We start from the raw sequence: 110651 nt of genomic DNA on the forward strand, positions 1-110651 counted from the left end.
CGGGGCGATGTCTGGATATCGTCAGAAGAAAATTCGCTATTTTGAGTTGTTTTGAGGAAACCAGCACCTCGGCTAATTTCCGACACTTTTGGGCTGAAATCTGCGCTCACCAAGAACGCTGGAGCCCAAAATGTCAGGCATTCTTATCGCTACTCTATTGGCGACTATTGCTGCGAAGGTACCTGCAGGGTTTTCCACCGGCGAGCTGCTTCTTGCCGATTGTCATGGCTCGCGGCAATTTGTCCGGGGCTATGTTGCCGGCTGGTTGGATAAATGGAACAGGGACGAATACCTTGCCCGACGCAATATTGTCGATAACGCTCCGAATACAAAGGCAATGGTGAATGCCGCGTACTTGGGCGAATCCGTCGGGATAAACTTGTGTGTGCCGGTCGGGACAAAGGCGGAGGTGTTGGGCGATGTGCTCTGCACATTCCTCGAACAAAATCCGGGCGTACGCGACGCGACGGGTGATGACCTCATGACGGAGGTTGTTCAAGCGAATTATAGTTGCCCCGCACAATAAGCGCTGACGTCGCCTATCGCGGGAAATTTGCCGCAAAAGGCTTGGAATAGTCAGGATATTTGGGCTTGCTGCCGGCGGGCGCGCTCAAAGGTGAGAAGGGCCACGACGTGACCGAGAAGCGCGAAGTTGTAGCCCGCAATTGCAAGCACCAGCGAGAGGAAGGACACCGGTCCTGAGGAAACGAAAAGGGCCGCGAGGAACGCCAGGCCCATGAGCGCGGCGACGATCGCCACGCTTGCGGCTGAGCGCATCATCCCAACGATGATCCCGATTGTCATGGCGGTCGCGAAGATCACGGCCATCTCCCGTTCGTGCAAAATTTCGTTGTCCTGATATTGCACGATCCCTGCTAAAGAAGCCTTGAGGAGAAGGGTGAATCCTTCTGCAACTTATTCGCTCAAATGCGACCGAATAAGTTGGCCAATTCTCGCTAGACCAGCGCGACGATATCGGCGGCAGTGGTCCCCGTCTGCAGGACACGCGTCACTCTGAGCGGCAGCACGATGCCCTGGGGAACCTGCTTCAGCAGCAGCGAGTCCCCTGCCAGCATGAACACGGCAAGATCGCCGCCCGTGCCGATGTAAAGGCCGCGCGTCGTCTCCTGCAGGTCGGAGGCATCGTTCGGAGCGACGGGGAAACCGGAAATCGCCGGTCCGGAAATCGAGGGGCTGAGGGATTCGAAGCGATCGGTCATAATATTGGTCCTCTTCAACAAAGTGATGAGAACGATTGTGCCGACATCGGGACGAGCGAGGATGGAAAGGATTGCAGGCTGCGAGGATGAATTCGGAAACACCGTTGAAAAGGTTAGGGTTATTTCCGAAGAAATTCTTATTCCCAACGATTACCGTCGAGATATCGTCCCCACATCGCTCGGGAAAATGCGTCTCCCTTGCTGATCTTGCCGGTAGCTTGCGCTAGAAAGGCTTCATGAGCAGCTTCTTCGAGAATGATTCGCCGTCGAACCTTGCCGAATATTCGGTGTCGGAGCTTTCCGGCTCGATCAAGCGCACGGTCGAGAATGCGTTCGACCAGGTTCGCGTGCGCGGAGAGATATCGGGCTATCGTGGGCCACATTCCTCCGGTCATGCTTACTTTTCCCTTAAGGACGACCGCGCCCGCATCGATGCCGTCATCTGGAAGGGCTCGTTCTCGCGTTTGAAGTTCCGTCCCGAGGAAGGAATGGAGGTGATCGCTACCGGCAAGGTGACGACCTTCCCCGGCTCCTCGAAATACCAGATCGTCATCGAAACGCTGGAGCCGGCCGGCGCTGGCGCGCTGATGGCGCTGATCGAGGAGCGCAAGCGCAAGCTCGGTGCCGAAGGCCTGTTCGATCCCGAGCGCAAGCGGCGCTTGCCCTATATGCCTGATGTCATCGGCGTCGTGACCTCACCGACCGGCGCCGTTATCCGTGATATCCTGCACCGCATCTCCGATCGCTTTCCCGTTCATGTTCTTGTCTGGCCGGTCAAGGTTCAGGGCGAGGGGTCGGGCGAGGAGGTGGCGAACGCCATCCGCGGCTTCAACGCATTCGAGCGCGGCGGCGCCCTCCCGCGCCCCGATGTGCTGATCGTCGCTCGTGGCGGCGGCAGCCTGGAGGATCTCTGGAGTTTTAATGACGAGATCGTGGTGCGGGCGGCTGCGGCAAGCGAGATCCCTCTGATATCGGCGGTCGGCCACGAGACCGACTGGACGCTGATCGACTATGCGGCAGACGTCCGCGCGCCGACGCCGACGGGTGCCGCCGAAATGGCCGTGCCCGTCAAGGCCGAGCTGGAGGCCCAGATCTCAGGTCTTGCAGCACGGTTGCAGACGAGCATGAGCCGCCACATGGAGCAGCGCCGTCAGGCGGTGAGGTCACTGTTGCGGGCGCTGCCCTCGCTCGACCAACTCCTTGCCCTGCCGCGCCGCCGTTTCGACGAGGCAGCTAGCGGTCTCGGTCGCGGATTGGAACTCAACACGCTGAACAAGCGCCGCGCATTCGAGCGCTCTGCCGCCCATCTGCGCCCCGAAGTCCTTTCGAGCCGTATCGCTGAAAAGCGCCAGATGCTGAACGAGCGGATCGTCCGCGCCGAACGCAGGGTGGAGCGTCTGCTGTCGGAAAGCCGCAAACGTCTGTCGAATGCCGAGGTGTCCCTGCGCAGCATGCCGACCCGCTTGGCGACCCAGACGGCCCGCGCCCGCGATCAACTGGCAAATCTTTCCCGCCACGCCGACACCGCGATCCGCCATCAACTGGTACGCGCCCGCGGGGAGCTCGTGGCACAGGATCGCGTGCTGCAATCGCTTTCCTACAAGAACGTGTTGAAGCGAGGATATGCGGTCGTTCGAGACGAGGATGACAGGCCGGTTTCACTGGCCTCGGCCCTGTCAGCGGGTGCCGCCATCTCCATCGAATTCGCGGATGGTCGTGTGGGGGCGGTGACCGGCGAGGAGGGCACACCATCTTCCGCACCACCCTCCGCGACTGTCAAAAAACGCCCGCCAAAAGCAACCGAGCCTATCCATCCGCCAAAGCAGGGCAGCCTTTTCTGAGAGGCGGACGTCCACGATGGCCGGGGTGCCATTGCCACGAGTCTCTTCTCCCCGTCGAGAAGAAGATGCCGGCAGGCAGATGAGGGGCCTGCGCGCACCTCAACTGATAGGTCTCCAGTGCCGCACCTTCATCCGACCCTTCGGGCCCCCTTCTCACCGAGGGGAGGCCCCCTTCTCACCGAGGGGAGAAGGGGAAAGAGGCAGCCTTCTCAGGCCCATTCACCCCGACGCATGACGGGCACTTTCGAACCGTCCGGCTTGATGCCGTCGATGTCGACCTTGTCGGAGCCGATCATCCAGTCGATGTGGATCAGGCTGGAATTGCCCCCCTGCGCCTTTATCTGCTCCTGGCTGAGCTTGGCGCCGTCGATGAAGCACTTCGAATAGCACTGGCCGAGCGCGATATGGCAGGAGGCGTTTTCGTCGAAGAGCGTGTTGTAGAACAGGATACCGCTTGCCGAGATCGGCGAGGAATGCGGCACCAGCGCCACTTCGCCCAAACGACGGGCTCCCTCGTCCGTATCCAGCACCTTGTTCAGCACTTCCTCGCCGCGCGAAGCCTTTGCCTCGACAATCCGGCCGCCCTCGAAGCGCACCTGGATATTGTCGATCAGCGTGCCCTGATGTGACAGCGGCTTGGTGCTCGATACATGGCCTTCGACGCGCAGCGCATGCGGCGTGGTGAAGACTTCCTCGGTCGGGATATTGGGGTTGCAGGTCACGCCGTTCTTGGCGGTGGAGGCGCCGCCATGCCATTCATGGCCATCCGCAAGCCCGACCTTCAGGTCCGTGCCCGGTCCCTGGAAATGCAGCGTCGAAAATCGCTGTTCGTTCATCCAGGCCGAACGCTTGTGCAGATTGGCATTGTGCTCGGCCCATGCGCCGATCGGGTCGGGAACATCGACGCGCGATGCGGCAAAGATTGCCTTGGCAAGCTTGGCAACCGCGATTTCTTCCGGATCGTCCGGAAAGACGACCTTTGCCCAGGAGGGATTGGGGTAGGAGACGATGTTCCAGTTGATGTCAAAATTCGAGATCTTCTCGAGAGCCGGCTTGTAAGCCGCCGAATTGGCGCGGTTGGCCCGGGCCACCTTGCTCGGATCCTGTCCTGACAACAGCAGCGGATTGTCGCCGGCAATGGCAAGGCGCGCGGATCCGTTGGCATAGGCCTTTGCCATGCCCTCATAGAGCCAGCTGGAGGCACGATCGAAACTTTCATCCGGGGCATGCTCGTAGCGAGCGAGCGTAGCCTCCTCGTCCGCATAGAAGGTCGTCACCAGCCCGGCGCCGGCAATATAGGCATGCCGGGTAATGAGCCGCACCAGCGGCATCGCAACGACAGGCGCCGTGATGACAAGATCCTGGCCCTTTTGCAGCTGTAGCCCGACCTTTACGGCCACTTCGGCGAGCTTTTCCAGCTTGGCGGCATCGACGGAATGGGTGTTTTGCGGAACGATCGTCATGGGAAAACCTGCTTGCTGATTTCGGAAAAGAGGAACTAAGACTTAGTCCCCTTTGCGGCGAAATTGAAGGTGCTTCCGGCTTAAGCGATCAGCGGCGCAGCTTTCGCTTTCAGGACCTTCAGCGCATCCTTCGGATCGAGCCGAACCTGCAGGCCGCGCTGGCCGCCATTGATGAAGACATAGGCCTCGCTCATCGCCGCTTCCTCGATTGCGGTCGGCACCACCTTCTTCTGGCCGAAAGGGCTGATTCCACCGACGTGATAGCCCGTCAGCCGCTCGGCATCGGCAGGCTTCATCATATTGGCCGACTTGCCACCAAAGGCGCCGGCAAGCTTCTTCATGCTCACTTCGTGGTCCGAGGGGACGACGCAGCAGACGGGTTTCCCATCGACCTCAGCCATCAGCGTCTTCAGGACACGATGCGGTTCCTCGCCGAGCGCTTCCGCCGCCTGCAGGCCGACACGTTCGGCATTGGGGTCGTAGTCGTAGGCGTGAACGGTGAAGCTGACTTTGGCTTGGGTCAGAACCTGCGTCGCACGGGTGGTTTTGGACATGGCAACCCTCTATGCATTTCCAATAAGTACGCCACTGTAGATCTCCGGCTTGAACCCAACCAGGAGTTCGCCGTCCTTCTCCAACACCGGTCGCTTGATCATGGAGGGCTGGGCCAGCATCAGCGCGATCGCCTTCTCCCTGGTCAGGTCGGTGCGCTCCTCGTCTGGCAGCTTGCGAAAGGTCGTGCCGGCACGATTGAGCACTGTTTCCCATCCGGCTTCGCTGGTCCAGCGATCGAGATGCGCCCTGTCGATGCCCTCGGCCTTGTAGTCATGGAAGCGATAGTCGATGTCGTGCTCTTCAAGCCAGCTGCGTGCCTTCTTCATCGTGTCGCAGTTCTTGATGCCGTAGATCGTGACCGTCATCGTGTTCTCAATCCTCCAATGTGCCGGGTTTGCGCCCCGCAGCGCTCGGCTTGTCGCTGGCGATCTTCATAAGGTCTCCGCGCCGATGCACGAGGCGGTCCGAGATGCGGGTGACGATCAGGCCCGCCTGCGGCGCATGAATATCGATCGACCCATCGGCCATGCCGGGCCTGGTGATGATGGTCGCAAGCAGGTCGCCCGCCGCCACGCGCTCGCCGATCGTGCGATGGAACAAGACGGTGCCGGATTGCGGCGCGCGGATCATCTCGATGTTGTCGAGCGGCGTTGCCGGACCTTTGAATTCTAAGAGCTGGACGCTGTCGTCACGCACGATGCCGCGCGCGGCAAGAAAACGCCACAGGCCTTCTGCATCTGATCGCGCCATGTCCGGATACACATCGCGTTGTCCGCGCAATTCGACAGTCACGGAGAGGTTGTCGGCGAAGTGTGATTTCTTCTCCCCCGGCACCGCATATTTCCAGGCAAAGCTTACGGCCTCCTCGAAGGCCGAGCTCTCACCATCCGAAAGCAGCACGGCGTCCATGTTGAGCGCTGCGGCGAGATCCGCTGCCTCGGGCCAGAAGGCCTCGTCGATATAGGCATATTGCAGGGATTCGTCATCACAGTGCAGGTCGAGCACCAGATCGGCGCCAAGCGCCATATGGATCAGCTGGCGCTTCAGCCTCTCGGAGGCGCGATAGCGATCGAGATTTTCGACAAGGCTGTCGCGGTCGCGAATGGAAATCAGCGGAAAGTCGCGATTGAAATTCGTCCGTGTGCCGAGGTCGAACCGGCCTTCCATCTCGCCGTAGTGCCACTGCGCCGCACCGATCGGGTTGGCCTGCGGCACGACCGTTATGTCGCCGAGGATTGCGCCTTCTCCATCCGCCTTCTGCAGCTTCTGGCAAAGGAAGTGCAAAAGCGCCGTGCCGGGCAGCTCATTGGCGTGCAGGGCCGCCTGGATGTAAATCTTCGGAGCAGCGGGCTCTGATCCCTTGAAATGAAATACCGGCAGCCGCCACGAGATGCCGGGTGTATCCCCTTCGATGACGATTTCGGTGATTTCCATCGCTTGCCTCCCTGTTGGTCGCCTGCCTTTTCATCGGCTCAATAGCAAGTCCAAACACGAGGATGCAACCATCATTGGGGAGAAAGGCGTCCGATGGCTCAGAGCGTGCCGCCTTTTCGCAAGCCAAAGCTCAAGGCTAGGCTCAGAAGCACCGCCCCGATGCCGAGGAAGAAAGGGGAGGCATAGCCGAGATGGGCGGCAAAGAGACCCGCAAGAGGCCCGGTCGCACCCAGCGCCACATCGAGGAACACCGAGTAAAGGCCAAGTGCGACGCCGCGGTTTTGCGGCGGGATCTGAGCCATAGCCTCGTTGCCGAGCGCCGGAAAGACCGGCGCGAAGCCGGCGCCGGCAAGTGCTGCGCCGATAATGGCTATGATCGGATTGGGTGCGCAGGCAAGGGTGACGAGGCCGACGACCTCCAGAACGAGTGAAAGACGCGCCACCGGCAGGCCGCCATAGCGGGCAACCACGCGGGCAAGCCATATGCGGATACCCATGAAGGCGAGACCGAAGGCGCTGAGCGCAAACGGCGCCCCATCCCAGTTGCGGCTATGAAAGTACAGCGCGATGAACGTCATGATCACGCCGAAGCCGCAGGAGGCAAGGGCCATAGCCGTGCCGAACGGGGCGATCCGCGTGAAGACCTGTCCTGTCCCCATGCCCTTCTTCCTGATGCCGGGCACTGTCGGCCGCGTCCGCGCCACGAGCAGACCGGCAATCGCAAGCAGGATTGTGACTACGCCTGTGGCAACGAAACCGAACTGGCCTTCCAGCCACGCGCCAAAGGGTGCTGCCAGCGAGATGCCGCCATAGGTCGCAATGCCGTTCCAGGAAATGATGCGGACCGTGTCCTTCTGGCCGAAAAGCCCGATCGCCCAGGTGATCGCCGCGGTGCTGACCCAGCTCTCGCCGACGCCGAGCGCAAGCCGGCCGGCAAGCAGAAGGACAAGGCTCAGAGCCGGCACGGAGGTGACCAGTGCCGAAAGCAGCGTGAGGATGCCGCAGAGGATATAGGCAAAGAAGCCGAGCGTTACGGAATATTTCGGCCCGTGGCGGTCCGTAAGACGCCCGACCTGGGCGCGGCTGACGATCGTCGCCACATATTGGGTACTGATCGCGATGCCTGCCCAGACGACGCCGAAGCCGAGCCCGGTATCCACATAGGTCGGAAGTACGGCAAGGGGCAGACCGATCGCGAGGTAGCCGAAGAAGGTTAGCGCGACGATGGACAGGAGCGAAAAGGTGGATTGCATGGCTGTTTTCACAAGATCTGACCGCCGGGCATCGACAAGCGATGTCCATGCTGCTGCTTTGCCAGGGCAGATCGGTGATAGCGCTACGGGGATCAGGCGATCGGCTCAAGGCCGCTGAAAGGGGCAAGCACGGCCTCATCCGCCGGCGCGTCATGTGCCGGAATTTGCTGCCGTTCAGGATGGTGATGACACGGCGTATCCGAATGAATACGCAAAGTCACTGAAATGCCGATAACAGCCGATTGCTAAGCTCGTCAATCAAATTGCTGCTCTGCAGCAATAAATTATCGTGACAGCCGTAAACGACGTGCCGCCGTCGACAGGACGACACGTCTGGGACCTCTATCAATCCCGCGCTAAGCCGTCAGGATCACGCTCCCGGTGGTACGGCCGGCTTCGAGATCCTCGTGCGCTTTTGCAGCTTCTTCCAGCGGATATTCTGCGCCGATCGGGTTGATCAGGCCCGATTGCAGCGCTGCAAACAGGTCCTTGGCGCCCTGGCGATAAAGGTCGGGATCGTTGGCATAGGCAAGCACGCTCGGCCGGGCGAGGCCAATGACGCGGGGAGAGCTCAGCTCCTCGATGCGAACTGGCGGGATCGGGCCTGCCGGCTGGCCAAGGCTGGCAACGACGCCGAAGGGGCGCACGGTTCCGAGCGTCTTCGAAAGCATCTCTCCGCCAATGCCGTCGACGGCAAGATGCGCGCCCTTGCCATCGGCGAGACGTCGCGCCTCTTCGGCCCAATCCGATGCCGTGTGCAGCAGGACTGCTTCCGCACCCGCCTCTTTCGCAATCGCCATCTTCGCCTCGGAGCCGACCGTGCCGATCACCCGGCCACCCAGGCTTTTCGCCCATCTTGTGACGAGCTGGCCGAGACCGCCGGCTGCCGCATGGACGAGAACCCATTCGCCGGCATTCAGGCGATGAATCCTATGGAGCAGCATATGGGCGGTGAGGCCGCGCAGCATCGAACTGCCGGCGACGCGTTCGCTGACACCATCGGGCAGGCGAACCAGGCGCGCTGCAGGAAGGGTCCGCAGCTCGGCATAACCGCCCAGCGGATGGCCGGTATAGGCCACACGGTCTCCGACCTTCAGGTCGCTCACATCCGCACCGATTGCCTCGACGACACCGGCGCCCTCGAGCCCCAGCACGTTCTGGCCCGATGGCATGGGGTAGAGCCCCTTGCGGTAATAGATATCGACGAAATTGACGCCGATCGTACTCTGGCGGATCTGGACCTCACCCGGTCCCGGTGCGGGCACCGAAACATCCGCAGGCTTGAAAACATCGGGCGCGCCTGGCGCAGTGAGAATGACGGCGAGCGACATGGGCTTTCTCCTTTTTCCAGGGAAGAGAGGACCACAAAGCGGAACTGGAATAAATTCGGTATGTATTCACTTCATCTGTGCAATAATGCACCGATGATCGATTGGCAGGACCTTCTTCATTTCGTCGTACTCGCCCGCACCGGCTCCCTGTCGGCAGCGGCGCGCACCCTCGGCGTTGATCACGCAACGGTCGGTCGCCGCATCGCAGCGTTGGAGCATGCCCTGGATTTGCGCCTCGTCGATCGCTTGCCACGGAGTTCTCCCCTCACATCGGATGGCCGGGCGATTGCCGAACTCGCCATGGAAATCGAGGAGAAAGTGGAGGCGATCCGCCGCTATTCCAGAGGTGCCGCTGCCAAGCCCGCCTCGGCAATCCGGGTGAGCGCGCCTCCGTCGATTGCCGCACGCCTGGTTGCGCCCAATATTCCCGATTTTCGGCGGCGCCACCCCGATATCACCTTGACGCTGTCTGGATCGACCGAGGCCGCGGCGCTGGATCGCGGCGAAGCGGAGATCGCCGTGCGCATGACACGCCCCGAAGAGGCCGACCTCCTGGTTCGCCGCATCGGGACGATGCGCTTCGGTCTCTATGCCTTGCCGAAGGTTGCCGCTCAGCCGCCTGAAAGCTGGAGCTTCATCGGCTATGATTTGAGGCTGGATCACTTGACGCAGCAGGCATGGCTGAACAGCCTGCTTGCCGGCCGCCAAATCGTCTTTCGCGCCGGTGATGTCTTCGGCCAGCAGGAGGCGGCACGTGCGGGTCTCGGCGTCGTGGCACTTCCCGTTTTTCTGGGCGACGCAGATCCCGTCTTCGTTCGCCTGCCGACCGCCGTTCCTTCTCCCGCACGGGATCTGTGGCTTGTGACCTATCCTGATCTGAGGCGGTCGCCAGCGATCCGCAGCGTCATGGATTTCTTAAGCGAGATCGTTGGGAAGGCATGTCAGATAAGGGAGTGAAAGATTGCTTTCGCCCTCGATCTAGTGCAACGGCCAAGGGCCAAAATGGTCATGCCGCCCTTCGCCGATATGGCTCTGCACGAGGAATATTTGGCTCGCTTGGATCACGAAGGGATCAGGCAATCGTCTCTTGCCGATATCCTTCCCCCGATAGAACAAGGTCATGTGCGGCTGGCATCCACAATCGAGCGCTGCGTAAAAACCGGCGAGGCGAAGCGCCTTCACGAGCTTGATATGGAGCAGCCGAAATTGAGTTTGGCCCTTTTCGCCACAGAGCACGACATGTTTCGTCGGCGTATCGTAGGTCATCAGACAATCCAGAACCAATGTGAACGGCTCCATATGAATGTCCTTAATAGCTTCACTGATGGCGACAGCGATTTCTTCGGGTGATTCCTCGTAGCCACCTATTCCACATGTCGTCAGATGCAGGAGGCCCGCTGGGCGCGGGCCTCTATAAAAAGCATGCTCTCGATGTAAGCCATCCGCAATAAGGGTGGCTTTCTGAGCGATCTCAAAGCCAGGCAAAATGGCAATGAAGTATGCCGGTTGACCATTCCTAGGGGTGACTCGATGCCACCGCTGCATGGTTTGAAGATCAAGAGGTAGCTGTGTTGACGCAGAACCCATCGCTTTTCGAGGCTGCCTCATGCAGCCTCGCCTCCGAATGATGAAAGGATGAATAAGACTAACGTGAAAAGAGTCCTAGTTCAAGAACAAAAAGTGAACAAAATACTTGCCGATGCGTGACGAGAGGCGCAAGAATCGGGTTGAAACAGCAGCGCCAACGCACGATGTTGAAGGCAAATGAAAAAATGGAGGCCGCGTTATGGCTCACCCAACACATCACTATCATGTCTTCGCAACCGAGGGCGGTTACTGCGCGATCGCCTGGAACGATGTCGGCGTAACGCGATTTCAGCTGCCGACGAAAAGCGCTGACAGCACGGAACGCCTGATGTTGCGCCGCCTGCCGGATGCCGAACGCGGCGATCCCACCGCTGAAGTTGCCGAAGCAATAGCCGCGGTAAAGCGCTATTTCGCTGGCGAGGAAACGGATTTCTCGGCCATCACGCTCGATCTCGACGGCCAGGACGATTTCTTCAAGCAGATCTACGCTGCAGCACGCCGGATCGGGTGGGGTCATACGACCACTTACGGGGCGCTGGCGAAAGAACTCGGCGCCGGTCCTGAGGCTGCCCGCGATGTCGGCCAGGCCATGGCCAAAAATCCCGTGGCCCTGATCATTCCCTGCCACCGCGTCCTTGCAGCCGGCGGCAAGATCGGTGGCTTTTCAGCGCCCGGGGGCTCGGTCTCTAAGGCGCGAATGCTTGTACTCGAAGGCGTCCATGTGGGATCTCAGGAGCCGGTCCAGCAATCTCTCGGCTTCTAACGGCTAGCGGCGCGCGACATCACGCACCGCTCGCTTGCTCTCTGCTCCCGGCGAACTTGCCGTTTACGGAAGCCTAGGAGGCCATCACATTGCCGGCGAGTGCCTTGGCTGCTTTCGCCTGCGGACGCATCAGCAAATAGAATGCTGCGAAATGCGTGATCATCAGCAGGGGCACGTAGAGGATCGGGATTGCGTAGGTGGCGCCCAACTCCCCCGCAAGTTTGGGAAGGCCGAACTGGATGCCGTGATAATAGTCAATGATGATGTCGGCCGCGCCGACGAGATTGAAGGCGACGACGAACAGCCAGAAGAGCCGGCCCATCCTGACCGTGAAAAGCGCCAGCATGGCGAGCAGCCCGGTCGCGAAGTCGCCATAGGCGGCGAAGGCAGCAAAACCGGCAGGCAGGTTCGGGCCGACGACGCCGGGAACGATGAAGACGAGCCCGAAGAAGCGAAAGCTGTGGAGCGTCGCGATGGCGCGTTGCGCATCCACCCGGTCCATCGCCTTGAGCCGGGGCCAGACATACGTGCCGAAGCAAAGCAGCCACGGCACGTAACCCAAAACCAGATGTATCTGGAAGATGATCGCCGGGGACATGTCTCCTCCTGTCAGCTGTTGGTTGACGCGGCCTCGAACACCGCAGTCAGGATACCAAGGCGGTCTTCGAGCAGATTTCGTCCGAGGTTGAAGGAGAGCTGCGCGAAGTCGGGTCCCATCACCACGCCCAGATTTGGCGAGGGCGGCGCACCCGACGAACGCAAAGCGCTGAACCAAGCCTTTGCGGCCTCGCTGTCATCCTGAAAGGCCAACATGTGGAAACCGGCCTGTTCGATCGCTTCGCGGGTCGCGGTAGCAGTCATCAGGAAACTGATGTCAGGCGTGCGCGCCCAGGGGAGGGGATAATGCGGCTTGCCCTCTTTCGACACGACATCGAAGGTCGCGAAGCGGCCACCTGGTTTCAGCACGCGCCTGATCTCACGGTAAAGCCCCGCACGGTCGGCGATGTTCATCGCCACATGCTGCAGCAGTACGACGTCGAAACGACCGGCATCAAACGGAAGCTCAAGCGCACTCCCTGTCTCGAATGTCACTTGCCCGCTCAATCCGGTCCGCTCGGTCAGATAGCGCGCGGCGTCGACGAATGGTTTGCTGAGATCGACGCCGGTCACGCGGCAGCCATAGGTCGCAGCGAGAAAGCGCGCCGGCCCGCCGATGCCGGAACCGACATCGAGAACCGACATATCGGCGGAAATTCCCGCCAACTTGGCAAGCCCAGCGGTTGCGGCAAGACCGAGCGTGTGAAACTGATCAAGGCTCGCAAGTTGTTCAGGCGTAAGCCGCTGATCCTCCGGCCCTAGAACGCTGAGCGCCGTCTTCAGCCGCTCGGTCAGGCCGTTCGCGAGATAGTGGTCGCGGACGCCGTCTGCTATGTCGGTCATCGCAAAATTCCTTTCAGGTTTCCGGTCAGGCCATGTTTACAACTGCTTCCTGTGAGCGACTATTCGCGATAATGTCGACGAGCCATGAAGCATAACTTCACAGTCAGACAGGGCGCGCTCGATGGCGTAGAAGCGTTCCTGAGCGTTGCCGGGCACCGCAATTTTCGCAAAGCGGCCGCGGAACTCGGAGTAACGCCATCTGCCATCAGCCAGGCAGTGCGCACGCTTGAGGCGCGCGTCGGCGCAGCACTCTTCATCCGCACGACCCGCAGCGTCGGCCTGACCGAAGCCGGCGAGCGTTTCCTTTCACGCGCAAAGCCAGCCTTCGAGGAGCTTGTCGCCGCAAGCGAAGTCGCGCGTGACCTCGGACAGCGGCCAACGGGGCTGTTGCGCCTCTCCGTGCCTCCGGCCGTCGTGCCGATCCTGCTGGAGCCGCTGATCGCGTCCTTCTGCCGGCTCTATCCTGAGGTTGAGGTGGAGATTGCCGCAAAAGGGGAACTGGTCGATCTGGCCGCCGAAGGCTTTGATGCCGGCATCCGGATGGGCCAGTTTATCGCCGCCGACATGGTCGCGGTGCGGTTGACGCCGCCTTTTCCTTTAGTCGTCGTCGCGAGCCCCGATTACCTCGATCAGCGAAAGCGGCCGGAACGCATCGACGATCTGCGCGGACACGCCTGCCTGCGCATGCGCCGCTCGGATGGGTCGATCGCGCCCTGGCCTTTTGCGGATGGCAACAGGGCGGTCGAGGCAATCGTTTCCGGGCCGCTGATCGCCCACGACTACCCCGCACTCCTTGGCGCGGCGATCCGTGGTGTGGGGCTTGCGCAGGTGCCTGGCCCGCTTGCCGAAGCGCCGCTTGCTGACGGCCGGTTGCAAGCGCTGCTCGCACCCTTTGCCGTCAAAACGCCGGGAATTTTTCTCTATCATTCGGGGATACGCCAGGTCTTGCCCAAGCTGCGTGCCTTCATCGAGCACGTCAAATATAGGGGTACTTGATACGCTGCGCCCTTAGTGAGCAGCCGAATTCCGGCGACGGTAATCGCCGCGCAGAGGAATCAACGGCTCCGACGGGAAAGGTTGGAAATGGGCCTCGTTCTAAATCTCCTCGTCCAGACGATTGTCTGGTTCGGCCTCATGGGCGCGATCATTTTTGCTGCTGCGGGCACGATGGATTACGCCGGCGGCTGGCTCTATCTCGGTGGAATGATCGTCGTGTCAGTCGTTTTTGGGCTGGACATAATGCGCGTCGATCCGGGTCTGCTCAGAGAGCGCCTGAAGCCGCCTGTACAGAAGGACCAGCCACTCGCGGACAAGTTGATTATCGTCCCGCTCCTGCTCCTCATATTCGCAGGGATGGCCTTCATGGCGGCGGATGCTGCGCGCTGGCATTGGTCCATGATGCCGCCCGCCGTGCAATGGGCAGGCCGGCGTCCTCATGGCCGCACTCTTGTTCATCTATTGGACGATGCGCACAAACAGCTTCGCAGCACCCGTCGTAAAGATACAAAAAGACCGCGGGCAGGCGGTTATCACGACAGGCCCCTATGCCATCGTCCGCAATCCCATGTATTTCGGCGCACTCTTCTACGTCGCCGGTACTTCTGTTGTGCTCGGATCGTGGTGGGGGCTGGTGACGGTCCCGTTGCTGGCCATCTTGTTCGGCATCCGGATCAGCATCGAGGAACAGACACTGCGGATGGGCCTCGAAGGCTATGACGAATATGCCCGCCAGGTGCGCTGGCGCCTGGTTCCATTCATCTGGTGATACGGCCTGCCTGCTTGGGCATGGCGACGAACAGAACTCTGTGGAACCTAGCAACCTAGGGTGAGATTGTCAGTTCCGCACCCTCCATGACGTAGCGGACATATTTATAGTCGTGGATGAAGGTGATCTCTCTTCCGCGCCATTCCAGCCACATGAAATAGCTCGGCTTAGTGTCCAGGCGGCTGTCAAATACCGCGATGACCTCGCGTCCCTCCAGCCAGGCGGGCTGAAGCCATACTTCGCCGATCTTGGCGTAGATGCTGAAGAACATTCCAACATCCGCCGAGCCTGTTCGAACGGGATGCGTCGATTGATTCAATTTCACATCATCCGCCAGCATCGCGCGCAGGCCATTCCAGTCCCCCCGGTTGAACAGACCGACATAACGTTCCACCGCGGCGGAGGGCGCTTTGATTTCAGGAAACGGGGACGCTTTCTCGTTGATCTCGCGAAGACGAGCACGCCCGCGTGCAAGATGCGCCTTGACGGAGTCGACTGTGAGATCAAGGAGTGAGGCGATCTCGGCGAGCGGCTCATCCAGAACGTCTTTTAGGACAATCACGCTGCGCTGGAGAACCGGAAGCTCTGTAAAGCGCGATACCGCTGTCTTCACCGCTTCCTGACGCATCAATATCTCCACGGGATCGGGGCTTGCCTGGTCGACGACATCATGTGCTGCCTCTATCGGCTCTGCAGCTCGGATGGCTTTGCTGCGCAGCATATCCAAGGCGCGGTTATGGGCGATCCGAAAAAGCCAGGGGCGAAGTTGCGGCGTTTCCGTCAGTCCATCAAGGGCGAGGAATGCCTTGGCAAGCGTATCCTGCACGACGTCCTCGCCCTCGATGACCGAACCCACGAGACGTGAACAATAGCGGTGAAGCTCGGGCCGCAACTCTCCAGCCAGGGCGAGAAGCTCAGCCCGTCGATCGGCTTTCGAAGACTGTTCGCCGTTGGTCAAGCCGTCACCCCTCCATAACCGTCACGCCGGCGTCGCCGTTAAGGCCGAAGACGATGCCATCGGCATATTGTGGATCTTCCAGAACAGAAATCACCCGGTCGCCGAATTGTCGAGGTGGCATCGGCGCGCCAAATCGGGCGACGAATTGCTCCGGCGTAATTCCCATCGAGCCTGCATAGGCGCCGGCGGCCGCATCGCCGGTTCCGGTTCCCAAAATCATCTGCCGCGGCACGATCGCCTGAAAACGGATGCCCAGGTCCAATTCCCGCGAAACGCCATTCGCATATTTCGCCATGAACCATAGCATCTTCTTCGAGCCGCCATAGCCGCCCGACATTTGCGAACCGGTCACCGCGGCGCCACTCGAGCCGACCAGAACCCTGCTCCCAGGCTTCAGCGGAAGATTGAGAGCTGCCTGAAGCCAGAACAGGCCCGCTTTCACATCCGTCTCCCAAGCCACCGAAAAGTCTTCCCAGCTCAGTTGATCCAATCGCCCCATCCGCGGCGTCACACCGGCATTGAGCGCCAGGATATCCGGCCGGATATCGGCAAGGATGCGATTGGCGGCGGCGCGATCCGTTACGTCGGCGGAGATGGTTGCGACCCCAAGACGGGCTCTCACGGCTTCGAGTGCGTCTGCTCCCCGGGCGACCACGGTAACTTTTGCGCCTTCGGCAACAAGCGCTTCGACCAAACCCAGTCCAAGGCCGCGGCTTCCACCGGTCACAACCGCGCTTTTATCTCTAAGGCTCATCTGCTTTGCTCCAATGTTCCAATGAAGCCAAGACGATCGAAGCGCCGGAAAAGAGTCAGATCCCGGCTCTTTTGATGCCTCTTTGTTAGATCTCATCGGCACAAGCTCCGGGAATGCGGGGACGAAGCAAGCCCCGATAGTCGCAGAACCCATAACCAGATGTTTGGGCCACCCGCTGCCGCCTCGCGTCTATTCGCCGGCGCGCAAAAATCCCTGACTCTTTTTGCTCCCGTTGAACGTCTTGGAGAGAGTAATCACTGGAGCAAGACCATGACCATCAACGACAGGACTGTACCTGCAGACGACTCCAATAAGGGAAGACGTCCCAATATGCCCCCGATCGTGTCGCCGGACGAGTGGACGTCCGCGTGGGGGGAAATGCTTGTTAAGGAAAAAGTGTCGACCCGCGCTCGCGATGCGCTGGCGGCGGAACGCCGTCGTATGCCATGGATGGCAGTCGAGAAGGACTATGCATTCGAGGGACCGCAAGGCAAGGTGAGCCTCCTCGATTTGTTCGAAGGCCGTCGGCAGTTGATCGTCTACCGCGCCTTCTTCGAGCCTGGCGTTCACGGCTGGCCGGACCACGCCTGTCGCGGCTGCTCGCTCGGGGCAGATCAGGTCTCAAATCTTGCCCACCTGAACGCGAGGGATACCACCCTCGCATACGCTTCCCGCGCACCTCTGGCCGATATCGAACGTTTGAAGGCCCGGATGGGCTGGGAGATGCCCTGGTACAGCTTCGAGGGGAGCTTCGATATTGATTTCGGCGTAGACCAATGGCACGGCCACAATGTCTTCTTCCGCGATGGCAACCAGATTTTCCGCACCTATTTCACCAACAACCGCGGTGACGAAGCCTTGGGTACCACCTGGAGCTATCTCGACATCACCCCACTCGGGCGGCAGGAGGTCTGGGAGGACTCTCCGGAAGGCTATCCCCAGACACAGACATACAAGTGGTGGAATTGGAACGACAATTACGAGGCCGGCGCGGCACCCGACGCCAAGTGGGTCGAGGTGTCGGACGTTGGTGAGGCGGCGTTCCGAAATCAAAACAAAGGCTCGCACGAATGAGCGAGTCTTATATTGACCGGTCGACGGGCGCATCGAAAATACCCCATCCGTTGACATGTCGGATCGCGACGTGGCTGCCGATCGCAGCCGCGCCGACCTTTGCAGCCATGGCAATCATCACCACGTTGCCGACCGCCGGGAACATGGAGATGATGTGCGGCGCCGATCCTTCTTCGCTGGGGGGAATGGGGTCGATGTATTTGCTGATGAGCGTGTTCCATTCCGCTCCGTGGCTGAAACTGATCGGCAATCGATTGAGCCGCGAGACAGGGAGGCCGACGATATGAAAATCGGCGTTATCGGTGCAGGGGAAATGGGTGGAACCTTGGCCCGCCGTTGGCGGGAGAAGGGACACACCGTGCGAGTCGCCAACTCACGAGGCCCTTCTGCGGTTAAGCCGTTCGCGGATGCTATTGGGGCGGAAGCGACGGATATTTACGGTGCAGTGGCCAATTCGGACGTCGTCTTGCTCGCGATGGCATTCCCGGTGGCGGCTACGTTACCCGGAGATTTATTCAGCCAGGCTAGGGATGACCTCGTCATAGTTGACACGTCAAACTACTACCCCGATGTGCGTGACGCCCGTATTTCCGAGATCGATCACGGCATGCCGGAAAGCGTGTGGACTTCGCGTCAACTCGGTCGCCCCATCTTCAAAGCGTTTAACAGTATCATGTTCTATGCTCTGTCAGAGTTTGGAAAGCCGGAGGGGTCTTCCAACCGGTTGGCCATCCCTGTGGCCGGCGATAATTCTCGGGGAAAATCCGTTGTTATGGAGCTCATAAACGATATGGGATTTGATCCGGTAGACGGTGGATTATTGCAGGATTCGTGGCGGCAACAGCCTTCGACGCCGGCGTATTGTTGTGACTATGACGCAGAGACGACTCTGCGGGGGATCGCTGCTGCGGTCAAAGGTAAGGCAGAAACGATACGCGACACCCTATGGCGAGAAAAGTACGGCCAGCTATTCGCCAATAACCCAGCCTACGCCGATGTCCACGACGCCATCATCACAATGAACCGCTCGTTCAATCCTCTCTAGACCATTCCCGCTTTTCTCCGAATCGCGGAAACGCTCTATCTCTTTGATTTGACGCAATTCCGAACACAAAACCGTGTTCCACTTTTGCTGGAATTGCTTTAGTCAGCTGCTAACGTCGCCGTGTCAGGAAGCCAAAGACCGGTGACAATCGACACCTATCGATACACCTAGTGGCCAACGGTATGCTGCTCTATCCCCGCATATCGTTGGCACGCCCTATTATTCCCACTCGATCGTACCCGGCGGCTTGCTCGTCACATCGTAGACCACGCGGTTGATGCCGCGGACTTCGTTGATGATGCGGGTTGCGGCGCGGCCGAGGAATTCCATGTCGTAGTGGTAGAAGTCCGCGGTCATGCCGTCGACCGAAGTGACGGCGCGAAGGGCGCAGACGAATTCGTAGGTGCGACCGTCGCCCATGACGCCGACGGTCTGGACGGGAAGCAGCACCGCGAAAGCCTGCCAGATCGCATCGTAGAGACCAGCCTTGCGAATCTCGTCGAGATAGATCGCATCGGCTTCGCGGAGGATTTCCAGCTTTTCGCGGGTGATGCCGCCCGGGCAACGGATGGCAAGGCCGGGACCGGGGAAGGGGTGGCGGCCGATGAAGGAGTCGGGCAGGCCGAGCTCCTTGCCGAGCACGCGCACTTCGTCCTTGAAGAGTTCGCGCAGCGGCTCGACCAGCTGCATGTTCATCCGCTCGGGAAGGCCACCGACATTGTGGTGCGACTTGATGGTAACCGACGGGCCGCCGGAGAAGGAGACGCTTTCGATGACATCAGGGTAGAGCGTACCCTGGGCCAGGAATTCTGCGCCACCGAGCTTCTTTGCCTCGGCTTCGAAGACGTCGATGAATAGCCGACCGATCGTCTTGCGCTTGGTTTCCGGATCGCTCTCGCCTTCCAGCGCATTGATGAACAGGTCGGACGCATCGACATGCACCAGATGCAGATTGTAGTGTTCCTTGAACATGGCGACCACATCGGCCGCCTCGTTCTTGCGCATCAGGCCGTGGTCGACGAGGATACAGGTCAGCTGGTCGCCGACTGCCTCGTGGATCAACAGTGCCGCAACCGAGCTGTCGACGCCGCCAGAAAGGCCGCAGATGACTTTGCTGTCGCCGACCTGCTTCTTGATCGCTTCCACCGCCTTGGCGCGGTAGGCCGACATCGTCCAGTCGCCCTTCAGACCGGCGATGTTGTGAATGAAATTGCTGATCAGCTTGGCGCCGTCGGGCGTGTGCACGACTTCCGGGTGGAACTGCACGCCGTAATATTTGCGGGCCTCGTCGGCGATGAAGGCGAAGGGCGCGTTGGGAGAGGTCGCGACGATCTCGAAGCCTTCAGGCAGTGCCGTGACGCGGTCGCCGTGGCTCATCCAGACCTGATGGCGGGTGCCCGAGCACCAGAGGCCTTCGAACAGGGCGCAGTCCTTGTCGACTTCCAGGAAGGCGCGGCCGAATTCGCGGTGGTGGCCGCTCTCGACCTTGCCGCCGAGCTGCATGCACATGGTCTGCTGGCCGTAGCAGATGCCGAAAACGGGAACGCCGCTGTCGAAGATGATCTGCGGTGCCCGCGGCGAGCCCTCATCGACCGTCGAGGCCGGGCTGCCTGATAGAATCACGGCCTTCGGCTTGAGGCGGCGAAAACCTTCGTCGGCAGATTGGAAGGGAACGATCTCGCAATAGACACCCGCTTCACGCACGCGCCGTGCGATGAGCTGTGTAACCTGGCTGCCGAAATCGACGATGAGGACGGTGTCTGGATGTGCTGTCTGGGTCATGGCGAGCCTTTAAAGAAAAGCGCTTTCCCTTGCAATCCGGCAAAACGGCGGAAATCCGATTTTATTGTCCCGATTGTCCCGGCAAACGGGATGTTCGCCGGGGCAAAACAGCAGAACGACCGTTTGACTGATCAGAACCAGAATACTCCGTCTTCCAGTGCGGTGAACAGGCTGTCGATGGCATCGGAAAGCTTGCGATCGACGATATGCAGATATTCGGTCCAGCCGGAAATGTGCTGCAGTTCGACGACGCCGTCGGAAATGCCGCGCAAGCCGATCAGCGGCAGCTCCCATTGCTGGCAGGCGCGCAGGATCGCAAAGGTTTCCATGTCGACCATGTCGGCTGAAATCTTGGAATAGGCATCGAGGCCCGAGATCACGTTCCCGCCGGTGGAAAGGCTTGCTTCCGGAACGCCCGGAATGCGAAGCGGCAGATCGATGACCGCAGGAAGATCGAGGAACGGCGTCCGGCCTTTTTCAAAGCCGAGAGGGGAGGCGTCCATGTCGCGGTATGAGACCGAGCTGACCTGATAGACCTCCGTCTGCTCAAGCCGTGCAGAGCCAGCCGAGCCGAGCGAGACGACCATATCTGGCAGATCGCCATGGGCTTCGAGCTGCGTCAGCGCCCGGGTCAGCACAATCGCCGCCTCGACCGGCCCGACACCAGTCATCAGCGGGTCGATCCTGGAGCGCAGGAAGGGGCCGTATTCAGCCTCTGCCGCCATGACGAACAGGATCGATTTTCCCGCCACGGATTTTAGTTCGAATTTCATCCTGTAATTCCCTCTCTTCCCCTAATGACCATCATCGTGCCAGTCATCGAGGCGATGAGCTTTGCAGGTCCGTCGGTAATGGCATAGGCCCGGCCGTCGGCAACGATGATCGTCGTGCCGGGCTTTGTAACTTCGCCGCGAAACAGGAAACGGTCTCCGCGTCCCGGCGACATCAGATTGACTTTGAATTCGATGGTCAGGATCGATGCATCGGGATCGATCACGCTGTAGGCGGCAAAGCCGCAGGCCGAATCCAGCGCGGCGGAGATAATTCCCGCGTGCAGAATGCCATGCTGCTGCGTCAGCTTGACGTCGAACGGCATCTCGATCTCGATCATGCCGTGTTCGACGCGCGTCAGTTCCGCGCCGATGGTCGCCATCGCCGCCTGCCGCTCAAAACTCTGGCGGATCCGCTGCCGGAAATCGCCGCTCTCGTCGCCAATCATCTGCTGTCCTCTCGCGGTTGCGAAAGTGGCATGGCGGTTAATTTTCGACAAGCGCCAAGTGGTCGATTTAGTTCAGATAAACGATCGATGCATTGAGCAGTGTCGCAAAGCTAACCCAGGCGGCATAGGGAATGAAAAGCAGGGCGGCGATCCCATCGCGGCGCCAACGTTCCACGATGAAGCAGAGGATGACGACAAGCAGCGCAACGATCACGAAAAGCCCCGGCACCGTCAGCCGAAAACCGAAGAAGACGGGCGACCAAGAGAAATTCAGCAAAATCTGCAACCACCAGAGCTTCATGCCGGCAGAACCGCGATCGCCGATCCAGGCCCTCGCACCGGCAATGCCGATCAGGATGTAGAGGATCGTCCAGGCCGGGCCGAATAGCCAGTTCGGTGGAGTGAATTGCGGCTTGGCGAGCGTCTTGTACCATTCACCGGGAAGATTGATGAAGCCGATCAGCACGCCGATGCCGACGACGAAGATGATGAAAAGGAGATAAATCGCAGGCTTGTTCATGTCGGATTAGCTAGGGCCCGTCCCGAATTCCGCCAGCCTCGATCAGCTGCGCTGCCGACCGGGTTCCGCGATCCGCACGATATGCTGATCCCAGGCGACATCGCTGTGCCGCCCGAGAAAATCGCCGCGGTAAGAGGAGATGGCAAATCCGTCTTTCGCCGGCGCTATCCCCGCTGCATCCGCTATGCTTTCCACCTTGAGGAGGGTTCCGGTTCTGGCATCGAGCGTTACCGCAGCACCATTGACCGGCGAGGTCACACCGACGAGGTTTTCCGCCCGGTTGACGGCAATTGCGCCGACATAGTTGCCGAGCTTGCGCGTCGTCTCGTCGGGCAGCGACACGAAGGTCAGGTCTTCACCCCTGGAGAAATGACCGACCAGCGGTGGCAGCTCGTTGCGCGGGCCTTCGTACTGGCAGGCAAACCAGATCCGTCCCGTCGCATCGATATCCACATGCCGCGTCGACACCTGGGCATATTGCGGCGGCAGCGTATGCTTTTCGATCAGCGACCCGGTCGCCGCGTCGATCAGCGCTAGCGAGGGTTCCATATGGTCGAGATTGAGCTTGGTGCGGCCGAAATCCGGATTGGTCTCGATGCCGCCGTTGGCGACAACAAGCGACCGGCCGTCGTCGGAAACCGTCATGTCATGCGGCCCGATGCCGAAGGTCTCGTATTCGCCGATGCGGGCGAAGCGATTGCGCGCATCATAGATGCCGATCATGCCGCGATTGTTCTCGAAATCGTTCTCGCTGGCATAGAGCAGCCGACCGTCCGGCGAGAATGTGCCATGGCCGTAGAAATGCCGGCCCTCGCGCGCGGCGATGACGATTGCCTCGCTCTTCGTCCAGGGATCGAAGATCATCGCATAGGTGCCCGGCCGCCGCGCGAAGGCGACGGTGCGGCCGGTGACCGGCGAAAAGGCCATGCCATGCGCGCGCGCCGGCAAGGCAACCTGGTCGACGATCTCGCCTCGTTCGGTGACGGTCGCGACCGCGTAGGAGCCGTCAGCCGCGCGAATGCCCGACGCATAAACCGCATCGGCCCGCTCCAGCGCGAGAACGGCGCTGGGTCGCAAAGCCGCAAGGAAAGTGATCCCTGCGGCCTTCATGAACGCCCTGCGATCGATCAGCGCACTGCGCGGCATCGCTCAGTCCCCGTCGGCGAAGGAGAAGCCTGCGGAAAGGCCCATCGCGCCGCCGTAACCGTCGGAGAAATCGGTCGTCAGTTGGCGGCTCTCATTGCGCAGCACATCGATCTTGGTCCGCTCGGCATCGCTGGAAATCGCAGCCTCGATGTCAGGATTGACGGTCGGAGCGGTCGCAACAAGCGTCTTCAGCAGGCCGTCGATCTTGCCGACGACGTCGCGCTTGTCCGGTGGCAACAGATCGGCCATGCCGGCCTTCTGCCAGAGCGCCTGTAGCCCCTCAAGATTGCCGTCGATGGCAGTCCAGGTGTTTCCGGAGCGCCAGTAGATCGCCATCTTTGGCCGCGCCGCATTCACATCGCCCTTGTAGAAGCTCTCAAGCCGCTGGTCGCGAACGTTCTCGGCGCCATGCACAAGGACGCCGAGTAGGGCGGTTGCCGCTTCCTTGCCGTCCATGAAATCCTGGCTGTCCTTGCCGGGGTTCTTCCAGGATTTCTGAATGCCGTTGGGGTCTTCCCAGGCGTCCGTCAGTTCCTTCGAAACATTCTCGATATTGCCGGCAACGGCCGCGCCGTAGCGGCAGCGGAAACCGTTCTTGTCCTTCGAAAGCGTGTCGGAATCGCTGCCATGGAGTACATATTCGAGTGCCGTCAGGCTCATCAGCGCCACGCTCTTCGAGGCAACGCCCTCGACCGTCGCATCCTTTTCATCGGCCTTGGCGATCAGCGCCTGCACCTGCTTGAGGCCGATGCCCTTGCGGTCAGGGTAGAAGAGGATGTGCTCGAAGCGGTTCTTCTCGATGACGGGACCGGCCTCGACGATCTCGATCATGGACCAGTTCTTGACCGTATCGGCGAAGGCGGACTTGGCAGCCTTCAGCGTATCGTCTGAGGGCGCCGAGCAGAGCGCCTTCATCGCTGTCGTCAGCCGCGAGGCGGAGTCATGCATGTTGCGATAACCGGGACGAATGAAGTCGTCGACGGCCTTCTGCATGACGGCTGGCACCGCAGCCTCGTTCAGCGTTCCAACGGGAGCCGCCTGCTGGGCAGCTGCAGGCAATGCCGCGACGCCAAGGAGCAGGCTGGCAAACATTGTTGCGATCGGGCCGGTAAGCGGGAATTTCCAGGGACGCATCAGAGAGACTCCAGAAAGGTTATGAGGGCTTGCCTGTCATCTCCAGGCAGGGATGCGAATGCGTTGCGCGCCTTCTCAGCTTCTCCGCCATGCCAGAGGATGGCTTCGGTCAGGTTTCGCGCGCGGCCGTCGTGAAGAAAGAAGGTGTGGCCGCTCACGATCTGGGTTAGGCCTATGCCCCAGAGCGGCGGGGTTCGCCAGTCGCGGCCGGAGGCCACGCCCACCTGCTGGCCGTCGGAGAGGCCTTCACCCATGTCGTGCAGCAGGAAGTCGGAATAGGGCCAGATCAGCTGGAATTGCTGGGCCGGGTCGGCGGCTTTATCGCTGGTGACGAATTTCGGCGTGTGGCAGGCGGTGCAGCCGGCTTGATAGAAGACCTGCTTGCCGTGGAGCACATCCGGGAAGCTCGCCTTGCGGCGGGCGGGAACCGCGAGGTTCTTCGAATAGAAGGTGATGAGATCGAGGATCGTCTCTGATGCCTCGGTCGGCCCGAGACGCTTCTGGACGCCGTTGGGCATGGCAAGGCAGACGGGCTCCTTGTCCGTGCAGTCGCCCTGGGCGTTCGGCCGATCCGGATTGGAGATGCCGATATCCGTATCGAGCGCATCGGCGGCCTGGTCGCGCACGGTCGCGTTCTGCGCCTTCCAGCCGAAGCGGCCGAGCGCGAGCTTGCCGGTGCGATGGTCGCGCACGATGGCCGCTCGTCCCCTGATGCCGTCGCCATCGCGGTCATCGGGATCGGCGTGAGCGAGAATATCCGCTTCGGGGATCGCCTCGATCAGGCCGAGGCCGAGCATTGGAGGCGCGACGCGGGCAGATACGGTGGTCGCGGGATCAAGCGGGCCATAGGCGAGATCGCCGGCCGTGTAGTGGGGCCTGCGCAATGAAACAGTTTCTCCATCGGAGAGCGCCACGGTCTCTTCGGTGTAGGTGACCTGCACGTTGCCTTCGGCGGCAAGGCCGGGCACGGCCCGATCCTGAAGCTGCGCGCCATAGGTCGGGTCAGGAAAATTGATGGCGTGAAAGCTGTCGAACGCCTTCTGTTCGTCAGGCGTGGCGGCCGGCCGCGCCAGACGCAGCACCATGGAGCTGGCATTACCGTCGCTATCGGGCGGATGGCCGCGACCGTCCTTGATGTGGCAACTCTGGCAGGAGCGTGCATTGAAAAGCGGGCCAAGCCCGTCGGTGGCCTGCGTCGAGGAGGGGGAGGAGACCCAGAGCTGGCGGAAAAGCGCATTGCCGAGATGGAAATTCTCTTCGCGATCGAACCCCAGATTGGCGGACGGCTGCGAGAATGCGTTGAGAGTGACGGGCGCGATCGAGGTCGTCGCACCGCTTTCCATCGCCTCGTAGGTCTCGGCCTTGGTGAAATCGGTGGTCGGCCGCATGAGGTTCTCGACGCGCTTCAGCTGCTCAGGCGTCAGGTCCGTCCGTACCTTCGGAAAATTGATTGTATCGGCAGCGACCAGAGAAATGGTGCCCGCAAGCGCTGCGATTGCGAGCGCGGACAAAAGAACAGGGCGGGTGACGATACGCAACATCAAGGGATCAAGGGCGACGGCGGAATGCCGCCGCCCTCCTTTATCACTTCTTCATAACGGAGCTAGGATTATCTAGGCTGTCCGAACCTTCGAGCTTGATCTCGCCGAGGTCGAGCGAAGCGATCACGCGCTGGATGCTCTTCGTCTGGTCGAGCAGGCCGTCGATGACGTGCTGGACGACCGCGTTGCCTTCCGCGTTGCCTTCGCCGATCATCTGGTCGTATTTTTCGACGGTGTCGCCGCGCTTGACCATGGTCTTCGCGGCCTTGTCGGTCGCAGCGAACTTGTCCATCATTTCCTTGTCGACGGCCTTGTCCTTGGAGGCCACGAGCGCGTGCAGCGACGGACCCTTCATCTTCGTGCCGTCGATGCGGGTGTAGTTGCCCGTATAGGCCGACTCGATGCCGACGATGTCGTTGTTGTAGGTGTTGTAGGTATTGTCGGAGAAGCAATCATGCTCCTGCTCCGGATCGTGGAGCAGCAGGCCGAGCTTCATGCGTTCGCCTGCCAGTTCGCCGTAGGAGAGCGAGCCCATGCCGGTCAGGATTGCCGTGATGCCGACCTTCGGGTCGTCAAGGTCGCGCTTCGTGGCGGCGCCGTCCGGCTTCCAGTCATCGGTCATTTCCTGCAGGTCGTCGACGAGCTGCGTGGAGGCCGACTTCAGGTATTCGGCGCGGCGGTCGCAATTGCCGCCGGTGCAATTCTTCTGGTCGTAATCGGTATAGGGACGCTCGCCGGCGCCCGGTCCGGTGCCGTGCAAATCCTGGCCCCAGAGCAGGAACTCGATGGCGTGGTAGCCGGTCGCGACATTGGCATCGACCTTGTCGGCGCTGTTCAGCGACTTCAGGAAGTCGGGCGTCAGATGCGAGGCATCGACATCCTTGCCATCGATCTTGATCGTCTTGTTGGCAATGACGTTGGCGACGTAGAGCGCGTTCTCATCGCTCTCGGTGCCATAGGATTTGTCGACATAGTCGATCAGGCCTTCATCCAGCGGCCAGGAGTTCACATCGCCTTCCCAGTCGTCGACGATCGGGTTGCCGAAGCGGTAGACTTCAGACTGCGAGTAGGGAACACGGGCCCTGATCCAGGCGGTGCGGGCTGCATCCAGCGTCTTCTTGCTTGGATTGGCGATCAGGTCGTCGATTGCCTTGTCGAGCTTCTTGGCGAGGATCAGCGAGTCCTCGTATTTGGCATGGGCGACGTCTGCGTAATGCTTGACAATCGCAGCTTCGTCGACAGCAGCACGCGCCGGAAGCGCCGTTGTCAGCGCCGAGGCGGCCAGCAGCGCCAGCGTGGCGCCAAGATTAATGGTCAGTTTCATGGGGTCCCTCTCCGGTTGGCGGCAAATGCCACCCAAAAATTCGCGACCCGTGTCATGGCGGAAAAGCAAACTGGTGTCAAACACTCTAGTTTAGAATTGTTGTAAGAGAAACTCCGCTTTTCCCTTGCACGCGATGCGGGATTTGCGGGCGAACGACCGGTGGACGGGAATGCGAGGTGCCAAAGGCGGGTTTGCGAGCCGGCTACACAGAGATCCGGCTGTTCGAACGGTATTCGGACCGCCGGACTTCACCATATTGTGAAGCCGCCTAGCGACAACCATAGAGCGGAAAATCTGCTCGGGCTTACGCTTTGCGCTGCATGCGGCAGAAGAAGAAGCCGTCCGTGTCGGTCGAGGCCGGCGTGAGCGTAATCGTCTTGCCATCGGAGGAGCGCGGTTTCGGCGCGTCGTTGCCGAACAGGGCGTTCCACGAGCTCTGTGCCTCCACGATCTCGAATTCGGGATTATTGGCGGTAAAGCGGTTGACCTGAGCCTCGTTTTCCTCAGGCAGCACCGAGCAGGTGACATAGATCAGCATACCGCCGACGCGGACGAATTGTGCGGCCTGCGCCAGCGCTTCCTGCTGCTGGCCGATGCGCTCGTCGAGGTTCTTTTGCGTCAGGCGCCATTTTGTGTCGGGCCGCCGGCGCCATGTGCCAGTTCCAGTGCAGGGCGCGTCGACCAGCACCTTGTCGCAGCGGTCGCGCAGCGCAGTGAGAGCGTTCTTGTCGTCATGGACCTGGACGTTGCGGGTACCCGCCCGCTTCAGCCGCTCGATGATCGGCGCGAGCCGCTTGCGATCGGCGTCGTAAGCGTGGACCTGGCCCTTGTTCTGCATGGCGGCTGCCATGGCAAGTGTCTTGCCGCCGCCGCCGGCGCAATAGTCGAGAACCTGCTCGCCCTCCTGCGGCAGCACGAGATCGGCCACGATCTGCGAGCCCTCGTCCTGAACCTCGAACCATCCTTTCTGGAAGGAAAGCTCGGCAGTCACGTTCGGAAGCCGTGAGGGACCTTCGCCGGCGGGGATGCGCATCCCGTAGCGGGCGATCCGGGATGGCATGGCGCCGGCGCGTTCCAGTGCCTTCACCGCCTTCTCGCGGCTCGACTTGAGGATATTGGCCCGCAGGTCCAGGGTGGGACGTTCGGCGAGCGCCCTGGCTTCATCAAGCCATTCCTCACCAAAGGATTGCGCCAAGGATGGCTCGACCCATTCGGGAATGTCGCCCTGTATGTAAAGCGGCGCATCGGCGAGAGAGCGGCTGGCAAAGGCCGCCATGGCGGCCTCCCCCGGGGTCTCCGGGGCGAAGCGGTCGCCTTCCAGTTCGGCGGCAAGCATGTCAGGCGTCAGGCCCCACTGGCGAAAGAGCACGGCATGGGCAAGAGCGGCGGGGCTGTCATCGTCCATCAGCCATGCATGCGAGAGGCGCATCCTGAGGGCGTCGTAGACAATGTTGCCGATTGCCGCTCGGTCGCCCGACCCGGCAAAGCGGTGGGCCAGACCCCAGTCCTTGAGCGCGTCGGCCACCGGTCGCTTGCGAGCCTCGATATCGCCAAGTACCTCGATGGCCCCCTGCAGCCGGCCGCCCAAACGCATAAGTCTTCTCTCCTGCTTAAAGCTGGCATTTCATCAATCCGCACGAAAAAACGCACGTGGCGGCGGATTATTGAAACGTCTCGATCGGGTCGTAACCGCGATTGACGGAGAGAGCAAGCTTTGCGCTTCGGCCTGTCTGCAAATCAGCCGACGACCTGGTAGCAGACGCTGGCCGTGCCTGAAGCAACCATGCCGATGTTCTGCGCTGCGGCGCGGGAGAGATCCAGGACGCGTCCGCGGATGAAGGGGCCGCGATCGTTGACCCGGACGACCACGCTGCGGCCGTTATGACGGTTGGTGACCTTCAGCCGGGTGCCGAACGCAAGAGAGCGATGAGCTGCAGTTAACGTCGAAGAACTCATGCGCTCGCCGGAAGCAGTTCTCGAGCCCAATGAATACCACGATGCGCCCCCGCATCCCGTTGCTGCTGATGCTGCCATCGGATGGAAAGCAAAGGCAGCGGCAATAGCTGAAATTGTGAGAACTGAACGACAGATTTTCTTCAAACCGATTTTCCCTCTACATGTAGACCCATGCGCTTATTGGCGCGGGCCGTTTCAATCGGGTCAAACGTGGCGAAAAAGTGCCATCTAAAATCACGGAATGTTACAGCATGTAACATTTGTGATTTCGATTACCGTACGGTTAGGTGATTATAAATATCTAATATATGGAAAAAAGGCAATGAAATCAGTTCAAAATTGAATGATTTTTCTGCCGGCGATGTGAGGGATGGGTAGATCACAAAATTTGGAAAAATTTTTTTCCGACTTTGCCATATTCGCCGCCACATTTGTGCAAATTTAAAGGTCGTTAACCCTATTTGAGGGTAAAATTAGCTAATGCAAATGGATTAGTAGGAAATTCCTGCCCTTTGAGAATGTGAATTTCACTCGCAATCGGGCCATTCAGGCGCAGGAATCCACCCGGTTTACCCGTCGAATTTCGGCTGGCAGAAGGGCTTGCGCGCGCGTCGATTCCGCACGAAACCGATCTTGGTCGAAGGGAGAGGATCAGCCTCTCCAGCGGCCCGACGACCAGAGCTCGGAGAGCGACATGCGGTATTCAGGAAAGCGGAAGGCAAAGCCGAGCGACCGCAGTTTGGCATTTGAGACGCGCTTGTTCTCACCGTAGAAGGAGCGCGCCATCGGGGTCAATTCGGCCGTCTCGAAGGGCTGTTCCGGCGGTGGCTCGATACCCATCAGCCGCGCTGCCTCGACAATGATGTCCTGCGGTGCCCGAGGCTCGTCGTCGGTCACATTATATATGCCGCCGAGACCGCGGTCGGAAAGAAAGCGGGTGGCAGCGCCGATATCTTCGACACGGATGCGATTGAAGACCTGGTCCTTTTTGATGAGCCGCCGGGCAGTTCCCCTCTCAAGATTGCAGAACGCATTGCGTCCCGGCCCGTAAATGCCGGAGAGCCGCAGCACGGCGACAGGAATACTGTTCGCCTCACCGATGGAAAGCCAGTTCTCCTCAGCCTCGACACGCTCGACCGAACGTGCCGAAACGGGATGCACCGAGACCGTTTCGTCTACCCATGCGCCCTTGTGATCGCCATAGACGCCGATGGTCGAGAGATAGCCGATCCATTCGAGCTTCGGCATAAGCGCCCGCATATCGCTGCCGACAAGCCGGATTAGCGGATCGCTATCCTTGCCGGGTGCGATCGACTGGACGAGATGCGTCGTCTCCTTGATATCGGCGCGCAATGCGTCGCTGATCTCGGCTCCGTCGAAGACGAACGCCCTGATACCGTCCCTTTCCAGAACGGCGGCCTTGTCAGGCGAGCGGGTCGTGCCGACGATATGGTCCGCGGAATCGGCGAAAGCCTTCGCAATCGCCGTACCGGAATAGCCGCAGCCGAAAATCGTCAGATTCATTGTTTCATCCCCGCCAGGTCCCATTCCGCGCGAACATCGCTATCCGCCTCGACGGGCCTTTCTGCCGCAAACGCGCTGAATTCGCCAGCCTCCATCAGTCGCGAAAGCGCCCAGACCGCCATTCCGCGCACCACAGCCGAGCCATCGCCCGCAAGCCGCCGACAGCGGTAGATCAGGCTCCGATCGCCCGAATTTCCGGCTGCAATGAGCACATTGCGCACGAACCGGTCTCGGCCGATCCGCTTGACCGGCGAGCCGCTGAAGAAGGAGCGAAAGGTCGGATCGTCGAGATCAAGCAGAAAAGCGATCGTCGGCTCCTTCAGGTCTTCGCGCGCGACCAGCTTCATCTCGGAGGCCTGTGCCGCAAACTTGTTCCAGGGACAGGCCGCAAGGCAATCGTCGCAGCCATAAATGCGATTGCCGATCAGCGGCCGGAGCTCCGGATCGATCGGCCCCTTGTGCTCGATGGTCAGATAGGAAATGCAGCGCCGCGCATCGATCTGGTAGGGCGCCGGGAAAGCCGCTGTCGGGCAGGAGTCGAGGCAGGCGCGGCATGAGCCGCAATGATCGAACTCCGGCGCATCCTCGACTAGGTCGGCGGTCGTGAACATAGAGCCGAGGAACAGCCATGAGCCATGCGTGCGGCTGACGAGATTGGTGTGCTTTCCCTGCCAGCCGAGGCCGGCAGCCGCAGCCAGCGGCTTTTCCATGACGGGAGCGGTGTCGACGAAGACCTTCACGTCCTCCTGAGCCCGGGCGGCAAAGCGCGTGGCAATTTCCTTGAGGCGCCCCTTGATGACGTCATGATAGTCCCGATTGCGGGCATAGACGGAAATCGCCGCCCGGTCCGGCTTGGAAAGAATACCGCGCGGATCCTCGTCGGGGCCATAGTTCAGGCCGAAGACCACGATGGACCGGACGTCAGCCCAAAGGACGCGCGGATCGCCGCGGCGCTCGCGCGTTTCTGCCATCCAGTCCATGGTGCCGTGATAGCCGGCTTCAAGGAAGCTTTTCAGCCGCGCGGGCGCCTGGGGTATGGCATCGGGCCCGGTGATGCGGCAAAGGTCGAAACCCTGAGCTTGCGCCTCGGCGCGCAGAAAAGCCGTCAGCGTCTCGCGACGCTTGCGTTCCTTCTCTGTTGACCGCTCCTCGGGCATGGCTCCGTATCCATCAGAAATCCAGATCCGCGTAGTGCGAGACGGGCGTCAGGCCGCGGACGCGCTCAGCAAGCAGCGGCCGGAAGGATGGGCGCGATTTCAGCCGCTGATACCAGTCTTTCACGATCGGCGATTCCGCCCAGTCGATCTCGCCGAGATAATCGAGCACGGAAATCGAGGCTGCGGCCGCAAGGTCGGCATAGCTCAGCCGCTCGCCGGCCAGCCACTGCCGCGAGCCGGCAAGCCAGGCGAGGTACTTCATATGCTGGCGGATATTGGCGCGCGCGGTGCGCATCATCTTGGAATCAGGCGCGCCGCCGCCGTGTTCCGCGCGCATCTGCAGCTTGTAGACACGCTCGCGCGCCAAAGGCCGGGTGACGTCCTGTTCCATCTTCTGCATGAACCATTCCGTGAGCCGGCGAATTTCTGCGCGTTGGAACGGATCTTCCGCCAAGAGGCGCCGGTCGCGCTTCAGCACGCCATGCGTCTCGTCGAGATATTCGGAAATGACCGTCGCGCCGCAGAGCGCCCTCATGCTGTCGTCGACATAGACGGGCAGGGTGCCCGCTGGGTTAAGCGCAAGAAAGTCGCGCCGTTTCTCCCAGGTCTGCTCCTCTATCAGTTCTGCCTGATAGCCGTATTCGGTCAGGATCAACCTGACGAAGCGTGATGCGGAAGACATGGAATGATGGTAGAGCGTCGGCATTGATACTCGAACTTTGTGATTGTTGCTTGCATGGACGGAGCGCTTCTATTTATGCGGCCCTAGTCATGACTCATTCGTTGAAGCTATAGGAGTTTGGCCACGCTAATACAAGCGAATCGGCCCGCCTCGCCGTCTGACATAAGGACATCACATGGCTGAACAAATCATTATCACGCCGCCAATGGCCATGTTTTTACCCCGCCTCTGACCACTGAAGACGGATGCCGCCCCACTCGGCTTAAGCGTGCTTCAAGTCCGACCGAACTCAAAACCGGAGACAATGAATGGAATACATAAACTCTATAATTCTGGGCATCATAGAGGGTATCACCGAATTTCTGCCGATATCGAGCACCGGCCACCTCATCATTGCGGAGCAATGGCTCGGCGCGCGGTCTGAGCTCTTCAACATCGTTATTCAGGCAGGCGCCATCATCGCCGTCACGATCATTTACTGGCGCCGCCTGGTGGATCTGGTGCTTGGCTGGCGCGATCCCAGGAACCGCGATTACGCCGCCAAGCTGATCGTCGCATTTCTCATCACGGCAGTCCTCGGGCTTATAGTCAAGAAACTCGGCTTCGAACTGCCTGAGGATGCAACGCCGGTCGCCTGGGCGCTCATCATCGGCGGTATCTGGATGATCTTTGCTGAATGGGCAGCCGCCCGCCGGCCGCCACACACCAAGATCACCTGGCTCGTCGCCATCCTGGTCGGCATTGCCCAGATCGTTGCCGGCGTCTTCCCGGGAACATCGCGTTCCGGCGCTACGATTTTCGTCGCCATGCTGGCAGGCACCGGCAACCGCGCTGCCGCAACCGAATTCGCCTTCCTCGTCGGCATCCCGACCATGTATGCCGCAAGCGGCTACGAATTGCTGAAGGCATTCAAGGGTGGCGGAGCTGCAGGCGAAAACTGGACCTCGCTGGGCATTGCCTTCGTGGTTTCCACCGTTGTCGCCTTCATCGCCGTCAAATGGCTGCTTTCCTATATCCAGAGCAACCGTTTCACCGCATTCGCCATCTACCGCATTATTCTCGGCGTTTTGCTGCTCGGCATGGCAATGGCCGGCATGATCAACTGAGACATCGGTCTCGCACTGCATTCGCGCAATCCATGGCGCGGATGCAGTGAGGCGATATCAGTCCTCGGACATATCAATTTTCAGAGAAACTATAGAGGGATGGCGGGGCGTCTGCCGGCCTTTTTCATCAACCGGCAGGTGGATCGCACCAAAACTTGGGCGCCGCGTTTCACACGCTCAAACCGAGCTGCCTGTTGTTATGTGGAGAGAAGAGAGCCGGTGCTTGAAGCGCCGGCCTTTTCATTAATGGCCGATCGAACCCGTCGAGCAGGGATCGACACCATAAGCCGGCGAACATTCGCCCTTGACCGCTGCAATGCTGCCGGGCGCTACGAACGAACCCGCCAGGATTACCAATGCCGCACACGCAAACAGAAGCGCGATTGACTTGCCCATCGAAATGCCTTTCCGCAATAATCAGCACGCCTCAAAAACCCTTGGGACAGTCGTTGGACGCGCGGCTTGTGTTAGTCACAGGAATGGGAATTAGCAATAAATGTTCCGGTTAAATTTGACGTTAATGCCACTAATTAAACGATGCGTCTTTTAAGCAACGCTTACCTGTGCGCGATCACGAAAAAGCCGCCGTTTTGGAACGAAAAGGCCGCACGAAGGGCAAAGAAAAAGCCGCCCGGAAAGACCGCGCGGCTTTGATTCTCGGGCGCTTCGAGAATCAGGCGGCCTTGCCAGAACCCGAGAACTGTCCGTGCTGCCGATACTGCACGAGATAGGACGGCAGCACCGAGGTCAGCATGGTCGGTAGGATGCCGATACCCTTCAGCGTCAGGCCTTCGGTCTCCGCATGCTTCGACACGACATTGTCGTATTTCAACAGGCGAACCTGGTCTGGCGTGATCGGCGCCGCAATCACTGGAACGAGCGAGGCAATGCTGCCGATCAGCGATGCGACGCCGAACGGCATAGTGACCAGTGGCCGCTTGCGATCCACGACCTTGAGGACTGTCTCGAGACATTCGCGGAAGCTCAGGACTTCGGGGCCGCCGAGTTCATAGATCTTGCCGGGAAGAAGCTTGCCGTCGACCGCGCGGGCAACTGCCTCGGCGACATCCTCAACATAAACCGGCTGAAACTTCGTCTGGCCGCCGCCGATGAGGGGCAGGACAGGCGCAAGGCGCGACATTTCAGCGAACTTGTTGAAGAAGTTGTCTTCGGGACCGAAGACGATCGAGGGCCGCAGGATGACGGCTTCCGGCTTGATGGAGAGGATGGCAGCCTCGGCACGGCCCTTGGTGCGGCCATAGGAGGACGCAGAGTTTGCGTTCGCGCCGATCGCGGAAATATGCGTGAGCGTCGCTCCGACGCTACGAGCCGCCTCGGCAACCGCACGGCCGCCGAAGTCCTGCACTGCGTCGAACGTGTTGCGCCCGCTTTCGGAAAGGATGCCGACGCAGTTGACCACGTGCTGCGCGCCTTGGACGGCACGGTCGACCGAGTTGCGATAGCGAAGATTGGCCTGGACAATCGAGATCTGGCCGAGATTGCCGGCCGGAAGCAGGAAGCCGGCAAGATCAGGACGACGAACGGCAACACGGATGCGATAGCCGCGCTTGGCAAGCTGCCGCACGACGTGCCGTCCGACGAAGCCAGACCCTCCGAACACGGTCACGAGCGGTGGAAGGTCGGCAAGGGTCATGGCAGGCTCCTCGAAAGGCTTGGACAGATGCTGGATATGGTTTCGTCTTAGCCGAATCGGGGCGCAAGGTGAAGTACCATCGCGCCCGCATCTTCGGCCTCCTGCCAGATGCTCTAAACGCCTTCTACGACAACCATTTCCGCATCCGCTATTTCATGACGGATTTTCGCGGCTGCCTGGTATTCAGGTGAGTTGTAGCAGTCGACGGCGTGCTGCAGCGAGGGGAACTCGATGACGACGTTGCGGCCGCGCGCCTTGCCTTCCAGTTCGGTGAACGCACCGCCGCGCGCAAGAAAGTTCGCACCGTATCGCTCGAATGCCGGTTTGGCCGTTGCGATATAGTCCTTGTAACGTTCGAGATCGCGGACATCGACGCGCGCAATCCAATATCCCTTGGGCATGTCTTCCTCCTTTTATGATTGTCCTGATGTTAGCGGTTGGCCGGCCACAGCGCGTTCAGCATCTCGCCGAGAATTGCATTGGCCGCTTCCCGGGGATCTGGCGCTTTGACGATCGGTCGCGCGACGACGAGATGCGAGGCACCGGCCTTCAGGGCGTCGAAGGGCGTCATGACGCGCTTCTGGTCGCCATGGTCGCTGCCGGCCGGACGGATACCCGGCGTTACCAGCGCCATATCAGGGCCGATGACTTCGCGAACGGCAGCAGCTTCCTCGGCAGAGCAGACGATACCGCCCATGCCCGCCAATCGAGCCTGTTCCGCGCGGCGCAGAACCAGCGAGGCGGCATCGTCGCCATAGCCGGCATCGCGCAGATCGGCATCGTCCATGGAAGTGAGAACGGTCACGCCGAGCAGACAGAGATCCGACCCTGCAGCGGCGGAAACGGCTGCCTTCATGGCCTTGGGATAGGCATGCAGCGTCAGCATCGACATGCCCATCTTGGCGATGTTCTCGACGGCCGAGGCGACCGTATTGTCGATGTCGAGCAGCTTCATGTCGAGGAAGATCTTCTTGCCGCTCTTTGCGAGGTCGCGGGCGAATTCCAGGCCGCCTGCAAAGGCGAGCTGATAGCCGATCTTGTAAAAGACGATATCGTCGCCGAGCGTCGTCACGATCCTCTCGGCTTCGCCAAGGGTCGGGACATCCAGTCCGACGATCAAGTGGTCGCGTGCGGTCCGTGCGCTCATTGTCCGGCCTATCCCTTCCGGCTTTCGCCCTTCCAGCTTTCCATAGGCGTCCAGTGGCACGAGATGGCCCGGTTCGCAAGGTCGAAGCAGAAGAGATTGCCACCACCTGCCGGCTGGTCGCCCTGCCGCGCGATCGGCTTGCCGGCGATATGGCACTTTAACAGCGTGCCGACGCCACCATGGCCGATGAATGCGATCGGCGCTTGCGGATCATGGTCGGCAAGAATGGCCTCGACCTTCGAGACGATCCGCGCCTGCGCGTCGATCGCCCGTTCCCAGCCCTTGAAGCTCTCATGCGGATGGGCAAAGAACCAGTCGGCCGCCTTCTCGAATTCCGGCGGTGGCAGAAAGCCGGTCGCCGAACGGTCGTTCTCGTGCATGCCTTCGACGATCTCGACCGAGGCCCCACTCGCAGAAGCCAGAATATTGGCCGTCTCGATCGCCTTGACTTCGTCACTGGAAATGATCCGCCGAAGCTGGCCGGCCCAAGCGCTTTCCGCGGCAAGTCGCGCCCGCGCAGCGCCGACATCTGACAATCCCCATTTGGGCACGGCCACGTCAGGGGCGATGCGGACCTGCGGATGCGTAATATAAAGCGCAAACATGATTGATCTTAAGTGCGCCGGTAGATCCAGAGCTGGGCAGGGGGAATATTGCGGACGATGAAATCGAAATGCTGGATATGATAGCGCTCGGGCTTGGCGATGATCGGTGACATCGCGCCATAGGAAATCTGCACGACAGGCCGTCCCGCCGGCATGCGGTCCAAAAGGCTTTCCAGCAGCGCAACACGCGCCTGCATCGGGAAGTTCAGGAGCGGAATGCAGGAAATGACTGAATCGAAGGTCTGGCCGCGCAGTACGCCCAGCGTCTTGTCCAGATCGAAAGCATCGCCATTGATGAAATGGACGCCGGGATAAAGCCGCAGCAGATGCTTGTAGAAATCGGTCGAATACTCGATCGCGACCAGATTTTCAGGTTTAATGCCGCGGGCCAGGATCGCCTTGGTAACGGCGCCGGTTCCCGGACCCAGTTCCAGCACCGGCAAGCCGGACTGCGGATTGATGACACTTGCCATCTTCCGGGCGGTGATTGACGACGTCGGCACGATGGAGCCCACCGTCTTCGGCCCCTGCATCATGCCTTTGAAAAAACGGATTTCCTCGTCGAACTTCTTGCCCAACCGTTCTTTCAGGCGCAGCGCCATGCTTTCCTCCCACCAGAATCTCACCGACGCGATTTGAGGTATCGCTCGCGCGCAATCTTGCAAGGTCATGACGCAAAGACAAGATAAAACGTCGCATTCCTTACAGGTTTGCGACGCTCGTGTGACAGATCAAACACGCATCGGCATCAGAACGTAGAGGGCGTCGTCGCCCGCCGTGTCGCGAATGAGCGTCGGAGAGCCGGCATCCGCCAACAGGAAAATCGCCTCGTCGCCGGAAAGCTGGGCGGTGATATCGAGGAGATATTTGGCATTGAAGCCGATTTCCATCGCGTCAGTGTCGTAGCCGACGGCCACTTCTTCGGTGGCGCTACCCGAATCCGGATTGTTGACCGTCAGCAGCAGCTGTCCGTCGGAAAGGGCAAGCTTCACAGCGCGACCGCGCTCCGAGGAGATCGTCGACACGCGATCGACCGCCTGGGCGAAGGTCTGGCAATCGACGCGCATTTCCTTGTCGTTATTGGCCGGAATGACCCGCTGATAATCAGGGAAGGTGCCGTCGATCAGCTTCGAGGTCATGACGATCGAACCGATCGTCAGGCGAATCTTGGCATCGGACACTTCGAGCGTGACGATGACATCGGGACTGTCGACCAGCTTCTGCAACTCGCCGACCGTCTTGCGCGGAATGATGATGCCGGGCATGCCTTCCGATCCCGAGGGAGCATCGACATCGGCGCGGGCGAGGCGGTGGCCATCGGTTGCGACAGCGCGAAGCTTCAGGTCGCCGTCGGCCTCGATGGTGTGGAAGAAGATGCCGTTCAGATAATAGCGGGTCTCTTCGGTCGAGATCGCGAACTGCGTCCGGTCGATCAGCATCTTCAGATCGGATGCCTTCAGCTTGAAGGAGTGGCTGAAAGTGCCGGCGGTCAGATCGGGAAAATCGGACTCCGGCAGGCACTGCAGCGAGAATTTCGAACGGCCAGATGTGACCGTCATCGAGCCGCCATCCGGATTGGTGGCCAGGAGAACTTCGGAGCCGTCGGGAAGCTTGCGGACGATATCGTAAAGAAGATGGGCCGGAACGGTGGTGGCGCCTGCCTGCTCGACATTGGCCGGCGTCGCTTCGGTGATCTCCAGGTCGAGGTCGGTCGCCTTCATGTCGAGATTGGCGCCTTCGGCTTTCAGCAGTACGTTCGACAGGATCGGGATCGTATTGCGACGTTCCACCACGCGATGCACGTGGTTCAGCGACTTCAGGAGGTTTGACCGCTCAATAGTAATACGCATGGGATGCTACCGCTTTCGACCGTTACTGCCCGGGCGCCGGAGCGCGCGGAGGAATGCCTCTCCGGGCCTAGCCCGAAGGATTGGACAGGCAAAATGGCAGAATTCCGCATGCGAATGCAAGAGCTATGCATTGGTACGCAAGGTCATTTCGGCATTTCCTGCTGAATGCGCACAGGATTTCGTCCGGTCTTGCCGAAGGCGACTGCCTCGCCCATAAAGGCTAGACTTTAGGACAGGGTATCGACACGACATGAGCGACGAGATTTCGGGCGAGGGAGGCAGGGTTCGCGGCTTCCGGCTGCATAACACGGCAGTTCCGGCCCGCCCCCTGGAGACCGCGCTCTATCTTGTCGCGACGCCGATCGGCAATCTCGGCGATATCACGCTGAGAGCCTTGGAAACGCTGGCAGGCGCCGACGTGCTCGCCTGCGAGGACACGCGGGTCACCCGCGTCCTCCTTGACCGCTACGGCATCCAGAACCGGCCCTATGCCTATCACGAGCACAATGCCGACGAAGCCGGTCCCCGCCTGCTGCAGGCGCTGGCAGATGGCCGCTCGGTGGCGCTGGTGTCGGATGCCGGAACGCCGCTGGTCTCTGATCCCGGCTACAGGCTTGCCCTTCAGGCTATCGAGGCCGGCTATCGCGTCGTGCCCATCCCTGGCGCATCTGCCCCACTTGCCGCCCTCGTCGGCTCCGGCCTGCCGAACGATGCCTTCTTCTTTGCAGGCTTCCTGCCCGCCAAGGACAAGGGCCGTCGCGACAGGCTGAGCGAACTAGCTGAAGTTCCGGCGACGCTGATCTTCTTTGAATCGCCCCACCGCATCGCCGCCACCCTCGCCAGCGCATCGGATGTTCTGGGGGGAGATCGGCGCGCCGCAGTTTGTCGCGAACTCACCAAGACCTTCGAGGAGTTCCGCCGCGGCACGCTGTCCGAGCTGGCAGCCCATTACGAGAAGGTCGATAACGTGAAGGGCGAAATCGTCCTCGTGGTCGGGCCACCGGAGGCGAAGGAGACCCCGGAGGCCGATGTCGAGGCGATCCTTGCCGATCTTTCCCGGACATTGCCGACCGCCAAGGCCGCGACCGAAGCCGCGCGACTGACCGGCCTGCCACGCAAGGAGCTCTATCAGCGCTTGCTCGACAGGAAGAACGCTGAATGATCGAGAACGACGAACGCCGCAAGCGGCAGAAAGCCTGGCGCCGCGGCCACGTCTCGGAATATCTCGCCGCCGCCTTTCTGTTGCTGAAGGGCTACCGTATCCTGGCCATCCGGCATCGCACGAAGCTCGGCGAGATCGACATCATCGCACGCAAGGGTGATCTGGCCGTCTTCGTCGAGGTGAAGGCGCGGCGCGAAGAACAGCAGGCCGTGGACGCGGTGTCCTATGGTACACAAAGGCGAATCCGTGCTGCAAGCGACCTCTGGCTCGCCCGCCAGCGTGATTATGCGGCCCTGTCGCAGCGATACGATATAGTCGCCATTCTGCCCGGCCGCTGGCCGCGACATTTCATGGATGCTTTCTGAGCGATCTTCACGGCCCTGTCATGGAACGCGCCTATGGCCGGCTCATCTGGCATTGCTGATAAAGCAAAGCCGAAGCCCCATCAGACATAGGCAGGCATTCATCATGATCCGCAAGACCGTACCCGCATTCGACGTCCCCACTCAGGAGGCGCGCGAAGCCTTCATCACGCTGGAAAAGCGCCCCGATATCCATGATGCGACCATTGCCTCGCTCAACTGCATGAATACGGTTCGGATAGGCGGCGCTGACCTTTCAGCCCCGCTCGCCTTTCCTTTCACCGTTGCCGCCTGGAATCTCGAGCGTTGCCTCTTCCCGCTGGAAAGCGCCGAAAAGCTGCGGAAAACCGGGGCGCCGCTCGTCCTTGTCTCCGAAATGGATGAGGGCATGGCCCGCACCGGCCAGGCCGATCCCACCGCTATCGTCGCCGGCGAGCTTGGCATGAACTATGCCTATGGCGTCGAGTTCCTCGAACTGAGCCTCGGTTCCGAAATCGAACATTCCTTCTGCAAGGACGACTTCAACGAAAAGGGTTTCCACGGCAACGCGCTGATGGCATCCACCCCGTTGAAGGATCCCTTTGTTTTCCGGCTTCCGGGCGAAGGCAAGTGGTTCAAGGACAGCAACGAGCAGCCGCGCGTCGGCGAACGCTGCGCGATCGGCGCCACGGTCGAAACGGAAGCCGGTCCCTTCGTTGCCATCTCCGTCCATCTCGAAAGCGTCGCCGACGGTCCCTACCGCGAGCGGCAGATGTCCGCCTTGATGGACGCCGTCGAGGCCTATGCTCCCGGCCTGCCGATCTTGATCGGCGGTGACCTGAACACCGGCAATCACTCGGGCGGCGACTACCGGACCGACACGCTGTTTGCGATGGCTGAAGCGCGCGGCTTCGAATGCCATGGCGGCCCGCTCGACCAGACGAGCACCCGCCCGAGCCTGATTACCCGTTTTCCCGAGCGCGCCATGAAGCTCGACTGGATCGTCAGCCGCGGCCTCAAGATCAGCGAGAGCCATCTCGTTTCCTCGCTGAACGAGGAAGGAAAGCCGCTCACCGACCACGATATGATTGTTTGTACGGTTGAAAGTTTCGCCTAAAAATTGAAATCGTTAAAATGCCGGCTTTCGTTTCAATCAAGCCGTTACTCCCGTCATGCCATTCAAAGATCGACGCAAGAGGCATGACGGGGGCTTTGCTATGGCTTGGAACTTTGTGTTTGCGAGTGCTGCGGCATTTGCCGTGCGCGCTGTGCCTGAAATGATGGCGCAGCCCGCACCGAGGAACTTCGTGGCCGGTACGGCAGACGAGATGGAGATGAAGCCCTCGCCGATCGAGCCGTCCTGGATTCTCTCGGGCGCGCCGGTCGCGCGGCTGGCCGAACATTCCCGTGGGCAGGACGATGCGGCGATGACGGCAATCTGGGACTGCACGGCAGGCGAATTCCAGTGGCAGTTCGGCTGGGACGAGACCGTTATGATCATGGAAGGCGAAGTCCATGTGACCGCCGAGGACGGCACCGAGCGCCTGCTTCGCGCCGGCGACGTCGCCTATTTCGCCGGCGGTACCTCCGCGGTCTGGCGCATCGAGCGCTATGTGAAGAAGGTTGCCTTCTGCCGCAAGCCTTTCCCGAAACCGCTCACCATGGCCTACCGTCTTCGCAATCTCGTCCGCAGCGGCGGTCTTCAGGGCATAGCGGCCTGAAACAAGCTTTGCGAACTCGCCGAACAGGCGTTGCGTTTGGAGGGCGGCAGACCTAAATCTGTCCGGCATCCGAGCGAGGGACAGACATGGCAAAGATTACGAACGTCGCGGTCCAGATGGACCATGTATCAGGCATCAACATTGCAGGCGACTCGACCTTCGCCATGAGCCTGGAAGCGCAGACGCGCGGCTACAAGCTCTTTCACTACACGCCTGAGCGGCTGAGCATGCGCGACGGCAAGATTTTCGCCACCGTTGAGCCGATGGAACTGCGCGACATCAAGGGCGATCATTTTACCCTCGGCGAGCCGGAGCGCGTGGATCTTTCCACCATGGACGTCGTCCTGCTGCGCCAGGACCCGCCCTTCGACATGTCCTATATTACATCGACACATCTTCTGGAGCGCATCCATCCGAAGACGCTCGTCGTCAATGACCCGGCCTGGGTCCGCAATTCGCCGGAGAAGATCTTCGTCACCGAATTCGCTGATCTCATGCCGAAGACGCTGATCACCAAGGACCCCGCCGAGATCCGCCGCTTCCGCGACGAGATGGGCGACATCATCCTGAAGCCGCTTTATGGCAATGGCGGCGCCGGCGTCTTCCATTCCACCAAGGATGACCGCAATCTCTCGTCGCTCCTGGAAATGTTCGGCCAGTTGTTCCGCGAGCCCTTCATCGCCCAGCAATATCTGCCTGATGTCCGCAAGGGCGACAAGCGTATCATCCTCGTCGACGGTGAAGCTGTCGGCGCCATCAACCGCGTGCCGGCAGAACATGACAGCCGCTCCAACATGCATGTCGGCGGACGCGCCGAGGCGACCGAGTTGACAGCGCGGGAGCAGGAGATTTGCAAGCGCATCGGTCCGGCGCTGAGGGAGCGCGGCTTCCTCTTGGTCGGCATCGATGTCATCGGCGACTACATGACGGAAATCAACGTCACCTCGCCGACCGGCATCCGCGAGGTCAAGCGCTTCGGCGGCGCCGATATCGCCAGCCTCCTCTGGGATGCAATCGAGAGCAAGCGCGCCTGAGGGCGCGTCAGACCACCGAAGAAGTCTGCCAACGGCTCTTTCGTCATCCTCGGGCTTTACAACGAGGCCGTGGATGACGTTGAGAGCTTGCCGACAAACCTAGCTGTCAGCGCGGTTTCGCGATTCATCTGCCGTTTGTTCCGCCGCTACAACTCATTGCAACTTAAATGCAGCGGTAAGGTGCGATTGTTCTTTTATTGTTCTTGTTTTATTCTTTTTTCCATGCATGATTGCAATTCATAGCACCAGAAGATTTGTAGATCGCGGTGTAAGGGGTTGCGGCATGGGGGACAGGGCATGGTCGCGCGGGTAAGCACGGTTGCATTTCAGGGCATTGAAGGCGTTCCCGTCGAAGTTCAGGTCATGGTTGCGCCTGGAAAGGTGGGCATTCAGATCGTCGGCTTGCCTGACAAGGCGGTGGCCGAAAGCCGGGAGCGGGTTCAGGCCGCGCTCCATGCTTCGGGCCTGGCGCTGCCGCCAAAGAAGGTGACGGTCAATCTCGCCCCCGCTGATCTTCCGAAGGAAGGGTCGCATTTCGACTTGCCGATTGCCCTCGGGTTGATGGCTGCCCTCGGAGCCATTCCGGCCGATGCGCTATCCGATTTCGTCGTTCTCGGCGAACTCAATCTGGACGGCACGATCGCCCCTGTCGCAGGCGCCCTGCCGGCTGCGATGGGCGCCAACGCCATGGGTAAGGGCCTGATCTGCCCGGCGGAAAGCGGCGCGGAGGCAGCCTGGGCCGGCTCGCAAATCGACATCCTCGCCCCGCGCAGCCTGATTGCGCTCGCCAATCATTTCCGCGGCACGCAGGTGCTCTCGCGACCGGAGCCCGCCATTCGCGCCAATGCTGCCAACCTTCCCGATCTCGCCGACATCAAGGGCCAGGAAACGCCAAGCGTGCTTTGGAGGTGGCTGCGGCAGGAGGGCACAATCTCTTGATGGTCGGACCGCCGGGTTCCGGAAAATCCATGCTCGCCTCGCGGCTTCCCTCAATCCTCCCGCCGCTGTCCGCCCAGGAACTGCTGGAAGTCTCGATGATCCATTCAATCGCGGGCCAGCTGTCCGGTGGCAAGCTCTCGGACCGGCGGCCCTTCCGCACACCGCATCATTCCGCGACCATGGCGGCGCTTGTCGGCGGCGGTCTGCGCGCCCGGCCCGGCGAGGCATCGCTCGCCCATCATGGCGTCCTGTTCCTCGACGAGTTTCCCGAATTCTCGCCTCAGGCGCTGGATGCCCTGCGCCAGCCGCTGGAGACGGGTGAATGCATCATCGCCCGCGCCAATCACCGGATTTCCTATCCTGCGACCATCCAGCTCGTTGCGGCGATGAACCCCTGCCGCTGCGGCATGGCGGGCGAGCCGGGACATACCTGCGCCCGCGGTCCGCGCTGCATGACGGACTATCAGGGCCGCATTTCCGGCCCGTTGATGGATCGCATCGATATCCGCATCGACGTTCCCGCTGTCTCGGCGGCCGACCTCATCCGTCCGATGCCGGCCGAGAAGAGCGCCGATATCGCCGCACGCGTTGCGCGCGCCCGGGAGCGTCAGCGGGAACGTTTTGTCGCCGCCGGGATGCCGGGAACAGGCACCAATGCGCGCTGCTCCACGTCGATGATCGAGAAGCTGGCCGAACCCGATGCAGCCGGGCTGCAATTGCTACGTGATGCGGCGGAAAAGATGAAGTTCTCCGCCCGCGGATATCATCGCGTGCTGAAGGTCGCGCGGACGCTTGCCGACCTGGACGAGAAGTCGACCGTCGGCCGCATCCATCTCGCCGAGGCGATTTCCTATCGCATCGCCGGCGAGCGGTTGACGGCCGCGGCATAACCGCCGTTTAGACTTGTTGGGGACAGCGAAGGGCTCTCAGGTTTCGCGCGCTTCGCCGACCTCGTAGCTGCGCAGCTTCCGGTCATGGAAGCCGAGTTCCGGCCAGGCTGCCCGCCATTCAGCCAAATGCGGCGATTCGAAATGACGATCCAGCGACGGCTGGTCCCGCCACATTTCCTTCACGTGGATGAGGCCGCGGTCGAGCACATCCTCGGCATAGGAATATTCCAGGCAGCCGTCTTCCGCGCGAGTGCCCTCCACCATCCGCTTCATCACCGGCCGGGCGACATCAAGGTTCCCGGGTGGCAGGCGAATTGTTCCGACGATCAGCAGCATGGAACTCAGGGCTTTCTGGCAAGGTTGAGTGCGGGGGAAATGTGGGGCCGAACAGCATGAAGGGCGCCGTAGCGCCCTTCCGGATCTGGTCAGAATATAGCCGGCTATCAGCCGCCCAGGCCTTCGAACAGCGCAGTCGAGAGATAGCGCTCGGCAAAGGAGGGGATGATGACGACGATGTTCTTGCCGGCATTTTCCTCGCGCTGGCCGACCCTGATGGCAGCGGCCAAGGCAGCACCCGATGAGATGCCGACCGGAACGCCTTCAAGGCGAGCAACGTGGCGGGCGGTCTCGAGCGCTTCGGTGCTGTTGACCGTGATGATCTCGTCATAGATCTTGGTGTCCAGAATGGCGGGCGCAAAGCCGGCGCCGATGCCCTGGATCTTGTGCGGACCCGGCGCGCCACCGGATAGAACCGGCGATTCCGAAGGCTCGACGGCGACCACCTTGATACCGGGCTTCTTCGATTTCAGCACCTGGCCCGCGCCAGTGATCGTGCCGCCCGTGCCGATGCCGGAAACGAGGATGTCGACCGTGCCTTCGGTATCGTTCCAGATTTCCTCGGCGGTTGTCTTGCGATGAATTTCAGGGTTGGCCGGATTTTCGAACTGCTGCGGAATGATCGCGTCGCCAAGCGAGGCGGCCAGCTCTTCAGCTTTGGCAATCGCGCCCTTCATGCCCTTCGGCCCTTCGGTTAGCACGAGCTCGGCGCCAAGCAGCAAAAGCATCTTGCGGCGCTCGATCGACATGGTCTCCGGCATGGTCAGGATCAGCTTGTAGCCCTTGGCGGCGGCGGCGAAGGCGAGCGCAATGCCTGTATTGCCCGATGTCGGCTCGATCAGCGTTGTCTTGCCGGGCGTGATCTTGCCCTGGGCTTCGAGGCTTTCGATCATGGCGACGCCGATACGATCCTTGACCGATGCGATCGGGTTGAAGAACTCCAGCTTTGCCAGCAGGTTGGCCTTGACGCCGTTCTCCCTCGCCAGCTTGTCGAGGCGCACGATCGGTGTGTCGCCAATCGTTTCTGTGATCGAACCATAGATGCGGCCGCGGCCTGGCTTATGGGTTTCGGACATGGTGCTCTCCCTTCAGGTTTGGAGGGGGAGAATAGGGTCAAACATGGCAGGTGACTAGAGCGGCTTTGCGCATCCGCCGCTCGGCGCGTGAGAAAAAAGCCTTCAACCGTAATGCTTTGGGAAACGTTTTTTCAGGCCGCCCGTGTCGCGATGAATGCCGCCGTTCCGGCAAGAATGCCCGCCGCCACCCGGTTCAGCGCCTGTAGGGCTTTCGGCTTCTTCATCAAGGTGCGGGCGCGCGAGGCAAGCAGCATATAGGGAACGAGCACGACGAGCAGAACGACTGATGTCGTTCCGAGAAGCAGGCCATAATCTCTGAGGCCAATCGAGCGGATATCGATCAGTGTCGGCACCAGCGCCACGTAGAAAAGCATGGTCTTCGGGTTGCCGAGCGTCACGAGAAGACCTGATAGAAACGACATGCCGATGCTGGAGGATTTGCGCGCCGCAATCTCCTGGGGCAACAGGCCCGAGGTCCAGAGTTTCCAGGCGATATAGGCAAGATAGAGAACGCCAGCGAATTTGATGACGAGGAACACTTCCGTGAAGGTCTGCGCCACAAAGGCAAGGCCGAGGATCACGGCCGTCAGATAGGTCATGTCGCCCAGGACAAGGCCGAGCCCCATGAAAAAGTTTCGCGAAAGCCCGATCCCAGCGCCCGCGCCACGATCGCCGTAATCCCCGGTCCTGGAATGGCAGCGGCAATGAACAATGCACCGCTATAGGTCAGCAGCCCCGCCAGCGTCATGGATTTTCCTCCGGATCCCTTTCCTTCTTTTAGCTTTCCTTGCCGCTGTCTGCAATCGGCGCCCCTTGCGAGCCGGCGGCACCAGACCAGCCGGCAGCAGCCCTGCGAAGGAGAATTCTCGGCGACCATCCAAGGTTCATGCCCGCCGCAGCCAGCAGGATCACCACGGCGCCTGCTATCTGTATCGTCTGCAGCGCATGACCGAAAGCGATGCGGTCGACGACGATCGCCGCGATTGGATAGATGAAGGACAGAGCACCGGTCAGATGCGTCGGCAGCTTCTGGATTGCGCCATAGAGCAGCACATACATGATGCCGGTGTGGACAATGCCCAGCGTCGCCAGCATCGACCAGGGAGCGGCACCCTGCGGCAGGGCGGAAAAATCGGTAAAGGGCGCCAGCATCAGCATGCCCGTGACCACCTGGATAAGCGCGATCAGATGCGGCGGCGTGCCCTTCAGCCATTTCGCGGCAAGGGCCGCCAGCGCATAGAAAAAGGCGGCACCCAGCGCCAGAAGTATGCCGAGGAAATAGCTGCCGTCGCCCGCTGCCGATTTACCCATCGCGATCGCCGCCATCCCAACGAAGGCAAGCATCAGCCAGAAAAGCTTATCGAGCGTGATCCGTTCGCCTAGAAAAAGCGCACCCAGCCCCAGCAGCATGAATGGCTGGGTATTATAGACGGTCGTCGCTATGGAGATCGAAGCATGCGAATAGGATGCAAAAAGCAGCAGCCAATTGGAAACGATGGCGACACCGCCCAGTACCGCGACGAGAAGGCTGCGCCAGGTCAGAAACTTGCGCTGAAACAAGCCCAGCGCACCGCAGATGACGAGCAGGCTGAGGGCGCCAAAGGCGCAGCGCCAGAAGACCACAGCCATCACAAGCTGGCCCGACATCAGTACGAACCAGCCGATCGTCCCTGAGATCAGCATGGCCGCCGTCATTTCAACAGTTCCGCGTTTCAAATCGCTCATGACAATCACCTCTTTGCCATCCGATATTATTGTCAGATCGGCCGAATTTATATATGTTTTAGAAGGGTAATGTCGGAAAATGCCTGCTTATGGAAGGCAAGAAGATGAATTCCTATAATAATGAATTGGACCTCGATGCAGTCGACCAGAGGCTTCTGGAAGCGCTTGCGCGCAATGCGCGCATGTCGCTGAAGGAACTGGCGCAGGAGGTCGGGCTTTCCTCTCCCAGCGCCGCGGATCGATTGCGCCGACTGGAAGAGCGCGGCATCATCGGCGGGTTCACCATCGATCTCGACCTGGCTGCCATCGGCTATCCCTTGCAGGCGATTGTTCGTATCCGGCCATTGCCGGGCATGCTGCACATGGTCGAACGCCTGATCCAGGAAACCCCGCAATTCATCGAATGCGACAAGGTCACGGGCGACGATTGTTTCATCGGACGTCTGGTGGTTCGCTCGATGAGCGAACTCGATGGAATTCTGGACAGGATCGTCGAACGCGCGGAAACAAGCACGTCGATGGTCAAGTCGACACCGGTGAAGCGTCGTCTGCCGCCCCTGTCTTCGGCCGGAATGTCTTCGGTTGGAATGTCTTCGGCTAGAACTCCGCCATCGGCGAAAGCATGACCGGCTTGGTTATGTCATCTGCGGCCGCCCCGCGCATCATCAGCACGGTGTAGCCCTGATAGGGCGTGGCGGCTCCCGCCCAGTCCAGGAGGTCGGCGGGAAAACAGGTCTCGATCCGATCGGGCGCGACGCCCAGGCTTGCTATAATCGAGGCAAGCGAAGGCATGGATTTTCCGACCACGTCGAGAAGTCTGAGGCAGGATCCATCAAGCTTCCAGGCAACGATGGCATCTTCCGCCGCAAGCCGGCTGAGCCGGATATCCGGATCGAAACAGGCATTCAGCAGGAACATTTCCATCTGCTTCGTGACGGCGAAGTGTCGCGAGACCGGTGTTCGCTCGAGCAGCAGCGATTTGATCGCTTCGCCGTCGCCGGGCAGGGAGAGGGTGGCTGCAGGCGGCTGCTCCGGCAGGACGGACGGTGGTTTACCAACAAAACAATGCTGCGGTATGGTCCGAAAACCGTAGGGCTCGTAAAGCGCCGGCTTTTCTGTGAGCAGCAGTCCGAGTTCGAAACCCTGTGTGTCCGTCCACGCGAAGGCCCTGCGCATCAGGTCGCGATAGAGCCCCCGCCCGCGCCATCCCGGCCGCACGGCGCCTGACTGAAACCCGGCAGCCTTCACCGACCGCCCATTGATGACGACAGGCATGGAGAAGGCGCTGAAATTCGCCACACATACGCCCGCATCGTTGAAATAGCCGAACGGCATGCTTGTTGGATCAGGCCCGCCGAATTGATCCAGCAGGCTTACGTCGATGGAAAATATGTCTTGCAGAAGATCGACAAGCGCGGCCCGCCCCGCCGGATCGCCGAAATAGTCCTGCCGAAAACTCAGCCCGCGATCGCCAGGGTCAGCCATCACACGCCGGTCGAGCCGAAGCCGCCGACACCGCGCAGGGTCTGCGTTTGCTCGGTGATTTCAGCGACGCGCAGCTGGAGGGCGGGTGCGATCACCATCTGGGCGATCCGCATGCCACGGGTGATCTCGAACGGCTCTTCGCCGAGATTGATCAGCAGAACCTTCACTTCGCCGCGATAGTCGCTGTCGATTGTACCCGGCGTGTTGAGGCAGGTGATGCCGTGCTTGAAGGCAAGGCCGGAGCGCGGGCGGACCTGACCTTCGTAGCCGTCAGGGATTTCGAAGATGAAGCCGGTCGGCACCAGTGCGCGCCTGCCCGGCAGGATCGTCATCGCAACGCCATCCTCGACGGCGGCGCGCAGGTCCATTCCTGCCGCCCCCTTCGTTTCATAGGCGGGCAGGTCGAGGCCTTCACCGTTGGGAAGACGAACGAGATTGAGGGTCGGGCGGGTGTCTGTGTGAATGGTCATGGGGCATTAGTTTGCCCCCAAGCCTAGAAGGTCAATTGCAATGCAGCCCTTTAATCGCTAGATACGCCGCAATTCCACAGGATTCACATCATGGCCGAAAGTCTCGCCGAGGCGGTCTCCCGCCGCCGCACATTCGCTATTATTGCCCACCCGGACGCGGGTAAGACGACGCTCACCGAAAAGCTGCTGCTCTTCGGCGGCGCCATTCAGCTCGCCGGCGAAGTCAAGGCGAAGAAGGACCGCATGCAGACGCGCTCCGACTGGATGAAGATCGAGCGCGAGCGCGGCATCTCGGTCGTCACCTCGGTTATGACCTTCGAATATAACGACAATGTCTTCAACATTCTCGACACGCCCGGCCATGAAGACTTCGCCGACGACACCTATCGTACGCTGACTGCGGTCGATGCGGCCGTCATGGTCATCGATGCCGCCAAGGGTATCGAGCCGCGGACGCTGAAGCTCTTCGAAGTCTGCCGCATGCGCGACATCCCGATCATCACCTTCATCAACAAGATGGACCGCGAAAGCCGCGATCCCTTCGAGATCCTCGATGAAGTCGAGGAGAAGCTGGCGCTGGACACGGCCCCGGTCACCTGGCCGATCGGCCGCTCGAAGACTTTCTGCGGCTCCTATAATCTCGCCGGCAACACCGTGCGCGGCTCCGATACCGAAGTCGAGGGTACGCCGGTCAACGGCCCGCAGAGCGTCGCCGACCGCCTGCCGGAAAACGAGCGCCAGGCTTTCGTCGAGGAGACGGAACTCGCGATCGAGGCCTGCCGGCCCTTCGATCGTCAGGCCTTCCTCGAAGGTCACATGACGCCCGTCTTTTTCGGCTCGGCGCTGCGCAATTTCGGCGTCCGCGACCTCATCAACGCGCTCGGCGAATTCGCCCCGCCGCCGCGCGACCAGGTGGCCGACGTCAGAACCGTCCATGCAGCCGAAGACAAAATGACCGCCTTCGTCTTCAAGATCCAGGCGAACATGGACCCCAACCATCGCGACCGCATCGCCTTCGCCCGCATCTGCTCCGGCAAGCTCGAGCGCGGCATGAAGGCGCGGCTCGCCCGCACCGGCAAGCAGCTGGGTCTCACGGCACCGCAATTCTTCTTCGCCTCGCAGCGCCAGCTCGCAGACACCGCCTTCGCTGGCGACGTCGTCGGCATTCCGAACCATGGCGCGCTGCGCATCGGCGATACGCTGACCGAAGGCGAAAGCCTTGTCTTCCAGGGCGTGCCGAATTTCTCGCCGGAAATCCTGCGCCGCGTCCGCCTTGAGGACGCGATGAAGGCGAAGAAGCTTAAGGAAGCGCTGCAGCAGATGGCCGAGGAAGGCGTCGTGCAGCTGTTCTCGCCGGAAGACGGCTCGCCGGCCATCGTCGGCGTCGTCGGCGCGCTGCAGCTCGACGTGCTGAAGGAACGCCTGATGGCCGAATATGGCCTGCCGGTCTCCTTCGAAATGTCGCGCTTCTCGGTTTGCCGCTGGGTCTCCGCCGATCAGGCCGCCGACCTCGACAAGTTCATCACGGTCAAGCGCGGCGATATTGCCCGCGATCTCGATGGCGATCCTGTTTTCCTGGCGCAGGACGGTTTTTCGCTGCGCTACGAGGCCGAACGTCATCCGGCAATCAAGATGGTCGCCATCAAGGAATATCACGCCGTCAAAGCGGCGTGATATCCGGGCTCGACATATTCCATCGGCTATAACGCTATGCCATAGTACCGCCCTGATAGGTTTTCGATCAGGGCGCGATTTGCGATGCTGAAATTCATTGCGGCTGTTTCATTTGCTTTTCTTGGATTTCTGTCCGCCGCCGACGCTCGAACGATCACCGACGCCGCCGGCCGCAAGGTCGATATTCCCGACAAGATCAGCCGCGTGTTGGCCGCCGGCCCGCCGGCTTCCGTGCTCGTCTATGTGCTTGCGCCCGATAAGCTGACCGGCTGGGTGCAGGCGCCGAGCGATGCGGAAAAGCCGTTCCTGATGCCGTCAGTCCGTGATCTGCCCGCCTATGGCCGGCTGGCGGGCAAGGGCGGTACGGCGAACATGGAATCCGTCATCGCCGCCAAGCCCGATCTCATCATCGATGTCGGCACGGTCAATCCGACCTATGCCTCGCTGGCTGACAAGGTGCAGGCGCAGACCGGCATTCCCTACGTGCTGATCGACGGCAGCTTCGCAAAGAGCGCCGAGACGCTGAAACAGGCGGGCGATATCCTCGGCGTACCTGATCGCGCCAAGACGCTTGCGGACTATGCCGACGCCAAGCTGACGGATCTCAACGACAAGCTCGCGACGATTCCGTCCGACTGGCGCCCGAAGGTCTATTACGGCCGCGGCCCGACGGGTCTCGAAACCGGGCTCGCAGGCTCCATCAACCTGGAAATCCTGGAAGCGGCTGGCGCAACCAATGTCGCGGCCGCTGCGGGCAAGGGCGGGCTGACGCAAGTCTCGCTCGAGCAGATCCTCTCCTGGAACCCGGATACGATCCTCGCCGCCAGCAGCAAATTCGCGGCCTCCGTCAAGAGCGATCCGACCTGGGCGAGCATTGACGCCGTAAAGAACAGCCGAGTTTTCGTCACGCCGAGCCTGCCCTTCGGCTGGTTCGATGCGCCGCCCGGCATCAACCGCTTGATCGGCATCGCCTGGCTGGAAAAGCTGCTTTATCCGAAGGTTTTCACCTTCGACTTGTCCGGCGAAGTCAGAAATTTCTACAAGCTCTTCTATCAGGTCGATCTGACGGATGAGCAATTGGCAGGCTTGCTGAAAGGTGCCGCGACATCGCAAAACTAGCGGCAGGAGAGGCAGTGTCTGCGCGGACCTCGTCACGCAACGGCCTCCTGTGGCTCGGCGTCGCCGGCGTGCTCATCCTCGCCTGCCTTTCGATGACGGTTGGAAAATATGGTGCCGGACCGATCCAATTGCTCGATGCGGTCGGCGCGGCTTTGACGGGCCAAAAGGTCGATCCCATCCTGTCGGCCGTCCTCTGGAATGTCCGCCTGCCGCGCGTCGCTGCCGGGCTCTGCATAGGTGCTGCGCTTTCGGCGGCCGGCGCCACCTATCAGGGCCTCTTCCGCAATCCGCTGGTATCGCCGGATATCCTCGGCGTCTCGGCCGGTGCCAGCCTCGGTGCAGTGCTCGGCATATTTCTCTCGCTTCCCGTGGTGCTCATCCAGATTTCGAGTTTCCTCGGCGGATTGATTGCGGTGGCATCAGTCTATGCTGTTGGAGCGACCATGCGTGGCCGCGATCCGGCATTGACGTTGGTGCTGGCCGGCATCGCCGTGGCGGCGCTGGTGGGCGCGGGCATATCGCTGATCAAGATCCTCGCCGATCCCTATGACCAGCTGCCGGCCATCACCTATTGGCTGCTCGGCAGCCTCACCGTCATTACCCGCGGCGATATTCTCTCCATCCTCCCGGCCCTGATACTCGGTTTCGTGCCGCTGGTGCTGCTGCGCTGGCAGATGAACCTGATGGCGCTCGGCGACGAGGAGGCGCAGTCGATCGGCGTCGATACGCGCCGGATAAGGCTCACGCTGATCCTGTCCGCCACGCTGATCACAGCGGCCGCCGTCTCCATCTCAGGCATTATCGGCTGGATCGGCCTCGTCATTCCACATATTGCCCGCATGCTCGTCGGTCCCGATTTTCGCCGCTTGCTGCCAGCCTCGATGATGCTGGGCGGTGCCTATCTCCTCGTCGTCGACATGCTCGCCCGCACGATCGCAATGATCGAAGTGCCGCTCGGTATCCTGACGGCGGCCGTCGGCGCGCCGTTCTTCCTTTGGCTGCTGGCCTCAGGCAGGAGGGGCTGGCAATGAAGCTTGATCTTAGCAGGCTCTCTTTCGGCTATGGCACAGGCACGATTGGCGAGGATGTAACGTTGTCGCTGGCGGAAGGCGAGGTGTTGGCCCTGCTCGGCCCCAATGGGGCGGGAAAGACGACGCTCTTCAAGACTGTTCTCGGCCTGCTGCCGCTGAAAGCGGGCGAGATCACACTGGATGGCAAGCCGCTCTCCGGCTGGTCGCGCCGCGAGCGCGCGAAGCGTATCGCCTATGTGCCGCAGGCCCATACCGCGCTCTTCCCCTTCACCGTCTTCGATGTGGTGCTGATGGGGCGGGCAGCGCATCTGCAACCCTTCGCCATGCCCGGCGCTGCCGATCGGGCCGCCGCGGCGGAGGCTCTATCGAGTCTCGGCATGGCTCATCTCACTGAGCGTCCCTATACCGAGATCAGCGGCGGCGAGCGGCAGATAGTCCTGATCGCCCGCGCGCTGGCGCAATCGCCATCCATCCTCGTCATGGACGAGCCGACATCGAGCCTCGACTACGGCAACCAGATGCGGTTGCTTGCGCATATCCGCAGGCTGTCGCGGCGCGGCCTGTCTATCATCCTGTCGACGCACAATCCCGATCATGCCTTCCTGGTCGCGGACCGCGTCGCGTTGCTGCACGAGGCGCGGCTGATCGCGCTCGGCGCCCCCGCTGAGGTGCTGACACCTGAGACGATGAAGCGGCTTTACGGCATCGATGTCGTCATCGGCTCGGTCACCGGCAGCGACGCGCGATTATGCGCCCCGCGTCTGGACTAGCCCCGCCTCTTCACTCGCCGCGCGGATAGCGCTGGCTCTCTTCCAGGATGTTGAGGTCCATGTGGTTGCGCATGTAGCGCTCCGAGGCGCGCTGCAGCGGCTGGTGATCCCAGGGATAATAAGCGCCATTGCGCAGCGCCTCATAGACCACCCAGCGACGCGCCTGGCTCTCGCGAACGGCCGCGTCGAAGGCGCCCATGTCCCAGCGCTCCTCCCGTTGTCTGCGGAAGCTCGCGACGATGTCGGCGAAATCAGGATCGTCGGCAAGGTTTTTCAGCTCCAGCGGATCGCTGTCGAGATCGAAAAGCTGGTCCGGATCGAGCACGCAATGGATATATTTCCACTTGCCCTCGCGAATGCAGACGAGTGGCGCATAAGAGCCCTCGGCGGCATATTCCATTAAGACAGGCGCGGTGCGGCCTTCGCCCTTCATAACCGGTACGAGGCTGATGCCGTCGGTCCAGGGCTGCACGTCCTCCATGGAAATGCCGGCGAGATCGGTCATGGTCGGCGTCACATCGAGATTGGAACTCGGCTCCAGATGCAGGCCAGGCTTGATGTTGGGGCCCGCGATCATCAGCGGCACGCGGGCCGAACCCTCGAAGAAGTTCATCTTGAACCAGAGGCCGCGCTCGCCGAGCATGTCGCCGTGGTCGGAGCAGAACAGGATGTAGGTGTTGTCGAGCATCCGCGTGCGCGTCAGCGTGTCGATCAACTCGCCGACCTTCTCATCGATATAGGAGATGTTGGCGAAATAGGCGCGGCGCGAGCGCATGACGTTGTCGTCGGTCACGTCGAAATTCTGGTAGTCGCAGGAATGGATGATCCGCTTCGAATGCGAATCCTGCTCGTCGTCCGGAAGGGCGCCGATCTCGGGTAGCAGATGCTCGCAGCCCTCATAGAGATCCCAGAACTTCTTCCGTGCCACATAGGGATCGTGCGGATGGGTGAAGGAAACGGTGAGGCACCAGGGGCGGCGGCCCTGGTCGTCATTCTCGCGAGAGAGATGATAGAGCTTCTGGTTGGCGAGGAAGGCGACTTCGTCGTCATATTCCATCTGGTTGGTGATCTCGGCAACGCCGGCGCCGGTCACCGAACCGAGATTGTGATACCACCAGTCGATGCGCTCGCCGGGCTTGCGATAGTCGGGTGTCCAGCCGAAATCAGCCGGATAGATATCGGTCGTCAGCCGCTCCTCGAAGCCGTGCAGCTGGTCGGGCCCGACGAAATGCATCTTGCCCGACAGAGCCGTGTAGTAACCGGCGCGGCGCAGATGATGCGCATAGGTCGGGATCGACGAGACATATTCGGCGGCGTTGTCATAGACGCCGGTCCGGCTCGGCAGCTGTCCGGCCATGAAGGAGGCACGGGCCGGAGCGCAGAGCGGCGACGAGGTATAGTTGTTCCGGAAGCGAGCGGAACGGGCCGCCAGCGCCTTCAGATGCGGCGCGTGCAGGAAATCGGCCGGGCCATCCGGAAAGAACTTTCCGTTGAGCTGATCGACCATGATGATGAGAATGTTCGGGCGCGCCATGAAACCATATCCTGCCTGTCGAGGGATGTCGGAACGCCTAAGCGAGCCGGTTTCCCGATGCCTTATGTCTTTTTAGAGCAAGGGGTTTCGTCGCACGAAGGTGGCAGCGCTGTAAAACGGATTATTTGCGACGCCGCCAGAGCCGGTAAGGGCTCTAGTCCGAGGTCAGGTCCTTGAGGAAATCGTTGCACCAGCGCGAGACGTCGTATTCGAGCAGGTGGTTCATCATGCCCCGCCAGCGCTCGATACGCTCTTCCTGCGGCATGTTCAGCGCCCGTGCCATCGCGTTTGCGGTCGACTCGACGTCGTATGGGTTGACGAGCAACGCGCCGTAGAGTTCGCGGGCAGCGCCGGCAAAGCGGGAAAGCACCAGAACGCCGGGATTTTCGGGGTCCTGTGCGGCGATATATTCCTTGGCCACGAGATTCATGCCGTCGCGCAGTGGCGTTACGAGGCCGACCTTCGCCAGCCGGTATAGTCCGGCCAGGATATGACGGCCGACGGAGCGGTTGATGTAGCGGATCGGCACCCAGTCCACGGTGCCGCTGGCGCCGTTCACCCGACCGGCCTGCTCGGCGACCATGCGCTGCATCGCTTCGTATTCCGGCACTTCCGAGCGCGATTTCGGCGTGATCTGCAGATAGGTCACGCGCCCCTGATGCGCGGGATTGGCCTTGATGAAGCGTTCGAAGGCGTCGATCCGCTGGGTGATGCCCTTTGAATAATCGAGCCGGTCGACGCCGATGATCAGGTCGCGGCCTTCGATACTCTGGCGCGCCTTGCGCACCATGCTCTGGTGGGCGGCGCGCCTGGCGAAATCGGCAAATGCGGCGGTCTCGATGCCGATCGAGTAGAAGCCGCCCTTGAAGGTTCGGCCCTGTGCGGAATAGAGATTATCGCCCAGCGCTCCGCCCATTCCCTCACGCTTCAGGCAACCGGCGAAATTCTCGAGATCATGGTCCGTCTGGAAGCCGACGAGATCATAGTGCGAAAGCCCGCGCATGATCTCCTCATGCACCGGCATTGCAAAGAGCACATCGGCCGGCGGCCAGGGGATATGCAGGAAGAAGCCGATGCGGTTCTTCAATCCCATCTGCCGAAGTTCCGCGGCAAGCGGAATGAGATGGTAATCGTGCACCCAGATGATGTCGTCGGGCTTGATCAGCGGCGCGACGCGATGGGCAAAGAAGCGGTTGACGCGAAAATATCCCGCCATCTCCTTGCGCCCGTATTCAGCAAGATCCAGCCGGTAGTGGCAGATCGGCCAAAGAACGCGGTTGGCAAAGCCGTGATAATATTCCTCGACATCTGTGTCGGTGAGGTCGGTGAGGGCATAGGTGATTTTGCCCTGGACCTTCTGGGAGAGCGGCTCCGGCTCGCGTTCACCGCTGGATTTTCCCGACCAGCCCATCCATATGCCGCCGCGTTCTTCCAGCGCAGCGTGCAAGGCGACGGCAAGCCCGCCCGCCGGCGCAATGCCGCCTTTGTCAGGGACGGGGACACGATTGGAAATCACAACAAGACGGCTCACGGAAATATCCTTTCAGGCAAAAAACAAATGGTGCTGAAAATGCTCACGCCACGAGCCTCCCGATCATGTGGCGAAGAGCGTCAGGAGAGGGGATGGACGAACGGGCGACGGTCTGCGCATTGAGCGGACCGACACGCAGGGACTGACCGCCGATGCGGTTGACGGCATGGAACATCGCTTCGTCGGTGACGTCGTCGCCGATCGCGAGCGGACGACGTCCCTTGAAAGGCGTCTCCTCCAGAAAGGCCTCGATCGCCGCACCCTTGTCGGCGCGGGCGGGGCGAATTTCGACCACCATCTTGCCGCGCTGCAGGGTCCAGTCGGGGCCAGCCGCCCTGATATGGCGTTGCATCATCTCGTCCACGACGGCCTGATGCTCTGGAGCCTGGCGAAAATGCGCGCCGACGGCAGCACCCTTGTCCTCGATAAGAACGCCCGGCCAGGCCTTCGCCTCCCCGGCGATCGCCGCCTTCATCGCCTCGAAGGCGGGCGTGATGTGAATACGCCGGATTTGGCCCTCAGCGTCCCGTCTCTCGGCGCCGTGCAGCCCGGCGATCGGAAATTTGAAGGGCGAAAACAGGCTGTCGGCGAGCGACGCCGTCCGTCCCGTCACCAGCGCCAGAGCGCCGCCCAGTCTTTCGGACAAGGCATGGAGATTGGCCGGTAAGCTAGGAGGTACCACGACCCTATCCGGCGTTTCCGCAAGATCGATCAGCGTACCATCGATATCAAGAAAGAGAGCCCATTCTTGGGGATTGAGTGAGAGCGCGGCAAATGCCGGCTCGTCCATTGGCGCTTCTGACGTTGCGCCAGTCGCAAGCTTTTCCTGGTAAGACATAGGAACGTACCTATGTCACGATGCTCCTGCGGCAAGGCAGAATCCACTGGCAGGGGACCGATCACTCGGGTTTGATGGTGACAGTCCGTGCCCCGACATGCCCCGTGCGTCCGGCTTGCCAACCATTGATCGCCGCCGCAAGGCCGAGGAGGACGAATAGAACCGCGGTCCAGCCGAAGCCGCCCGTCCAACTGCGGATCAGCCCGACGATCAGCGGGCCGATCGAGGCCAGGAGATAGCCGACGCATTGCGCCATGCCGGACAGATGTGCCGCGACATGGGCATCGCGAGACCTGAGGACGATGACGGTGAGTGCGACGGCGATCAGCCCGCCCTGTCCGATACCCTGCAGCACGGCCCAGAGCCAGACGGTGGAGAGCGGCGCAAAAAGCAGCCCCAGCAGCGCGATAACCGCTATCGCGCAGAGCGCCACGTTGATCAGCCGCTGGTCCTTGCCGCGTACGGCGATGTGCGGGCAAACGAGGCAGGACGCCGCCTGCACCATGACCGACACCGAAACGATGGCGCCAGCCGTGACGCCGTCGACGCCGCGCTCGCGCAGGATCGGAACCAGCCAGCCGAAGACGCAATAGGCGAGCGCCGACTGGAAGCCCATGAAGAGCGTGACCTTCCAGGCCAGCCTGTCCTTCCACAATCCTTCGACGCGGAAGCCGGTTTTTCGAGCCTGCTTGCCCGCGGAAAGCGCCTGCGGCAGCCAGATCAGCATGGTGACGAAGGCCGGCAGCGCCCAGATGGCGAGCGCCATGTCGAGCGAGCCACCGAAAAATCGTTCCGCGGGCAAGGTGAGGCCGGCAGCACCGGCCGCGCTGGCGCAAAGCGCCATCGTGTAAAAGCCGGTCATAAGTGCGGCCTTGTCCGCGAAATCGCGCTTGACCAGCCCCGGCAGGAGAACGTTGCCGACTGCGATGCAGCCGCCGGCAATCGCCGTTCCGAGAAAGAGCAGAGGGACGGAATGCAGCCCGCGCATGGCCGTCCCGATTGCCAGGAGGACCAGCACGCCAAGCAATGTCCGCTCCGAGCCGATACGCTGCGCAAGCCTGGCGGCAAGCGGCGAGAAGAGGCCGAGGCAGACGACGGGAAGGGTGGTCAGCAGGCTGGCGCCGGTCGCCGATAGGCCGAGTTCCGTGCGGATCTCGGGCAGCAATGCCGAGGCGCTGGAGAAGATCGCCCGAAGATTGAAGGCAATGAGAACGAGGCTGACGCCGAGAATAATCCGGCCGGCAGCGCTCTGGAGGACTGGAGGCTGCGGCTGGGGGATGCTATCGGCTTCCGCGTCGATCAGCGGCTCTTCGGCGTCGCTGAGGATGTCTGACGTTTGCGATATGGATTGGCTCATGACAGCAGCATCCTGTCCAATGCGGCGATGACGGGCGCCATGAAACGGCGCACTGCGGCATCGGCCTGTTGCGGGTCGCCGGTTTCGATGGCGTCGACGATCTCGGCATGCGCCTGCATGTCGGGTTCGGGCACCTCGGCGGAGATGGTCGCTTCGATCGTTTCCTGGATCGAGGCGGAGAAGAATTCATAGATTTCGATCATCGCCCGGTTGCCGGAGGCGGCGATGACCGCCTTGTGAAAGGCGATGTCCCGGGCGACGAAAGCCGCGCGATCGCTATCGGTGGAATGGCCTCGGGCAGCAAGCAGCGCGCGTAATTCGGCAATGACGGCGGGTGTCTGGCGGATCGCCGCAAGCCGCGCAGCCTCGACGTCGAGCGCGCAGCGCGCCTCGAACTGGTCACGCAATCCGGCCCTGCGGGCCATGCCGAGGGTTCGCGTCGCATCGACGGTCGAGCGGACATAGGTGCCCGACCCCTGCCGCGTTTCGAGATAGCCCTGGGAGACGAGGACGCGCACGGCCTCGCGGATCGTGCCGCGACTGACGGAGAGTGTGGTCGACAGCGTGGCTTCGTTCGGCAGCTTTTCGCCGACGGCCCAACGATGCGCGAGAATATCGGCGCGAATACTGTCGGCGGCGTTTTCAGCCAGGCTGCTGCGGGAGAGAGGTTCCATCGAGATCATATTCATAAAGTCATCGGATGACTTTATGAATAATGGTAAGGAAACTGCCCGTCAAGCGGCGACCGAACAGAAAGGACCGCAACTTGCGGTCCTTCGTCCCATCCGATGTAAAAGTTATTTCGATGCGATCAGGCGCGCCCGTGGTCCGGCCAGAATAACCTGCCAGCTCCGTTGGTTCTCGAAATTCTGTCGGGCGATGAAAGTATAGCCGGTGTCTTCCCAGGGTTTGACCCGGCTGCCGAGATTGTCCAGCACATAGTCGCCGCTATCCAAACGAGCCATCAGGACGGAGTGGTTTCCGCCGTTTCGATCGAGCACGACGGTCATTGCAAGCCGGTCCGACTTGAAGCCGGCGTCGAGCAATTCCTTCTTCTTCAGGAGCGCATAGTCTTCGCAGTCGCCGCGTCCGTTAATCGGCAGCGACCAGTAATCCTGTTTGCCGGAGGTTGCAACATCCTCGGCGGGGATTACTTCCGCGTTCACCCGGCTATTGACCTGCTTCAGCAGCGACAGTGCCTCATTATCGCTCATGGCTCGTCCAGGCCGGTTGCTGCAAAGCCAGGCATAGCGGTGACAGGCCGACACGAAGGCCGGCGGCGCGCCGACGGAACGCGTGGAGGCTAGGTGAGAATTGGCGAAACTCGGTTCATTCGAACTAATCACTGAAACAAACGCAAACGCCACAAAAAGCAGGATTCTCATGAGAAAGTCTCCCGTAAAAGGCGAAAGTGCCACTTCGATACAGAATCGGAGTAATCATTTAGGCATACGCATCTTTCGGAGTGATTAAAGGAATTAGCCGCGAATGTATAACTAGAAAAATCACAGGTTAAATCTGCCTAAACCCTCTCATCATGAAGATTTATTGTAATTAACGTTCGGTTAAGTACATCCTAACGCAACGTTAAGCTCAAAGACCTTGGCAAGGGAGGGGAAGCGTAATGAAACACTATGGCATAATCATAGCAGCAAGTGCTGCATTCTTGCTTGCAACTACAAGTTTAGTTAGTGCTCAATCAGCAGCGGATTGCGCGCATGCGGCGCCCGGCTCCATAGCGGCAATACTGTGCAAGCCGACAGCAACGATAAACCCGACATCCGATCCGTCCTCCTCAGGGCAGAACAACTCGAAGGGATTCCGTACCTCCAGATCAGGTGGGACCGGCGGCAATGGCGGCTCGGGCACCAACAGCGGTACCGGTGGCGACTCTGCCGGCAACGGCACCGGTGGCAACGGTAATAATGGTTCCGGCAGCGGCGGCAATGGCAGCGGCGACAACGGCTCGGGCAATAATGGCGGCGGCAACAACGGTTCCGGCGGTAACGGCGGGGACAATGGGTCGGGCGGTAACGGCGGCGACAACGGCTCCGGCGGCGACGGTGGCAATGGCGGCGACGGTGGAAATGGAGGTGACGGCGGCAACGGTGGTGATGGCGGCAATGGCGGTGGCGGCGACCATCATCATGGTGGCCACCATCACGGCGGCCACGACCATAACGGTCACGGCGACCACAATGGCAATGGCGGTCACAACGGTAACGGCGGCCATGGCGGCCACAATGGCCATGGACACGACGGTGGTCATCACGGCCACGATGGCGACGGCGATCACAACGGTAACGGTGGGAACAACGGCAATGGCGGCCATCACGGCGGCCACGGCCATGGCGGCAAAGGTGGCGACCATGGCGGTCGCGGCGGTGAACACGGCGGACGTGGCGGTGACCATGGTGGCCGCGGTGATCACGGCGGTCGTGGTGATGATCACGGTGGACGTGGCGGCGACCATGGCGGTCGTGGTGGTGATCATGGTGGCCGTGGTGGTGATCATGGTGGCCGTGGCGACCACGGCGGCCAGGGCAACGGCGGCCAAGGCGATCACGGTGGCCGAGGTGGCGACCGTGGCGGACGCGGCGATCACGGCGGTCACGGTCAAGGTGGTAACGGTGGCGATCATGGCGGACGTGGTGGAGACCACGGTGGCCGTGGCGATCATGGCGGCCAGGGCAATGGCGGCAACAACGGCGGCCAGGGCCAAGGCGGTAACGGTGGCCGCGGTGGCGATCATGGCGGGCGTGGCGGCGACCACGGCAGCGGCGGCCAAGGCAATGGTGGCGGCAGCGGTGGCCAAGGCAACGGCGGACGCGGTGGTGACCATGGCGGACGTGGCGGAGACCACGGTGGCCAAGGCAATGGCGGCGACCACGGCAGCGGCGGCCAGGGCAATGGCGGCGGCAACGGTGGCCAGGGCAACGGTGGCGATAACGGCGGTCAGGGCAATGGTGGCGGTAACGGCGGCCAGGGCAATGGCGGCGGTAACGGCGGTCAGGGTAATGGCGGCGGTAACGGCGGTCAGGGTAATGGCGGCGGTAACGGCGGTCAGGGCAATGGCGGCGGCAACGGTGGCCAGGGCAACGGTGGCGATAACGGCGGTCAGGGCAATGGTGGCGGTAACGGCGGCCAGGGCAATGGCGGCGGAAACGGCGGCCAGGGCAATGGCGGCGGCAACGGCGGCCAGGGCAATGGTGGCGGTAACGGCGGCCAGGGCAATGGCGGCGGTGACGGTGGCCAAGGCAATGGCGGCGGCAACGGCGGCCAGGGTAATGGCGGCGGTAACGGCGGCCAGGGTAATGGCGGCGGTAACGGCAGCGATCCGCATAACGGCGGTGGTAATGGCGGCGGCAACGGTGGCCAGGGCAACGGCGGCGGTAACGGCGGCCAGGGCAATGGTGGTGGCAACGGCAACGGCGGCGGAAGTGGCCGCGGCAGCGGCGGAAATCGCTAGACGCTCGCCAAGCTATCCCAGATCAATCGACAGCCCGGTTTTACCCGGGCTGTTTTCTTTTGGGCTTCGGTCAACGAGGCCTAGTGCGGGGCCTTGATGAAGGTGCCGTTCTGAAGCTCGCGCATGGCCTGCATGATCTCTTCGCGTGAATTCATGACGATCGGTCCATGCCAGGCGACCGGCTCCTCGATCGGCTTGCCCGAGATCAGGAGGAAGCGGATGCCCTGTTCGCCAGCTTGCACGGTCACTTCGTCGCCGGTGTCGAAGACGACGAGCGTCCGGTTGCCGGACATGTCCCGAATATTGACCTCTTCCCCATTGACTTCCTTCTCGACGCGGACGCCGAAAGGCTTCGAAGCATCGCGGAAGGTGCCCGAGCCGGCGAAGATATAGGCGAATGCAGTCCGGTAGGTATCGACCGGCAGGCGCTTCTTCTTGCCCGGCGGCACCGAAACGTCGAGATAGATCGGCTCGGCGGCGATGCCGTCGACCGGACCCGCCTTGCCCCAGAAGTTGCCACAGAGGACGCGCACCGCCGTTCCGTCATCGTCGACGACAACGGGAATGTCGGCTGATTTGACATCCTGATAGCGCGGCGCCGTCATTTTCAGCGACGAGGGCAGGTTCGCCCAGAGCTGGAAGCCATGCATGCGCCCGGCGAAATCACCTTTCGGCATTTCCTGATGCATGATGCCGCTGCCGGCTGTCATCCACTGGATGTCGCCGGCGCCAAGCTGGCCCTGATTGCCGAGGCTGTCGCCATGGTCGACCGTTCCGGCCAGCACATAGGTGATCGTCTCGATGCCGCGATGCGGGTGCCAGGGAAAGCCGCGGATATATTCCGACGGATTGTCATTGCGGAAATCATCCATCATCAGGAACGGGTCGGTGAGGGACGGGTCGCCGAAACCGAAGACGCGATGCAGCTTGACGCCAGCGCCTTCCATGGTCGGTTGCGCGATGCTTTGATGTTTTACAGGGCGAAAGGACATGTCTGCCTCCTGGAGTGTCAACTTGACGGTGAATATATCGACGACACTTGTTGAGGCGAAGGGCGACAGACCGAGACGGACTGTTCACAAAAGAAAAATGTTGCGTTGCAAAAATGTGATCGGACCATGTGTCAGAAATCTGTCATTCTTGGCGTCAAGTAGCGGATCGCATTAAGACTTTGTTACCTATTCCGCTGAACAATCGTTCCTTGATTTCGCCATTCTCCCGCAGGACAGGATAGATGCGGGAATCGGAGTAAAGACAAGCATGTGTCGCTGGGCAGCCTATCGCGGAGACCCCCTCTATCTGGAGGAGCTGGTGTCGTCGCCCGCCCATTCCCTGATCGAGCAATCCCATTGCGCAACGCGCGCCAAGACGGCGACGAACGGCGACGGCTTCGGCATCGCCTGGTATGGGGACCGCTCCGAGCCGGGCCGCTATCGCGATATCCTGCCCGCCTGGTCCGACTGCAATCTGAAGAGCCTTGCCCGCCAGATCCGCTCGCCGCTTTTCCTTGCCCATGTCCGCGCCTCGACCGGCGGCGGCACGCGGCGCGATAATTGCCATCCCTTTGTCCATGGCGACTGGTCCTTCATGCACAATGGCCAGATTTCCGATTTCGACCGCCTTCGCCGCCCGATGGAGGCGATGCTGGACGACGAACTCTTTCACGCCCGATCCGGCACGACGGATTCGGAGCTGCTGTTCCTGCTCGCGCTGCAGTTTGGCCTCGCCGAGAACCCCGTCCGTGCGATCAAGGAGACGATCGGCTTCGTCGAGGGTCTCGCCGAGCATCTGACCGGCAAGGCGCTGGTGCGCTTCACGGCCGCCTTTTCTAACGGCAAGTCGCTTTATGCGATCCGTTACGCCACCGATCGAAAGGCGCCGACACTCTATGCAGCACCTCTTGGCAAGGGCAGCGGCTATTGCATCGTCTCCGAGCCGTTGAACGACGATGTCGATGCCTGGACGGAGGTTCCCGATGGCAGTGCCGTCGTCGTCCATCAGGATGGTGTCGAGGTCACTCCCTTCCTGCCGGAAGAGCGGTCGAAGGGTACCCATAAGGGCGCCATCGTCATCCCTGCCTGAAACGATCCGCGATAAGCGTCGCGAGCCGGCTGGCAACTTCGTCCTTGGAGAGGTCGGGCCATTGCTCTATGCCGTCATGGCGGATGATTTTCACGCTGTTGCGCGTGCCGCCCATGATACCGGTCGCGGGCGAAACATCATTGGCGACGATCATGTCTGCGCCCTTGCGTTCCAGCTTCGCGCGGGCATTGCTTTCGACATCCTGGGTCTCGGCGGCAAAGCCGACCACCAGCTTCGGCCGCATCGTGTGATGTCCGACGGTCCGCAAGATGTCGGGATTTTCGGTCAGCGCCAGCGTGGGAATGGACTCCCCTGGATGCTTCTTGATCTTCTGGTCGGCGGATGACGCCACCCGCCAGTCGGCGACGGCAGCCACCATGACGGCGATATCCGCCGGCAGCGCGCCGAGCACGGCGTCGCGCATCTCTTCCGCCCGCTCGACATGAATGACCGTCATGCCCGACGGATCGGGAATGTTGACCGGACCGGAGACAAGCGTCACCTCCGCGCCGAGTTTTGCGAGTGCCGCCGCGATCGCATGGCCCTGGCGGCCGGAAGAGCGGTTGGCAATGTAGCGCACGGGGTCGATCGGCTCATGCGTCGGCCCTGATGTCACGATCGCCTTCCGGCCGGAAAGCGGCCCGGGAGTGGCCGCGCCCAGCATTTCCTCGACGGCTGCAACGATTTCCAGTGGCTCGGCCATGCGGCCAACGCCAGCCTCCTTGCTTTCGGCCATCTCGCCGGCCATGGGGCCGATGAAGCGAATGCCGTCGCCTCTGAGCGTCTCGACATTCCGGCGCGTCGCGGCATGTGCCCACATTTTCGGGTTCATCGCGGGTGCTGCCAGCACTGGCCTGTCGGTCGCAAGCAGAACTGTCGAGGCCAGATCGTCGGCAAGCCCGTTCGCCATCTTCGCCATGAGATCGGCGGTCGCGGGCGCGACGAGCACGAGATCGCAGTCCCTCGCCAGCCTGATATGGCCGACATCCTGCTCATCCTGTCGCGAAAAGAGATCGGTAAAGACATGATCGGCGGCGAGTGCCCCGACGGCGAGCGGGGTGATGAACTGCTGTGCGCCCTCGGTCATAACAGGGCGCACCGAAGCGCCGCGCTCGCGCAGCCTCCGGATCAGGTCAAGGCTCTTATAGGCGGCAATGCCGCCGGATATGATGAGAAGGATGCGTTTGCCGCTGAGAGCCATGGCTTTTTCCCGTCGCCTTTTTGACCTTGATTTGAGCCTAAGCCTTTGGCCCGCAACATGCAATCAGCCGGTGATCTCGACGCAGAAGTCGATGAAGGCGCGCACCTTTGCGGGCACATGTTGGCGGGAGGGATAGAAGGCATAAAGCGGAAACAGCTCGTCCGGCCAGTCGGGGAAGAGGTCGATCAGCTGGCCGCTGTCGAGATAGTCCTTGAGCCCGATCAGAAAGACCTGCGCGATGCCGAGCCCGGCAAGACAGGTCGCAAGCGTCGTTCCGGCATCGTTGACGAGAATGCGGCTGTGCGTTTCCAGCTCGACCACCTTCTTCCCGCGCCGAAGCTCCCATTCGAAAGCCCGGCCGGTTCGCGGGTCCTGATAGAATATGCAGGTATGCCATGCCATGTCGGCAGGTGCTTTCGGCCGACCATGCCGTTCGATATAGGCCGGCGAGGCGACGGTTATCACCCGGGTCTGCATCAGCTGTCGGGCAATCAACGAGGTCTGCGGCGGCTCGCCGAAACGCACGGCCACGTCCATGCCGTCGGCGATGAGATCGCCGATCTCGTTGCGGGTGAAGATCTCGATCTGCAGCTCAGGATAGCGGTCCATGAACGTGCCGAGCCGCGGGCCGAGCACCAGCCGGGAGAAATAGGGATCGACATTGATCCGCAGCCGTCCACGCACGGACTGCATGGCGCCTGCGGCATTGGTCGCTGCCTCCTCGATGCCACCAAGCAATGGCACGACTTGGGCGTAGAAACGCGCGCCTTCGTCCGTCAGCCGCACGGACCGCGTGGTGCGTTCCAGCAGCCGGACATTGATCCGCGCTTCCAGCCGGGCAATCGCGCGGCTGACCCCTGAAGGCGACAGGCCAAGCGTCTCGGCTGCCCTGACGAAGCTGCCGCCCTCGACAACAGCCGCAAGCACGCTGACGCCGTTCAGCAATCGACCGTCGAACATTCGATCTAATCCGTGATTTCAGGTCATCAATCATGTGACAGAAGCGCACTTCAGTCAAAGGTTCTGTTGGAGGATTATGCGCACAAACAGGCCGTCGACGAGCGATGGCGGGCGATGAAGGAGCCAATCATGTTTGCAGTCACAGGAATTACAGGTCAGGTCGGCGGCGTTATCGCCTCGCGACTGCTGGAAAAGGGTCTGCCGGTTCGCGCCGTGGTCCGCAATGCGGAGAAGGGCGCTGTCTGGAAGGAGCGGGGCGCTGAGATCGCGCTTGCCGATATGGCTGATGCCGAGGCATTGACTAAGGCGTTTTCCGGCGTCGATGCCGCTTTTCTGCTGATCCCGCCGACCTTCGACCCGACACCAGGCTTTCCGGAGGTACGGTCGGTCATCACAGCGTTGAAGACCGCGCTTGTTGCGGCCAAGCCGAAGAAAGTCGTCTGCCTCTCGACGATCGGTGCCCAGGCAACGGAGTTCAATCTCCTCAATCAACTCGGCCTCGTCGAACAGGAATTGTCTGATCTCCCCATGCCGATCGCCTTCCTGCGTGCCGGCTGGTTCATGGAGAATTCCGCCTGGGATGTCGGCCCGGCAAAGGAAGCCGGCATCATTCCGAGCTTCCTTTACCCGCTCGACAAGCCGGTACCGATGGTTGCCGTCGATGATATCGGGGCGCTCGGCGCCGAGATGCTGCAGGAAGATTGGACCGGCAAGCGCGTCGTTCAGCTTGAGGGCCCGGCCCGCATCAGACCCCTGGACATCGCCGCTGCCTTCGCATCTGCCCTTGGAAAGCCGGTCAAGGCTGAAGTCGTTGCCCGCGAGACCTGGGAAGAGCTTTTCCGCTCGCAGGGCATGAAGAACCCCGAGCCGCGCATGCGAATGCTCGATGGTTTCAACGAAAGCTGGATCGAGTTCGAGGGTGGCGAGAGCGCTTCGCTGAAGGGGAAGACGACGATCGAGGCGGTTGCCCGCGAGCTCGTCAAGCGCGGCTGACACCGGCTCTCGCAGCGATGATTATACTTTGAATTCGAAAGGCCGCGGCAGGAGAGGGTGCCGCGGCCTTTCTCATGCCCCCGAGTGCTCGACTACTCAGAGGTTACTCATGCCGCCATCGATGACGAGCTCGCTGCCGACGATGTAGGCCGCCTCGTCAGAGGCGAGGAAGACGATGGTCTTGGCGACTTCAGCAGGGTCGCCGAAACGTCCAACGGGGATTTGCGACTTGATATGGTCGGTCATTGCCTTGGAGTCCGCTGCCGTAGCGCCGAGCTTGTCATAAAGCGGCGTTGCGATCGGACCGGGGCTGACGGCGTTGACGCGGATGCCACGGTCGATGAGTTCGCCGGACAACGTCTTTGCAAACGTCAGCAGCGCGCCCTTGGTCAGCGAATAGACGCTGGAATTCGGCATGCCGATATGCGCGTTGATCGAGGTGTTGAGCACGATCGAGGCCGGGTTGGAGAAGATCGGCAGCAGGGCCTGCACGAGGAAGAACGGACCTTTGACGTTGATGGCGATCGATTTGTCGAAGGCCGCCTCGCTCCATTGCTCAAGCGGACCGAATTCCGCCACGCCGGCATTGACGAAGAGGATGTCGAGATGGCCGAATGCGGTCTTCACCGCTTCGGCGACGGCTTTCTGCCCTTCGACATGTCCGGCATCGGCCTGGATGACGAGGGCCTTGTCGCCAAGCTCGGCGCGAGCCGTCTCGACACTCCTGGCGCTGCTGCCGGTGATAGCGACGCGAGCGCCCTCGGCAATAAACTGGCGGGCGGTTTCAAGCCCGATGCCACTGGTGCCGCCGGTAATCAGGGCAGTCTTGTTCTGCAGGCGTGACATGGTTGTATTCCTTGCTCTGAGCCGCCTGGCGGCCCGTTTGTTGAGAATGACAATGCTATGGATTTGCCGGCGCGATAATCCGCTGGTCCAGGAAAGGACTTTCCAGCCCAAGCGGATAATCGCGCCATATTGGCGTCAGGTCCGGGTGATCGAGGCGCCACCGTCGACCAGCGAAGCCGTGCCGGTCACGAAGCTTGAATCATCCGAGGCGAAATAGAGAACCGAGCGCGCAAGTTCCTCAGGGGCTGCAACACGCTTCAGCGCATGCAGGTTGGTGATGAAGCCCTGCTTGTCCGGCGTATCGTTCATCTCGCGATACATGTCGGTGTCAACAGCGCCCGGCAGAACCGCGTTGACGCGGACATGCTGCGGGCCGAATTCGGCAGCCAGCGCCTGGGTGAGGCCGATCAGACCCGACTTGCTGGCGGCATAGGCTGCAACGCCCGGGAAGGCGAAGCTGTAGCCGACGAAGGTCGAGGTAAAGATGACCGAGCCGCCGCCATGCTTCACCATCTCGGCGATCTGATGCTTGGCGGCGAGGAAGGACGCGGTGAGGTTGATTGTCAGCGCCTCTGCAAATCCAGCTTCCGAAACGCCGGTGCTCGGGCCAGCCTCACCAAGAATGCCGGCATTGTTGAAGGCGATGTCAAGCCTGCCGAAGCGGTCTACGGCCAGAGAAACCAGCCCTCTGTGATACTCTTCCGAGCGTACGTCGCCGGCAAGCGCTGCGGCATCGCCGCCTTCAGCCTTGATTTCGGCAACAAGGCTTTCCAGTTCTGCCTGGCGGCGTGCGCCGACGATGACCTTTGCACCTTCGGCAGCAAAGAGCTTTGCCGTTGCGCGGCCGATGCCAGAGCTTGCGCCGGTTACGATTGCGACTTTTCCATTCAAGCGATTCATTGATCCATCTCCTTTGTTGAGGGTGGCCATTTCGTTGGCCTGTCCGATGCAATGGATAATGGCGTTTTTCGATCGTTCGGATTAGTCTCCGGATAATGGAACTCGAATTCGGAATTACCGAACGATGATCAAGATCGAGGGGATCACCGCCTTTGTCGCCGTCGCCGAGGCCGGCTCGGTCAGCGAGGCCGCCCGCCGCCTGCGCCTGTCGAAATCCGTCGTCAGCGAAAGACTGGCGGAACTGGAAAAGACACTCGGCGCCAAGTTGTTGCATCGCACAACCCGTAAGTTGACACTAACGGAAGATGGCGTCGCCTTCCTGGAGCGTGCTACGCGTATCGTGCATGAGGTACAGGAGGCAGCGTCCGATATTGCTGAGCGGCGCGGGACGTTGGCCGGGCCTGTGCGTATAGCAGCCCCCGTCACTTTCGGCCGCCTGCATCTCGGCCCGGCGCTCTATGCGTTTCTCGGCGAACACCCTGATATCGAACTGATCATGGATCTCGACGACCGGCGGGTCGATGCTGCTGCCGATGGTTACGATGCGGTGATCCGGCACGGAACCATCCAGGATACGCGCCTAATCGCCTGGAAGCTCGCCCCCAGCCGCCGCCTGCTGGTGGCTTCGCCGGATTATCTGCTGCGCAACGGCAGGCCTGCTTCACTTGCCGAACTCGATAGCCATCGCGGCATCCTCTATACCAACCGGGGCAATTTCGACTGGCGTTTCGAACGGCCGGAAGGCCCTGTCATCGTCCGTGCCCGCTCTGCCCTGCGTATGAACAATGGCGACATGATCGCCGATGCCGCCATTGCCGGTCTTGGCATTGCTCTCCTGCCTGCCTTCATCGCCGGCCCGCCGGTCCAGGCAGGCAAGCTCGTCGAGATCGATGTCGGCTATCGCGCGCAGCCGGAATTCATCTACATGGCCCATTCGGAAGGACGTCACCCCTCGGTCAAGCTGAAGGCCATGGCTCAGCACCTGAAGCGCGCTTTCGGCAACCCGCCCTATTGGGATGCGGGCGCTGAGGCTGAAGTCGACGAAAGCGTCTAGTCGACCAGCCGCATCAGATTTTCCGTTACCGGCCCGCGCTGCGATTTCAGGATCGCCAGCGCCAGCCGCGCCACCAGCGGCGGCCCCTTGATCGGCCGATAGGCAACGCCGGGTAGCCTGATCTGCGCAATCGAGGCCGGAACGATGGATACGCCGAGATTGGCGGCAACCAGATTGACCACCGACGGAATCTGTGGCGCTTCCTGGGATACGACCAGTTCAAAGCCGGCGTCGCGACAGGCAGCGAAAATATCGTCGTAGAGACTGAGGCCGACAACTCGTCGGAAAAGGATGAAAGGGTCATTGGCAAGGCCGGAAAGCGGCACCTCGGCCTCTCCGGCCAGCGGGTGGCTCGCAGGCATCGCGATCAACATCGGCTCATCGGGAAGCCGCTTCAGCCGAACATCCCCGGGGTCCTCCAGACCGGGGCGGATGAAGGCAGCATCGATCTCCCCACGCATCAATCTTTCCATCAGTGCATTGGTATTCATCTCCGTCAGCGACAGGCGCACATCCGAAAAACGGCTGCGGAACTGACGGATCGTCGCGCTGACGACGGTGTTGAAGGCGGAAGAGGCGGTAAAGCCAAGCGACAGCCGGCCGATCTCGCCGCGATTGGCGCGTTGTGCGGCAAGCTTTGCCTTGTCAGCGGCATCGACGGCCGCCTTCGCCTCCGACAGGAAGGCTTCCCCGGCCGCCGTCAGTTCGGCGCCATGTGGCACGCGATGGAAAAGCTGGGCACCGACCTCATCCTCCAGATCGCGGATCTGCTGGCTGAGTGGCGGCTGGCCGATGCCGAGCTTGGCCGCCGCACGGGTAAAATTTCCGGCCTCGGCGAGAGCCAGGAAATAACGGATATGACGCAGCTCCATCGCTATCTCCAAAACCGATCAAGATCGACAGTTCCATATATTGGACAAATGATGATGCCGTGGCTAGATCTGGATGCAAGAAAGGTTGTGTCCCATGTCCCGCCCTGCAGAGCAGCAAGCCCCGACGCTTGAAACCCCATCCCGCCCCGAACTGCGCGTCATCACAAGCGAGTCGAAAGCCGAGGCCCGGCAGTTCCTGACGCGCGGCACGCCAGCCTATAAGCGCGCCAGCTTCGCGCTCTTTCTCTCCGGTTTTGCCACCTTCTCGCTGCTCTACTGCGTCCAGCCGCTGATGCCTGTTTTCTCTCAGGATTTTGGCGTCACACCGGCGGAAAGCTCGCTCTCGCTGTCGCTCTCGACGGGTTTTCTCGCCTTTGCGATTTTCTGCGCCGCCGCGGTCTCCGAAGGCATGGGCCGCAAAAGCCTGATGTTCGCCTCGCTGCTTGGCGCCGCCGTCTGTACGCTGGCCTGCTCGGTCGCGCCCAACTGGCAGGTTCTCCTGATCTTCCGGGCTCTTGAAGGCTTCCTGCTTGGCGGCGTTCCCGCCGTTGCCATGGCCTACCTTGCCGAAGAGATCGACCCGCGTGGCCTCGGCGCCTCGATGGGGCTTTACATTGCCGGCAACGCATTCGGTGGCATGGCCGGCCGGGTGGTGACGGGCACACTGGCGGAATTTTTCAGCTGGCGCCCGGCGCTGGCAGCGATCGGCCTGCTCGGATTGGCAACCGCCATCGGCTTCCTCTTCCTGCTGCCGCCGTCGCGCAATTTCCTGCCGCGCAAGGGCTTCCAAGCGAGCTTCCATGTGAAGGCATGGCTTGGCCATGTCAGAAATCCGGCGCTGCCGCTGCTCTTTGCGATCGGCTTCCTCGCCATGGGCTCCTTCGTGACGGTCTATAACTATGCCGGTTTCCGGCTGGTCGCAGCGCCTTACAATCTGAGCCAGACCGAACTCGGCCTGATCTTCACCGCCTATCTCTTCGGCATCGTCGCCTCCTGGGCGGCGGGCCGGCTGGGAGACCGCCTCGGCCATTTCGTCGTCATGCCGATCGGGGTCTTGATTGCAGCCACCGGCACGGCCATCACGCTCGCCTCTTCATTGTTCCTGATCATAACAGGCATCGTGCTTCTGACGATCGGCTTCTTCGTGACCCACTCGGTAGCAAGCGCCCTGGTTGGTCGTCTGGCGCGCGATACGAAGGGCCATGCTTCGTCGCTCTATCTGCTGGCCTATTATCTCGGCTCCAGCATTGCCGGTTCGATCGGCGGATATTTCTGGCTTGTCGACGGTTGGTCGGCCGTGGTTTCCTTCATTCTCGCCATGCTTGCCGCCTGCCTTGTAGCAGCGGTCGTTGCAGCAAGGCTTGGTGCACGCTGAAGGATTTGCCGATGATCCGCATCGACCGTCTCGATCATCTGGTGCTGACGGTTGCCAGTGTCGAAGCGACCTGCGATTTTTATGTTCGCGTGCTCGGCATGGGCGTGGAAACCTTCGGTGAGGGCCGCAAGGCGCTGACCTTTGGCAATCAGAAGATCAACCTGCATCAGGCGGGCCGGGAATTCGAGCCGAAAGCCAAACGACCGACGCCCGGTTCCGCCGACCTCTGCTTCATCACGGAAACCCCGCTTGATGCCGTCATCGCCCATCTCGGCGAAATCGGGGTGGCGATCGAAGAAGGCCCGATCGATCGGACAGGGGCCACTGGACCGATCCGCTCGGTCTATATCCGTGATCCCGATGCCAACCTGATCGAAGTCTCGAACTATCTCTAAAGCAATCCCAGCAAAAGTGCGGAGCGGTTTTGCGTCCGGGATTTCGTGAAATCAAAGAGATAGAGCGGCTTTGCGATTCGAAGAAAAGCGAACGCTCTAGGCGGCGTTCTTCAGCCTCTGCCGTGACAACGCCCGAGCAGCCCTCAACCGACCCCACATATACCAGACGACCGAAAACAGGATCAGCGCGCCGCCGATGATCGTCGGCATGCCCGGATTTTCGCCGAATGCGAGATAGACCCAGAGCGGCCCGAGAACGATATCGAGCAGCCCGATCAACCCCGCTTCCGCTGCCTGGATGTGGCGGCTGCCAGTCATGAAAAGCAGATAGGCAAGCCCCGAGGTGGTGGAGCCGAAGACGGCGAGGATCGCCAGTTCCGAAGGCGGCGGGATCTGATGCGACATCAGCGGCAGCGACAACAACAGGCAAAGCCCGGAGCCGACGGCATTCACCGGCGCGAGCTTCAGGGTCGGATGGCGTCGCGCAAAGATTAGCAGGTAAGCGAAGCTGACGGTCATCAGCAAAGCCAGCCCGTTGCCGGCGAGATCGTCGGGCCGCGCCGCAAACCCCACCACGACAAGCACGCCGATGAGAGCGATACCGCTGGCGATCAAGACGCGTCGCTCCGCCCGCTCTCGCATCCAGAGAAAGGCGATGCCGGCGCAGATGAAGGGCGTCGTTGCGTAGATCGCCAGCACATTGGCAACCGAGGTGAATTTCAGTGCGCCGATATAGCCGAACATCGACAGGCCGGCGATGAACCCGGCGAAGAGATAGAGGCCGATCGCATGCTTTTCGCCCGCGGGCGCTGGGCGTCGGTTTTGGTAAAGCGATATGACGAGAAGCGTGAGGCCGCCGAACAAGGACCGCCAGCCAAGTGTCGTCCAGGTATCAAGCCCGAGCAGCCGCACGAAAAGCCCGGCACTGCTCCACATCACGGTCGCGATGCTGACGAGAAGGATTCCGTAAGTGCGGCCGTTCATTGGTGCTCCGGGAAGGGCATGCCACGCCTTGGAAGGCGTCGGCCCATAGAGGAAGGTCAGTTCTACTGAAGATTGCTCAAGCCCGGCAGCCTGGACTGCGCCATCCGCTATCGCAATCCGACAATCACCCAGCCCATTATCGCGATGGATTGACCGCAATCCAGATGACATGCCGCGCACCGGTTTTCCCGTTGGCGCGCACATTCACCTCATCGGCCGCAAAGCCGATTTCCCTGAGGCGTCGGGTGAAGTCGCGGTCGGGATGGGCGGACCAGACTGCCAGCACGCCGCCGGGCCGTAAGGCATCGCGAGCGGCGCGCAGGCCCTTGAAGTCGTAGAGGCCGTCATTGGCTTCATGCGTTATGCCATCAGGCCCGTTGTCGACATCGAGCAGGATGGCGTCATAGATCGACTTGGAGGAGCGAATGAGAGGGCGGACATCGCCTTCGTGGAGCGCAACGCGCGGATCGTCGAGACAGCCATCAAATACCGATGCCATCGGCCCGCGAGCCCAGGATATGACGGCTGGAACGAGCTCGGCGACGGTCACCTTCGCGTCTTTGCCGAGTTCGAAAAGAGCCGCCCGCAGGGTGAACCCCATGCCGAGGCCGCCGATCAGCAGATGCGGATGCTTGCGATCGCGGATCTTCTCGCAGGACAGCGTTGCCAGCGCCCGTTCGGAGCCGCTAAGGCGGCTGTTCATCAGCTCGTTGGTGCCGAGCATGATCGAGAATTCCTGGCCGCGCTGCTTCAAGCGCAGCTCTCCGCCACCGGGAATTTTCGCCGTATCGAGCAGGGTCCAGGGGATCATTGGGTGGCACTCCGGTTGCTTAAAGACCCTCTCTGCCCTGCCGGGCATCTCCCCCACAAGGGGGGAGATGACTCGCGGCACCGCTTTGCGTCAATTAACGGCCTCAGCGGTGAGGCTAGGTTAAGCCCCACCCTTGTGGGGAGGGGTCTTTTTGGGTAGCCCAAATCGTCACCCCAACCGAATATACGGCACATCCTTCTTCGCCACCTCATCCAACGCATCTTCGTAGCCCGCATCCGCATAGCGCATGACGCCGAGCGCCGTGTCGTTGGTGAGCGCATGGTCGAGCCGCTCGTCGGCCTCCTGAGTACCGTCGGCAACCACAGTCACGCCGCAGCTCGTCATATAGCCCGCATAGCCGCCGCCGCCGGAATGGACGACGACGAGATCGGCCATGGAGGAGCACAACATCATGGCGTCGATGAGCGGCCAGTCGGCGATGGCGTCCGATCCGTCCTTCATGCGCTCCGTCATGATATTGGGATGCGCCATGGCGCCTGCGTCGAGATGGTCGCGCGAAAAGGCGATCGGCCCCTTCAGTTCGCCGCTTGCGACGAGCTCGTTGACCCGGCGGGCCAGCGCCGTGCGCTCGCCATGTCCCAGCCAGGCAATGCGCGCCGGCAGGCCCTCGAAGGGCACATGCTGGCGCGCCAGCCGCACCCAGTTGGTGATGATCTTGTTGTTTGGGAACATTTCGAGCAAGAGGTCGTCGATGCGGGCGATGTCGCTCTCCTCACCCGACAGCGCCATCCAGCGGAAGGGCCCGATAGCGCGGCAGAAGAGCGGGCGCAGATAGGCCTCGGTGAAGATCGGAATGTCGAAGGCGTTCGTGACGCCGCCTTCTTTCGCCTGTGTGCGGATCAGATTGCCGTTGTCGAAGACTTCGGAGCCTTTTTTCTGGAAGTCGAGCATGGCCGTCACATGCTGGACGATCGAGGCGCGGCTCGCCGCCATCAGCTGGCCCTGGCCGTCGTCGCGCAGTTCCTTGACCTGGGCGAGGCTCATGCCCTTCGGCACATAGCCATAGACGAGGTCATGCGCCGAGGTCTGGTCGGTGACGATGTCGGGCACGATGCCGCGCCGCGCGATCTCGGGATAGACTTCCGCCGCATTGCCGACGAGGCCGACGGAGAGCGCCCGCTTCTCCTTCACGGCGGCGTCGATCATCGCAAGCGCGGTGTCGAGATCAGGCGCGATCTCCTGCAGGTAGCCGATCTCCTTGCGCTTGGCTGCGCGCTCTGGATCGATATCGACGCAGAGGATAGCGGCGCCGGCCATGCGGCCGGCGAGCGGCTGCGAGCCACCCATGCCTCCTAGGCCTGCCGTCAGAATAAAGCGTCCAGCGAGATCGCCGCCGAAGCGCCGCTCGGCGATCCGCATGAAGATCTCATAAGTGCCCTGTATGACGCCCTGGCTGCCGATATATTGCCAGGCGCCCGCGGTCAGCCCACCCCAGCAGATCAGGCCCTTGCGCTGCAGTTCGTAGAAGACCTCGGCCTTTGCCCATTGGCCGACGATGTTGCAGTTCGCCATGATGACCAGCGGCGCCTTGGCATGGGTGCGGATCAACCCGATCGGCTTGCCGGATTGGATGAGCAGCGTCTGGTCCTCTTCCATCTCGGTCAGCGCCTTGACGATGCCCTTATGCGCCGCCCAGTTGCGCGCCGCCTTGCCTAGCGCGGCATAGACCACCAGATTGTCGGGATCCTCGCCGACGGACAGCACGTTTTCGAGAAGCCTGAGCAATGCCTCCTGCCGCCATCCCTTGGTGCGTAGCTCCGGACCGCCCGGAATGGGAAATTTCGGATGACGGGGATTGGCTTTGGGCATCGTCCTTGGTCCTCTGTCTAAGTTTTTCGGTGAGCACGGAGGCCCGCGATTTCTCCCTTCTCCCCTCGGGGAGATGGGAGCGTGCCCCAACATTCACTTCGTCGGCAGCGTATCCACATAGGCAAGCGCCGCATCCAGCAACCGACCGCGCAACGCGTCATCGCCATAGGCCTCGGCCTCGGCGCGCACCCAGCCCTGCATGTGCCGGCCGCGCGCGATCATCGGAATGATACCCGGCAGCTTCAGCGCCCAGTCGTCATTGCCCTTGCCGAGCCGCGCCAGCATGCCGTCTTCGCGGGCGGCGCAGAGCAGATTGCCGTTGAGCAGAAACCCCCAGCCGCCGAACATGGCCTTCTCGCTAAGGCCCGGCCGGTTGCCGAGCTGTTCCTTCAGCAATTCTTCCAGTCCGGCATCGCGCGCCATAGCCGCCCACCTCTCAGCCCGGCTGCCCGGCGAGTGCGTATTTGGCGATCTCGATCCCCATCGCCTTTTCGACGAAGGGATAGACCGTCGGATCGAGCACGCTGGCCGACAGCGGAATGATGTCCATCGGCACATGCAGGATGAAGACCTGCATGCCCTCGTGCAGCTGGCCGACTGAGAGCGGTTCGCCCTCCGGCGACAGCGTGGTGATGACGGATGGGAATGTCGCCAGGCGCTTACCATCGACTTCCACGGCCATGTATTCGTTCATGACGTGCATGGTGGCCGCCTTGTCGCCGCTGCCAACGACGATGGTGCCGATGTCGAAGGCCTCGTTGGTATAGACCACGCTCTTCTTCGAGATCGTGCCTTCGGCCAGAATATGCCCGCCTGTTGTCTTGCAGATCGCATCGATGACGGCGGAGCCGCCCTTCTTTTCTGCCTCGATGATCGCGTCGCCCAGCAAAAGCGCCATGGAGATGCCGCCAAGTGCCGCATGGGTGCGGACGTAGTGGGCGCGCAGCGGATTGCGGCAGCTGGCGATGAACCCGCCCGACTGGTCCGATGCGGCCCGCAGGATCGGCGAGATCTTCGCGGTTGCGCCCCTCACCACCAGTTCGATATAGCGGTTCTCGGCTCTGTTGCCGCCGACGGCCGTCTGGATCATCTGTTCCGGCGAGCCCGCCATGCCGATCGAGCCCATATCGCCGGTCGGATGCGCCCGGATATCGCCCACGGCATCCACGACCTTGGTTCCCATGATCGCCGAGGGCAGCCACGCGTTCAGCGTCGAGGAGCGGCCGTTCTGGCCGATGATGAGCCCGGACAGCTTTTCGCCGAGCTCCTTTTCGAGCATCTGGGCGGCCTTCACATAGTCGATGCCCTGCATCTCCCAGGGCGTGGTCGAGGCCGGTGCGCCGATCGCGGCTGCCGTCGCGATCCAGTCATTGTCATTGAGTTCTTCGATGGAGACGAGTTCCGGCTTGCCGACATTGACGGCGGCATATCCGAGCATCCGACCATGATCCGCCCAGCCGCCGCCGCCGGCGGCATAGACAGACCCGCCCTTGACCGCCGCCTCGACATCCTTCTCGACCAGTATGCGTCCCATCGATCTCTCCTCAAATCATTCCGGCAAGGCGCTGCCGCCTCACCGGAATTACGAAAACAATAATTAAGCCAGGGCCTTGTCCATCTCGCGCACGGCCTCGAAGAGGACGGCTGCGCCAAGCGCGATATCGTCGTTCTCCGCCCATTCGTCGGCGCAATGGCTGCGACCGTCCTTGCAGGGCACAAAAATCATCGCCGCAGGAGCGACCTTGGCCATCCAGGCCGTGTCGTGTCCGGCGCCTGACGCCATGCGGCGATGCAGGGCGCCGACCGTGTCGCAGGCGCGCTCCAGCGTTTCGATGATGCCGGGATTGCCGGGCGTCGGGAAATTGTCGGAGACGCGCTTCGGCGTTGCAATCACAACCCCATGCGTGGCGGCGATCTTGGCGACGTGCTCGTCGAGCCAGACGCAGAAGGTTTCCATGTCGGAGCGGATTTCAGCGCGTCCGTCGATCAGCATCACCACCTTCGAGGGAACCACATTGGCCGCGTTCGGCTCGATGCGGAATTCCCCGACGGTTGCCGCGAAATGGCCAGGCGTCTTGGTCAGGCCGATTGCCGCTTCCCTTATATCCAGAACGAGCTGCGACGCGGCAACAAGCGCATCGGCGCGACGGTCCATAGGCGTCGTGCCGGCATGGTCGGCCCTGCCTTCGACCGTTATCTCGACGCGGGTAATGCCGGCAATCGCGGTGACGATGCCGACATCCCTATGCTCGGCCTCGAGGATCGGTCCCTGTTCGATATGGAGTTCGAGGAAGCCCTTGAGATCGGGGCGCTTCTGCTCAAGCAAGATTGCGGGATCGCCGCCCACTTCACGTATGCCGTCGGCCAGCGTGCGGTCGCCGCTGGCGCGCGAAAGCCATGCTTCGGGCAGCTGCCCGGTCATGCCGCGGCTGCCAATACAGGAAACGCCGAAGATGCTGACTTCTTCGGCCAGCAGATCGACGATCTCCAGATCGTGGTCGAGCTCGATGCCCTTGTCCTTCAATGCGCGGGCGACTTCCAGCGCCGAGATGGTTCCGGCAATACCGTCGAAACGGCCGCCGTCGGGCACGGTGTCGGAATGCGAGCCGACCATGAGCGTGCCGAGGCCGGGCTTCTTGCCGGCGCGCCGGCCGATCAGGTTGCCGCCGGCATCGATCCGTGTTTCGAGGCCCGCAGCCTTCATGCGCGCTTCAATGTAGGCGCGGCCATCCAGGAACAGCGGCGAAAAGGCGCGCCGCGTCCAGGGATGATCGGGCTCGGTGATCTTGGCGAGCGCGTCGATATCCTCGGCAATGCGATCGGCGTTGACGGGCAGGTTGCGGTTCATGATGCGGTCTCTCCGGCAATGACCTGCCGCGGCAGAGGCCGGACGAAGGCGCCGCTGCCGGGTTCTGCCAGCACTTTGGCGCCGTCGGCGATCTTGATGCCGCGGAGATAGGTGGCCGACACCGTCCAGGGCAGACGGATGCCGTTATAGGGGCTCCAGCCGACGACGTTGTTGCCGCTGGCAGCAGCGTCATAGACTGTTTCCCGCGGTTCGAGAACCACGATATCGGCATCCTTGCCCGGTGTCAGCGCGCCTTTGACATGATCGAGACGGAAATGTTTTGCCGGGTTTTCGGCCATCAGCTTTGCCGCCCAGGTCAGCGGAATGCCGCGCTCCAGGGCGCCCTTGACGAAGAGCGGCACCATGGCTTCGAGCCCAGGCACGCCGGATGCATTGGCAAGCATATCCGGATTGGTCTTGCGGTTTTCCGACCAGCTGACATGGTCCGTCGAAACAAGCCAGACATTGCCGTCGGCGATCTTGCGCCACAGCGTTTCGACCTCGGAACGGGGGCGGATCGGCGGATTGATCTTTGCCTTGCCACCGAGCCGCTTCACGTCGTTTTCCTCGTCGAGCACGAGATAGTGGATGCAGCATTCGACCGTCGCCTCGAAACCATCGCGGCGATAGGCGCGGGCAATGTCGTAGCCGCGGCCGAGCGAGCAATGCACCACATGCGCCGGGCAGCCGGTATTGGCGCCCGTCTCGAAGATCGTGTGCATGGCAAGCAGCTCGGTGATCGGCGGGCGCGACAGGCCGTGAGCCCGATAGTCGGAAATGCCGCTTGCCTTCACCTGCTCCATGTAGGTGCGAACCGCCTCGTCGTCCTCGTTGTGGACGCCGGCGGTCAGCCCCGTCGGCGCGATCGCCGCAAAGCAGGCGTCGAGCAGGGCAGGGGGAATGCGCGGAAAGCGCTTCGGATCGGTGCCGAAGGTGGAGAACTTGAAGGCCGCGACGCCGGCATCCACCATCTCGCGGATGCGCTTCGGGCCTTCCTCGGGATCGACCGTTCCGTAGAGCGCGAAATCGACACGGGCCTGCGGGCTCGCATGGTCGATCTTCTTCTTCACCGCTTCCGCCGAGCAGACGAGATTGCCTTCGTCATAGGGCATGTCGACGATGGTGGTCACGCCGCCGGCCGCTGCCGATCGGGTCGACCAGATGAAATCCTCTTGGTCCTTCTGGCTTAGCGAATGCGTCTGCGCATCGATCGCGCCTGGCAGGATCAGAGCCTTGCCGAGCAGATGCCGCTCGCGCGCCGCCGGCGCAACGCCGATGCCGACCTCTGCGATCTTGCCCGATCGCACCGCGACATAGCCTTGCTCGACAATGCGATCAGGCAGAACCACGGTTCCCTGGAGCACGAGATCGAAATCGGCCATGTCACTGCCTTTCGCTGGTTCGAATCTGCGTGTCGCGCAACATGTCTGCCATCGCGGCGATCGGCTCCTGGCACCAGCGCTCTTCCACCCGTCGCACCGATCCCAGCGCGAAGAAGTCATCGAAGGACGCGATCGGCGTATGCTCGATCAACATGGAAATGAAATCGTCCGAGGCAAGGTCTTCCTCGATCGCCTCGACCTCCGCCGAAAGCGGCCGGTCGACAACATAGAAATCGGCATGGCGGCGCACCACCTCGTAAAGCATCTTGCCGACGCCATCCGGCTTGTCGCCGAGAATGTCTATCGCCTGGGCCGCGAGCAGCGCTTCCAAAGCGGCGAGACGCTTCAGCGCCCGCATCTGCCGTTCAAAACGCTCGATAACGAGCGGCAGGAAGGCCGCCTCGTCTTCCATGCCGGCTGCAACCACCAGCGACTGCGCCGAAACCGGATTGGTCATGGAAAGAACCCGCGAGAAGATCTCGCCGGCGAGCTTGATGATCGGGCCGAAGCCGGTCGCGATGCGGCCCTCCGGCACCAGATTGACCGGCAGCCCGCGGCGCTGCCCATTGCCGAGCAGGACGCAGCGGTTGAAGGCGTTTCGCGCCGCATGCGCCATGCAGAGCGCTGCCGATTCGAGCAGGATCGTCACATCGAGCGGCAACGATCCACCCGATGTCATCACGCGACCCTCGACGACAACAGGGTTGTCGTCGGAACGGCCTGTCGCGGCCAGGATCTTGTGGCCTGTCGAGAGCAGGTTTTCTATGACGGCGCCGAAGACCTGGGCGATCATGCGCAGGCTGAGCGGGTCCTGGACATGGGTGGCAACCGGCCACTGCCAGTCCTCGGAAGCATTACAGAGCCAGGAGCCGATCAAGGCCTCCCGCGCCGTTCCGACATGGCGCACCGAAATCCACGGATCGCGCGAGGCGCCGAGCGCACCCGATGCCATCATGCCGGTCGCAAGCAATATGCGGGTCGAGGCGGCCGCATTGCGCGTGGCTTCCGCCGCTGCCGCAAAACTGACCGCATTGACGCTGAGGGAGGCCAGGCTGTCGCGCGGCGCCATGTTGATGGGTTCGAGACCCGCTGCGGCAAAGGCTTCCGCCGCCTGCATCCGGCGGCCGCGGTAGACCGCCTCGCCGACGCCGGTCAATACGGCGCCGATCTGCCCCATCAGGCCGATATCGGCGCAGCCGATCGAGCCGGTGCGGCGCACCACGGGAATGACATCTGCGTTGAGCAGCCGAAGGTAGGATTCGATCAGTTCCCGCGTGCAGCCCACCTGTCCGGTCAGTGCCGTGTTGACGCGGATCGCCATGGCATTGCGAACGACGGACATGGGAAAGGGGGAGCCGGTGCCGAAGTGGTGGGCGCGCACCAGGCCGAGATTGAAGGCGGACAGCTCATCGGCCGACCATTCGACATCCTTCATGGCGCCGACGCCCGTCGTGGACCCGTAAACGGGCATGCCGGAGTCGATTGCCTCCTGAACGATCTGGCGGGCAGCGGCGATCCGCAACATGCCTTTTTCGCAAGCGGTCGGTATCGTGACGCCCGCTCCGATCCTCAAGAGATCGGTGAAACTCAGCGGTTGGCCCGTGAGTTCGATGCCGGACATCTGGCGTTGCATGGGTTTCGATTCTCCTTTTGCAGCAAGATTATGCGACCATGAAGGAGGGAGGGATATCCCAAATATCGAACACGTGATGTTTTTGTGCGGCGGCCCTGATAGGGGTGCCGCAGCTCAGCTTAGCCGCCAGGCGATATAGATGAGCGCCAGCGCGATGAACCAGAGCGCCACTCGGGCGGAACGATTGTGCTTTGCCTCCGACTTGCCGATCGCCTCTGCCGTCTGTGCGTCAAAGCGAAGCCCGTTCTCGCTCATCTGCAGCAGTTCGTGATGGAATTTCTCAGTCTTGGCAGCAATTTCTGGGACGGCTTCCGCCAGCTTGACGGCGGCCTTGAGCCCGTCGCGCAGGTCGGCGACGATGCGCTTCGGGCCGAGATTGGTGCGAATCCAGTCGCCGACGACGGGCTCGGATGCCTTCCACATGTTGAAACGCGGATTGAGCATGCGCGATACGCCCTCGACCACCACCATCGTCTTCTGCAGCATGACAAGCTCGGGCCGCGTTTCCATGTCGAAGAGTTCGGTCACTTCGAACAGCAGCGTCAGCAACTTGCCCATCGAGATCGTCTCGGCCGGCTGGCCGTGGATCGGTTCGCCGATGGCGCGGATCGCCTGGGCAAAGCTTTCCATATTGTGATGGCCCGGCACGTAACCTGCCTCGAAATGCACCTCTGCGACGCGAAGATAGTCGCGGGTAATAAAGCCGTAGAGGATCTCGGCAAGGAAGCGGCGCTCCTTTTTGCCCAGCCGCCCGACGATGCCCATGTCGACCGCGACGATCATGCCATCGGGCGCGACGAAGAGATTGCCCGGATGCATGTCGGCATGGAAGAAGCCGTCGCGCAGCGTGTGGCGCAGGAAGGACTGGATGAGGATGTCGGCGAGCGCGTTGAGGTCGTGACCGGACGCCTTGAGCGCCTCGACATCGGACATTTTGATGCCGTCGATCCACTCCATGGTGATGACGTCGCGGCCGGTGCGTTCCCAATCCACCTTAGGCACGCGGAAACCGGGATCTTTTTCCGTGTTCTCGGCAATTTCCGACAAGGCGGCAGCTTCCAGACGCAGATCCATCTCGACCTTGGTCGTCTGCTCCAGCGTCTTCGTCACCTCGACCGGCCGCAGGCGGCGGCTGGAGGGCATGAAGCGCTCCTGCAATCCCGCGACCATGTACATGGCCGCAAGATCGTTGGCGAAGCGCTGCCGGACACCCGGTCGCACGACCTTGACGGCGACCTTCTTGCGCCCCTCGGGCGTATCGATCTCGGCGGGATGCACCTGCGCGATCGAGGCGGCGGCGATCGGGTCGCCGAAGCTGGCATAGAGTTCATCGAGCGGACGGCCCAGCGAGCCCTCGATATTGGCCTTTGCCGCAGCAACAGGAAAGAAGGCCATGCGGTCTTGAAGCTGCGACAGGTCGTTGGCGAATTCGACGCCGACGACATCCGGACGCGTCGCCAGGAACTGGCCGATCTTCACATAGGAAGGGCCAAGCCGCTCGACGGCCTTGGAAAGCCGGTCGCTGCGCGCCTGGTTCTTGGAGCCGCCTCGGGCAAACATGCTGACAAAGGATTTTGCCAGGCTAACGGAGGGGGGAAGCCCTTCTGATGGCAGCGCGGAGACGACACCCTCGCGCACCAGCACCCAGCCCACCCTGAGGAGCCCGAAATATGCGCCGAAAGCACTCATCGTGTTTGTCCGGCCCGCAGCGTGTTAACGGCAAGCCGTTTCGCAGTCTTCAGCATCATGCCCTAAAGCTTCCAGCCGGAATGCAGCGCCGCAATGCCGCCGGTGTAATTGGTATAGGTCACGCGCGAAAATCCGGCTTCGCGGATCATCGTTGCGAAATCCTGCTGGTTCGGGAACTTGCGGATCGATTCCACCAGATACTGGTAGGGCTCCGCATCGCCCGTTATCGCCTTGCCGAAGCGCGGGATGGCGTTGAACGACCATGCCTCGTAGACGCGGTCGAGCAATGGCATGTCGACCTCGGAGAATTCCAGCACCAGAAGCCGCCCGCCGCGCTTCAATACGCGAAAGGCTTCCTTCAGCGCCACATCGATGCGCGGCACGTTGCGGATGCCGAAGGCGATCGTATAGGCGTCGAAGGAATTTGCCTCGAAAGGCAGGTCCTCTGCATTCGCCTCGACGAAAGTGAGGTTGTCGGAGAGCTTTTTCTTTTCTGCCCGCTCCGAGCCGACTGCCAGCATTGAACCGTTGATGTCGAGAACGGTGGCATGCGCCAGCCGGTTGGATGCCTCGACGATGCGGAAGGCGATGTCGCCCGTGCCGCCGGCGACGTCGAGAACTTTGTAGGAGGAATCCTTGCGCGGATTGAGCGCGGAAATCATCGCATCCTTCCAGGCGCGATGCATGCCCATGGACATCACGTCGTTCATGACGTCGTAGCGCTTGGCGACCTTGTGGAAGACCTCGTTGACCAGACCCTGCTTTTCGCCGTCTGCCACCTCGCGGAAGCCGTAGGACGTTTCCATGCCGCCATCGGCGGAGGTGCGGCTTTGTGCCATCAACTCTACTCCATTCCATAAATCGCAACGGTGACCATAGCGAAACCGCCGACACCACGCTATCTCAAGGGCCAAGCTAACACGCCGTGGCACGTTGGCGCTGGTTTAGATCAAGACGAGGTTAAATTAAAGCTCATCTTGCTGATCGCCCATTGCAAGCGGCTGAAATATAAAGATGGATCATCATGCCCGAATTGCCAGAGGTCGAGACCGTCCGGCGCGGCCTGGCGCCGACGATGGAAGGCGCCCTGCTGACCGAGCTGGAGCTGCGCCGCGGCGACCTCAGATTCCCCTTTCCGCCCGAGCTTGCCAAGCTTGCCGCCGGGCGGCGCATCATCGGCCTGTCCCGTCGCGCCAAGTATCTGCTGATCGATTTCGACGACGGCATGACCCTGATTGCCCATCTCGGCATGTCCGGCTCCTTCCGTATCGAGGCGGGCGGGCGGGACGATATTCCGGGTGATTTTCACCATCCGCGCTCGAAAGACGAGAAACACGATCACGTGATTTTTCATCTTGAGGGCGAGAAAGGCCGCAGCCGCGTCATCTATAACGATCCTCGCCGCTTCGGCTTCATGGACATGGCCCGGCGCAGCGAGCTTGCCTTCCACCCGTCCTTTCGCGATCTCGGGCCGGAGCCGACAGGTAATTCGCTTGATGCCGACTATCTGGCCGAGCGCTTCAAGGACAAGGCGCAGCCGCTGAAGAGCGCCCTGCTCGATCAGAAGAACATAGCGGGCCTCGGCAATATATATGTGTGCGAGGCGCTGTGGCGCTCCCACCTTTTGCCCACCCGCGCGGCAGGCACGCTGGTTGCCAAATCCGGCAAGCCGAAAGAAGAGCTGACCCTGCTCGTCTCATCCATTCGCGACGTCATTGCCGATGCGATCGCCGCCGGCGGTTCGTCCCTGCGCGATCATATCCAGACGGATGGCTCGCTCGGCTACTTCCAGCACTCCTTCTCCGTCTACGACCGGGAAGGCGAGGCTTGCCGAACGCCGGGATGCGGCGGTACGATTTCGCGCATCGTGCAGGCGGGGCGTTCCACCTTCTATTGCGCCACCTGCCAGAAATAGATCGAGCCAGAATTAAGTCGCCAGAGATAACCTTGGGAGAAGAGCCGTGAGCTATGAAACGCTTGTCGTCGAAACGCATGGAGCCGTGGGCCTCGTCCGCATCAACCGACCGCAGGCGCTGAACGCGCTGAATTCCACGGTGCTGGCCGAACTCAGGCAGGCCTATGCCGCCTTTCACGCAGACGAGGCGATCGGCGCGATCGTGCTGACCGGATCGGAAAAGGCCTTTGCGGCCGGCGCCGATGTCAAGGAAATGCAGCCCCTCGAATTCGCCGATATATATAAGAGCGACTTCATCAGCGGCTGGGAAGAAATCGCCAAGGCGCGCAAGCCCGTCATCGCTGCCGTCAGCGGCTTTGCGCTCGGCGGCGGCTGCGAGCTTGCCATGATGTGCGATTTCATCATTGCTTCGGACACGGCCAAGTTCGGCCAGCCGGAGATCACCCTCGGCGTCATTCCCGGCATGGGCGGCTCGCAGCGGCTGATCCGTTCCGTCGGCAAGGCGAAGGCCATGGATCTGGTGTTGACCGGCCGCATGATGGATGCGGCGGAAGCGGAGCGCTCGGGGCTCGTTGCCCGCGTCGTGCCGGCAGACAAGCTTCTCGACGAGGCGCTGGCGGCAGCCGCAAAGATCGCCTCGCTGTCGCGCCCGTCGGTCATGATGGCCAAGGAAGCCGTCAACCGGGCTCTGGAGACCACGCTGGAGGAAGGCCTGCGTTTCGAGCGGCGCCTCTTTCACAGCCTCTTTGCGACCGAGGATCAGAAAGAGGGCATGGCGGCCTTCATCGAAAAGCGCAAGCCGGCGTTCAAGAACCGGTGAGGACTGCCGCCTGATGTGGCGGGTTTTGGCGGATTTGCTAAGAATCCGCGTTGACGCCGGGGCTCAATAGAGCTATATGCCCGCCACAGTTTGGAAAGCCGATCTGGTTTTCCGCAATTGCTCCCGCATTGCTGGATGAAACGGCCGCAGGGCCTGACGCGGCAATAGCGGAGTTTTGTTCGAATTCTTGAGAGAGGCATACATGGCCAATACCAACTCGGCGAAGAAAGCGACCCGCAAGATCGCACGCCGCACCGAAGTCAACAAGGCTCGTCGCTCGCGCGTTCGCACTTTCGTTCGCCAGGTCGAAGAGGCCCTCGCATCGGGTGATGCCGATCGCGCCAAGGAAGCTTTCCGAGTCGTGCAGCCGGAACTGCAGCGCGCGGCAACGAGGGGCGTCCTTCACGCCAACACGGCGTCCCGCAAGGTCTCGCGTCTTGCCAAGCGCGTTAAGGCGCTGTCGACGGCAACCGCTTAAATTTCGTTAACAATTATAGCGTTATGATGAGCCCGGTCCTTTGGCCGGGCTTTTTGGATTCGTACAAAACTCACCCAAATGGTTAATTTGCAACACCTGTCCATGTCAGTGCGATGACAGAAAAAATCATTTAAAAACAATGATTTATGGCAGGTTGCTCCAATGCCGCTCGATGCCTCGGATTGGCTGCCGGCTACCAGATGAGTCAAGCAGTTTATTATTTTTTTTGTTTCAGGGCGTGGCGGAATCGCACCATTGGGGAATCCCCTTGATTCAAAAGCGATTCTTTTTTGACGACGGTGTGACAGTCAAAAATGCGATCCTGAGTCAATGGCCGGCTCTTAATTTTGCGTAAAATTCATCGTTGATTCCCGTCGGTGATCCTGCCTAAATGCAATCCAACAAGGGGCGCGGACATCACCTGAAACGGCTTACGCGAACACTGCCATTCAAGGCGGCGTGGGTGGTCTTTTGTCCCTTGTGACGGATGAAATATTCCGGTCTTTCAAACAGTTGACGGGTGAACCCCGGAAGCAGCGATGTTTCCGGTCGTGGGAACTTGTCACCTCAGGCAGCCAATCCAAGCAAGGCTGCAGGGGCAGGGGAGAAAAATTGAAAGCCATGCGGGTGCAGCCGGTCGGAAACGAGGACTGAGCGACTGCCCTGGCAGGAAGGTATGACGCAAACTGCTTGATTGCAGTTTTCGCCGCAGCCTCTTGCACACGCCCTTCGGGTAGGGGGCGATGGCTGATGAACCGGTATGTGGCTGCTCGCGAGGAGCGGTCCCAGACCATTTGGCTAAGCATCGGACGGCGGTCTTCCGTTTTGCCCGATACGAATGAATTTTTGGAAGGCGGCAATAATGCAAATGAATACGATGACGGCCGGTGCATTGAAGCAAGGGGACAATGCACAGCAGGCTCTCGGCTCGGTTTGCCTTGAAGCGGCGGGGGAAAAAGGAGACATGAAGCATAGCATTCTGTTCGAGCGTGTTAGCGCGCGCTTGAAGGCTCAGGTCGGTCCCGATGTCTATGCGAGTTGGTTTGCGCGTCTCAAATTGCATTCGGTCTCGAAAAGTGTCGTTCGGCTGACTGTTCCGACGACTTTTCTCAAATCCTGGATCAACAACCGCTATCTCGATCTGATTACCGGCCTGTTCCAGGCAGAAGATGCGGAAATTCTCAAAGTCGAAATTTTAGTGCGTACGGCTACCCGTGGGGGCGTTAAGGCGCCTAACGCGGATGAGCAGCTGTCTCTGCCTGAACCTGCGTCGGTTGCGCAGATCCGTCGTCCGGCGGCTCAGCCCGCCGGTCAGGCAGTAGCACAGGCTGTCAGTGCTGTCGCTTCTGCCCGTCCCGCCAGTTTTGGCTCGCCGCTCTTCGGCTCGCCACTCGACTCGCGGTTTACCTTCGACACCTATGTCGAGGGCAGCTCCAACCGCATCAGTCTTGCAGCAGCCAAGACCATCGCGGAAGCCGGCCCCGGCGCTGTCCGGTTCAATCCGCTTTTCGTCCATTCGTCTGTCGGTCTCGGCAAGACGCATCTTCTGCAGGCGATCGCCAATGCCGCCGTGCAGAACCCGCGTGGACTGCGCGTTGTCTATCTCACGGCGGAATATTTCATGTGGCGTTTCGCAACCGCGATCCGCGACAATGATGCGCTGACGCTGAAGGATTCGCTGCGCAACATCGACCTTCTGATCATCGACGACATGCAGTTTCTGCAGGGCAAGATGATCCAGCACGAGTTCTGCCATCTGCTCAACATGCTGCTCGACAGCGCCAAGCAGGTGGTCGTTGCGGCCGATCGCGCCCCATGGGAGCTGGAATCGCTCGATCCGCGCGTGCGGTCCCGCCTGCAGGGCGGCGTCGCCATCGAAGTCGAGGCACCGGACTATGAAATGCGCCTCGAAATCCTCAAGCGTCGCCTGGAAGTGGCCCGTCAGGAAGATCCGTCGCTGGATATTCCTGCCGACCTGCTCTCGCACGTCGCAAGAAACGTCACGGCGAGCGGCCGCGAACTGGAAGGCGCCTTCAACCAGCTGCTCTTCCGTCGCTCCTTCGAGCCGAACCTGACGGTCGAGCGCGTCGACGAACTGTTGGCCCATCTCGTCGGTTCCGGCGAGCCGCGTCGGGTCCGCATCGAGGACATCCAGCGCATCGTCGCCCGTCACTATAATGTCTCGCGTCAGGAACTGGTCTCGAACCGCCGCACGCGCGTCATCGTCAAGCCGCGCCAGATCGCCATGTATCTGTCGAAGACGCTGACCCCGCGCTCCTTCCCGGAGATCGGTCGCCGCTTCGGCGGACGTGACCACACGACGGTGCTGCATGCCGTCCGCAAGATCGAGGAACTGATTTCAGGCGACAGCAAGCTGTCGCACGAGATCGAGCTTCTGAAGCGTCTCATCAACGAATAAAGGCAGGATTTTCCCGTCTTGCCCGAACGGCCGGCGTCATCGCCGGCCGTTTTCTTTTATAAGTTTTTTATTCTATAGACATGGAAGGGGAGAGAGTCGGTCTCGCGAGGAGCGATTCCATTGGGAGAAACTGCATGAATTTTGAAAGAATCGCCGTTCTTGGATTGGGCAAGGTCGGACGGCTTGCAGCCACATTGCTGCATGAAAGCGGCTTCGTCGTTACCGGCGTCGATATGCAATTGCCGAGAGAAGTGCTTCCTTTTCAATGCGAGGCGGGCGACGTCACCAATGGTGCGGTCATCGGCGAACTGTTTTCGAAGGTGGAGGCGGTGCTCTCCTGCCTGCCGTTTCATCTCAATGCCGAGCTCGCGCGGATCGCGCATCTCGCCGGCATCCACTATTTCGATCTGACCGAGGACGTGCCCACCACCAACGGCATCATCGAGCTTTCCCGCACCGCTCGCGGCCTGATGGCGCCGCAATGCGGCCTGGCGCCCGGCTTCGTCGGCATTGTCGGGGCGAGCCTTGCCGACGGCTTTGATCGTTGCCGCTCAGTGCGGATGCGCGTCGGTGCTCTTCCGCAGCATCCGACCGGTCTTTTGGGCTATGCCTTCAACTGGTCGCCGGAAGGCGTCGTCAATGAATATCTCAACGATTGCGAGGTCATCGAGGGCGGCGTGCGAAAGCTGGTCTCGCCGATGGAATGGCACGAGATCCTCTACGTGAACGGAGTCAAGCTCGAGGCCTTCACGACTTCAGGCGGGCTTGGAACCATGTGCAGCACCATGCTCGGCCGCGTCGACAATCTCGACTACAAGACCATGCGCTATCCCGGCCATATGGAGCTGATGAACTTCTTCTTCCACGAACTTCTGATGCGTGATCATCGCAAGCTGGCGGGCGAGATCCTGACGGAAGCCAAGCCGCTGGTCGAGGATGATGTCGTCTATGTCCATGTCTCGGCGGAAGGCACGGAGAATGGCAGCCTGCGCCGCAGGGAGTTCGTGCGCGCTTATTATCCGATCGAAATTGCCGGCGAGCGGCGCACGGCCATCTCCTGGACCACCTCGGCCTCGGTCGTCGCCATCATCGAGATGGTCCGCGACGGGCTGCTGCCTGAGACCGGCTTCCTGCATCAGGAGCATATCCCGCTGGAAATGTTCCTGCGCACACGCACCGGCAGCCTTTTCAAGGGCGGCGTAACCGGCCGGTCCTAAGGCTTTGCCTGGCTGCCGGCCGCCTCGGTCGGCAGCCAGCGGCCTCCGCCAATTTCCGTTTCACGAAGAACCGCGGCGTCAGCGAGAAAGCGAAGCCGCAGGAAACGGGTGGCTCCAATCATCGCCAATCTCTATTCGATAAGAAAAGACGATGCGGAGGAGCGGATATGTCGAGCAAACAGATGGGCGCGGCGGAATGGACGATGCTGATCGCCCTGTCGATCCTCTGGGGCGGTTCCTTCTTCTTCAACGGTATTCTGGTAAAGACATTGCCGCCCTTTACGATCGTCACCGGCCGGGTGCTGTTTGCGGCCATTGCGCTGAACCTCTTTGTCCGCGCCACGGGTCAAGCCATGCCGCGGGACGGAAAATCCTGGGCTGCTTTCTTCGGCATGGGGATTCTGAACAATATGATCCCCTTCTGCTTGATCGTCTGGGGCCAGACCCATATCGCAAGCGGCCTCGCTTCCATCCTCAATGCGACAACGCCGCTCTTTGCCGTCGTGGTCGCGCATCTGCTGACGACCGACGAGAAGATGACGGCAAATCGGCTGGTCGGCGTCGTGGTCGGTTTCGCCGGCGTCGCCTATATGATCGGCTTTAAAGCGCTGGGCGATCTCGGTTCAAACCTTCTGGCCCAACTCGCGGTCCTGGGTGCTGCCGTGTCGTACTCTCTGGCGGGCATATGGGGTCGCCGTTTCCGCCGCATGGGCATGGCGCCGCTCATCCCGGCCGCAGGTCAGGTCACGGCATCCACGGTCCTGATGCTGCCGATTGCTCTGATCGCCGATCACCCCTGGACGCTCGCAATGCCCTCTGCCGAGACATGGCTGGCTCTGCTCGGCCTCGCGCTGCTTTCGACGGCAATCGCCTATGTTCTCTTCTTCCGTATCCTGGCGACAGCAGGTGCCACCAATCTGATGCTGGTGACCTTTCTCATCCCCGTCAGCGCCATCCTCTTGGGCGCTGCCGTCCTCGGCGAGCATCTTGAGGGCAGGAATCTCGTCGGAATGGCACTGATCGCGATCGGACTTGCCGCGATCGACGGGCGATTGTTAAGCTTCGGGAAAAAGCGGATCGCCTGAGCCTTGGAGCCTTCTGCAATTCCGGACGCAAAACCGCTGCGCACTTTTGCTGGAATTGCTTCTAGCAGGCGAGATCGGCGACCACGGAATCGAGGATCAGCATGCCCGACGGCGTGCAGCGCAGGCGGGAATTGCCGAGCCGCTCGATAAAGCCGTGCTCCAGCAGGAATTCCTCGCGCTTCGGATCGAGGTCGCGGCCGGAAAGCTCTTGCCAACGCACAAGATCGATACCCTCTTTCAACCGCAGGCCCATCAGCAACAGCTCGTCGGCTTGCTCGTCATAACCGAGCATTTCCCGATCGATCATACCGGTGCCGTCGCGCTCCACCATGTCGAGCCAGGTCTCGGGCTTGCGCTCGGTCGCGGTTGCCAGTTTCTCGTGGCCCCGCGTCAGCCTGCCATGGGCGCCAGGCCCGATGCCTGCATAGTCGCCATAGCGCCAGTAGGTGAGATTGTGCCGGCTTTCAGCGCCGGGACGGGCGTGGTTGGACACTTCATAGGCCGGAAGCCCCTCGCGCGCCGTGATCTCCTGCGTCGCCTCGTAGAGAAGCGCCGATTGCTCGCCATCGGGCACGATCAGCTTGCCGGCCTTGTGCAGGCCGAAGAAGGGCGTGCCTTCCTCGATTGTCAGCTGATAGAGCGACAGATGGTCGACGGCATAGGAAATTGCTTCCTTGAGTTCCCGTTCCCATTCCTCGACCGTTTGATTGGGGCGAGCATAAATGAGATCGAAAGACATGCGCGGAAAGATCTCGCGCGCCAGTTTGATCGCCTTCAGCGCATCCTCGACATTGTGCAGTCGACCGAGGAATTTCAGGTCGCGGTCGTTCAGCGCCTGCACGCCCATGGAAACCCGATTGACGCCGGCCGCGCGATAACCGCGGAAACGCTCGGCTTCCACGCTCGATGGATTGGCCTCCATGGTGATCTCGATGCCATCGGGCACATGCCAATTCTTGGCAATCCCCTCAAGGATCGCATCGACGGTTTCCGGCTTCATCAGGGAAGGCGTGCCGCCACCGAGAAAGATACTGGTGACGGTCTTCGGCCCGCTGATGGCGCGCATCGTCGCCATCTCCTTCAGGAAAGCAGCGGTGAAGCGCTCCTGGTCGACGGGCTGATGCCGGACATGGCTGTTGAAGTCGCAGTAGGGGCATTTTGCCGCGCAAAAAGGCCAATGCACATAGACGCCAAAACCGGGTTCGCCGGTATCGGGAAGCAGGGGCGTATTACGTAGGCCATGGCTTGGCGAATCGAGAGTGTCCACCGCTTGACCTTACGCTTCCAGGCAGGTTTCGACAAAGATTTTGAACGCCCGGGCGCGATGCGACAGGGCCTGAGGCTCGCCTGGTTTCCAGCCATGCTTCTGTTCGGCGCTCATCTCGCCGAAAGTGACGTCATAGCCCTGAGGCTGGAAGACGGGATCGTAGCCGAAGCCTTGGCCGCCACGCGGCGGCCAGACGACCGTGCCTTCGACTTGGCCGCGAAAAAGCTCGGTGTGGCCGTCGGGCCAGGCAAGGCAGAGAACGCTGACAAAACGGGCTGTACGGCTTTCAGGCGCCTTCGCCCCTACCTTCTCCAGCGCGTCCTCGACCTTGCGCATCGCCATGGCGAAATCGCGCGTGCCTTCAGCCGTCTCCGCCCAGTTGGCGGTATAGACGCCCGGATCGCCGCCAAGAGCGTCGACGACGAGGCCGGAATCGTCGGAAAGCGCCGGCAGACCGGAAGCATGGGCCGAAGCGAGCGCCTTGATCGTGGCATTTTCCTCAAACGTCGTGCCCGTTTCATCGGGTTCGATGAAGTTGAGTTCCGCAGCGGATTTCGCGGTAAACCCGAAGGGGCCGATCAGATCCGCAATCTCGCGGATTTTTCCGGCATTGTGGCTGGCGACCACGATGGTCTTCGTATCGAGCTTGCGCATTCAAAAAATCCTTAAACGAGACCCCAGATCACGGCTTCGGCACATTCCAGGCTGTTGCCATCAGGGTCTCTGAAATAGATCGAACGGCCGCCGTTCGGCCAATGAAAGTCGGCTTCGATGGCGACGCCGGCAGCTTTCAGCCTCGCCGCCATGGCATCGATATTTTCTTTCGACACCCGGAAGCAGGCATGTCCCTGTCCATGCATGCCGTGCGGCGGCACGGGCAGGGCAGCATCGGCAGCCGGCAGCTTGACCGTTTCCGCCGGATTGAAGATCAGAAGAACGCCCGGCCCGCAGCGGAAGAAGACATGCCGGTTGCCGGCCCGCGTGATCTTCGAAAGCCCAAGCGTGCCCTCATAGAAGGCTTCGGCTGCGTCAAGATCTTCAGCGTAGAGCGCGGTCTCCAGAATGCCTTCCAGCATTGGGTTCATCGGCTGCGTCCCTTTGGTGTCAGGCGACCGTCTGCTTCTGCAGCGACACCAGATCGGCGATGCCGGCCTTGGCAAGGCCCATCAGCGCGCTGAATTCTTCTTCCGAGAATGGCGTGCCTTCCGCCGTGCCCTGGATCTCGACGATGCCGCCGGCGCCGGTCATGACGAAATTGGCGTCGGTCTCGGCGGATGAATCCTCGAGATAGTCGAGGTCGATGACCGGCTGGCCGGCAAAGATGCCACAGGAGATGGCGGCGACATGGTCCTTCAGCACCCGGTCGACCTTGATCATGTTGCGGCTTTCCATCCATTTCAGGCAATCGTAGAGCGCGATCCAGCCGCCTGTTATCGATGCCGTACGCGTGCCGCCATCGGCCTGGATGACGTCGCAGTCGATGGTGATCTGGCGTTCGCCGAGCGCCACCAGGTCGACCACGGCGCGCAGCGAGCGACCGATCAGGCGCTGGATTTCCTGGGTGCGGCCGCCCTGCTTGCCGGCGGCAGCTTCACGCTTCATGCGCTCGCCGGTCGCGCGCGGCAGCATGCCGTATTCGGCGGTGACCCAGCCCTTGCCGGTGTTGCGCAGCCACGGCGGCGTCTTTTCTTCCAGGCTCGCCGTGCAGAGCACATGGGTATCGCCGAACTTCACCAGGCACGATCCCTCGGCATGCTTGGAAAAATTGCGCTCGAACGAGACCTTGCGCATCTGGTCGGTTTTTCTGCCTGAAGGGCGCATTCTTTTCTCCTGATGTTGATGACCCGCTTCTACGATTGGTTACTGCCTTTTGCAAAGAAAAAGCAGGCCGGAACCACGAGCCGTGGGTCAAAATACGAAATGCTCATCATTGCGCTCCTCTGCCTCAGGACCTCGAAGGGTTTTAGTTTCCCGTTCCGAGAGCCAGACGGCACGCCAATCCGGTAAAGACGGTCGCAAGCAGATACTGAGGGAGCCTGGGAAAACGGCGAATTGCAGAGAGCCGGGTGCGGATGTGGCTTCCCAAATAGATGACGGTGCCGTTCACGATGAAGCCCACTCCGTTCAAGATCGTAGCGAGGAGAACCATCTGCAGGAGCAGAGGGCTACCTGCTGGCTCGACGAATTGCGGAAAGAGCGCCAGCACGAAAAGCGCCATTTTCGGGTTGAGGAGATTGGTGGCGAGACCTTCCACGAAAATCCGCTTGCCCGAGCGTCGCATGAGCGAGGAAGAGGGAGCGAAGGCGGATCCTCGTGTTCTGACCGTCTTGTAGGCGAGATAGAGCAGATAGACGCAGCCGGCCCAGCGCACGACTTCGTAGGCGACAGGCACGGTGAGAAAGAGGCGGGATAGCCCAAGCCCGGCCGCGATAGCGTGGCAATACGTGCCGGCAGCTATTCCCGCATAGGTGAGAAATCCTGCAGATCGCCCCTGGCTGACACTCCGCGACGCAATCAGCAGCATATCGGGACCGGGCGTTGCGGTGAGGACCAAAGACGCGGCGGCGAAAAGCAATAATGTGGAAGAATCCGGCATGAAAATTTCCCTTTGAAACAGAGCCGGAATTCCCGTCTATCATCGCCTCCCGCGATTGCAATAGTTCATCGTTAAAGATGGGCCGAAATCACATTCAGGTTAAATGCAAGCCAAGACCGCGCCGTCGGCTTCATCGACAGTATTTTCCCTTTTGCCAATGCCGGTTGATTGATTATATCCTTACCAAGGATCAACGGAGTGGATTTGAAGAACGAGATGGGGTTCCCGACAACGCCGGTTTCTGATGCCGCTACTGCGCTGGACGAACGCTCGAAGGAAATCTTCCGCCGCATCGTCGAAAGCTATCTTGAGCACGGCGAACCGCTTGGCTCCCGCAATCTCTCCCGTTTGCTGCCGATGTCCCTTTCGCCGGCATCCGTGCGCAACGTGATGAGCGATCTGGAAGAGCTCGGCCTGATCTATTCCCCGCATATCAGTGCAGGACGGTTGCCGACCCAGGTCGGATTGCGCTTTTTCGTCGATGCCTTCATGCAGGTCGGCGATCTCTCGGCCGAAGACCGCGCCAACATCGACCGGCAGGTTCGCGGCAGCAACCGCGACCAGCCGATGGAAGCCGTCATGAGCGAAGCAAGCCGCATGTTGTCGGGCATTTCCCGCGGTGCCGGTCTCGTCATAACCGCCAAGAACGATGCGGTGCTAAAGCATGTCGAATTCATTCGCCTCGAGCCGACGAAGGCTCTTGCGGTTCTCGTCGGCGACCATGACCAGGTGGAAAACCGCATTATCGAGCTGCCAGCCGGCGTAACATCGTCCCAGCTGACGGAAGCGGCGAATTTCCTGAATGCCCACATGACGGGCCAGACGCTGCCGGAACTGCGCAAGCAGCTTCAGTCGCTGAAGGAAAATGTCCGTCATGAGCTCGACATTCTGTCAAGGGAACTCGTCGAACGAGGCATCGCGGTATGGTCCGGCGACGGAGACGAGAGCAAGCCGGGCCAACTGATCGTGCGCGGTCGCTCCAACCTTCTCGCAGATGTCGGCGCGGACGATCTCGATCGGCTACGGCTGCTTTTCGATGATCTCGAAAAGAAGGACAGCCTGATCGAGATTCTCAATCTGGCGGAGAGCGGCCCGGGTGTGCGCATCTTCATCGGCTCGGAAAACAAACTGTTTTCGCTCTCCGGCTCCTCGCTGATCGTTGCGCCCTACCGGGATGAAGACGACAAGGTTGTCGGCGCTGTCGGCGTAATCGGCCCGACACGCCTCAACTATGCCCGCATCGTCCCTATGGTGGATTATACCGCCCAGCTGATTTCCAGGATGTCGAGGCCCGGCTCCTGACGAAGCGTGCTTCAAGGTCGAATGGCCGCGGAGAACAAGGCTTCTTCGCGACAAAGTCTTGATTTTTCCGAGCCAAACCTCGATATCGGGGGCAAATCCCAAGGACAATACTATTCGGAGACCGTCATGACCGACGAAACAACGAAAAACGGACCTGATGCCACGGCGGCCGACAACTTTGCGGATATCGCGCAGGAGAATGCCGATGCCGTCGATCAGGTCTCGGCCGAACCGGATCCCGTCGAACTTCTGAGGGCTGAGAACGCCGACGTGCGTGAGCGCTTCGTTCGTCTCGCCGCCGACATGGACAATCTGCGTCGCCGTACGGAGCGCGAGGTCAAGGACGCCAAGTCCTACGCCGTTGCCGGTTTTGCTCGCGATATGCTCACCGTCTCGGATAATCTGCGCCGCGCGCTCGATTCCATTCCCGCAGAAGCCCGCGAGACGGCTGACGCAGGCCTCACGACCCTGATCGAAGGCATGGAAATGACCGAACGCTCCATGCTGTCCGCTCTTGAGCGGCACGGCGTGCGCAAGATCAATCCGGTCGGGCAGAAGTTTGATCCCAACTTCCACCAGGCCATGTTCGAAATGCCGAATGCCGAAGTGCCGAACAACACGGTCGTGCAGGTCGTGCAGGACGGCTACATCATCGGCGAGCGCGTTCTGCGCCCTGCCATGGTCGGCGTCGCCAAGGGCGGCCCGAAAATCGTCGAGGCATCCGAGTCGGGCGCCAATAGTCCGCTCGACGAAAAGGACGCCTGATCGGCGCAAAGCTGCATTTTGGAATGAATGACGCCGTGTGTCTTTCGACGCGCGGCGTTTTTGTTTGATGCCTTTCGTCTTTGCGTGGACGTCGTTCGGAGGCTCTGCCGCTGGCCGGCCTGTTGCGCGACGCCGTTTCGCATGCTAACACTGAACCAAATGGTTCAGTTTTCGACAGGTCGCCTTGATGCCTCCTTTGCCGCACTCTCGGACGCCACGCGACGCGGCGTTCTGGAGCAGCTCGGCGGTGCGGATGCTTCGATCACGGAACTCGCAGACAAGTTCCACATGACGCTTACGGGCATGAAGAAGCACGTCGGCATCCTGGAACAGGCGGGGCTGGTTACGACGGAGAAGGTCGGGCGCGTGCGGACCTGCAGGCTCAGCCTGCGCGCGCTCGAGGAGGAGGCAGCGTGGATCGAAGCACGCCGCCGGATCTGGAACACGCGCTTCGACGCGCTGGACCAGGTCGTCGAGGCTTTGAAACGGAAGGAGAAAATCGATGGGCAGCAGAGTGAGTGACAGCCGCACGGCAGTCGAACGGAGGTCCGAGCTCGAACTCGTCGTGACGCGGACCTTCAATGGTCCGGTTCGTCTCGTCTTCGACGCATGGACCAAACCTGAATTGTTCAAGTTGTGGTGGGCGCCGAAGTCGATTGGCGTCCCCCTGCTTTCCTGCGAAATGGATGTTCGCACCGGGGGCGGCTATCGTATCGCGTTCGGACGCGACGCCTCTAATTCCATGGCCTTCTTCGGCAAATATCTCGAAGTGACGCCGCCTTCGCGCCTCGTCTGGACCAATGACGAAAGCGGTGAAGGCGCCGTCACCACCGTCACTTTCGAGGAAGAGGACGGCAAGACGCTGCTGGTCCTGCGAGAACTCTATCCCTCCAAGGAAGCCCTAGACCAGTCGTTCGTCGGCATGGAAGACGCGATGCCCGAGCAGTTCGAGCAGCTGGATGAACTTCTCATCACCCTGGGCGCGGGCGTCTGATAGCCGCGCCTTCAGCTCAATCAGCCATGCCTCTAGGGGGATGAAAGAGGGAATTGGGCCGCTATCGGCCCTTTGCGGACATAGCCTTGCCAAGCCAAGCGGTATAAAACCCTCACCGGATTCCCGCGGTCGCCACAAATAAAGTTGGTTCATCCGATGAGCGCAGAAGATTCAATAATGGCTATCGTTAGAGATGTGGCGTCTGGTTACAGCGTTCTCGTGGAAGACGATGGACGAGTGGCTTATGGTTATTTAACTGATAGGAAAAACAAATTTATCGCTGACGTATGGCTATACAACCGTAGCCATGCCCCGGCTGAGGGCCAATGGCACGACAAAGAGGCAATGCCATTTTTGAATCCTGCTGAATATGTACGTACCGACCTCGCAATTCGATTCATGGAGCAACCGGCAGACGTACGTATTTCTTGGGAAGCATCCGAGCAATATGAAGCCATTGCCAGGATATATTTACACGATGAACTGGTGGGCATTTTAGTGCCGGGGGCGAAACCCGGTTGGAGCGTCCTTGCTACCAAGGACGGCCCAATCGCTAAAAGATTTATCGACCATTGGAAATGATTATGCGTGGGGCGAAGATTCCATGACGGCTTTCGGCCCAAACCGGTCACTCATCGATTTCTACGACAAACTGCCCGCAGAGGAAATCAAACGCTTTGTGCTCTTCATCGTACACTCTAAAGCGAACCTCTTCGCGAAAGTCTGACCTTTTGTGCTCGATCATCAAATGGATGCCGGAAAAGTTCGATACCTTAATGGGCTCGAAATCGATACATTGGTCGAAATAGTAGGTAATGGTGTTCTTCTCAGTCAAATCAGGCCGAGCCATAATCAGCTTGATGAACAAAAAATCGTTCTTTTCCGGACCTCTTTTGGCAACAAGTTCGTCTACTCGCCAGTACCGCCAATGCCTCCTTTTATATAGCTCGTCGATGCTATCGATCAGCACGTAAGTTCTCCCCAAAAGAGTTGGCACGCTGCATTCAGCGCTCTCCGGGCATCGCCGCTTTGCCCATTGCAGAGATACGCCGGCTTTGTCATGCTATTCCGATGAACCCAAGTCTCGTTTGCGACCGTGATACTTTCATTGAATTTCTCAGGCAGTTGAGGATGGATCTGAATGATTCTGGCGCAACAGGGCAATGGGAAAACGCTGATCTCGCATGCTTTTTGGAAGCCATACAGGCATGGGTAATCGATTGGCAGCAGCCATTGCCGGGTAATCCGTGGGAACACGCCGCCACGCTGCTCGCAGCCGCGAAAATCTACGAATAATTCGGCCCCGCAGACGGCAAATCGTGCCGGGCGCCCGAAAGGCCATTTCTCGCCAGCGGCGAGAAGATGCCGGTAGGCGGACGGAGAGATGGGGTAGCGAAACGATAAATAGAGTGAGCGGCGAGCGAAGGATAATACCTTCCGTCTGCTGTGCCGCCCATCATCCGGCCCCTCAGGCCACCTTCTCCCGGAGGGAGAAGGGAGATATCAGCCGCTTCAAGCGGCGTTGGACGCCTGTTCCTGGTTGAGGAAAGCGTAGATGGCCGAAGCCGAGTTGGTGGCCCTGAGCTTGGCGACCAGATCCTGGTCGCGCAGCACGCGGGCAATCCGCGACAGGGCCTTCAGGTGATCCGCGCCGGCGCCCTCGGGGGCGAGCAGCAGGAAGACGAGATCGACCGGCTGATCGTCCAGTGCCTCGAAATCAACCGGTGCCTCCAGGCGGGCGAAGATGCCGATAATGGATTTTACGCTTGTGAGCTTGCCGTGCGGGATGGCGATGCCGTTGCCGACTCCGGTGGAGCCGAGGCGCTCGCGCTGCAGAATGACATCGAAAATTTCCCGCTCGGGCAGTCCCGTGAGTTTGGAGGCTTTGATCGCCAGTTCCTGAAGCAGCTGTTTTTTGGAATTAGCCTTCAAGGCGGGGATGATTGCATCTTGTTGCAGAAGATCTGCCAACGCCATTCTCTTCGTTCCTTCGTGTCGCCGAGATTCGATGACCGGGAAGCGGCGGCCCGTGGGCCGCCGCCCATCTTCATTTCTCAGCCTTTGATATTGGCTGCGTCGATCCAGCCAATGTTGCCGTCTTGTCGGCGGTAGACGATATTCAAGTGATCCTTGCCAGGGCTGCGGAACAGAAGCAGCGGCTCGTCGGTCATGTCGAGCGCCATCACGGCGGTCGCGACCGACATGGTCTTCAGCTGCTTCGTGCTCTCAGCGACGATCGCGGGTGCGAAGTCGTCGGCAATTTCATCATCCTCATCAGGGACGCCGTCCATGACCGTGTAGGCAACCTCGGCAAAGCCGTTGATATGGTTCGCTGCCTGATGATCCTTCAGCTTGCGCTTGTAGCGGCGCAGACGTTTCTCGATCCGGACTTGAGCGGCATCGAACGCGAGTTGAGGATCCATTGCCTCGCCGGCTGCGTGCAATACCACGCCGCTGTCGAGATGAACTTTGCAGTCTGCCGCGTAGCGTGAGCTGGATTTCTCAACTGTCACCTGGCCCGAATACCCCCCGTCGAAGTATTTCGTGACGGCCATACCGACCTGGTCTTCGATCCGTTGACGGAAAGAATCGCCAATTTCCATATGTTTACCGGATACACGCACACTCATGGAGTTTCCCTTCTTGTAGTGATCTGCGCGTATCAGTTTACGCCAAGCCTCAAGCTCATCCAAGCACTTCGCACGATTGAAGACAAATTGCGTTTGTCAGGCGCCTTCAGGATGATGGGGATAAGTCTCACGGTAATGTCTTGCACCGATTGCGGCGGGCTTCTAGCCGCGACTAAGGCGAAAGTCAACAGTCTCTTAACGAATCGAAATATCCCGACAGCGTATGGTTGAAGATGCTGTGGCTTAGAAACCGGAGACTTTCGCAAGCGCCCGCTTCTCCCTGCGCCGCTGGACGGAGGAGGGGATGTTCATCGCTTCGCGATATTTGGCGACGGTTCGGCGTGCAAGCTCGATGCCGCCTTCCTTCAATGTGTCGACGATATCGTCATCGGAAAGCACCGCCTCCGGGCTCTCCTGCAGGATCAGCGTCCGTATCCGGTGACGGACCGCTTCCGCCGAGTGACTGTCCCCGCCCTCGACCGCGCCGATCGAGACGGTGAAGAAGTACTTGAGCTCGAAGAGGCCTCGCGGCGTCAGCACGTATTTGTTGGAGGTAACGCGGCTGACGGTCGACTCGTGCATCTTGATCGCATCGGCGACGGTCTTGAGGTTGAGCGGCCGCAGGTGATCGACGCCATTAACCAGGAAGGCGTCCTGCTGCCGGACGATCTCGCTTGCCACCTTCATCATGGTCTTGGCGCGCTGATCGAGGCTCCGCGTCAGCCAATTGGCGTTCTGAAGACATTCGGACAGGAATGCGTAATCGCCCCCCGTCTTGGAGATCGACGCGAAATAGGATTGGTTGACCAGGACCTTGGGCAGCGTATCCGGGTTGAGCTCGACCAGCCAGCTTCCGTCGGCCGAGGGGCGCACGATGATGTCGGGCATGATCGCCTCGGACACGCCGGTCTCGAAGCCGCTGCCCGGCTTCGGGTTGAGCTGGCGAATCTCGGTCATCATGTCGAGAAGGTCTTCCTCGTCGACGCCGCACACCCGCTTGAGCGTGGCGAAATCGCGTCGGGCCAGCAGATCGAGGTGCTCCAAAAGCATCGCCATCGCGGGATCCAGCCGATCCTTCTGCTTGAGCTGGATTGCCAGGCATTCGCCGAGCGAGCGGGCGAATACGCCGGGTGGATCGAGCGTCTGCAATATGCCAAGGACACGCTCGATTTCCGCAGTTTCCGTGCCGAGCCGGCCGGTCGCTTCGTCGATATCGGCTCGCAGGTAGCCGGCCTCGTCCAGCTGGTCGATCAGCTGCTGGGCGATCAGACGGTCGGCGGGGGAGGGCAGCAGGAACGGGATTTGCTGGTTCAGATGATCGCGGAGCGAGATCTGGCCGGCGACGAAATCGTCGAGATCGTATCCTTCGCTCGGCTCCGAGCTGCCGGGCATGGATTTCCACTGGCTGAGCAGTTCCGGCGCGTCCAGGCGCTGCGGCGGACCGTCATCGGGAAAGACGTTGCTGAAATTGGTATCCAGCTCGGCGCTCAGCCGATCCGCATGACCGGTATTGTCGCTTTCATACCAGTCGCTTTCCAGATTGCCGCTTTGATGATCGGAGCGGTCTTCGCCGTGACCGTCATAGCCTTCGTCTTCGGCTTGGCGACCGTCATCGCTGCCCATTTCGCCGTCATTTGTCGTAAATTCGAGCAGCGGGTTCTTTTCGACTTCCTGGGCAATGAATTGGTTGAGCTCGAAATGCGTCATCTGCAGCAGCTGGATGGATTGCATCAGCTGCGGCGTCATCACCAAACTCTGGCTTTGGCGCAGAAAAAGGTTGGCAGACAACGCCATGATGGACGCGAAACTCCCTTCGACTCCCAGGGAAATCGCTCTTTATCGCTTGGGAAAAAGGCGCGGATTTCCAACTGGCCCAAAAATTGCTTTTTTATTGGGTTTGGTCAAGCGGAACAGTAAGGGGAAGGTGAATTTCTAGCCTGCTGATACGGTATCAGAGGCTGAAATTGTCGCCAAGGTAGAGTCTGCGCACTTCCGGATTGTTGACGATGTCATTGGCGCGACCGTGGGTCAGCACTTCACCCGCGTGGATGATATAGGCGCGGTCGATCAGCCCGAGCGTCTCGCGCACATTGTGGTCGGTGATCAGAACGCCGATCCCGCGGGCCGTCAGATGGTGGACGAGGTTCTGGATATCAGCGACCGAGATCGGATCGACGCCCGCGAAGGGTTCGTCAAGCAGCATGAAGGTCGGGTCCGTGGCAAGCGCACGGGCGATTTCCAGCCTTCGGCGTTCGCCGCCCGATAGTGCGACAGCCGGAACCGTGCGCAGGTTGCGGATGTGGAATTCCTCAAGCAGGCTGTCGAGCTTCTGCTCGCGTTGGGCGCGGCTCTTTTCGTGGACCTCGAGAACGGCGCGGATATTCTCCTCGACCGTCAGGCCGCGAAAGATCGAAGCTTCCTGCGGAAGGTAACCGACGCCGAGACGAGAACGACGGTACATCGGCATGGTCGTGACGTCGTTGCCATCGATCTCGATCGTGCCTTCGTCAACGGGCACGAGACCGGTGATCATGTAGAAACAGGTCGTCTTCCCCGCACCGTTCGGTCCGAGCAGCCCCACGGCCTCGCCGCGTCGCACCACAAGCGAGACGCCGTTGACGACGCGCCGCGTCCGATAGGTCTTGGTCAGGCCGCGCGCTATCAGGGTACCCTGATAGCGGGTCTTGTCCGATGCGCCCGTTTCGGATGCACCAGTCTGCGGCCCGGCTTTGCCGGGCTTAGTGGGGAGCGACATTATTTTCACGTAGGGACCGGGATCAGTTACTTTTCTGAGTTGCGGACGGCTGCGACTTCGGGTCGAGCTGAATCTGGACGCGGCCCCCGCAGCTATCCAATTGTGCTTCCCCGGTATTCATGTGAACGGTCAGCTTGCAGCCCGTGAAAACATTCGGTCCATCCGTCAGGACGACTTTGTCGCCGTTGAGGATGGCGAGCTGGCCTGCCATGTCGAAGGAGCCGTTGTCGGCCGTCGCTGTCTGCGTTCCCGAAACGATATAGACCTTGTCATTGACCAGGATGTGGTCGATGTCGGCATCGCCGGAGACGAGCGAATTGTTGCCCCCGCCGGCGGCGGGTGTCTTGGCTGCCGGCTTCGCGTCAGCGGCTGGCTTTGCGTCGGCTGCAGGCTTGGTGCCAGCTGCGTTGGCATCGGCAGGCTGCTTCTTCTTGTAGAAGACCGTCATCGTGCCGGCCTGCATCGTCGTCGTTCCCTGAACGACCTTAACGTTGCCGGTGAAAACAGCCGTGCTTTCCTGATCGTGGATCTGCAGCTTGTCGCTTTCGATCTGGATCGGCTGATCCTTCGAAAGCTTCAGGCCCGGCATGTTGCTGGTCGTCGACTGCTGGGCACCCGCGCTTGCGGCCGCCAGAAGTCCAAGCATGCCTATCGTCCCAGCCAAGGCGGCTTTGCGAAGGCCAGAGGTAGAGAATGAGAAGCGACAATCGTTTGTCATGGGCCGTCCGGCTGTTAGGTGCCTGAATTATGTATGGTAGATGGGTCGATATGCATTTGAACCTGCCCATCGAATTCGATTACTTTGCCCTTATCGGTCATCTTTACAGATTGCGCAACGACCGATGCACCGCCCTTTTGGATTGCGACCCTATCATTTGAGACGAGGTTACCAGACTTGATATCCAGGTCGGCGGTTTTGAATTCAGCTCTCATACCGTTGTCCATGACAACGGTAAAGGGTTCCGTCATCTTGAGCGTATCTGCTGAGCGATTGAAATCCCCGCTGAGGGCTTCCACGTGCGCGATCACGTCGGCATTGACGGGCATGGATGCCTTGATGTTCTTCAGGGTGATCAGGTTGGGATTCTTCAGATCCTGCAATGCCTTTTCCGCCACCATCGAATAGTTCACGCCGTTGGCATTGCGCCCCGCGATCGCCGGCCGCGACATCACGACCTTGCCATCCTCGATTTGGGCACCTTCGATGGAAATGTTTTCCGGCAGATAGGAGCGCGCCACGGATACGGCGATGAAGATTGCGGAGATGATAACCGCGGCAATCGGAAGCAAGAACTTGAGCTTTCTCACCCGTCGGGAATGAAACAACGCAGCGCTATACGCATTGCGGCGCAGCGCGTTGTTTTTTTCCTGGTCAGAAGCTTCAAGAGTGTTGAGCATGCAATGGTCCGTCTATTGGGGCCGGGAGAACTCTGCACTCAGTGCATATTCAAGCTCGCCACGTCCTTTCGCATTATTGCATTGACTTGCCAATATGGATTTTTTTCTGCAACAAACAATCTCGGCAGAAAAATCCATTCTATGAATGTTTCATATGGCTGGGTGTGTGCCGCTACTGCTGAAACCGCCCAGGAAACTATGTGTCCGCTTCGTGACACGGAGGGAAATAGGACGTCATGGACAGTTCTGCAATCGCAGACAGGCGGCAATTGCGCCGCAAAGTCGGTTTTTGGCGCATTGTGGCCGTTTTGCTTCTCGTCGCGTTAGGCTTCGCGCTCTATAGCGTCGCCGGCGGCGACCTTGTTGTGAACCGCGGACCCCAGATCGCGAGGATCAAGATTTCAGGCCTTATCCAGGATGATACCGAACTTCTGGAGCGGCTGAAGAAGATCGAGGACGATAATAGGGTGAAGGCGTTGATCGTCTCCATTTCCTCGACCGGCGGCACGACCTATGGCGGTGAGAGGATATTCAAGGCGATCCGCGCAGTGGCTGCCAAGAAGCCTGTCGTCTCGGATATCCGCACGGTGGCTGCCTCGGCCGGCTACATGATTGCGACGGCCGGCGACGATATTGTTGCCGGCGAGACCTCGATCACCGGCTCGATAGGCGTCATTTTCCAATATCCGCAGGTAAAGGATCTGATGGACAAGGTCGGGGTCTCCCTGGACGAGATCAAGTCGGCGCCCCTGAAGGCCGAGCCGTCGCCCTTCCATCCCGCCAGTGACGATGCCAAGGCGATGATCCGTAATCTTGTCATGGACAGCTACGACTGGTTCGTGGATCTGGTTGCCGATCGCCGCAAACTGCCGCGCGACGAGGTTGTGAAGCTCGCCGACGGCAGCATCTATACCGGGCGTCAAGCGCTGAAGAACAAGCTTGTCGACAGCCTCGGCGGCGACGAGGCGATCCGCGCCTATCTTGATACTCGCAAGGTCGGCAAGGACATCCCGATCGTCGATTGGGATGCCTCCGGGAAGAGGTCCTCCTTCTTCTTCTCCCGAGCCGCTGCCGACTTGCTAAATCTTTTTGGTTATGGTGATCTCGTTAAGGGAGAGGACTTCCAGAAACTTATGACCGAGAAGTTGTTTCTTGACGGCCTGCTTTCTGTTTGGCAGGGTGTCGGGCATTGATAAATCAATGATTTAAAGGGGACGACCGTGATCAAGTCGGAATTGGTGCAGATTGTTGCAGCGCGCAACCCGCATCTCTATCACCGCGATGTCGAGAATATCGTCAACGCTGTCCTCGACGAGATCACGGATGCGCTTGCAGGAGGCAATCGCGTCGAGCTTCGCGGCTTCGGTGCCTTCTCCGTCAAGAACCGTCCTTCGCGCTCCGGTCGCAATCCGCGGACTGGAGATACCGTTTTCGTTGAAGAAAAATGGGTCCCATTTTTCAAGACCGGCAAGGAGCTCCGCGAGCGCCTCAATCCCGGCTCCGGCGACGAGCACGACGACGAAAATTGACATCTGGCACCAGCTGGATCGAAAGCCGCTTGCGACAAGCGGACACTTGAACTTGCCTTGATCTTGCCTATTCTGCCGCCGAAAGTTCCGGCTATATGTTGCGGGCTTGGAAAACGGAGATTGCGGATATGGCAAAGAAGATCGTCAACCTGCTGGTTCTGATACCGCTCGGCGTTATTCTCATCGTCTTCTGCGTTGCCAACCGCCAGGCCGCGACAGTAGCTTTCAATCCGTTCCGGCCGGAAGACCAGGTGTTGGCGGTTCACGCGCCCCTGTTCGTTTTCCTTTTTGTGGCGCTGATCCTCGGCATGCTCATTGGCGCCGCCGCCACCTGGTTCAGCCAGGGCCGTCACCGCAAGCGGGCGCGCACCGAGGCTCGTGAAGCGATCCGCTGGCAGGCGGAAGCCGACCGGCATCGCAGCCGCGCCGAACAGATCGCCGGTCACCTTCCGTCCAAGTAAGATCTATCTGGACATCTCCGCGGCTACGCTCAGCTGCATGTCCAGATAATCCCCCTCCGGCGAGGTGCCATTGCCGGTGACCTGGAAGCCAAGGGACGCGTAAAAGCCCATCGCCGGCTTGTTCCTCACAAGGCATTTCAGGCGATAGGCTCGCACGGGCCATCCCGGCAGGGCTTCCAGCAGGGCAGTGCCCGCACCTTGGCCCTGGAAGCGCGGCCTGATGTAAAGCATGTGGATGAAGTCCTCCGGCTGCCACAGGGCCAGGAACCCGGCAATGCCGACTGCTCTGTCCTCACAGACGAAGACCCGCTCGCCGCGCGTATGGGCGGCAAAGTCCTCCTCGTGGAATTGGCCTGGATCGACCCATGTGAAGGTCGTGCGGCGCACATAGAGGTAGATATCCGAAAGCACTGTCCGGTCTTCCCGCTCGGCCGGCCTGATCGTCCAAGATCTGTTCGTCAACATTCCCCCTCTATTGGCTGACCGCTGCGTTGAAATCGGCAAAGAACTGCTGCGCCAATTTCCCTGCGGCGGATCCGATGAGCCGCGACCCGATCTGCGCGATCCTGCCGCCGATTTCGGCGCCGGCCTCGTAGTGAAGGATGGTTTCCCTGCCATCCTCCTCGAGCACCACATTTGCCGACCCCTTGCCGAAACCGGCAAGTCCGCCCTTGCCCTCGGCCGAAATCGTGTAGCTCTCAGGCCCGCGGACGTTGGAAAGCGTGATCGCGATCGTAAAACCGGCCGAAATCAACCCCACCTTGACCTTCACCCGCGCCGTCAATTCGCTTTCCGAAACCCATTGCAGGCTTTCACATCGGGGAATGCACTGCATGAGAATGTCAGGGTCGTTCAGGGCGGTCCACACCACATCACGTGGCGCGGAAATCCGCTCTTGCCCGGTCATGTCCATGCAATTCCTCCCATTTCCGCATTCGAGCCGGGATAATCGCAGATCGGAAAGCGCTTTGCCAAGTGGCGCCCAGATGCTATTTCGCCAGTGCTAATCTCATCCGTCATCACATTTCAAACATATGGCTGTCATGGAAAGAGATCCCAAGCCCTGGAGCGTTACCACAAGCCGCGTCACTTACCAGGATCGCTGGATCAAGGTTAGAAGCGACGATTGAGTGACAGCAGACGGCACCTTGGTCGCGCCATTCCATGTGCTGGAATATCCCGACTGGATTACCGTTGTTCCTGTTATGCCGGATGGACGCGTCTTGCTCGTCAGAGAATACCGACACGGTCGCGGCGAAATCGTGCTGGGCGTCGTCGCCGGTGGGGTTGAGGAAGGCCAGACGGTCCGACGACCCTGCCATGGAAGCAGCCAAACGTGAATTGCTGGAGGAGACGGGCTACGAGGCGGACAGGTTCGTCAAAGTACTCGTCACGTATCCCAATTCGGCGACCCATAACAATATCAATACGACCTATCTTGCGCTCGGCCTCAACAAGGTGGCGGAGCAATCACTGGATCAGAGCGAATACGTGCAGGTATTGTCTCGGCCGCTCGGTGATGTCTTGCGGGATATTCAGTCGGGCATCCTCGTCATCCAGGCCATGCGTGTTGCAGCCCTCTATGCCGCGGCGCATTGGCTGCGGCTAAATGAGGATGTGCAGGTAAACGGGGCTTGAAATAGGCCAGCTATCGCGAGAGGTTGAACCTTCTGGCCCCAGATTTGGAGCTCAGGTTGATTACGCCTGGTTTTGTGACTAGAGCAGTTCCAACGAAAGTATCCAGCGATTTTGTTCCCGGAATTGCGGAAAACAAAGGACGGGAGCCTGTCCGCCGTTCGAAGAAAAGCGGAAGGGCTCCGAAGGACGCTCAAA

The 110651-nt window shown here is 60.8% G+C and carries 114 protein-coding genes and 4 pseudogenes; 41 read left to right on the forward strand and 77 right to left on the reverse strand.

Annotated features, from left to right (window positions below):
- Window positions 1-130: 130 nt before the first annotated feature.
- Window positions 131-526, forward strand: a complete 396-nt coding sequence (locus tag DTW90_RS07110; protein WP_149337340.1) for a Rap1a/Tai family immunity protein — start codon at window positions 131-133, stop codon at window positions 524-526.
- 50 nt (window positions 527-576) lie between these two features.
- Here DTW90_RS07110 and DTW90_RS07115 read toward each other — a convergent pair whose 3' ends face one another.
- Together DTW90_RS07115 and DTW90_RS07120 are read right to left on the reverse strand one after the other, a co-directional pair.
- Window positions 577-822 (reverse strand): hypothetical protein, encoded by a 246-nt coding sequence (locus tag DTW90_RS07115; protein WP_149337342.1) that lies wholly within the window; start codon window positions 820-822, stop codon window positions 577-579.
- Between the two features lie 134 nt (window positions 823-956).
- Entirely contained in the window at window positions 957-1220 is a 264-nt protein-coding gene (locus tag DTW90_RS07120) for a hypothetical protein (protein WP_132520301.1), read from the reverse strand.
- A 236-nt stretch (window positions 1221-1456) separates the two neighbouring features.
- On the opposite strand from DTW90_RS07120, the gene xseA reads away from it, so the two are divergent.
- Window positions 1457-3061, forward strand: coding sequence for an exodeoxyribonuclease VII large subunit (gene xseA / locus DTW90_RS07125; protein WP_149337344.1), 1605 nt, complete (start codon window positions 1457-1459; stop codon window positions 3059-3061).
- Between the two features lie 209 nt (window positions 3062-3270).
- On the opposite strand, the gene DTW90_RS07130 is transcribed toward xseA, so the two are convergent.
- The 6 genes from DTW90_RS07130 to DTW90_RS07155 form a co-directional block, all read right to left on the reverse strand.
- On the reverse strand, window positions 3271-4524 hold the full coding sequence (locus DTW90_RS07130; RefSeq protein ID WP_132520307.1) for an aminopeptidase: 1254 nt from the start codon (window positions 4522-4524) through the stop codon (window positions 3271-3273).
- A gap of 80 nt (window positions 4525-4604) precedes the next feature.
- The gene (gene ybaK / locus DTW90_RS07135) at window positions 4605-5078 is read right to left on the reverse strand and encodes a Cys-tRNA(Pro) deacylase (protein WP_132520310.1); all 474 of its coding nucleotides are present in this window, start codon (window positions 5076-5078) and stop codon (window positions 4605-4607) included.
- Window positions 5079-5087: 9 nt separating this feature from the next.
- The gene (locus tag DTW90_RS07140) at window positions 5088-5444 is read right to left on the reverse strand and encodes an ArsC family reductase (protein WP_132520313.1); all 357 of its coding nucleotides are present in this window, start codon (window positions 5442-5444) and stop codon (window positions 5088-5090) included.
- Window positions 5445-5451: 7 nt separating this feature from the next.
- Window positions 5452-6513 (reverse strand): succinylglutamate desuccinylase/aspartoacylase family protein, encoded by a 1062-nt coding sequence (locus tag DTW90_RS07145; protein ID WP_149337346.1) that lies wholly within the window; start codon window positions 6511-6513, stop codon window positions 5452-5454.
- A 98-nt stretch (window positions 6514-6611) separates the two neighbouring features.
- Window positions 6612-7766: an MFS transporter gene (locus tag DTW90_RS07150; protein ID WP_149337347.1), complete on the reverse strand. Its 1155-nt coding sequence runs from the start codon at window positions 7764-7766 to the stop codon at window positions 6612-6614.
- A gap of 356 nt (window positions 7767-8122) precedes the next feature.
- Complete coding sequence (locus DTW90_RS07155; protein ID WP_149337349.1) at window positions 8123-9097, reverse strand: quinone oxidoreductase; 975 nt, start codon at window positions 9095-9097, stop codon at window positions 8123-8125.
- A 60-nt stretch (window positions 9098-9157) separates the two neighbouring features.
- Here DTW90_RS07155 and DTW90_RS07160 point away from each other — a divergent pair, with 60 nt between their 5' ends.
- Entirely contained in the window at window positions 9158-10054 is an 897-nt protein-coding gene (locus DTW90_RS07160; RefSeq protein ID WP_246664907.1) for a LysR family transcriptional regulator, read from the forward strand.
- Window positions 10055-10075: 21 nt separating this feature from the next.
- Here the strand turns inward: DTW90_RS07160 and DTW90_RS07165 are convergent, their stop codons facing one another.
- Entirely contained in the window at window positions 10076-10705 is a 630-nt protein-coding gene (locus DTW90_RS07165; protein ID WP_132520325.1) for a 2'-5' RNA ligase family protein, read from the reverse strand.
- Between the two features lie 178 nt (window positions 10706-10883).
- On the opposite strand from DTW90_RS07165, the gene DTW90_RS07170 reads away from it, so the two are divergent.
- The gene (locus DTW90_RS07170) at window positions 10884-11447 is read left to right on the forward strand and encodes a methylated-DNA--[protein]-cysteine S-methyltransferase (RefSeq protein ID WP_149337351.1); all 564 of its coding nucleotides are present in this window, start codon (window positions 10884-10886) and stop codon (window positions 11445-11447) included.
- Window positions 11448-11520: 73 nt separating this feature from the next.
- On the opposite strand, the gene DTW90_RS07175 is transcribed toward DTW90_RS07170, so the two are convergent.
- Together DTW90_RS07175 and DTW90_RS07180 are read right to left on the reverse strand one after the other, a co-directional pair.
- Window positions 11521-12045 carry a hypothetical protein gene (locus DTW90_RS07175; protein ID WP_149337353.1) on the reverse strand — a complete coding sequence of 175 codons (525 nt, stop codon included), beginning with the start codon at window positions 12043-12045 and terminating at the stop codon, window positions 11521-11523.
- Window positions 12046-12056: 11 nt separating this feature from the next.
- Window positions 12057-12887 (reverse strand): class I SAM-dependent methyltransferase, encoded by an 831-nt coding sequence (locus DTW90_RS07180; RefSeq protein ID WP_149337355.1) that lies wholly within the window; start codon window positions 12885-12887, stop codon window positions 12057-12059.
- Window positions 12888-12971: 84 nt separating this feature from the next.
- Between DTW90_RS07180 and DTW90_RS07185 the strand changes: the two genes are divergently transcribed.
- Window positions 12972-13883 carry a LysR family transcriptional regulator gene (locus DTW90_RS07185; RefSeq protein WP_149337357.1) on the forward strand — a complete coding sequence of 304 codons (912 nt, stop codon included), beginning with the start codon at window positions 12972-12974 and terminating at the stop codon, window positions 13881-13883.
- A gap of 87 nt (window positions 13884-13970) precedes the next feature.
- Window positions 13971-14652, forward strand: a pseudogene (locus DTW90_RS07190) (isoprenylcysteine carboxylmethyltransferase family protein).
- A 55-nt stretch (window positions 14653-14707) separates the two neighbouring features.
- On the opposite strand, the gene DTW90_RS07195 reads toward DTW90_RS07190, so the two are convergent.
- Both DTW90_RS07195 and DTW90_RS07200 read right to left on the reverse strand, forming a co-directional pair.
- Window positions 14708-15610 (reverse strand): sigma-70 family RNA polymerase sigma factor, encoded by a 903-nt coding sequence (locus tag DTW90_RS07195; protein WP_149337359.1) that lies wholly within the window; start codon window positions 15608-15610, stop codon window positions 14708-14710.
- 4 nt (window positions 15611-15614) lie between these two features.
- Window positions 15615-16364: an SDR family NAD(P)-dependent oxidoreductase gene (locus DTW90_RS07200; protein WP_149337361.1), complete on the reverse strand. Its 750-nt coding sequence runs from the start codon at window positions 16362-16364 to the stop codon at window positions 15615-15617.
- 330 nt (window positions 16365-16694) lie between these two features.
- Between DTW90_RS07200 and DTW90_RS07205 the strand changes: the two genes are divergently transcribed.
- Window positions 16695-17438 (forward strand): DUF899 domain-containing protein, encoded by a 744-nt coding sequence (locus tag DTW90_RS07205; RefSeq protein WP_246664932.1) that lies wholly within the window; start codon window positions 16695-16697, stop codon window positions 17436-17438.
- 7 nt (window positions 17439-17445) lie between these two features.
- Here DTW90_RS07205 and DTW90_RS37015 read toward each other — a convergent pair whose 3' ends face one another.
- The gene (locus DTW90_RS37015) at window positions 17446-17688 is read right to left on the reverse strand and encodes a hypothetical protein (protein WP_188079897.1); all 243 of its coding nucleotides are present in this window, start codon (window positions 17686-17688) and stop codon (window positions 17446-17448) included.
- 33 nt (window positions 17689-17721) lie between these two features.
- Here DTW90_RS37015 and DTW90_RS07215 point away from each other — a divergent pair, with 33 nt between their 5' ends.
- A complete protein-coding gene (locus tag DTW90_RS07215; protein ID WP_149337364.1) occupies window positions 17722-18483 on the forward strand; it encodes an NAD(P)-binding domain-containing protein in 762 nt (253 codons plus the stop codon).
- A gap of 219 nt (window positions 18484-18702) precedes the next feature.
- Here DTW90_RS07215 and guaA read toward each other — a convergent pair whose 3' ends face one another.
- The 13 genes from guaA to DTW90_RS07280 form a co-directional block, all read right to left on the reverse strand.
- Window positions 18703-20265: a glutamine-hydrolyzing GMP synthase gene (guaA, locus tag DTW90_RS07220; RefSeq protein WP_149337366.1), complete on the reverse strand. Its 1563-nt coding sequence runs from the start codon at window positions 20263-20265 to the stop codon at window positions 18703-18705.
- A gap of 131 nt (window positions 20266-20396) precedes the next feature.
- Window positions 20397-21038 carry a 5'-methylthioadenosine/S-adenosylhomocysteine nucleosidase gene (locus DTW90_RS07225; protein WP_149337368.1) on the reverse strand — a complete coding sequence of 214 codons (642 nt, stop codon included), beginning with the start codon at window positions 21036-21038 and terminating at the stop codon, window positions 20397-20399.
- Complete coding sequence (locus tag DTW90_RS07230) at window positions 21035-21484, reverse strand: PaaI family thioesterase (protein ID WP_132520360.1); 450 nt, start codon at window positions 21482-21484, stop codon at window positions 21035-21037. The genes DTW90_RS07225 and DTW90_RS07230 overlap by 4 nt, the downstream gene beginning before the upstream one ends.
- A 67-nt stretch (window positions 21485-21551) precedes the next feature.
- Window positions 21552-22004 carry a TspO/MBR family protein gene (locus DTW90_RS07235; RefSeq protein WP_149337370.1) on the reverse strand — a complete coding sequence of 151 codons (453 nt, stop codon included), beginning with the start codon at window positions 22002-22004 and terminating at the stop codon, window positions 21552-21554.
- Between the two features lie 42 nt (window positions 22005-22046).
- Window positions 22047-23150, reverse strand: coding sequence for a DUF1513 domain-containing protein (locus tag DTW90_RS07240; RefSeq protein WP_149337371.1), 1104 nt, complete (start codon window positions 23148-23150; stop codon window positions 22047-22049).
- 3 nt (window positions 23151-23153) lie between these two features.
- Entirely contained in the window at window positions 23154-24284 is a 1131-nt protein-coding gene (locus DTW90_RS07245; RefSeq protein ID WP_149337373.1) for an imelysin family protein, read from the reverse strand.
- Complete coding sequence (locus DTW90_RS07250; protein ID WP_149337375.1) at window positions 24284-25825, reverse strand: di-heme oxidoredictase family protein; 1542 nt, start codon at window positions 25823-25825, stop codon at window positions 24284-24286. Before DTW90_RS07250 ends, DTW90_RS07245 begins: the two co-directional genes overlap by 1 nt.
- 43 nt (window positions 25826-25868) lie before the next feature.
- The gene (locus DTW90_RS07255; RefSeq protein WP_149337377.1) at window positions 25869-27149 is read right to left on the reverse strand and encodes an imelysin family protein; all 1281 of its coding nucleotides are present in this window, start codon (window positions 27147-27149) and stop codon (window positions 25869-25871) included.
- 304 nt (window positions 27150-27453) lie between these two features.
- Window positions 27454-28743, reverse strand: a complete 1290-nt coding sequence (locus tag DTW90_RS07260; protein WP_132520381.1) for an RsmB/NOP family class I SAM-dependent RNA methyltransferase — start codon at window positions 28741-28743, stop codon at window positions 27454-27456.
- A gap of 143 nt (window positions 28744-28886) precedes the next feature.
- The gene (locus DTW90_RS07265; protein ID WP_132520384.1) at window positions 28887-29249 is read right to left on the reverse strand and encodes a septal ring lytic transglycosylase RlpA family protein; all 363 of its coding nucleotides are present in this window, start codon (window positions 29247-29249) and stop codon (window positions 28887-28889) included.
- A gap of 507 nt (window positions 29250-29756) precedes the next feature.
- Complete coding sequence (locus DTW90_RS07270; RefSeq protein WP_149337378.1) at window positions 29757-30629, reverse strand: SDR family oxidoreductase; 873 nt, start codon at window positions 30627-30629, stop codon at window positions 29757-29759.
- Window positions 30626-31786, reverse strand: coding sequence for a tRNA epoxyqueuosine(34) reductase QueG (gene queG, locus DTW90_RS07275; RefSeq protein ID WP_149337380.1), 1161 nt, complete (start codon window positions 31784-31786; stop codon window positions 30626-30628). The genes DTW90_RS07270 and queG overlap by 4 nt, the downstream gene beginning before the upstream one ends.
- A gap of 13 nt (window positions 31787-31799) precedes the next feature.
- Window positions 31800-32492, reverse strand: a complete 693-nt coding sequence (locus DTW90_RS07280) for a glutathione S-transferase family protein (RefSeq protein ID WP_132520392.1) — start codon at window positions 32490-32492, stop codon at window positions 31800-31802.
- 284 nt (window positions 32493-32776) lie between these two features.
- On the opposite strand from DTW90_RS07280, the gene DTW90_RS07285 reads away from it, so the two are divergent.
- Window positions 32777-33574, forward strand: a complete 798-nt coding sequence (locus tag DTW90_RS07285; RefSeq protein ID WP_132520395.1) for an undecaprenyl-diphosphate phosphatase — start codon at window positions 32777-32779, stop codon at window positions 33572-33574.
- A 243-nt stretch (window positions 33575-33817) separates the two neighbouring features.
- Here the strand turns inward: DTW90_RS07285 and DTW90_RS37020 are convergent, their stop codons facing one another.
- The 7 genes from DTW90_RS37020 to dnaN form a co-directional block, all read right to left on the reverse strand.
- The gene (locus tag DTW90_RS37020; RefSeq protein WP_165927781.1) at window positions 33818-33970 is read right to left on the reverse strand and encodes a hypothetical protein; all 153 of its coding nucleotides are present in this window, start codon (window positions 33968-33970) and stop codon (window positions 33818-33820) included.
- Window positions 33971-34247: 277 nt separating this feature from the next.
- Window positions 34248-35228, reverse strand: a complete 981-nt coding sequence (locus DTW90_RS07290; RefSeq protein WP_149337382.1) for a complex I NDUFA9 subunit family protein — start codon at window positions 35226-35228, stop codon at window positions 34248-34250.
- 113 nt (window positions 35229-35341) lie between these two features.
- Window positions 35342-35629: a DUF1330 domain-containing protein gene (locus DTW90_RS07295; protein WP_132520401.1), complete on the reverse strand. Its 288-nt coding sequence runs from the start codon at window positions 35627-35629 to the stop codon at window positions 35342-35344.
- 29 nt (window positions 35630-35658) lie between these two features.
- On the reverse strand, window positions 35659-36375 hold the full coding sequence (pyrF, locus tag DTW90_RS07300) for an orotidine-5'-phosphate decarboxylase (RefSeq protein WP_149337383.1): 717 nt from the start codon (window positions 36373-36375) through the stop codon (window positions 35659-35661).
- A gap of 8 nt (window positions 36376-36383) precedes the next feature.
- Complete coding sequence (locus tag DTW90_RS07305) at window positions 36384-36980, reverse strand: histidine phosphatase family protein (protein WP_149337385.1); 597 nt, start codon at window positions 36978-36980, stop codon at window positions 36384-36386.
- 8 nt (window positions 36981-36988) lie between these two features.
- The gene (pmtA, locus tag DTW90_RS07310) at window positions 36989-37582 is read right to left on the reverse strand and encodes a phospholipid N-methyltransferase PmtA (protein WP_149337387.1); all 594 of its coding nucleotides are present in this window, start codon (window positions 37580-37582) and stop codon (window positions 36989-36991) included.
- Window positions 37583-37711: 129 nt separating this feature from the next.
- Window positions 37712-38830: a DNA polymerase III subunit beta gene (gene dnaN, locus DTW90_RS07315; protein ID WP_149337389.1), complete on the reverse strand. Its 1119-nt coding sequence runs from the start codon at window positions 38828-38830 to the stop codon at window positions 37712-37714.
- A gap of 250 nt (window positions 38831-39080) precedes the next feature.
- On the opposite strand from dnaN, the gene rsmI reads away from it, so the two are divergent.
- From rsmI to DTW90_RS07345, 6 genes and pseudogenes are all read left to right on the forward strand, one after another.
- Window positions 39081-39992, forward strand: coding sequence for a 16S rRNA (cytidine(1402)-2'-O)-methyltransferase (gene rsmI / locus DTW90_RS07320; protein WP_149337390.1), 912 nt, complete (start codon window positions 39081-39083; stop codon window positions 39990-39992).
- Window positions 39989-40357 carry a YraN family protein gene (locus tag DTW90_RS07325; RefSeq protein WP_149337392.1) on the forward strand — a complete coding sequence of 123 codons (369 nt, stop codon included), beginning with the start codon at window positions 39989-39991 and terminating at the stop codon, window positions 40355-40357. Before rsmI ends, DTW90_RS07325 begins: the two co-directional genes overlap by 4 nt.
- A gap of 103 nt (window positions 40358-40460) precedes the next feature.
- The gene (locus tag DTW90_RS07330) at window positions 40461-41450 is read left to right on the forward strand and encodes an endonuclease/exonuclease/phosphatase family protein (protein ID WP_149337394.1); all 990 of its coding nucleotides are present in this window, start codon (window positions 40461-40463) and stop codon (window positions 41448-41450) included.
- A gap of 100 nt (window positions 41451-41550) precedes the next feature.
- A complete protein-coding gene (locus DTW90_RS07335) occupies window positions 41551-42054 on the forward strand; it encodes a cupin domain-containing protein (protein ID WP_149337396.1) in 504 nt (167 codons plus the stop codon).
- An 86-nt stretch (window positions 42055-42140) separates the two neighbouring features.
- Window positions 42141-43088 carry a glutathione synthase gene (gshB, locus tag DTW90_RS07340; RefSeq protein ID WP_149337398.1) on the forward strand — a complete coding sequence of 316 codons (948 nt, stop codon included), beginning with the start codon at window positions 42141-42143 and terminating at the stop codon, window positions 43086-43088.
- 297 nt (window positions 43089-43385) lie between these two features.
- Window positions 43386-44917: pseudogene (locus tag DTW90_RS07345) on the forward strand (YifB family Mg chelatase-like AAA ATPase).
- Window positions 44918-44953: 36 nt separating this feature from the next.
- Here DTW90_RS07345 and DTW90_RS07350 read toward each other — a convergent pair.
- The 4 genes and pseudogenes from DTW90_RS07350 to DTW90_RS07365 all read right to left on the reverse strand — a co-directional run bounded on the left by DTW90_RS07350 (window position 44954) and on the right by DTW90_RS07365 (window position 48054).
- Window positions 44954-45253 carry a putative quinol monooxygenase gene (locus DTW90_RS07350; RefSeq protein ID WP_149337400.1) on the reverse strand — a complete coding sequence of 100 codons (300 nt, stop codon included), beginning with the start codon at window positions 45251-45253 and terminating at the stop codon, window positions 44954-44956.
- A gap of 107 nt (window positions 45254-45360) precedes the next feature.
- The gene (gene cysK, locus DTW90_RS07355; RefSeq protein WP_132520437.1) at window positions 45361-46329 is read right to left on the reverse strand and encodes a cysteine synthase A; all 969 of its coding nucleotides are present in this window, start codon (window positions 46327-46329) and stop codon (window positions 45361-45363) included.
- A gap of 131 nt (window positions 46330-46460) precedes the next feature.
- A pseudogene (locus DTW90_RS07360) lies at window positions 46461-47077 on the reverse strand (LysE family translocator).
- Window positions 47078-47106: 29 nt separating this feature from the next.
- Window positions 47107-48054, reverse strand: coding sequence for a DMT family transporter (locus DTW90_RS07365; RefSeq protein ID WP_149337402.1), 948 nt, complete (start codon window positions 48052-48054; stop codon window positions 47107-47109).
- Window positions 48055-48158: 104 nt separating this feature from the next.
- Between DTW90_RS07365 and DTW90_RS07370 the strand changes: the two genes are divergently transcribed.
- Window positions 48159-48680, forward strand: a complete 522-nt coding sequence (locus tag DTW90_RS07370; protein ID WP_149337404.1) for an Lrp/AsnC family transcriptional regulator — start codon at window positions 48159-48161, stop codon at window positions 48678-48680.
- Here the strand turns inward: DTW90_RS07370 and DTW90_RS07375 are convergent.
- The gene (locus DTW90_RS07375) at window positions 48652-49539 is read right to left on the reverse strand and encodes a GNAT family N-acetyltransferase (protein WP_149337406.1); all 888 of its coding nucleotides are present in this window, start codon (window positions 49537-49539) and stop codon (window positions 48652-48654) included. The two genes, DTW90_RS07370 and DTW90_RS07375, sit on opposite strands and share 29 nt — an antisense overlap.
- Window positions 49539-50009, reverse strand: coding sequence for a dUTP diphosphatase (dut, locus tag DTW90_RS07380; protein ID WP_149337407.1), 471 nt, complete (start codon window positions 50007-50009; stop codon window positions 49539-49541). The genes DTW90_RS07375 and dut overlap by 1 nt, the downstream gene beginning before the upstream one ends.
- A 90-nt stretch (window positions 50010-50099) precedes the next feature.
- Here dut and DTW90_RS07385 point away from each other — a divergent pair, with 90 nt between their 5' ends.
- From DTW90_RS07385 to DTW90_RS07400, 4 genes are all read left to right on the forward strand, one after another.
- Window positions 50100-51683 carry a peptide chain release factor 3 gene (locus DTW90_RS07385; RefSeq protein ID WP_149337409.1) on the forward strand — a complete coding sequence of 528 codons (1584 nt, stop codon included), beginning with the start codon at window positions 50100-50102 and terminating at the stop codon, window positions 51681-51683.
- Between the two features lie 84 nt (window positions 51684-51767).
- Window positions 51768-52802 (forward strand): iron ABC transporter substrate-binding protein, encoded by a 1035-nt coding sequence (locus DTW90_RS07390; RefSeq protein WP_149337411.1) that lies wholly within the window; start codon window positions 51768-51770, stop codon window positions 52800-52802.
- A 14-nt stretch (window positions 52803-52816) separates the two neighbouring features.
- A complete protein-coding gene (locus DTW90_RS07395) occupies window positions 52817-53833 on the forward strand; it encodes an iron ABC transporter permease (protein ID WP_246664908.1) in 1017 nt (338 codons plus the stop codon).
- Entirely contained in the window at window positions 53830-54603 is a 774-nt protein-coding gene (locus DTW90_RS07400) for an ABC transporter ATP-binding protein (protein WP_149337415.1), read from the forward strand. Before DTW90_RS07395 ends, DTW90_RS07400 begins: the two co-directional genes overlap by 4 nt.
- Window positions 54604-54613: 10 nt before the next feature.
- Here the strand turns inward: DTW90_RS07400 and betC are convergent, their stop codons facing one another.
- The 8 genes from betC to DTW90_RS07435 all read right to left on the reverse strand — a co-directional run bounded on the left by betC (window position 54614) and on the right by DTW90_RS07435 (window position 64324).
- A complete protein-coding gene (gene betC, locus DTW90_RS07405) occupies window positions 54614-56137 on the reverse strand; it encodes a choline-sulfatase (RefSeq protein WP_149337417.1) in 1524 nt (507 codons plus the stop codon).
- A gap of 154 nt (window positions 56138-56291) precedes the next feature.
- Window positions 56292-57668, reverse strand: coding sequence for an alpha,alpha-trehalose-phosphate synthase (UDP-forming) (gene otsA, locus DTW90_RS07410; RefSeq protein ID WP_132520470.1), 1377 nt, complete (start codon window positions 57666-57668; stop codon window positions 56292-56294).
- 43 nt (window positions 57669-57711) lie between these two features.
- A complete protein-coding gene (gene otsB, locus DTW90_RS07415; protein ID WP_149337419.1) occupies window positions 57712-58506 on the reverse strand; it encodes a trehalose-phosphatase in 795 nt (264 codons plus the stop codon).
- Between the two features lie 61 nt (window positions 58507-58567).
- Window positions 58568-59863, reverse strand: coding sequence for an MFS transporter (locus DTW90_RS07420; protein ID WP_149337421.1), 1296 nt, complete (start codon window positions 59861-59863; stop codon window positions 58568-58570).
- Window positions 59860-60537 (reverse strand): FadR/GntR family transcriptional regulator, encoded by a 678-nt coding sequence (locus DTW90_RS07425; RefSeq protein WP_149338376.1) that lies wholly within the window; start codon window positions 60535-60537, stop codon window positions 59860-59862. The genes DTW90_RS07420 and DTW90_RS07425 overlap by 4 nt, the downstream gene beginning before the upstream one ends.
- 123 nt (window positions 60538-60660) lie before the next feature.
- A complete protein-coding gene (locus DTW90_RS07430) occupies window positions 60661-61248 on the reverse strand; it encodes a transglutaminase-like cysteine peptidase (RefSeq protein WP_132520479.1) in 588 nt (195 codons plus the stop codon).
- Between the two features lie 449 nt (window positions 61249-61697).
- The gene (locus DTW90_RS37025; RefSeq protein ID WP_188079898.1) at window positions 61698-63206 is read right to left on the reverse strand and encodes a hypothetical protein; all 1509 of its coding nucleotides are present in this window, start codon (window positions 63204-63206) and stop codon (window positions 61698-61700) included.
- A 206-nt stretch (window positions 63207-63412) separates the two neighbouring features.
- Window positions 63413-64324: a pirin family protein gene (locus DTW90_RS07435; RefSeq protein WP_149337423.1), complete on the reverse strand. Its 912-nt coding sequence runs from the start codon at window positions 64322-64324 to the stop codon at window positions 63413-63415.
- 268 nt (window positions 64325-64592) lie between these two features.
- Here DTW90_RS07435 and DTW90_RS07440 point away from each other — a divergent pair, with 268 nt between their 5' ends.
- Window positions 64593-65414, forward strand: a complete 822-nt coding sequence (locus DTW90_RS07440) for a class II glutamine amidotransferase (protein ID WP_149337425.1) — start codon at window positions 64593-64595, stop codon at window positions 65412-65414.
- Here the strand turns inward: DTW90_RS07440 and coaBC are convergent.
- Entirely contained in the window at window positions 65401-66615 is a 1215-nt protein-coding gene (gene coaBC / locus DTW90_RS07445; RefSeq protein WP_149337426.1) for a bifunctional phosphopantothenoylcysteine decarboxylase/phosphopantothenate--cysteine ligase CoaBC, read from the reverse strand. The two genes, DTW90_RS07440 and coaBC, sit on opposite strands and share 14 nt — an antisense overlap.
- Before the next feature lie 63 nt (window positions 66616-66678).
- Window positions 66679-67575, reverse strand: a complete 897-nt coding sequence (locus DTW90_RS07450) for a LysR family transcriptional regulator (RefSeq protein ID WP_149337428.1) — start codon at window positions 67573-67575, stop codon at window positions 66679-66681.
- Window positions 67576-67704: 129 nt separating this feature from the next.
- Here DTW90_RS07450 and DTW90_RS07455 point away from each other — a divergent pair, with 129 nt between their 5' ends.
- Complete coding sequence (locus DTW90_RS07455) at window positions 67705-68568, forward strand: NmrA family NAD(P)-binding protein (RefSeq protein WP_149337430.1); 864 nt, start codon at window positions 67705-67707, stop codon at window positions 68566-68568.
- A 96-nt stretch (window positions 68569-68664) separates the two neighbouring features.
- Here the strand turns inward: DTW90_RS07455 and DTW90_RS07460 are convergent, their stop codons facing one another.
- Both DTW90_RS07460 and DTW90_RS07465 read right to left on the reverse strand, forming a co-directional pair.
- Complete coding sequence (locus tag DTW90_RS07460; RefSeq protein WP_149337432.1) at window positions 68665-69414, reverse strand: SDR family oxidoreductase; 750 nt, start codon at window positions 69412-69414, stop codon at window positions 68665-68667.
- Window positions 69415-69549: 135 nt separating this feature from the next.
- Entirely contained in the window at window positions 69550-70314 is a 765-nt protein-coding gene (locus tag DTW90_RS07465; RefSeq protein WP_149337434.1) for an SDR family oxidoreductase, read from the reverse strand.
- Between the two features lie 124 nt (window positions 70315-70438).
- Here DTW90_RS07465 and DTW90_RS07470 point away from each other — a divergent pair, with 124 nt between their 5' ends.
- Complete coding sequence (locus tag DTW90_RS07470) at window positions 70439-71368, forward strand: LysR family transcriptional regulator (protein ID WP_149337436.1); 930 nt, start codon at window positions 70439-70441, stop codon at window positions 71366-71368.
- Here the strand turns inward: DTW90_RS07470 and DTW90_RS07475 are convergent.
- Window positions 71365-72240 (reverse strand): LysR family transcriptional regulator, encoded by an 876-nt coding sequence (locus DTW90_RS07475; protein ID WP_149337438.1) that lies wholly within the window; start codon window positions 72238-72240, stop codon window positions 71365-71367. The two genes, DTW90_RS07470 and DTW90_RS07475, sit on opposite strands and share 4 nt — an antisense overlap.
- Window positions 72241-72334: 94 nt before the next feature.
- On the opposite strand from DTW90_RS07475, the gene DTW90_RS07480 reads away from it, so the two are divergent.
- Together DTW90_RS07480 and DTW90_RS07485 are read left to right on the forward strand one after the other, a co-directional pair.
- Window positions 72335-73615, forward strand: a complete 1281-nt coding sequence (locus DTW90_RS07480) for an MFS transporter (protein ID WP_149337440.1) — start codon at window positions 72335-72337, stop codon at window positions 73613-73615.
- Between the two features lie 11 nt (window positions 73616-73626).
- A complete protein-coding gene (locus tag DTW90_RS07485; protein WP_149337441.1) occupies window positions 73627-74010 on the forward strand; it encodes a VOC family protein in 384 nt (127 codons plus the stop codon).
- 96 nt (window positions 74011-74106) lie between these two features.
- On the opposite strand, the gene DTW90_RS07490 is transcribed toward DTW90_RS07485, so the two are convergent.
- The 10 genes from DTW90_RS07490 to ubiE all read right to left on the reverse strand — a co-directional run bounded on the left by DTW90_RS07490 (window position 74107) and on the right by ubiE (window position 86026).
- Window positions 74107-74994 (reverse strand): DMT family transporter, encoded by an 888-nt coding sequence (locus DTW90_RS07490; RefSeq protein WP_149337443.1) that lies wholly within the window; start codon window positions 74992-74994, stop codon window positions 74107-74109.
- Window positions 74995-75130: 136 nt separating this feature from the next.
- On the reverse strand, window positions 75131-75805 hold the full coding sequence (locus DTW90_RS07495) for a hypothetical protein (protein WP_149337445.1): 675 nt from the start codon (window positions 75803-75805) through the stop codon (window positions 75131-75133).
- 168 nt (window positions 75806-75973) lie between these two features.
- Entirely contained in the window at window positions 75974-77635 is a 1662-nt protein-coding gene (locus DTW90_RS07500) for a urocanate hydratase (protein WP_149337447.1), read from the reverse strand.
- A gap of 93 nt (window positions 77636-77728) precedes the next feature.
- Window positions 77729-78058: a TfoX/Sxy family protein gene (locus tag DTW90_RS07505; RefSeq protein WP_149337449.1), complete on the reverse strand. Its 330-nt coding sequence runs from the start codon at window positions 78056-78058 to the stop codon at window positions 77729-77731.
- A gap of 13 nt (window positions 78059-78071) precedes the next feature.
- Window positions 78072-79169 (reverse strand): DUF917 domain-containing protein, encoded by a 1098-nt coding sequence (locus tag DTW90_RS07510; protein WP_149337451.1) that lies wholly within the window; start codon window positions 79167-79169, stop codon window positions 78072-78074.
- Window positions 79170-79232: 63 nt separating this feature from the next.
- Window positions 79233-80483, reverse strand: coding sequence for a Zn-dependent hydrolase (locus tag DTW90_RS07515; RefSeq protein WP_149337453.1), 1251 nt, complete (start codon window positions 80481-80483; stop codon window positions 79233-79235).
- Window positions 80480-81865: an amidohydrolase family protein gene (locus tag DTW90_RS07520; RefSeq protein WP_149337454.1), complete on the reverse strand. Its 1386-nt coding sequence runs from the start codon at window positions 81863-81865 to the stop codon at window positions 80480-80482. The genes DTW90_RS07515 and DTW90_RS07520 overlap by 4 nt, the downstream gene beginning before the upstream one ends.
- A gap of 1 nt (window position 81866) precedes the next feature.
- Window positions 81867-83498: an aromatic amino acid lyase gene (locus DTW90_RS07525; RefSeq protein ID WP_149337456.1), complete on the reverse strand. Its 1632-nt coding sequence runs from the start codon at window positions 83496-83498 to the stop codon at window positions 81867-81869.
- 114 nt (window positions 83499-83612) lie between these two features.
- Window positions 83613-85187: a 2-polyprenylphenol 6-hydroxylase gene (gene ubiB, locus DTW90_RS07530; protein WP_132520539.1), complete on the reverse strand. Its 1575-nt coding sequence runs from the start codon at window positions 85185-85187 to the stop codon at window positions 83613-83615.
- A gap of 62 nt (window positions 85188-85249) precedes the next feature.
- Window positions 85250-86026, reverse strand: a complete 777-nt coding sequence (gene ubiE, locus DTW90_RS07535; protein WP_132520542.1) for a bifunctional demethylmenaquinone methyltransferase/2-methoxy-6-polyprenyl-1,4-benzoquinol methylase UbiE — start codon at window positions 86024-86026, stop codon at window positions 85250-85252.
- Window positions 86027-86211: 185 nt separating this feature from the next.
- Here ubiE and mutM point away from each other — a divergent pair, with 185 nt between their 5' ends.
- The 6 genes from mutM (at window position 86212) to DTW90_RS07565 (ending at window position 93121) form a co-directional block, all read left to right on the forward strand.
- The gene (gene mutM / locus DTW90_RS07540; RefSeq protein ID WP_132520545.1) at window positions 86212-87102 is read left to right on the forward strand and encodes a bifunctional DNA-formamidopyrimidine glycosylase/DNA-(apurinic or apyrimidinic site) lyase; all 891 of its coding nucleotides are present in this window, start codon (window positions 86212-86214) and stop codon (window positions 87100-87102) included.
- A 46-nt stretch (window positions 87103-87148) separates the two neighbouring features.
- Window positions 87149-87922: an enoyl-CoA hydratase gene (locus tag DTW90_RS07545; protein WP_149337458.1), complete on the forward strand. Its 774-nt coding sequence runs from the start codon at window positions 87149-87151 to the stop codon at window positions 87920-87922.
- Between the two features lie 202 nt (window positions 87923-88124).
- Window positions 88125-88400, forward strand: a complete 276-nt coding sequence (gene rpsT, locus DTW90_RS07550; RefSeq protein ID WP_149337460.1) for a 30S ribosomal protein S20 — start codon at window positions 88125-88127, stop codon at window positions 88398-88400.
- 862 nt (window positions 88401-89262) lie between these two features.
- Window positions 89263-90819, forward strand: coding sequence for a chromosomal replication initiator protein DnaA (dnaA, locus tag DTW90_RS07555; protein ID WP_149337462.1), 1557 nt, complete (start codon window positions 89263-89265; stop codon window positions 90817-90819).
- Window positions 90820-90953: 134 nt separating this feature from the next.
- Entirely contained in the window at window positions 90954-92036 is a 1083-nt protein-coding gene (locus tag DTW90_RS07560) for a saccharopine dehydrogenase C-terminal domain-containing protein (RefSeq protein WP_149337464.1), read from the forward strand.
- A gap of 167 nt (window positions 92037-92203) precedes the next feature.
- Window positions 92204-93121, forward strand: a complete 918-nt coding sequence (locus DTW90_RS07565; RefSeq protein ID WP_149337466.1) for a DMT family transporter — start codon at window positions 92204-92206, stop codon at window positions 93119-93121.
- Between the two features lie 61 nt (window positions 93122-93182).
- On the opposite strand, the gene hemW is transcribed toward DTW90_RS07565, so the two are convergent.
- From hemW to DTW90_RS07590, 5 genes are all read right to left on the reverse strand, one after another.
- Window positions 93183-94388, reverse strand: coding sequence for a radical SAM family heme chaperone HemW (gene hemW / locus DTW90_RS07570; protein ID WP_246664909.1), 1206 nt, complete (start codon window positions 94386-94388; stop codon window positions 93183-93185).
- A gap of 9 nt (window positions 94389-94397) precedes the next feature.
- Complete coding sequence (gene rdgB, locus DTW90_RS07575) at window positions 94398-95042, reverse strand: RdgB/HAM1 family non-canonical purine NTP pyrophosphatase (RefSeq protein ID WP_132520563.1); 645 nt, start codon at window positions 95040-95042, stop codon at window positions 94398-94400.
- Window positions 95043-95053: 11 nt separating this feature from the next.
- The gene (locus DTW90_RS07580) at window positions 95054-95473 is read right to left on the reverse strand and encodes a VOC family protein (RefSeq protein ID WP_132520566.1); all 420 of its coding nucleotides are present in this window, start codon (window positions 95471-95473) and stop codon (window positions 95054-95056) included.
- Window positions 95474-95492: 19 nt separating this feature from the next.
- Window positions 95493-96209 carry a ribonuclease PH gene (gene rph, locus DTW90_RS07585; protein WP_132520570.1) on the reverse strand — a complete coding sequence of 239 codons (717 nt, stop codon included), beginning with the start codon at window positions 96207-96209 and terminating at the stop codon, window positions 95493-95495.
- A 142-nt stretch (window positions 96210-96351) separates the two neighbouring features.
- Window positions 96352-96984: a LysE family translocator gene (locus DTW90_RS07590; RefSeq protein ID WP_132520573.1), complete on the reverse strand. Its 633-nt coding sequence runs from the start codon at window positions 96982-96984 to the stop codon at window positions 96352-96354.
- A gap of 216 nt (window positions 96985-97200) precedes the next feature.
- On the opposite strand from DTW90_RS07590, the gene hrcA reads away from it, so the two are divergent.
- The 5 genes from hrcA (at window position 97201) to DTW90_RS07615 (ending at window position 100627) form a co-directional block, all read left to right on the forward strand.
- A complete protein-coding gene (gene hrcA / locus DTW90_RS07595) occupies window positions 97201-98286 on the forward strand; it encodes a heat-inducible transcriptional repressor HrcA (RefSeq protein ID WP_132521622.1) in 1086 nt (361 codons plus the stop codon).
- Window positions 98287-98412: 126 nt separating this feature from the next.
- Window positions 98413-99051, forward strand: a complete 639-nt coding sequence (gene grpE / locus DTW90_RS07600) for a nucleotide exchange factor GrpE (protein WP_132520576.1) — start codon at window positions 98413-98415, stop codon at window positions 99049-99051.
- A 159-nt stretch (window positions 99052-99210) separates the two neighbouring features.
- The gene (locus DTW90_RS07605) at window positions 99211-99573 is read left to right on the forward strand and encodes a metalloregulator ArsR/SmtB family transcription factor (RefSeq protein ID WP_132521624.1); all 363 of its coding nucleotides are present in this window, start codon (window positions 99211-99213) and stop codon (window positions 99571-99573) included.
- Entirely contained in the window at window positions 99554-100045 is a 492-nt protein-coding gene (locus DTW90_RS07610; protein WP_132520579.1) for an SRPBCC family protein, read from the forward strand. The genes DTW90_RS07605 and DTW90_RS07610 overlap by 20 nt, the downstream gene beginning before the upstream one ends.
- Window positions 100046-100222: 177 nt before the next feature.
- Window positions 100223-100627: a hypothetical protein gene (locus DTW90_RS07615; protein ID WP_132520582.1), complete on the forward strand. Its 405-nt coding sequence runs from the start codon at window positions 100223-100225 to the stop codon at window positions 100625-100627.
- A 46-nt stretch (window positions 100628-100673) separates the two neighbouring features.
- Here the strand turns inward: DTW90_RS07615 and DTW90_RS07620 are convergent, their stop codons facing one another.
- Window positions 100674-101015: a hypothetical protein gene (locus DTW90_RS07620; protein ID WP_132520585.1), complete on the reverse strand. Its 342-nt coding sequence runs from the start codon at window positions 101013-101015 to the stop codon at window positions 100674-100676.
- 161 nt (window positions 101016-101176) lie between these two features.
- On the opposite strand from DTW90_RS07620, the gene DTW90_RS07625 reads away from it, so the two are divergent.
- Complete coding sequence (locus DTW90_RS07625; protein WP_165927782.1) at window positions 101177-101341, forward strand: hypothetical protein; 165 nt, start codon at window positions 101177-101179, stop codon at window positions 101339-101341.
- A 216-nt stretch (window positions 101342-101557) separates the two neighbouring features.
- On the opposite strand, the gene ptsN is transcribed toward DTW90_RS07625, so the two are convergent.
- The 6 genes from ptsN to lptC all read right to left on the reverse strand — a co-directional run bounded on the left by ptsN (window position 101558) and on the right by lptC (window position 106828).
- Window positions 101558-102022: a PTS IIA-like nitrogen regulatory protein PtsN gene (gene ptsN / locus DTW90_RS07630; protein ID WP_132520591.1), complete on the reverse strand. Its 465-nt coding sequence runs from the start codon at window positions 102020-102022 to the stop codon at window positions 101558-101560.
- 77 nt (window positions 102023-102099) lie between these two features.
- Window positions 102100-102675, reverse strand: a complete 576-nt coding sequence (gene raiA, locus DTW90_RS07635; RefSeq protein ID WP_132521626.1) for a ribosome-associated translation inhibitor RaiA — start codon at window positions 102673-102675, stop codon at window positions 102100-102102.
- 243 nt (window positions 102676-102918) lie between these two features.
- Window positions 102919-104469, reverse strand: coding sequence for an RNA polymerase factor sigma-54 (rpoN, locus tag DTW90_RS07640; protein WP_149337468.1), 1551 nt, complete (start codon window positions 104467-104469; stop codon window positions 102919-102921).
- Window positions 104470-104626: 157 nt separating this feature from the next.
- The gene (gene lptB / locus DTW90_RS07645) at window positions 104627-105430 is read right to left on the reverse strand and encodes an LPS export ABC transporter ATP-binding protein (RefSeq protein ID WP_149337469.1); all 804 of its coding nucleotides are present in this window, start codon (window positions 105428-105430) and stop codon (window positions 104627-104629) included.
- A gap of 22 nt (window positions 105431-105452) precedes the next feature.
- Entirely contained in the window at window positions 105453-106148 is a 696-nt protein-coding gene (locus tag DTW90_RS07650) for an LptA/OstA family protein (protein WP_132520600.1), read from the reverse strand.
- 14 nt (window positions 106149-106162) lie between these two features.
- Window positions 106163-106828 carry an LPS export ABC transporter periplasmic protein LptC gene (lptC, locus tag DTW90_RS07655; RefSeq protein ID WP_149337470.1) on the reverse strand — a complete coding sequence of 222 codons (666 nt, stop codon included), beginning with the start codon at window positions 106826-106828 and terminating at the stop codon, window positions 106163-106165.
- Window positions 106829-107064: 236 nt separating this feature from the next.
- On the opposite strand from lptC, the gene sppA reads away from it, so the two are divergent.
- The 3 genes from sppA (at window position 107065) to DTW90_RS07670 (ending at window position 108818) form a co-directional block, all read left to right on the forward strand.
- Window positions 107065-108021, forward strand: a complete 957-nt coding sequence (gene sppA, locus DTW90_RS07660) for a signal peptide peptidase SppA (protein WP_149337471.1) — start codon at window positions 107065-107067, stop codon at window positions 108019-108021.
- 27 nt (window positions 108022-108048) lie between these two features.
- On the forward strand, window positions 108049-108357 hold the full coding sequence (locus DTW90_RS07665) for an integration host factor subunit beta (RefSeq protein ID WP_132520609.1): 309 nt from the start codon (window positions 108049-108051) through the stop codon (window positions 108355-108357).
- Between the two features lie 128 nt (window positions 108358-108485).
- Window positions 108486-108818 carry a LapA family protein gene (locus DTW90_RS07670; protein ID WP_132520615.1) on the forward strand — a complete coding sequence of 111 codons (333 nt, stop codon included), beginning with the start codon at window positions 108486-108488 and terminating at the stop codon, window positions 108816-108818.
- A gap of 3 nt (window positions 108819-108821) precedes the next feature.
- On the opposite strand, the gene DTW90_RS07675 is transcribed toward DTW90_RS07670, so the two are convergent.
- Window positions 108822-109283 (reverse strand): GNAT family N-acetyltransferase, encoded by a 462-nt coding sequence (locus DTW90_RS07675; RefSeq protein ID WP_149337473.1) that lies wholly within the window; start codon window positions 109281-109283, stop codon window positions 108822-108824.
- A gap of 7 nt (window positions 109284-109290) precedes the next feature.
- Complete coding sequence (locus tag DTW90_RS07680) at window positions 109291-109731, reverse strand: carbon monoxide dehydrogenase subunit G (RefSeq protein ID WP_149337474.1); 441 nt, start codon at window positions 109729-109731, stop codon at window positions 109291-109293.
- Between the two features lie 130 nt (window positions 109732-109861).
- On the opposite strand from DTW90_RS07680, the pseudogene DTW90_RS07685 reads away from it, so the two are divergent.
- Window positions 109862-110456, forward strand: a pseudogene (locus tag DTW90_RS07685) (NUDIX hydrolase).
- Window positions 110457-110651: the final 195 nt, after the last annotated feature.

The organism is Neorhizobium sp. P12A (assembly GCF_008365395.1).
GTDB lineage: Bacteria > Pseudomonadota > Alphaproteobacteria > Rhizobiales > Rhizobiaceae > Rhizobium.

What these genes read in the sequence shown, in the direction of transcription:
- DTW90_RS07110 (WP_149337340.1), top strand. Translation starts at nt 131, where the DNA reads ATGTCAGGCATTCTTATCGCTACTCTATTGGCGACTATTGCTGCGAAG.
- DTW90_RS07120 (WP_132520301.1), bottom strand. Translation starts at nt 1,220, where the DNA reads ATGACCGATCGCTTCGAATCCCTCAGCCCCTCGATTTCCGGACCGGCG.
- xseA (WP_149337344.1), top strand. Translation starts at nt 1,457, where the DNA reads ATGAGCAGCTTCTTCGAGAATGATTCGCCGTCGAACCTTGCCGAATAT.
- DTW90_RS07130 (WP_132520307.1), bottom strand. Translation starts at nt 4,524, where the DNA reads ATGACGATCGTTCCGCAAAACACCCATTCCGTCGATGCCGCCAAGCTG.
- ybaK (WP_132520310.1), bottom strand. Translation starts at nt 5,078, where the DNA reads ATGTCCAAAACCACCCGTGCGACGCAGGTTCTGACCCAAGCCAAAGTC.
- DTW90_RS07140 (WP_132520313.1), bottom strand. Translation starts at nt 5,444, where the DNA reads ATGACGGTCACGATCTACGGCATCAAGAACTGCGACACGATGAAGAAG.
- DTW90_RS07145 (WP_149337346.1), bottom strand. Translation starts at nt 6,513, where the DNA reads ATGGAAATCACCGAAATCGTCATCGAAGGGGATACACCCGGCATCTCG.
- DTW90_RS07150 (WP_149337347.1), bottom strand. Translation starts at nt 7,766, where the DNA reads ATGCAATCCACCTTTTCGCTCCTGTCCATCGTCGCGCTAACCTTCTTC.
- DTW90_RS07155 (WP_149337349.1), bottom strand. Translation starts at nt 9,097, where the DNA reads ATGTCGCTCGCCGTCATTCTCACTGCGCCAGGCGCGCCCGATGTTTTC.
- DTW90_RS07160 (WP_246664907.1), top strand. Translation starts at nt 9,158, where the DNA reads ATGTATTCACTTCATCTGTGCAATAATGCACCGATGATCGATTGGCAG.
- DTW90_RS07165 (WP_132520325.1), bottom strand. Translation starts at nt 10,705, where the DNA reads ATGAGGCAGCCTCGAAAAGCGATGGGTTCTGCGTCAACACAGCTACCT.
- DTW90_RS07170 (WP_149337351.1), top strand. Translation starts at nt 10,884, where the DNA reads ATGGCTCACCCAACACATCACTATCATGTCTTCGCAACCGAGGGCGGT.
- DTW90_RS07175 (WP_149337353.1), bottom strand. Translation starts at nt 12,045, where the DNA reads ATGTCCCCGGCGATCATCTTCCAGATACATCTGGTTTTGGGTTACGTG.
- DTW90_RS07180 (WP_149337355.1), bottom strand. Translation starts at nt 12,887, where the DNA reads ATGACCGACATAGCAGACGGCGTCCGCGACCACTATCTCGCGAACGGC.
- DTW90_RS07185 (WP_149337357.1), top strand. Translation starts at nt 12,972, where the DNA reads ATGAAGCATAACTTCACAGTCAGACAGGGCGCGCTCGATGGCGTAGAA.
- DTW90_RS07200 (WP_149337361.1), bottom strand. Translation starts at nt 16,364, where the DNA reads ATGAGCCTTAGAGATAAAAGCGCGGTTGTGACCGGTGGAAGCCGCGGC.
- DTW90_RS07205 (WP_246664932.1), top strand. Translation starts at nt 16,695, where the DNA reads ATGCCCCCGATCGTGTCGCCGGACGAGTGGACGTCCGCGTGGGGGGAA.
- DTW90_RS07215 (WP_149337364.1), top strand. Translation starts at nt 17,722, where the DNA reads ATGAAAATCGGCGTTATCGGTGCAGGGGAAATGGGTGGAACCTTGGCC.
- guaA (WP_149337366.1), bottom strand. Translation starts at nt 20,265, where the DNA reads ATGACCCAGACAGCACATCCAGACACCGTCCTCATCGTCGATTTCGGC.
- DTW90_RS07225 (WP_149337368.1), bottom strand. Translation starts at nt 21,038, where the DNA reads ATGAAATTCGAACTAAAATCCGTGGCGGGAAAATCGATCCTGTTCGTC.
- DTW90_RS07230 (WP_132520360.1), bottom strand. Translation starts at nt 21,484, where the DNA reads ATGATTGGCGACGAGAGCGGCGATTTCCGGCAGCGGATCCGCCAGAGT.
- DTW90_RS07235 (WP_149337370.1), bottom strand. Translation starts at nt 22,004, where the DNA reads ATGAACAAGCCTGCGATTTATCTCCTTTTCATCATCTTCGTCGTCGGC.
- DTW90_RS07240 (WP_149337371.1), bottom strand. Translation starts at nt 23,150, where the DNA reads ATGCCGCGCAGTGCGCTGATCGATCGCAGGGCGTTCATGAAGGCCGCA.
- DTW90_RS07245 (WP_149337373.1), bottom strand. Translation starts at nt 24,284, where the DNA reads ATGCGTCCCTGGAAATTCCCGCTTACCGGCCCGATCGCAACAATGTTT.
- DTW90_RS07250 (WP_149337375.1), bottom strand. Translation starts at nt 25,825, where the DNA reads ATGTTGCGTATCGTCACCCGCCCTGTTCTTTTGTCCGCGCTCGCAATC.
- DTW90_RS07255 (WP_149337377.1), bottom strand. Translation starts at nt 27,149, where the DNA reads ATGAAACTGACCATTAATCTTGGCGCCACGCTGGCGCTGCTGGCCGCC.
- DTW90_RS07260 (WP_132520381.1), bottom strand. Translation starts at nt 28,743, where the DNA reads ATGCGTTTGGGCGGCCGGCTGCAGGGGGCCATCGAGGTACTTGGCGAT.
- DTW90_RS07270 (WP_149337378.1), bottom strand. Translation starts at nt 30,629, where the DNA reads ATGAATCTGACGATTTTCGGCTGCGGCTATTCCGGTACGGCGATTGCG.
- queG (WP_149337380.1), bottom strand. Translation starts at nt 31,786, where the DNA reads ATGCCCGAGGAGCGGTCAACAGAGAAGGAACGCAAGCGTCGCGAGACG.
- DTW90_RS07280 (WP_132520392.1), bottom strand. Translation starts at nt 32,492, where the DNA reads ATGCCGACGCTCTACCATCATTCCATGTCTTCCGCATCACGCTTCGTC.
- DTW90_RS07285 (WP_132520395.1), top strand. Translation starts at nt 32,777, where the DNA reads ATGGAATACATAAACTCTATAATTCTGGGCATCATAGAGGGTATCACC.
- DTW90_RS37020 (WP_165927781.1), bottom strand. Translation starts at nt 33,970, where the DNA reads ATGGGCAAGTCAATCGCGCTTCTGTTTGCGTGTGCGGCATTGGTAATC.
- DTW90_RS07290 (WP_149337382.1), bottom strand. Translation starts at nt 35,228, where the DNA reads ATGACCCTTGCCGACCTTCCACCGCTCGTGACCGTGTTCGGAGGGTCT.
- DTW90_RS07295 (WP_132520401.1), bottom strand. Translation starts at nt 35,629, where the DNA reads ATGCCCAAGGGATATTGGATTGCGCGCGTCGATGTCCGCGATCTCGAA.
- pyrF (WP_149337383.1), bottom strand. Translation starts at nt 36,375, where the DNA reads ATGAGCGCACGGACCGCACGCGACCACTTGATCGTCGGACTGGATGTC.
- DTW90_RS07305 (WP_149337385.1), bottom strand. Translation starts at nt 36,980, where the DNA reads ATGTTTGCGCTTTATATTACGCATCCGCAGGTCCGCATCGCCCCTGAC.
- pmtA (WP_149337387.1), bottom strand. Translation starts at nt 37,582, where the DNA reads ATGGCGCTGCGCCTGAAAGAACGGTTGGGCAAGAAGTTCGACGAGGAA.
- dnaN (WP_149337389.1), bottom strand. Translation starts at nt 38,830, where the DNA reads ATGCGTATTACTATTGAGCGGTCAAACCTCCTGAAGTCGCTGAACCAC.
- rsmI (WP_149337390.1), top strand. Translation starts at nt 39,081, where the DNA reads ATGAGCGACGAGATTTCGGGCGAGGGAGGCAGGGTTCGCGGCTTCCGG.
- DTW90_RS07325 (WP_149337392.1), top strand. Translation starts at nt 39,989, where the DNA reads ATGATCGAGAACGACGAACGCCGCAAGCGGCAGAAAGCCTGGCGCCGC.
- DTW90_RS07330 (WP_149337394.1), top strand. Translation starts at nt 40,461, where the DNA reads ATGATCCGCAAGACCGTACCCGCATTCGACGTCCCCACTCAGGAGGCG.
- DTW90_RS07335 (WP_149337396.1), top strand. Translation starts at nt 41,551, where the DNA reads ATGGCTTGGAACTTTGTGTTTGCGAGTGCTGCGGCATTTGCCGTGCGC.
- gshB (WP_149337398.1), top strand. Translation starts at nt 42,141, where the DNA reads ATGGCAAAGATTACGAACGTCGCGGTCCAGATGGACCATGTATCAGGC.
- DTW90_RS07350 (WP_149337400.1), bottom strand. Translation starts at nt 45,253, where the DNA reads ATGCTGCTGATCGTCGGAACAATTCGCCTGCCACCCGGGAACCTTGAT.
- cysK (WP_132520437.1), bottom strand. Translation starts at nt 46,329, where the DNA reads ATGTCCGAAACCCATAAGCCAGGCCGCGGCCGCATCTATGGTTCGATC.
- DTW90_RS07365 (WP_149337402.1), bottom strand. Translation starts at nt 48,054, where the DNA reads ATGAGCGATTTGAAACGCGGAACTGTTGAAATGACGGCGGCCATGCTG.
- DTW90_RS07370 (WP_149337404.1), top strand. Translation starts at nt 48,159, where the DNA reads ATGAATTCCTATAATAATGAATTGGACCTCGATGCAGTCGACCAGAGG.
- DTW90_RS07375 (WP_149337406.1), bottom strand. Translation starts at nt 49,539, where the DNA reads ATGGCTGACCCTGGCGATCGCGGGCTGAGTTTTCGGCAGGACTATTTC.
- dut (WP_149337407.1), bottom strand. Translation starts at nt 50,009, where the DNA reads ATGACCATTCACACAGACACCCGCCCGACCCTCAATCTCGTTCGTCTT.
- DTW90_RS07385 (WP_149337409.1), top strand. Translation starts at nt 50,100, where the DNA reads ATGGCCGAAAGTCTCGCCGAGGCGGTCTCCCGCCGCCGCACATTCGCT.
- DTW90_RS07390 (WP_149337411.1), top strand. Translation starts at nt 51,768, where the DNA reads ATGCTGAAATTCATTGCGGCTGTTTCATTTGCTTTTCTTGGATTTCTG.
- DTW90_RS07400 (WP_149337415.1), top strand. Translation starts at nt 53,830, where the DNA reads ATGAAGCTTGATCTTAGCAGGCTCTCTTTCGGCTATGGCACAGGCACG.
- betC (WP_149337417.1), bottom strand. Translation starts at nt 56,137, where the DNA reads ATGGCGCGCCCGAACATTCTCATCATCATGGTCGATCAGCTCAACGGA.
- otsB (WP_149337419.1), bottom strand. Translation starts at nt 58,506, where the DNA reads ATGTCTTACCAGGAAAAGCTTGCGACTGGCGCAACGTCAGAAGCGCCA.
- DTW90_RS07420 (WP_149337421.1), bottom strand. Translation starts at nt 59,863, where the DNA reads ATGAGCCAATCCATATCGCAAACGTCAGACATCCTCAGCGACGCCGAA.
- DTW90_RS07425 (WP_149338376.1), bottom strand. Translation starts at nt 60,537, where the DNA reads ATGGAACCTCTCTCCCGCAGCAGCCTGGCTGAAAACGCCGCCGACAGT.
- DTW90_RS07430 (WP_132520479.1), bottom strand. Translation starts at nt 61,248, where the DNA reads ATGAGAATCCTGCTTTTTGTGGCGTTTGCGTTTGTTTCAGTGATTAGT.
- DTW90_RS37025 (WP_188079898.1), bottom strand. Translation starts at nt 63,206, where the DNA reads ATGCGGATCGCTGCCGTTACCGCCGCCATTACCCTGGCCGCCGTTACC.
- DTW90_RS07435 (WP_149337423.1), bottom strand. Translation starts at nt 64,324, where the DNA reads ATGTCCTTTCGCCCTGTAAAACATCAAAGCATCGCGCAACCGACCATG.
- DTW90_RS07440 (WP_149337425.1), top strand. Translation starts at nt 64,593, where the DNA reads ATGTGTCGCTGGGCAGCCTATCGCGGAGACCCCCTCTATCTGGAGGAG.
- coaBC (WP_149337426.1), bottom strand. Translation starts at nt 66,615, where the DNA reads ATGGCTCTCAGCGGCAAACGCATCCTTCTCATCATATCCGGCGGCATT.
- DTW90_RS07450 (WP_149337428.1), bottom strand. Translation starts at nt 67,575, where the DNA reads ATGTTCGACGGTCGATTGCTGAACGGCGTCAGCGTGCTTGCGGCTGTT.
- DTW90_RS07455 (WP_149337430.1), top strand. Translation starts at nt 67,705, where the DNA reads ATGTTTGCAGTCACAGGAATTACAGGTCAGGTCGGCGGCGTTATCGCC.
- DTW90_RS07460 (WP_149337432.1), bottom strand. Translation starts at nt 69,414, where the DNA reads ATGTCACGCCTGCAGAACAAGACTGCCCTGATTACCGGCGGCACCAGT.
- DTW90_RS07465 (WP_149337434.1), bottom strand. Translation starts at nt 70,314, where the DNA reads ATGAATCGCTTGAATGGAAAAGTCGCAATCGTAACCGGCGCAAGCTCT.
- DTW90_RS07470 (WP_149337436.1), top strand. Translation starts at nt 70,439, where the DNA reads ATGATCAAGATCGAGGGGATCACCGCCTTTGTCGCCGTCGCCGAGGCC.
- DTW90_RS07475 (WP_149337438.1), bottom strand. Translation starts at nt 72,240, where the DNA reads ATGGAGCTGCGTCATATCCGTTATTTCCTGGCTCTCGCCGAGGCCGGA.
- DTW90_RS07480 (WP_149337440.1), top strand. Translation starts at nt 72,335, where the DNA reads ATGTCCCGCCCTGCAGAGCAGCAAGCCCCGACGCTTGAAACCCCATCC.
- DTW90_RS07485 (WP_149337441.1), top strand. Translation starts at nt 73,627, where the DNA reads ATGATCCGCATCGACCGTCTCGATCATCTGGTGCTGACGGTTGCCAGT.
- DTW90_RS07490 (WP_149337443.1), bottom strand. Translation starts at nt 74,994, where the DNA reads ATGAACGGCCGCACTTACGGAATCCTTCTCGTCAGCATCGCGACCGTG.
- DTW90_RS07495 (WP_149337445.1), bottom strand. Translation starts at nt 75,805, where the DNA reads ATGATCCCCTGGACCCTGCTCGATACGGCGAAAATTCCCGGTGGCGGA.
- DTW90_RS07500 (WP_149337447.1), bottom strand. Translation starts at nt 77,635, where the DNA reads ATGCCCAAAGCCAATCCCCGTCATCCGAAATTTCCCATTCCGGGCGGT.
- DTW90_RS07505 (WP_149337449.1), bottom strand. Translation starts at nt 78,058, where the DNA reads ATGGCGCGCGATGCCGGACTGGAAGAATTGCTGAAGGAACAGCTCGGC.
- DTW90_RS07510 (WP_149337451.1), bottom strand. Translation starts at nt 79,169, where the DNA reads ATGGGACGCATACTGGTCGAGAAGGATGTCGAGGCGGCGGTCAAGGGC.
- DTW90_RS07515 (WP_149337453.1), bottom strand. Translation starts at nt 80,483, where the DNA reads ATGAACCGCAACCTGCCCGTCAACGCCGATCGCATTGCCGAGGATATC.
- DTW90_RS07520 (WP_149337454.1), bottom strand. Translation starts at nt 81,865, where the DNA reads ATGGCCGATTTCGATCTCGTGCTCCAGGGAACCGTGGTTCTGCCTGAT.
- DTW90_RS07525 (WP_149337456.1), bottom strand. Translation starts at nt 83,498, where the DNA reads ATGCAACGCCAGATGTCCGGCATCGAACTCACGGGCCAACCGCTGAGT.
- ubiB (WP_132520539.1), bottom strand. Translation starts at nt 85,187, where the DNA reads ATGAGTGCTTTCGGCGCATATTTCGGGCTCCTCAGGGTGGGCTGGGTG.
- ubiE (WP_132520542.1), bottom strand. Translation starts at nt 86,026, where the DNA reads ATGGCACAAAGCCGCACCTCCGCCGATGGCGGCATGGAAACGTCCTAC.
- mutM (WP_132520545.1), top strand. Translation starts at nt 86,212, where the DNA reads ATGCCCGAATTGCCAGAGGTCGAGACCGTCCGGCGCGGCCTGGCGCCG.
- rpsT (WP_149337460.1), top strand. Translation starts at nt 88,125, where the DNA reads ATGGCCAATACCAACTCGGCGAAGAAAGCGACCCGCAAGATCGCACGC.
- dnaA (WP_149337462.1), top strand. Translation starts at nt 89,263, where the DNA reads ATGCAAATGAATACGATGACGGCCGGTGCATTGAAGCAAGGGGACAAT.
- DTW90_RS07560 (WP_149337464.1), top strand. Translation starts at nt 90,954, where the DNA reads ATGAATTTTGAAAGAATCGCCGTTCTTGGATTGGGCAAGGTCGGACGG.
- DTW90_RS07565 (WP_149337466.1), top strand. Translation starts at nt 92,204, where the DNA reads ATGTCGAGCAAACAGATGGGCGCGGCGGAATGGACGATGCTGATCGCC.
- rdgB (WP_132520563.1), bottom strand. Translation starts at nt 95,042, where the DNA reads ATGCGCAAGCTCGATACGAAGACCATCGTGGTCGCCAGCCACAATGCC.
- DTW90_RS07580 (WP_132520566.1), bottom strand. Translation starts at nt 95,473, where the DNA reads ATGAACCCAATGCTGGAAGGCATTCTGGAGACCGCGCTCTACGCTGAA.
- rph (WP_132520570.1), bottom strand. Translation starts at nt 96,209, where the DNA reads ATGCGCCCTTCAGGCAGAAAAACCGACCAGATGCGCAAGGTCTCGTTC.
- DTW90_RS07590 (WP_132520573.1), bottom strand. Translation starts at nt 96,984, where the DNA reads ATGCCGGATTCTTCCACATTATTGCTTTTCGCCGCCGCGTCTTTGGTC.
- hrcA (WP_132521622.1), top strand. Translation starts at nt 97,201, where the DNA reads ATGGGGTTCCCGACAACGCCGGTTTCTGATGCCGCTACTGCGCTGGAC.
- grpE (WP_132520576.1), top strand. Translation starts at nt 98,413, where the DNA reads ATGACCGACGAAACAACGAAAAACGGACCTGATGCCACGGCGGCCGAC.
- DTW90_RS07605 (WP_132521624.1), top strand. Translation starts at nt 99,211, where the DNA reads ATGGTTCAGTTTTCGACAGGTCGCCTTGATGCCTCCTTTGCCGCACTC.
- DTW90_RS07610 (WP_132520579.1), top strand. Translation starts at nt 99,554, where the DNA reads ATGGGCAGCAGAGTGAGTGACAGCCGCACGGCAGTCGAACGGAGGTCC.
- DTW90_RS07615 (WP_132520582.1), top strand. Translation starts at nt 100,223, where the DNA reads ATGGCTATCGTTAGAGATGTGGCGTCTGGTTACAGCGTTCTCGTGGAA.
- DTW90_RS07625 (WP_165927782.1), top strand. Translation starts at nt 101,177, where the DNA reads ATGGATCTGAATGATTCTGGCGCAACAGGGCAATGGGAAAACGCTGAT.
- ptsN (WP_132520591.1), bottom strand. Translation starts at nt 102,022, where the DNA reads ATGGCGTTGGCAGATCTTCTGCAACAAGATGCAATCATCCCCGCCTTG.
- raiA (WP_132521626.1), bottom strand. Translation starts at nt 102,675, where the DNA reads ATGAGTGTGCGTGTATCCGGTAAACATATGGAAATTGGCGATTCTTTC.
- rpoN (WP_149337468.1), bottom strand. Translation starts at nt 104,469, where the DNA reads ATGGCGTTGTCTGCCAACCTTTTTCTGCGCCAAAGCCAGAGTTTGGTG.
- lptB (WP_149337469.1), bottom strand. Translation starts at nt 105,430, where the DNA reads ATGTCGCTCCCCACTAAGCCCGGCAAAGCCGGGCCGCAGACTGGTGCA.
- DTW90_RS07650 (WP_132520600.1), bottom strand. Translation starts at nt 106,148, where the DNA reads ATGACAAACGATTGTCGCTTCTCATTCTCTACCTCTGGCCTTCGCAAA.
- lptC (WP_149337470.1), bottom strand. Translation starts at nt 106,828, where the DNA reads ATGCTCAACACTCTTGAAGCTTCTGACCAGGAAAAAAACAACGCGCTG.
- sppA (WP_149337471.1), top strand. Translation starts at nt 107,065, where the DNA reads ATGGACAGTTCTGCAATCGCAGACAGGCGGCAATTGCGCCGCAAAGTC.
- DTW90_RS07670 (WP_132520615.1), top strand. Translation starts at nt 108,486, where the DNA reads ATGGCAAAGAAGATCGTCAACCTGCTGGTTCTGATACCGCTCGGCGTT.
- DTW90_RS07675 (WP_149337473.1), bottom strand. Translation starts at nt 109,283, where the DNA reads ATGTTGACGAACAGATCTTGGACGATCAGGCCGGCCGAGCGGGAAGAC.
- DTW90_RS07680 (WP_149337474.1), bottom strand. Translation starts at nt 109,731, where the DNA reads ATGGACATGACCGGGCAAGAGCGGATTTCCGCGCCACGTGATGTGGTG.